The organism is Sutcliffiella horikoshii (assembly GCF_002157855.1).
GTDB classification, from domain to species: domain Bacteria; phylum Bacillota; class Bacilli; order Bacillales; family Bacillaceae_I; genus Sutcliffiella_A; species Sutcliffiella_A horikoshii_C.
Window position 1 is genome coordinate 3855435 of record NZ_CP020880.1, and the last position, 115343, is coordinate 3970777.

Here is a 115343-nt window from a genome sequence, read left to right on the forward strand (position 1 = left end):
CACTTCTAGCTTTTTCAAGTATTTCTTGATAAGAAGGAGTATTCTGATCCTTACTTTGAAGGGAAACGTTAATATCTACTTCTAAATTCATTCTTGCTGCAATTTGTCGAGATTTTCTTCCTTTCTTGTACTTTTGTTGAATATCCTTTTCTAACATTGTTTTTGCAAATATTATTTCTTGTTCTGAGATAATTTGTAGGCGCTTTTGCCTTCCCTCTTCCTTCAATATATTTCTCATTAATTTATATGAAAATTTATTAATCCCTTTTAATACTTCTGAATCAGGATTAGATGCATATATTTTTATGTATTGAGCAGAGTCAGGAAGTTTCAAGTAAATATAAGAAATATCATCAATATCATATTTTACTATGTACTTCACCTCTCTTTTATTTATTAAATAAGATAATGAACTATCTCTGTACAATACATTGCCTAACCTTACACCATCTCTAGTATATGGTTTTAAAGCTTTTGGTAATAAATCTATTTTAAATTCTTCAATATTTTGTTCTTCTATAAAATCTGGAAACCCACTTAATTTTAGGCCCTCATAATATCTAACCATAGGTGTATTTGACTCTAAAGGTAAACCTTTATGTTCCTCATAATGGTAAATATCTGTTATAAACCTTGTTAATATTTCATTAATATCATCCAATGTAAGCATAGCTTCTTTTTCTGCATCGTATTCCCCTAAATCATTAATATTGCTTTTCCTAGTCCCCTTTAACTGGTGAATTAGTTTAGAATTTAAGGTTTTGAATAACCTTTCAATAGTTCCTCCATATCTTGGAGTAGCTATAGGACGATATCTAACATTCGACTTAAGAACTTCATTTATTATTCGTTTAGTTTCTGCATTATCAAATTCAACACCATTATCCAACACAATGTTTTTGGGTATTCCAAAAGATTCCCACTCTTTTAAAGTTCCGTATCTCCCCCTACTATTTTTAATTAAAACTCCCTGTTCTACAGCTTTCCTTACTTTATTAGCAGATGGTGGTTCAAATGATATGTGCATGCACCAAACCATTCTTGTATATAAATCAATACCTAATGTTACCCACGGTCTTCCAACTACGTTTCCAATATTATCTAATATGTCCAAATCTAATTTTGTATGGTCTATCTCTACTATATGAAATGGATATAATGCTTCTTCATTTGCATACCCTCTATTAACATCTAGATATTGTTCACTAACTTTCGCACCATATCTAAATGTGTCAGTTAATTTCTTTGGTATTCTATCGAACATCTTATAGAGTGTAATCTCTTTTAGTGGTTCAAGATTATTTTGTACACACTTTATAGTGATCACATCTATAATCTTTTTTTTGCTCTTTTTATGAAGATTTAGAAAATCCTTTTCAAACACTTCCTTTATAATAGGAATATATTCACTCTTTAATCTAGTATTTAGTGTATGTAGTATAAGTTCCGGATTTTTAGGATGACATATTTCTATAATTTTATTATCCTCCCGATACTTGTACCCCTCGCCTTCTTTAGATATTAACCCTAACTCACCTTCATTAGGTTTAACTAAGTCCATATCTTTATATTGGGACAGATATCTTTGTATGCTTCTCTTAGATACACTAAATTCTTTCTCTAATAAAGATAAAATTTGTTCTTGATTTATACTTTCTATTTCTTTTTCGTCTCCAATTAAATATTTGTAATTTTCTTTAAAATCTACAAGTGAAACCCAATCACCTTGCTTTATTTTTTCTAGTAGCAATAAGGGTTTAATTATTTTTAGTCGTTTAGAAAGTTTTTCTCTTTTTTTCTCATCTAAATTATCGAGTACTGAAAAATATACTTCTTCTTCTTTATCAATTTTCTTAAGTAAACTTTCACTAGCTTCAAAAGAGGGGTCAACAATTAAATCATAAAAACTAATTTCAATAGGACTACAATTTCTTTCAGATCTAACAATGCTAATTTTTGGTGGTTCTATAGAGTAAACTATATACTTTAAACCGCAATAAATGATTGGCGTATTAACTTTTAAAGTAGTAATTTTCATAATTATTCCTCCAACGCTAAACCTTTTTCTAATTTGATTTCATATTTTTCTTTTGACAAAACTGAATGCAATCCGAGTTCAACATTAATATTAGTTCCTAATAAATTATTTGCTAACAAATAATAAACTGTTGGCAATATAAATAAATCTCTATACTTATGATTTAATTTTTCACATACTTCTTCAACCGTTAGACTTGTGTGCTTAGCAAATAGTTCAAGAATAGAAGGTATTATCTCTTTAAAATAACTTCTTTCCTTTAAATGACTATGAAGAAACTTTAAGTTTTTCATTACAGTTTTATCTACAGAAATAATTTCTATAACACGATATTCATAGTTGTTTTTTTGCGCATATTTTTCACAATATTTATTGGCAATTTTTTGTTTTGAATCGTTTTGATCAATTTCATATTTAATTTGGTAGATTGTAGGCTTTTTATCTAAAGAAGTCCAATAAACTAAAACGTCAGGAACGTGTTCCCAAACCGAAAAGTCCTGCTCATGGTTTTTTACTGGGATATTTATTTTCATAGGTTGAGGGAAGTACTTCTTTACTTTTGGATTCAGGTCAAGAAAAAAGAAAAAATAACATTCACTTAATGATTCATACTCAATCTCTTTATTCATCTTAAAACTGAAGAATGATCCTTTACTGTGAGGATATAATTTGCTACTTTTATTATTCACTTTACGAACAGGTTGGAAGTTCTTAGGTTTCATTCAATTACCCTCCTTGTTTATCTAACATTGGTAAAGTATAGTTTCAGATTATTTAGTTTCAGATTATTTCTTATAATAATTTTTTCTAAATTAATAAACAACATGCCAAATTAATTATTTAGTGATAGTTAATATAAATGGATAAAATTAATTCACTTGTACACACTAAAAAGGATTTTTATCTTTTTTGTTGAAGGTGATGAAGTGGAGAATATTTTCACTATAAGAATAAAACCCAAAAACAATGAGTGCCTTTCAAGTTTTCTTATGAGATTGTGCGACCAAAATAAAGTACATATCATGGATTTATTAAAAAGTAACAATAAATTTTATAAGGTTTACAATTTAAGTAGTACTCATCAACTTGATACTAATCCTAAAAGAGTATTTGATATAAAAAAGATTTCTTTAATTACAGGGGTATTAGAAAGAGACCTTTTAAATTGTTCTTTAAATTCAATATTAAACGTAATGTGTGATAGGGTTCTATTAGAGGAAATCACTCATAGTAAAGGATCTTTTTTAAATGGTGTTTACAATATAAAGTTCAGGTATTTCTGTCCAAATTGTTTAGCAGATAACCTTTACTACAAATTGGAGTGGCAATTAAAAGATATCACTATTTGCATTAGGCACAATGTCCTACTAACTTCAACTTGTAGTAAATGCGGGCAGCAACAACCTTATACTCATACCAATTTAGCATCTGGTCATTGTTTTAATTGTGATAATACTCTTTGTTCTAAATTAAGTACTGAATTAATTTATGATGATTCACTAATTAGAAAAAATGTTTGGCTTAGCCAACAATATAAGAATTTCTCAGCCATATTTTCTTCAGAAACCAAATCAAGTGATATTTCAAATATATACAAAGATATTTTAATTAAATTCATTTACCTCTGTAGTAATAAAGTGGATATATTTAAATCAGAAGATATAAAATTCATTTCTAGAGATTATAAATACAAATTACTTAATTCTTTAAAGGTAACAAAACTAGAATCAGTAGATATTTCTATTTCTATTCTGTTCAAGGTTTTATGGGAATGTAAAATTACTGTGGAGAATTTCGTTTCATTAGAAATCCCATCTAGTTTTTCAAAATCACTGTTAGATTATTTGCAAAACCTCACTGTCTGTTTGACACCTTGGTGCCAGCATAACAATAGCAATAAAATGTTATTTAAAATAAATAATGTTAAATCCAAAACACATTTTAATCTACATATATGCATATGTTGCAGTGTGAAATTTGGAAACAAGAGAGTTGATAAGGTCTGGGAGGAGTATGGGGATATAATTGAAGTAGGATATGCCTTAATCAGACCCCTAGTAAATGCTGGGTTCTCAATAGTTGATATTTCTCGAAAAACAAGTATTAGTCGCTATAAGGTTGATAAAATGGTTTCATATTTAACAAGGTTTAATTTATTTAATGAGGTAATAAATAACGAGTTTACACCTAACTTTATTGATTCCTTTGACTACTCATATATTATGAAAGTTGCAAGTACAAATGAAAATGAAACAATTAAAAAATGTAAAAAGTATTATAAAATTACTAAGAGAGAAACTTACTATTTTTTTTATAATCCAATTATTCAAAAGTTAATTTACACAAATTAATTGGTTTTTTAAATCCTGGAAGTTTTAAAGGCAGTATGATTTTTGCATATTAAAAGACCGCTAATTAAAAGTTTTGTACTAAACTTTAATTTTACGGTCTTTCCTTTACTGTTTATTCTATTTAAGTACCCGGTTGTTGATCATAACATTATAAAATTGACCACCAACTTTTTTCCTTAAATTCATACACAAGATTAACTCAGGTCAGTAGACTAGTTAACGGTATAACTGTATTTAGCACTTACTTTTTATTAACATACAAAACAACATCTTTTATAACGAGTTTTTGAATAGCTTAGATAAGAGTTTCCAAGTATCGGCATTAGATATTTTCCTTATCTATTTATAGCTTAAATAGCTTCTTTTAGCGCAGCCCCATCTACGCAATCTCCTATAGCATTATATCACGATTTACTCTAAACACTATTTCTCCTTAAAATACGTTTTTTTGCTTTCGTGCCGTACCAGTTTCTATGTTCTTAACGCACATTGTCGTGTGTAGTGATAGTTTCCATAGATTCTGTTTACATAACGTTTTATTCATGAATATGGTTCTAAAGAAGTGAATGGCGCATTCAATTGCTCTCACCGAATTGACTTACAATTGTCAAGTATCCAAATCCTGTTAGAAGCTTATCGCAGACAATTAACTTGGCTAATTTGTACTCTGAAAAGTTTAATTACCAATTATATCTTTTTCATATCAATAAACCTTTCAAATAATTTTCCGTCCCTTTGCTAAATCAATAAAAAATTCTTTTAATACACGTTTATGCTCTGTAAACTTAGATTTATTAGAAAATATTTTCATCAACGCTTCTCGATCATAATAAACTGAAGAAGGAAAGTTAAAATCTTCTAGGATACGTTTTATTTTTTTGCCGTTATTTCTTTTCTCTAGATATAGTAAAGCATCTTCGGAAAAGCTTGCTGAAGTAATAAACACGGGAATAACGGTTTTACCGGTTCTATTTTGAATAATTCTACATGTTTTTTCGAAAAACTTTTTTACAGAGGCCTCATCTTCTTCTGAGCTACCAAGCAGAACTTCAATCCCTTTGTTGTATCCTTTAACCTCACAAGCAATAATATAATCCTCATCAACTGACACAACAATATCACACTCACACTTTTTATCAGATTGAGTATCTTCATATTTAACTCCTATTCGTGGTTTATAGCCGTATTCACTAAAAACAGAAGCTATTAAAAAGTTAAATACATATCCTTTAAGCGAACCAAATTTCCCGTCCTGGCCAGTCTCACTCGCGTTATCCAAAATTTTGGCTAGAGCTATAGGGTCTACATTTTGGGGATCTACCTCACGAATAGCTTTCAAGGATTCAACCATCTTAGTTCCAAAAACATCTCTAAGCATCATTACCATAATTCCTCGAGCTCGTGCTAACTCATAAGCATCAGTTTCAATTGTATCCACGAAACAAATAGGAATGATTTTAAAATTTTTATCTCCTTTAACTGGACCATAAAGGTTGCTAACACGATTAATAAGACCCGATATATCATGCCTTTTAGTTTTTCTATGTAAAATTGACTCGATAACTACTGGCGAACCTGCTTTTCCTAATGATGGTTCATATAATTCATCTTTATTATTAGTTCTGTAAAGTCCCCATAGATAACAATAACTAATAGCGTCACAATAAAACCCATTGTAACCTTGTTCATAATCATCAACATCAGTAATGTAAGAAGAGTTCCATCCTACAAAGTTCATTTTCTCTAGCCAATTCAATAAGTCCTTTGTAAATTGTTGATTGAATGACAAATCTTGAACCCTTTTATACAATTCTTTCTGTGATGCATCTACATTAGGAACCCAATCTCTTTTTGCAACTATGACAGGAATTCCATTAAATTCAATTTTTTCTACTATTCCAAGATTGTAGAGATCATCAAAAATTTCTTTAGCTGTTTTTCTTTCAGATTTCGATGGATCAACTACGCCCGCTGATATTTTTCCAAACTCTGACCAAAACAAAAAACCTTGTTCCTCAACTAAGGCTTGATATACCCGTTGTATTGTTACTGCATGGTCTGGAAAAATTTCCTTCAGTTTACTTTTCAAACTTTGTGAAGGTAAAAAATATAATACTTGATTATGACGAAATTTAACTGGATCAGTGCTATAGAATGCGCCCTGATTTTTCAAACGGAGGATAATTTGTCTGGCATTATTTGGTTTTATACTACATCTTTCAACCAAATATTTATTTAATTCGCTACCAAGTAAAGGCCCTTTTGATTTTAGCATTTCAATGCAATCATCCTTATATTTAACCAACTATATACATCCTTCCTAAATGTAACACTTTGCTTATTATATTTATTTTATTAAAAAGGACAACCCACCTGATTTTTAAGATAGGCTTGATACATAAGGATTTTTTTGTTCAAAAACGTTGTTGTTAATGTAACGCCTTACAGATTAATAAAAATTTTAGTATAGATCAACCGAATTAAATGCCTTTCATTTTTATACAATAGTGATGAAGATAAGTTAGGTAGCTTATATTGTTTTTATAGAAAGCTGCGGTTTGATACGAAATTAAAAGGGTATACTCTCTATTTTGAATACATTAAATATTCAGCCTTAACATATTCATATTCCTTTGCAAGACTGCTCTCTGCAAGTACAGTTATTGGTCTGCTTTTATCTAAAATAGTTCCATAACTTGGTGTAGAAACGTCCCTCCCAAACTTTTCTTCTATAATATTCAGTCGTTCTTGAAACAACTCCTCCATACTTTCACTAAGTCTTTCTTTTAAGTTTAATGTGAATTTCACAATATAATTGTATATTTCATCTGCATATTCAAATACTTCTTTTTCTGTAGGAATATATCCTTTGTGGATAACATTATTTCTAAATGATGTTTTTTTATTAGGAAATGAAGTAGGTACTTCTTTAAACATAGACAAATACATAAAATAGAAAGCCCCTAATTGGCGTTCTGATTGATTAGAAACAAGCTTCCATGTCTTTTCTACTTCCTCGGCACCAATATCAAAACCATTAAGGATTACCCGTGTAGCATACTCATAAAATCTTTCAAGTGAAGAAGCTAAGCTTGAAACTGCTTCTCTAGCAAACCCATTATTTAAAGCGAGCATACCTAAATCAAACAATATTTCATATTTTTCATTCCTTATTAATTGAATTGAATAATGTCCGTTTTCACATTTAACCTCATATACTCCATCATCAGTTATATCGATTGCTGATTCAATATTTTTTCGACCATTTAAAAAACATGTTGTGCATGGAAAATTTAGTTTCATTGTGATTCACCTTCTTATCTTATTTTAATTAAATCATCAACCCTGAGATATAAAATTAAGGAATACAGCAAGCTCATAGCACTGTAAGTCATATGAGCCATAATCATCTCTTTTTATGAAAAGGAAAGGTTATTCATCTTTATTATGTTTACTCTTAAATCTATGTGATACACTTATTAAGTTTCTACAACAAAAATCATTAGTATTTTTGGGGACCTACTAATTCACTTTTTTCAAATACATAGACAAATAGTTCTTTTTCATAGTTGGATAAATCAAATTATCTAGTTACTTGAAATATAACAACGGGATTCTTCAAAAATTATAATATTTCCTACACTTCTTTTTTAGTTCTTCTTTTTTATCTTCACTTAAGAAATCATATTGAGTTTCAATACATTCCTCTAAGTAAGACTTAAACTCTGTTTTATTAAGAATGTCTTTTTTTAACATACTCAACAATATAGCATCTAATCGTAAATCAAAAAATTCTCCGGACTCAAATATGTTTTGATCACGGCTTTCAATGGAATATTTATAGCTTATTTCAAAAATTGCGATACTTGATTTTAACAAATGAACAGAGTAAAAAATAATAAAGAACAAACCATAGGATAATACAAATCCCAAAATAATATATATCCAAATTAAGTATACTGGATGGAAGTTTATAGATAATACAAAGTAAATTAAAATAAATAATATTATATATCCACCGACAACCGTTCCTAAATGATAAAAGCTGAAAAATATAGACATTAAATTTTCGTATTTATTATTATGGTGGAGTTTATCTACAACCTTAGTGTTTACAGTTCCGGTCAATATTGCAAGCCCACTTATCAAGAAACCTAACACACCAATTAACGCAAAGGATGAATTAAGAACTATATTTTTTGTTGTATCACTTACATAACTTAAATTCGATTCATTTGATGTCAAGAAATAATAAACTATAACAGTAAAAATCATAGAGAGTAGGAAGGAATAATAAGCTTCAGGTTTATATAAATGAAAAAAAGGATTGTGTCTCAGGTTCGTCCTATTAGAAAATTCACCAAACGATATTTTTTTATGCATGCTACTCACCTTCATCAAATTTTTCCACTACCATTTTTGTTAAAAATGAAGATATAGCTATTTTCGCCTTTTTAATAAATTTGTTCCCATCTTCTTTTTCATTATCATATATAGAAACTCTATATGGAGAATCTTGTTCAGAATTAAAATAAAATTTTGTTCCATCCTTATTTACTCCATTAACCTCTATACTCCCATATCCCCTGGCATATTTTTCATACGCTCTATTCGAATCTAAAACTTGTTTTACAATAGTTGAATTAATATTTATACCTGTTTTGCTTTTCTGATGAACTTCAAATACACTTATTTTTTTCTGTATGTTGCCTTCCTCCATTTTAACCACATCATCATCATATAATTTTCTCAAATCTTCATTATTGTTATTAGGCGGAATGACAGTAGACTTTATTCTTTCTACTTTATAAGCTTGTTTTAAACGTTCTTCAATGGTAAAAGGATCTTTCAGTAAAAATATTTCAAAACCCACCCTCTCTAAGTAAATGTTCAATAACTCTTGAAATGATTCATTAAATTGCTTATATCCAAACTTGTTCCGCTGACAAAAAGAAATTACTTCTGAATTTAAGTCAAAATAAAAATATATACTTATTGAGTTATTACTATGAGTAACACTAAGGGACTCTCTTTTTTTATCGTCCCATTCTTCTGTATGTAATGGATATCTCCTAACTAATTTTCCAGTAATATAAAAATTATCAGCATCTTTTACTTTTGTTAATTCAGAGAAATTGTAGACTTCACTTAAATCAATGGTCTCTAACTCATTATTGCTATTAATAAAAGTTCTTTCTTCTAACTTTTTATACTCAGTTTTATTATCAATCTTATTAAAAACTTCGTCCATAATTTCTTGAATTGAAGTTCTTTCAGCATATACATCAAATATATTTGAATTTACGTTCACTTTTGAGAAATACATCATAAGTGTCATAAGAATCCCCCAATTTTTTCTTTGTTTTTTATTATGATACCATACGCATATGGTAATTTCTTCAATTTTTCAAACTAATTACTAATATTTAAAATTTCTTAGTAATAACGCAAAAACTATGCGTTTCTATTATCAATAGAAGCGCATAGTTTAGGACTAGTGAGCATTAAATGGAGTTGAATTAAGGAAACACACTAGAAAATTTAACAAATCATTGTATTTGAATACCTATAAATTTATTTTCCAAGAGCTAAAAACAATGTCATATATTATAATACATGTCATTATTAATAATAATTTATGACAGTATTAGATATATCTCACACCATCACCTGTATAACGTAAATCAGGGTCTTTCACCATTCGACCAATCAACACCACTTCATTAATCACGATTCTCCCTCCTTTTTTCTACAAAATTCGTGTTGCTCCGTTATCATAACTGCTTGCTTAAGGAAGGTAAAATGAGTGTTTTCAGGTTTTGTAATGGTTTTTTGGAGTAAAATCGGATTTTGCTCTAAGGGGAAAATCCTGTTTTAGGGTGGCGGAAAGTTGTCGAAACATGAAATTAGAGATATTGGGGTTTTTTTATGCCTTCAGATTGTGGTAGGTATCTTTCTTTGTGCTTATGTTATAATAAGACAAAATATTGGTACATGTTCTTGAAAAGAACCGAAAATATACCCGTTGGAGGAAAATCATGAAAACGTTCAGACTTGTTGCAATATCCCTCGTACATGGTGAAGAAGTTGAACAACTGGATTTACAAGACGGATTGATTATCAATAGAGAGTACGGAAAAGAAAATTGGTTGATAGAAGCATTGCTGCCTAAGAGTGAGCCGGAAAAGTACGAAGAGTTTCGCGATAAGGAAGAAATGCTACATGTTCAAGCAACTATTTCTAAACCGACGAATGATCCCGCTTCCTTTGAGGCCGTCGTCCGCCAAGTGGCAGTGATGGAAGACAAAATGAGCATCCTGTTCGAAGGCGAGCTCTTCCGAAAAAACACCAACTACCACGAAAAACTGCTAGAACGCCTAGTGAACGAAGGCTACAATGGCGACGAACTAGTGGAAGCCTTCAAAAACAAGGTAAAAGAAAAACCAGTGCTTGAGAAGAGCAAGTGAGGTTTAGCGTGATAAAGCGATAAAGAGGGGTCTGACCCGCTGTGCGTTAATGCACTAAAGAGGGGTCTGACCCTTTTGCTTTCCATCTTCCTTCCCAATAAACTCTGCCTCCAACACATACCGCTCAGGCGCGCTCCCAATAAAGGTAAAAGGATAGCAGGTTGTAATCGTCAATACCTCCCGCGCTCGGGGAACGACCACAGATGTATCCTCTTTATCCACAACCCTAATCTTGCTGATCTTGTAAGTGTACAAGCCGCCGCCAAACCAAAACACAACCTTATCCCCTACCTCAACCTCTTCCAGCCTACGAAATACAGTATCCCTATGCCCAGACAGTACTATGTTTCCTCCGTCCCCAGGCAAACTCGTACCTGGAACATGCCCCACACCTTTTCCAAGCTCGCCTTCCGTCACACCATGAAATACTGGAATTCCAACCTCTAACACAGGAAAATACACTTCTCCAATTTCATCTCCTGCTGCGATACTCACAGCCAGAGGCACCTCCAATTCCTGCCCGCCTCCTTCCTCCACCTTACTTCCAAATTCTGACCTATCCTCCACCGCCGAAACTCCCTGCCAATACAAAAGGCCGCTTCCAACAAACAAAGCAGCCCCTGTACCCATCAAAATCCAAAGAACAAGCACCCGCATCCCCTATCCCCTGCGGACCCTTCTCGCACCAAGCAGCAAACCAGCCAATCCTATCAAGCACAGTCCCGCCAACATCCCTAATCCATAAAGAGACGCCGTGTCAGGCATTCTATTATTATAAAGCTCATCACTCATTTTCACACCAACCTGCCCCAAGTGTATGAGCTCTTTTCCCGTAGACTGCACGTAAGTTGGCGATACAATTTGCTCATCCATTACTGCAGAAGCAAGAAGTGAACCCTCCCCATCAAACAGGTCCAGGTGAACTTCCTTCCCTTCCAACCATCCAGGCTGCATAAGTGCCTCTTGGGATACCTTAACCCGACTACCGTCCTCTACATGAAGGTCGGCCTCCACCTGAAACACTTCCATGAATTCAGTCCATAGCGAAAACACTTTATCCACAGAATTTGGTTCTTCATTCAACATCCCTTGCAATCTTTCAAGTTCTTCTGCCAAAACATCTTTCGGGAGACTCAAAATATGCTGGAAAATCTGGCGTGCTTCTTCTGCTTCAAATCCCATGGAAACGAGAAAATCCTCCGCACGCGCGACTTCTTCCTCATGTGTCATATAAAAATCAACCGCAATTTCTAAGTCCTCAATGAACGTATAATCCTGCACCTTTTCTCCAAAACGGGACAAAAGGACTTCCAGCTCTTCTTTTGTAAGATCGTAAGTTTCTAACATTACAAGAAGATTTTCCTCGTTGATTGGCGTTCCAAGCTCATCACGCAAATGTTCGATGTCCTTGAAATCATCCAAATTCACTTCATAAAACGCTAAATACTTATTAAGGTCCTTCCTTATCCAGCCAATCTCCTTCAAGTAGGAATCCACCTCTTCCTCTTTTGGAGCCGCAGTTGCACCAAGCGGGGAAAAGAACAGTGTCCCCCCTATTAAAAATGCACAAATAACCAATATAAAACGCTGCATTTTTTATGCCTCCCATTCATCGTTACATTTTTTAAGTAGCATGTGCATACGAGGAAAATTTATGCAGGAAACTGACTATTTTCCAAATAAAAAAAGCACCTAACCTCCCCCGAGATAAATCGGGAAAATCAGGTGCTTACTCCATTACGAAGCGCCCTCTAAGGCTGCCTCAATATCTTCTTCAAAAGTTTGGATAACTGGCTGTAAAACCTCATCCAACTTTCGGAATGTCGATGATACACTTCCAGCTGAGATACCAAACTCTTCAGCCAACGCTTTCTGTGTTTCTTGTTGTTCTTTCATAAAATGAGTGTCTAAAAAGTAAATCAATGCAGCAGCGTAATTCTGCTCATTGCGAATCATCGGACTCTCTTTCATGCAATAGATGGACCAAAGCATGGAAGCAAATTCAAAAAACCTTTTCGGATAACCGCGCTTTTTAGCTCCTTCTGTAAACAGGTCCAACACACGCTCCTGCGCCTCATCTTGAACAGGCAACTGCTGAACATCCTCTTCACTTAGTTCAAACTCTACCATTTTACCTGCAAGCTCTGGGAATTCTGCACGAATATAGGCGGAATCAATTTCCACTTTTGCAAACTCCTCGGCTAGCTTTTCTTCCAAACGGATAGCTTCCAACACCCCGCGTTCAAAAGTGGACATGAACACAACCTTTGCCTGTTTGAACGGAACAAACATCCCAATTACCAGCTCATTTTTGCTTAAGCTATCCTCTCTGCCGATGTATGTGACTTTTTCTTTCTCTTTTGTAAAAAAGTCTTCCATCGTGTATGTCTCACCGCGCACATTTCCCACCTTATAGACAGATGGATATGCCTTTTGCCAGCTTTCCGCCCATTCTTTTACTTGCGGACGGGAGAACTTGCCCTCTTGAACTGCGGCGAACTCTTCCACGATTGTTAAACCATTATCTCGCTTTACCGTGAACATATACCAGAGATGAAGCAGCTCGTTAAATGCCTCTTCCTTCATCTCATCTAATGAAAATTTATGTAGATACTTGGAGCTGACCGTTTCAAGCTCACTAGCAAACTTTTCATAGGCAAACCGCATCATTTCAACCTGAAGCCCCATCACTTCTGATTCCAACACTTTATCAAGGTTGTCTTGTTTTTTCTCACAACACTTCTTATATTTCTTTCCACTGCCACAAGGACATGAATCATTTCTTCCAATCATTCTATCACCTTAAACCTTTTGTTTTTTCTAAGTTGTTCTCATTCGATATTTACAGACAACGTGTTTAATTCTAACATATTTCTCTCTTTCATGGAGGAAAGCAATGGCTGGATATCTTAGCCAAACATATTTGGCCAAAATAAAAACACCTTCAAACGGGTAAGGGAAGGTGTTATCTAGTAATCTATTATCTTATTTATTTTATTAGCAGCTGCAGCTTTTCTTTCATTTCATTTACAAGTTCCATCATCGAGATATTCTCTCTCTCTGTTCCTTGTTGATAGGCATATTGAAGCACTTTGATAATCTCGTCTTTGTTATCAATATTTTTAAAATCGTTCATTAACTAAATTTCACCGCCCAATTAATTACAAAATATACTACAATTCTACTATTTTTTAGTAAAAACACAAGGATAATTTGAAATTTTTTCTAATATAACTAGATTTTCGTCGTTATTTGTTTCTTTACATTAGCCGTTTTACCCAATCCCTAAACTCTTTTTTCAAAATTTGCTTTTTAATGAGTTAATTTTATATAGTAAAAGAGAAAGAAGGTGTCCTAATTGAAATTTTTCAAAGGGTTATTTATTACAGCTCTTATCCTAGGGATAATTGGATATGCAGGCTATTACTTTGTCAATAAATTCATTGAAGATCAGGCTGTCGAATACGTAGAAAAAGATCTGGTGGAAAATAATGATGTGGCCATGGCAAGGGAGTATGTGGACAGGTCTCCTGCCTTAAAGAGCTATATTGCCGAAGGGGCAGAAGCTGACCTTGAAGAGCTGCCAGTCCAAACACGTGAAGAGGCAACAAGGATGGTCATGCAAAAGCTCAGCTTCCAGGAAATGCAGCAGATCCAGTCAAAAGCAGCGAATGGCATGACGGAACAGGAAGTACTGGAGTTAATGGAAACATTTGAGGAGAAACTGACTGATGAAGAGTTACTGGCATTGAAGGCGATTGTGTATAAGGAATTGTATGAATGATACTAAATGAGGCCATAAATCCATAAGAAAAAGGGTTTATGGGCTTTTTTATTTTGCTTCTTCAAGGCTCCTACCCTCGCCAAACACCGATGACAAGCATATGTTATGGAATGGATAGTATGTCTAAAGGAGGCATTTTTCAATGTCCTTATATTTTGAATGGAGAAAAAGTTGCGGTTGCAGGGTGCCGTGTAATTGTGATGCGCAACCTAGAGCCATGGAGCCACGGTATTATTATAATCAGAGCGATGAAATGTTGGGGATAGAAGCGGACACGCCAACGCAAGCCATTGAGTTGAAAGTGAAGACCCATTTTCCGAATGAAGTGGTAAAGCTCGATGCAATGATCGAAGCTTTTATCCTAACGGAAAACAATCCTGCCTACAGTTTTATTGTGGAGTTCTCTTTGCTGCGGGAGACAACTCCGTTAACAAGTGAAAGTTTTGCATTGATCAATCAATTTGGTCAAAATGATTGCGAAAAAACAATTATTAATACTACAAAAATAATCTGGACGGATATCATTCCACTGCCCGGTAGCTATACGTATTACTTAGAGGTGAACCACATCACCCTTCCGAATCAAAATATCGCAAGCGTCGAAGTTCAGGACCGTTCACTTACGGCCATTGCATTCCCTTCTACTAAACAAAAGCCGGCAATCAAAGAATAGTAATTTTTAAACAAACGTTGGTTTAAACGGAAATGGAAATGTAGGATTCCCAAGGGGTACAGGGGTTGGATTTGGGATTAACTTTTGAAAAAGCTATTTCAGAGGAACTTATCTGGCGGTGTCGAAATGATAAGGTTTTTGTTATTTTGTTGAAGAAGCACTTATTTAGAATAGCTTTTTTTAAACAAACGTTGGTTTAAGCGGTAATCAAAATCGAGATTTCCCAAACGGTACATCGGTTGTGTTTGGAATTAACTTTTGAAAATGCTATTTCTGAATAAAAAAAGGCCTAGGATAAAGTCCCAGGTCTTTTTTGTCTGTCTAAGTTTATTGTCCCGCTCGTACTTGGTATTTCTTTTTGAACACCCATTCTTTCTGAATCACGTAACTTGCTAAAAAAAGCAGTCCATCAACTACAATTTTTATGCCGACTTCCCCAAAGCCGACCAATTCAAAGATGAGATACACTCCACCTGCGGATGCAAGCATTTGCGCGATACTGAGGGAAAAATATTTTACCATAGCATAGGAGCTGGTAGATTTAAATACCACCTTCCTGTTTACAGTAAAATTAAATAAGGAAGACAGAACCCTTGATAGCACGGTAGCTAGAATGATGTAAGATTCAACGAAAACACCATTTAACATCATGACAAAGAGTGCAAATAACAGGATATCCAAGCCAAATGAAAGTACAGAAGATAAGGCGAATTTTAGAAAGGTCGCGTAGATTTTAATGGAGTCCCTTATCGGCTTAAAGTGGGAAGATTTATTTTCCTCTAAATAGATTGTTTGGATTTCTACTTCTTCAATCTCAATATTATTCGGTTTGCATTCCATTAACATGTTCATCTCGAATTCATATCGTTGACCGGCAACATGAATCAGTTTTTCGATAAAGTGGGCGGGTATTCCCCTGAGCCCTGTTTGGGTATCGGAGATTTGCATGCCACAAGCAAAGCGAGCTATGTTTTTCGTCAATACGTTCCCGAATTTGCTCCGGAAGGGAATGTCATCTGCTGAAAAATTACGGACTCCAAGAACAAGGCTCTCCGGCCGCTCGCAAAGCCTGGTGGCCACCTTTTTCATATCCTCGACCGCATGCTGGCCATCTGCATCCAATGTAACAAGCCCCACAGCGTTAGGACTGGTGCTTAAGAAGTGGGAAAAAGCAGTCTTTAACGCCTGCCCCTTCCCTTTATTCACCTGATGCTCCAGTAAGGTACATTCCTTCCATTCTTTTATCTTGTTAAAAATAGAATCACACTCTTGTTTGCTTCCATCATTAACAACCAGGATCTGCTTGAAGCCTTCTTTTACAATGTCACGGATAAGCTTGATGAGTTGTTCATCAGGATTATAGGCTGGAATCAGGATGGTAACTCCATTTGGATTTGTCATATTATCCCCCAGTTCCTCGCTTTAATAAAATATGTAATTCATTTTCTCTCTAGGTACTAATATATGTTTTATATGTCTTAAGTAGTAAATCATTTGTAATTATTTTCCCTATTTGGACGTTTTTCTAACATAAATGGTTGCGTTTTTTGAATTATTTTCTAGGTTGGTTTACCCTTTTTACACTTCTGGGTATAAGATTCTTATTACAGCACTCTAAGGAGGAAGTTGCATGATCGAGCAACGTAAAGAGGTTATTGGTTCTTATTTAATGGAAGAAGAGGCGCTAGCTAAGATTGATTGGCTTCAATCGGAGGGGTACCAACCGGAGGATATCTGGATTATTCGAGATAACCGAGGTATTGTAGAGCAATTCAGTGAGGGTGGATTCTCGCGTGGTCATGATGAAAGGGAAGCTCAGCTGAGTGAGTATTCTAGCATCAATCCAAGCAGCTCCATAGTAACTCCAAAGAGCCTTTTCACACCTGAAAATAAAAGCGTAGCTGATACTCTAATGGAGGTGGGCATTGCCAAAGAGGAAGCATACCGCTACGAGTTCGATGTAAAAGTCGGAAAAGTGCTTGTACTTGCAGAGCCGATTTCAAGTATGAAATTACGCCAAGAAGCTTTAACCGAGAGCCGTATGGAAAGGTATGCGACGGAAGAGCCTTCATTGCATTTAGAGGAAGAAAATACCGAGCCCTTAAAGGCGCAGAAACCCGTAGTTTCAGAGGACGAGAGAATGACAGAATCAAGCACCTCCATTAACCGTCCAATGCCTGATACAAATATAGATGGAAGCATTCCGCTCGATGAGCAGCTCCTGAGCGGGGATCCTGTTGAAACGGAGAAAGATTACGCTCGTGAAGAGGTCACCGCTCTGCATGACCAGGCAAGTGTGACGAATGAAGCAACGACAATGGAACGCACGGGAAATCCTGATCTAGAATTAGAGGAGAGTCTGGCTGGAGAGCAGCATACTAGGACTAATAACGGTAAACGCTATGCGGAAAATCGTTCTGAAGAAGACGTGGACAAAGCGTTACTTTATGAGCACGGACAACCGTTCCCTATGGAAAAGCCGTATGAGGAAGATGTTTATGACAAGCGTGTGGTTTCTGATGGGCCACTAGGTGTGGAGTTGGAGGAAACAGCTGGGGATATGAGCCGCAGTCAGGCTGAAAAGCCGCTTTTCAGTGCAACGGAAACACGAGGCGCCCCAACTAGACCTGCAGCCTCTACGTCTCCAGTACGTCGAGAGGAGAGTTTAACAGAAGACAAAGGCCCTATTCTCTTTGAAGATACCTTAAATGAAATGGAAGGAGATGAGCCTTTGGTGGAAAGCTATGAACCTACTTCTTATGAAACAGAACAACCAGGAGACATTTATGCTTCAGAAGAGGAGACGTCCGTTCATATAGAAGAGGAAACATACATGCAAGAGGAAACTGTCCGCTACACAGAAGAAAGCGATGCCCCTCTATTTGAAGAAGACAACTCAGAGGGCCCGTTCTCAGAACGCAAAAAAGAAGAAATGAACCAAAAGCGCAACAACCTATTCAACGACCAGGACGACGACCTTTTTAAAAGATAACAAGAGAACATGATTAATAGAATGAAAAAAAGCAGAGCGGGGATTCAGTGGAATTCCTGCTCTGCTTTTTTTTCGAAAAGGGGTCAGACCCTCAAAGGATTTTCCCCTGCGACGTCGAAACCCCTCTTCCCTCCATTATAGACTCACACTTCTTCCGCTTTCGCTGCTGCGATAGATGGCGTCGATGATGAGGGAGACTTGCATGGCTTGTTGTGGTTTGACGATTAGTTCTTCGTTTCCAAGGCAGCTGTTTACAAAGTTTTCAGCTTGCGGGATACTTGGGTCGTCTTCGCCTGGCACCCAGTCCGCTTCTGTGTTCAGCAGCATGCCGTGTTTCATCTGGTTGACGTGGAATGGAAACAGGTCCACTCCGCCGCTTATTCCGGAGATACTTACACTCTCTTCGTCTCCTTTTACATTGGCAGACCAAGAAGTTTCAAACAGCAAGGAAGCTCCGCCTTCAAACTTAATATAAGCTGTTACGTGATCATCCACTTCAAACGTTTCATGATCAAAGCTCCCCCACTGATTTACCTGCCCCGGCATTTTACTTAACTCATTATAAGTCGTTCCCATCACTTCTACAGGCTTTGGATTTCCAAGCAGCCACAAGGATAAATCCAACAGATGGCAGCCATAATCAATCAAGCTCCCTCCGCCCTGCAGTTCCTTGTTCGTAAATACACCCCATCCAGGTACTTTACGGCGACGGATACCTTTAGCTCTTGCCACAATCGGTCGACCGATTTCATCCGCATCCACCAAACGTTTTGCTGCAACCGATTCTTTCATAAATCGGTAATGGTACGCAATCGCAAGCTGTTTGCCTGATTTTTCAGCCGCTGCAATCATTGCTTCACATTCATCCGGTCGCATTGCCATGGGCTTTTCACAAAACACATGCAGGCCAGCTTCTAACGCCGCAATCGTAATTTCAGCATGGAACTTGTTTGGCGTACAAATGGTCACCGCATCCACATGCTCAAACATATCCGCATAATGGGCATACACTTGGGCAATACCAAATTTCTCCCCTACCATCTTTGCCGTTTTTTCATTCACATCACTGATTGCCGTAATCGTCACTTTCTCTTGCATCTTCAGAAAAGTAGGGATATGACGATTCTGCGCAATCCCACCAACCCCGATAATTCCCATACGTAACTGACTCATATCTGCACCTCATTTATATGTATTGTTTTAATAAAAATTGTAATCTCTATAGATACTCTAGCTGTTGCTTGGAGCACAGGGCGAAGACTCCCGCGGGAGGAAGGGACAGGGGAGGAGACCCCGCAGGCTTGCCGAGGAGGCTCCCGGACCGCCCGCAGGAAAGCGAAGCCCAGTGCGGAAAGCAACAGCGGTGTTAACTATTTTACTAAACTGCCTCTATACTCATTTGGCGTCATACCAAAAAACTTCTTATAAACCTTGCTAAAATACTTCTCATTCTGATAACCAATATGATACGCAATCTCATAAATTTTCAAATTCGGATTCGCCAGCAGCTCCTTCGCCTTCTCCATCCGGATCCGCGTCACATAATCGGTAATGGTTTCATGATATTCTTGCTTGAACTTGCGGGAAATATGCTCCCGGCTTAAGTAAAAACGGTCGGCAATCTCCTGGAGGGTGATGTCCTGTTGATAGTTGGCCCGAAGATATTCCTCTATCTTTTCCATACTCGAAACGGAAACCGGCTCGGTGGAACGAACAGGAATCGTTTCCATATCGCCTATAGAACTAATCGTCCTTTTGAGCAACGCTTCTTCTTTCCATTTTTTCACTGCCCGTTCTAACGTCTCATTCAGCAGGTCAGGATCAATGGGTTTCAAAATATAATCAAAGCTTTTATAAGTAATGGCATTTCGCATGAATGTGTAATCATCGTACCCGCTAACCACAATGGTCACGCTCGGCAAATCCGATTCAGAAATCCATTTAAGCAGGCTGATTCCATCTTTTTTTGGCATAGCCATATCGGTGAAAATAATTTCAGGGCGATGTTGCTTGATGAGCATAATCGCCTCGTCCCCGTCCTCTGCTTCAAAAATGGTGTCTATTCCATTTTCCCTCCAATTGCCCAACAGCAGCAGCCCTTCCCGCACATGCTTTTCATCATCCACGATGATTGCTTTCATCTTTTTCACCCCCAACTTCTAGCGGAAGTTTCAATGTCACCATAAACCCTCCGTCATTGTGATTATCCAAATGAAGCGCTGCCAAGTTATTGTAGTATAGCTGCAACCGTGTATATATATTTTTTAATCCTATATTAGTTTCTTCTACATCCGAAGCTGGTTTCCCTTCTGACAACAAGCGGTAAATTTCCGTCAATCTGCTCTCACTCACTCCAACACCATTATCCCGTAGTGTAAGAAGAAGGTATTCATCGACTATTTTCCCGTTGATTTCAATCTTGCCGACTCCTTCCCGAATATCAAACCCATGCTTGAAATAGTTCTCGATAATCGGTTGCAGAATCATTTTGGGAATTTCGATGTCCATCGCTTTCTCTTCTATTTCCATGTCGTACTCAAAGTTTTCCCCGAAACGCTCCTTTTGCAGCAAAAGAAATGCCTTTAAATAGTTTATTTCTTTTTTCAACGGTACCATATCCTCCTCCATATTCATTCCATATCTCATGATTTTGGATAGGTGAGTCAGGAGGGTATAGATTTGCGGCACATTATTTTTCAAGGCCAGCGTTCCAATGGACTGCAAGGCATTATATAAAAAATGCGGATTGAGCTGCGATTGAAGCACCTTTAACTGGTTCGTTTTATTTTCAATCTCTAACTTGTATTCTCTATTGATCAGGAGATTGATTCGTTCCATCATCTGTTTAAAACGATATCCTAAAATACCAATCTCATCATTTCCAAGTGAGGGAAACTGCACATTCATATTCCCTTCTTTTACCTGTTGGATGTTTTGTAGCAGCACCCTGATAGGAGACGTAATTTTAAAAGAAACAATTAAAGACGCCAATATGACCAAACACAACCCTATAACTCCAAAGAATATATTGATTTTTGTCACAACAAAGGCGTTGTCATAAAGCGTGGTATAAGGGACACGCTTTACCAAAATCCATCCCCCTACCGCAAGCTCTGTTTGATCATACATCATGACACCCTGAAACTGCCCGTTGTCCCATTCCATCGTACCTTGTGTGGCTTCAGATTTCATGATCTCCGGAATCCATTGTTGCTCTTCTTTTTTGGAGGCGACCAATGGATTGGAGCTGTAGATCAGTTCACCAGTAGCAGAGAGGATGAAAAATTCTTCATTTTCCTTGTTGTAGAGGTTTTCACTTAGCTCCAGTATTTTTTCAGTGCCCACTTCAAGGGTGATAAATGCTAGCACGTTGTCAGATGGGACGTTGGTCAAAGCTCTGTGGACGTATAAAACATTCCGGCCCTCTTGCAGCTGGGTGGTATCAATATTGTAGTTATAAGGACTGAGTTGTGCCCGTTTATAGGCGTCTTCGTAGGCATTAGAGATGCGGTCAGAGAAGACGACAGTGGACCGTTTAGAGGCGGTAATCCCCCTATTTTCTTCTGCAAAAGAAATCTGAACCCTCGTAATATTTTCTTCGGCGTAAAGAATGGTTTGCAGCACGTTTCTGACAATTCCTATCGTCAAATAGTTATCTTCTTTGTCAGGTGCCCTCATGTAGTTGATGAAATCGGGATTGTTGTAGAGTGATAGAGTGAGATTATTGAGTTCTTCGAGATAGCTTTCGAGATTTATTTTACCTTGGTAGAGAAGGTTGCTGTTTTCTTGGACGACGAGGTCTTTGAATGCTTCTTTTGTTTGGTAGTATGTAATGATGATCGACGTTCCGAATGGGAGGATGGTGATGATTAAAAGAAGTGCGATCAGTTTGTTGCGTATGCTCTTTTTAAACATGGATCCTCACCTCCGAAGCGCTTACATTTTTATAAGTCTCATATACTCCTTGTTTCCCTTTCGTTCCAGGTGTTCGCTTTCCGCGGGACGGTGCTTGAGCCTCCTCACTTCGTTGCGGGGTCTCAACCTACCGTTATTCCCCCGCTGGAGTCTCACACCTTGCACTTCAGTCTACAAGGGAAAGTCTATGGTAATTAAAGGTATTAATTTCCATATTAATTCATCAACCACGCTGATCGGAGTGGAAGGCGCGCAGACTTCCGCGGGAGGAAGGGACAGGGGATACCCCACAGGCTTGCCGAGGAGGCTCCCGGACCGCCCGGAGAAAAGCGAAGCGCCTGGAAAGGAGATCAACAGTTCAGAGTAACTACTAAACTCCTTTTTCATACAAATCTTTCTTTTAATTATACCAGAAAAGCATGCCTGCGATGAGACATGCTTTTCGGAAGTAGTGATTATTTTAGGTTATCCCATGTAGTTTGGAAGCGCTCTAGTACTGTGTCGTAGTCGATTCTTCCAGCAGCGTATTCTTGGATCGTTGCAGCAAACTCTTTGTTTGCTCCATCCGGCCACATGAACCAAGTCCAAGGAACCGTTTTTTCCGCTGTAGAGTACTCAAGGATAGATTGACCAAGGTCACCAAGTCCAGCTGGCTCGATGTTATCGAAAGCCGGGATAAAGGCAAACTCTTCTGTGATGTAACGTTGACCCGTTTCAGAGGATACCATCCAGTTTAAGAATGTTTTAGCCTCTTCGATATTTTCAGAGTTTTTGTTGATAGCCCAGTTGTTAGGCACCCCAACAGGTAGGCTGTCTGCACTTGCATCATCATTGATAGGGATCGGAAGGAAGCCCATGTTCATGTCTGGGTCTACTTCATAGATCATGTTTTCCGTCCAGTTACCTTGTTGAAGCATGGCAGTTTGACCGCTCGCAAATTGCGTAACTTGTGTGTTGTAGTCTGTTGTTAATGGATTTTCGTTACCAAAGTTGATTTCTGCATCAAGAACTTCTTTGAAGTCTTCGAAATGCTTGTTGCCAACGATTTTCTCTGTTCCCTCATATAGACCGGCGATGAACGCTTCAGGGTCCTCTTGTTGAGCAAATGGAATGTTAAGTAAATGCTGCCCGATTACCCACCACTCTGCATATCCAGCAGAGAAAGGTGTGATCCCTGCCGCTTCTAATTTTTCCGCAGCAGCTTTTAACTCTGTAATATTAGTAGGAGGTTCTGTGATCCCAGCTTCCTCGAATAGGTCTTTGTTATAGATGAATCCATATCCTTCAAGGTTTACAGGCATACCGTAAAGTTTGCCGTCTGCAGGATCTGTCATTGGTACTTTTCCGATTGGAAGAACGTGCTCTGCCCAAGGCTCTTCAGAAAGATCAGCTAAATGCTCTTTCCAAAGCTCAAGCTCTTTGAAACCACCATTGTTGAAGATGTCTGGTTGTTCACCAGAGGCAAATTTTGCTTTTAGTGCTGCACCGTAATCTGCTCCACCACCAACTGTTTCAAGTTTCACTTTGATGTTCGGATGTTCAGCTTCGAATTCTTTAATCATTTCCGCTAACTGGTCAGCGATTTCTACTTTAAATTGGAAAAGATTCAGTGTAACTTGATCTCCATCCCCGGAGTTGTTGTTACTGTTTCCTGATGAATTATCGCTAGAGCAGCCAGCAAAAATACCCACAACCAACGACAATGATAATAAAAGAAGTACTAAGCGTTTCATTGTATTGCCCCCCTTGTTTTAAATGAAAAATTTTATAGTAACTTGACAGAGGCCACATATAGGACGCGGCCCATGCTAAGTTTACTTAACAGAACCTGCGGCAATCCCTTTGATGATGTGCCTTTGTAAAAATAAGAAGAAAATGATGATCGGCGCGATACCCAGCATTAATGCTGCAAGCCCCATATCCCACTGCTTGGTGTATTGCGCGAAGAACGAGCTTGTTGCAAGCGGAATCGTTCTAAGCTCTGCTGTTTGCAGAACAAGTAGTGGAAGTAGATAATCGTTCCAAATCCAAAGTGTGTTCAAGATAACCACTGTAACCGTAATTGGCTTAAGTAGCGGAAATACGATTCTCCAAAATACCCCAAACTGACTGCAGCCATCAATTCGCGCTGCTTCCTCAATTTCAACCGGAACAGTTTTCACAAACCCATGATAGAGGAAAAGTGAAAGCGGTACGCCGAAACCGAAGTACATGATGACGATGCCCGGGATGCTATTAATAAGATTTAGTGCGCCACCTAGCTTCATCAATGGGATCATAACCGTTTGGAACGGAATGACCATCGCAGAAACAATGATGACAAATAATATTTTACTAAACTTTCCGGGAGTGCGGACCATTTTCCATGCCGCCATCGAACTAATCAGGACAATTCCGATGTTGCTTAGAACCGTGATGATCAGCGAGTTCCAGAAGGCACGCGGGAATTGAATGATTTCCCACACTTTTGCATAGTTGCTAAAAAGTATTTCTGTCGGCAATGCTGCCGCATCAATCAGTATTTCACTAAAACTTTTTACTGAATTTATGATGACAAAGTAAAAGGGAATGAGGAACAAGATAGCAAGTAGAATCCCTATGATTTCAAGCACAAAGGTTCTTTTCGTATACCTTTGGTCCATTATGCCTCAACCTCCCTTTTCTTTGTTGCCATTACTTGGAATGTCGTGAAGATCGCGACGACTACAAAGAAGATGATTGCTTTTGCCGTTCCAAGGCCGTATCGGTTATTCTGGAACGCTTCTTGATATATATTGATGGCCACTGACTGTGTGGAGTTGAATGGACCACCGCCCGTTAGACTCAAGTTCAGGTCAAATATTTTGAATGCCATCGCGATTGTAAGGAAGAAACAGATCGTGAAGGCCGGTAAAATTAATGGAATAATGATTTTAGTAATAAGGGTGAAGTTGTTCGCCCCATCAATTCTAGCCGCTTCCAGTAAGGAATTGTCTACTCCTTGAAGGGCTGCGATATAGATGATCATCATGTAGCCGCTGATTTGCCAAGCGAACACGATGACGATTCCCCAAAATGCCGTTGTTTCATCCCCAAGCCATGGTAGCTTAAAGAAGGATAATCCCGTAAGTTCTCCAACTGACGCAAATCCTCTGACGAAAATGAACTGCCAGATGAAGCCGAGCAACAGTCCCCCGATAACGTTCGGGATGAAGAAGACCGTCCTGAGTATGTTTTTCGTTTTTAATGCTGCGTTTAATAACAGCGCAAGGCCGAATCCTATCAGGTTACTGATGATAACTGCCGCGAACATAAATTTCGTCGTGAACATGAAAGAGTTGAAGAATACTTCGTCATTCGTGAAAATCCGCTTGTAGTTTTCTAGCCCCACCCATTCAATGGCGGAACTGACACCATTCCAGGAAGTAAAAGAATAATAGATTCCCATGAGGAACGGGATGATTTGGATAACAAAGAAAAAGATAAGTGCAGGGCCAACAAACGCCGTGTACGTTAAAATACTTTTGAGTTTAGCTTTCCTTCTCGGGTCGCCTTTCACATCATGCAACTTCGTCCTTCCTGAAGTGTTCGGCACAACAGGATCCACCTTAGATTCCATTTTAGTCTCCATCTTAACTCACTCACCGCCTATTTTGTAAACGCTTTCCTACATTATAAAACCCCTCCATCCCATTTCAGGGTCACTCAATTGACAACATAGGGGTACTGAATTGACAGATGAAGGTGGGGGGGTTCGACAGAGGTGACGAAATACCTGCTGGGGTCTGACCCCAAATTTTAATTTAAACAGTAATTTACAATAATTAATGATGCATTGAATATTCTGATATAATAGAGGTAAAATGGTATTTGAAATTATTTATTTGAAAAGTAGGAGTATCATGAATATAAAACAACAATTCTCATTATTTTTTGAACAGATGGCCGATATGGTCTTTTTGGTAGAGTGGAAAAGGAACGATCTATGGTACACCGGTGTAAACCCTTCTGCTCAACAGAAGCTTGGTATCGAAATGGTAGGCAGACGCTTGGTAGATGTTCTCCCTCAATCCGTTTTTACCTTACTGGACGAAAATTATACAAAATGCATAGAGTCAAAGCAGTCTGTAACATACTCAGATTTAAACTTATTTGTGAGTGATCTTCCTGCCTCCGAAACAAGCCTGACTTATATTGAAGAAGATGACAAAACATTTGTACTGGCGATTACCAAAGATATAAGTGACTTAAAAAAGAAAGCAGAGGATTATATTTTTCTGGAATCATTAGTGGCAAATACTGTGGATTCCATGCTTGTGATTGACACAGATGGAATAGTCTTGAAAGTAAATGAAGCCTTTGTCCAACAATTCGGCTGGAATGCTTCCGAACTGATTGGACAACCGTGGGAATCATTCGCCATTACCCCAAAAGAATTGAAAACGCAAACATTGGATACGTTAGCCCTTCTAATGAAAGGTCAATCCGTTCCTTCCCAAGAAACTGTCCGGCTTGCAAAAGAAGGGATTGCCATTCATACTTCCGTCAGCTATTCTCCCATCTTGAATGAAGAAAACCAAGTGGTTGCCATTTCCATGATTTATCGCAATATCCAGCATTTAAAAGAACTCGAGGAAAAGTTGGAAGAAAGCCATGATGCTTATAAATCATTATTCTCCTATCACAAAAATGCCGTTTGTATGGTAAATGAAGATGGGATTATTGAAAATATAAATGAGGCATGTATGACAATTACTGGCTTTCCTAGCGAAGTCCTCATCGGATTTAATATCTTGGAGTACGCAAAAGAGATTGTTCCAAATTTAGACCTTAATAAGACAAAACGCGGTGAGATCGCAAATTATGAGTTATCGATCCCAGATTCTAAGGGCCGTAACTTGTGCTTGTCCGTCACAAATGTACCTATAGTTGTCAAAGGTGTCGTAAAAGGGACATATATTATTGCACAAGACATTACGGAAAAACGAATCATTGAAAAAGAAAGGGAAAAACTACAAGAACAGCTTACCTTTCAAGCCTATCATGATAGCCTGACAGAGCTCCCAAACAGAAGGCTTCTAGAAGTAAAGCTAGAAGAATCGTTGGTAAACGTTCAAAAAAATGAAAGCATGCTTGCGTTGTTCTTCTTAGATTGTGATCATTTAAAGGAAGTGAACGACACTTTCGGACACGAAATAGGGGACGAGCTGCTCATTGCGTTCTCGAAAAGATTGGTGATGTCTGTTCGAGAAGGCGATATCGTTGCACGCTTAGGCGGAGATGAATTTGTCATCTTACTTCATGAAATAGAAGACATGACACAGGTGGATAAAGTTGCCTCTCGAATCCTCACAACTTTGGGGAGTCCATACTACATCCATGGTCACGAGATTCATGCCACCTCCTCCATCGGCATCTCCACCTACCCTGCCAACGGAACAACCGTCAAACAACTCTTCCGCCAAGCCGACCAAGCCCTCTACACCGTCAAAAACGCCGGCCGCAACGGATATCGGATAAGCGGAGTTTAGTAAGGTGTTGTGGTGAAGAGATGAAGAGATAAAGAGGGGTCTGACCCGCAGTCTATTAAAGCGCTCACGCAATAAAGAGTTGCCCGCTCCCCTTTCCTTTCTTGTTCCCCTGAGTGAAACCTTCTCGGGGGTTCTTCTTTTTGTTGTATGTTATACTTTTCAAATATACTGATAATAAGGAGTGGTAGTTATGGCTAGTCAGACGAGGAAGATTGTACAGGAGTCTTTGGATGCGTTGCTTGAGGATGCTGCTTTTTTGCCGGAGCTTGATGGGGTTTCCAGGAAGCAGGCTTTTACCTCCCTTGGTGCGATTCTTTCTACACCGAACCATCTACATAAATCATTTCTGCGAATTGCGCTAGAAAATGGAAGCGTTGTCAGAATTCCCGCGTTCCGGGTACAGCACAACAATGCTTTAGGGCCTTATAAAGGCGGGATACGCTTCCATGAAACCGTCAACGAGGATGAAGTCATTAACCTTGCCTCCTTGATGACATTGAAAAACGCCTTACATGACGTGCCTTATGGTGGCGGTAAGGGTGGTATCGTGCTGGATCCCCGTTCCTTTTCCGTGAAGGAACTTCATTTAATCTGCAAAAAGTATGTCCAGTATTTTAGCGATATTCTTGGACCAGATAAGGATATTCCCGCTCCGGATATGGGTTCAGGTGAACGAGAGATGGACTGGATGATGGCAGAATACAAAAGCATCCGTCCGGGTCAACCGTATAAAGGTAGTTTTACAGGTAAAAGTGTAATAAACGGCGGGTCCCTTGGCCGCCGCGAGGCAACAGGGAAAGGCGTTTACTTTTCTTTTCGTTACTTGCTGCATGATTTTTTAAAAGAACAGCGTAAATTTCTTACCAACAACGAGAATGTTTTTGCAAAAACGGCATTGGAGTATGACGGAAGCCCGCTGACAATTGCGGTTCAGGGATTTGGTAACGTTGGATCTGTTGCGGCACTGGAGGCTTACCAATGTCAGCACCTGCAAAATAAAGTGGTAGCTGTAAGCGATCGAAATGTCACTTTATACAATTCGGATGGTCTTGATATCCCATCATTAGTCAAGTTCGTCGCACTCAACGGCGGAGACCTTCCAACTACTGAGAATCAATTAGAGGATGCTCAGATTAAAGCAACCATTCGTGATAGAGGGGACATTTTATATTTTGATGTGGACGTCTTGATTTTAGCTGCACTTGAAGATCAAATACATGATACCAATAAAGAAAAAGTAAAAGCTCGGATCATTGTCGAAGGCGCCAATGCACCAGTAACAAGCGAGGCCGATGAATACTTAAGTTCCAAAGGCGTCATTATTATTCCGGATATCCTTGCTAATGCAGGTGGGGTCATTGTGTCATATTTTGAGTGGATGCAAGGTAGGGAAACCCAATTCTACACCGAAGAACAAGTATTCAACCTCCTGCTCGAAAAAATGAAAAACACCATGAACACCATACTGCCAGCCTTCTTCGGCGACCCCCACCCACTAAGACAAAACTGCTACATCCACTCCGTCATGAAACTCTCCACCGTCCTTTACAGACAGGGGAAACTTTATTGATGTGTAGAGGTAAAGAGGTAAAGAGGGGTCTGACCCGCTGTGCGTTAAAGCGCTAAAGAAAGCACCAAAAAAGCCGAAAAGAGGAAGGGTCTTCCCTTCTTTTTTTCGGCTTTTGGTTTATGAGATTAGTTGTGTTAGTTAGTTAGATCGCTCGTTTTTCGTTTTGTGTTTTCCGCCTAACCCTCGGCTTATGATGGCATAAAGGGCGATACCCACCAAAGCACCTGTGCTATCAAGCAGTACATCACTTACCTGGCCGCTTCTGCCTGGTACGAAAAGTTGATGAACCTCATCAGAGATGGCGTAAAGGACAGAAATAACAAATGCTACTCCCATGCTCAACCAACCACGTACCCCACTCCTTCTTACTGCATTCAATGTAAGAATCGCAAGCAGCATATAAGCAAAAAAGTGCGCATTTTTTCTAACAAAGAAACTGATTTCGTCCATCTTAAATTCTGCATCAGGTGCGACTTGTTCTACAACCTCGTTCACCCACTCTGTAATTCCCCCGCTCAAACCTGCAGACTGTTCTCCGTGCTGAGCAGAAAGAAAGAAAATCAACGCCATCCAAGCCACAACAAGCCCCCATGATAGCACCGCGACTACTTTTTTCTGAAATTGCATGATACTACTCCCTTAAAACTGTTAATATTTTACTAGACATTAAGCTAGTATAGCACATCCCTTATCCTTACTCCACTAGGGAATGATACAGAAAAAAGAAGCGAAAAATGCAGATACCATCTCTACATTTTCCGCTTCTATGTTAACTAGGCAGGTACTTGTCCACCTGATAATTTATCTTTAGGTTTTGGCGTATGCCTAATCTGCCCCACAATAAATTTACCAAAAGGAATCAGATTAAATATTCGAGCAATTAATACCGGAATAACTATTCCTGCAATAAACAAGATAATAACATACAGTCCCATGTTCATTTTGGGCAACACGGAATGAATCAAGTCAAAACCTAGGTAGTGTAATAGGTAGATTGGGAAAGAATATTTGCTGATAAACATAACAATTTTCGGTACTTTTTTCACAAAAGAGAAAAGATAATAAAATAAGAAAAATAGTGCGACTGTGTAAAACATGATATCAAATCTTACAGATGTAAGCTGATCTAATTTACCGGTCGTATAGTTATCTAGTAGATACATAAGACTGCCTATTGATGCAATAATTGCAATTGGAAAGCCCCATTTTCTAAAATCCTTCACTTGTTTTAAATATCTACCTACATAATAAGCAACTGTAAAGTAAAAAATCCAACCTAGAAATGGTACCCGTACCAACGAATACCACTCATGCATAATTGGTGGCATCATATCAAAATTGAAGTTGGCAGTATGAAGATATCTTGCATTTATGAAAAACGTAACAGTAAGCATAATCAACGCTGGCACATTTTTGAATACTTTAACAAAAAGCGCATGAATAATCACAAATTGCAAAATGATAATAATAAAATACCCATGCCAATACGCATATTGGATATTGGTTAAGGTAGTATCCAATACTGTCATTGCACTTGAACTTGTAGTAGCAATTTCATAAAGTGCGTAAATAAAAGGTATTGTTAAATATGGGAAAAATAAATACAAGAACCTTTTTTGAAAAAACTTTTTAGGCAATCGGTCCCAATACGTATGACCAAGTATAACTTCAAATATCAAAATAAACATGGGTGTAGCAAACAACAATGTAATTTGGACAATCTTCATGATATCTATTGTAGACTTAGGTAAGTCATAGTTTACATAAGTTCTAGTAACAGCATGTATGAATACTACACTCAAGCAAGCAAGGGCACGAATCCAATATAATTCGTTTATATGCTTCTTCATATGCCCCCTCCTTTTTATGACAATCCACTATAGGTTAACACGAATTCTGTCGAAAGCTATTAGTAATGAGAGTTTGTAATATGAAAGTAATAGTACAGACTTTTCATTTTTGCTAAAAAATTGTTTTTGGTTGATACCATTATTTTCAAGCAATCGACTAAAAAAATGAAACTATCTAAAAGATATGTTAAAATTGAACAAAAATCTGTTTCTTAATGGGGGATCTTCAGATGGCAATTTTAGTTACCGGTGGGGCTGGATATATCGGAAGCCACACTTGTGTAGAATTATTAGATGCAGGGCATGAAATTGTAGTAATAGATAACTTTATGAATAGCAATATGGAGTCTCTACGTAGAGTAAAGGAGATTACAGGTAAAGATTTTCCTTTTTATGAAATAAATCTTTTAGATAAAGATAGAGTAGCGCGTGTTTTTCAAGAGCACAACATAGAGGCTGTTATTCACTTCGCTGGTTTAAAGGCTGTAGGTGAATCGGTAGAAAAACCATTATTTTATTATCATAACAACATTTCAGGTACTCTTTTATTACTTGAAGTTATGCACCAATTTGGTGTCAAAAATATTGTTTTCAGTTCATCTGCCACTGTTTATGGCTTACCAGAAAGTGTTCCAATTTCGGAAAGTTTTCCTTTAAGTGCTACCAATCCGTATGGGCAAACGAAATTGATGATTGAACAAATTTTGCGGGACTTGTTTGTCTCTGATCAGCAGTGGAGTATCTCACTTTTACGTTACTTCAACCCAATCGGTGCTCATGAGAGTGGATGTATCGGCGAAGACCCTAATGGCATTCCAAATAATTTAATGCCATTTATTACTCAAGTTGCCGTAGGAAAATTGCCACAGTTGCAAGTATTCGGTAATGATTACAACACGGTGGATGGTACTGGTGTACGTGATTATATACATGTAGTCGACCTTGCGAAAGGGCATTTAAAAGCATTGGAAAATATTATGAAAACAACAGGTGTAGAAGCATATAATCTTGGTACAGGCAGCGGCTACAGTGTTTTACAAATGGTACAAGCTTTTGAGAAAGCATCTGAGAAAGAAGTTCCTTACAAAGTAGTTACAAGACGTCCTGGTGATATCGGGGAGTGCTTTGCAGATCCTACTAAAGCAAAAGAGGATTTAGGCTGGGTAGCAGAAAAAGACTTGGAGCAAATGTGCCTTGATTCTTGGAGATGGCAAAAGAATAATCCAAACGGATACGAAGCTTAAAAATTAATTTCACATGACCAAAGGCATTGCAGCACTCTCTGCAATGCCTTTTATCTTTTAATACCTCTAAATTTATACAAATCTAAACAATTTATTACAAATTATCACAATTTTTTAAAAAACACTAGGAAATATTACCCATAAAACTATATAATAATACTTGTAGCGCTTATTACAAATTTTAGGCGTATGGGAGGGATCTAGGGAGCTATGGATAAACAAATGAATGTGATTCAACAGTACCAAATTAGCCTTACGACGATGGCATTGCTGTCGAATAGGCATCCTCAGTATCAGACAAAGATAATAGATATTGAGGGAGATTTTTTAACAGACGAAACAGCTAGAGAAATCTTACACAGAGGCTGTTTGAATGATTGTTGTACGTATGAGGGGCGGAGGGTTGCTACCATATACTTCACCAATTATATTCAAAAAACTCCTATCCTTATTGACGAAGCTGAAGGGATAATTGCTATCCCAACGCATTCACCAGAGCAGGATGCCTGCTGTTGGTTGTTCCTGCAACATCTAAAACATGTGGAAGCTGTTTCTCCAACAAAATGTATCGTTGTGTTCAACAACCTAGAAGAGTTGGTACTGGATGTATCTGCATCAACCATTTATGAACAAGTAAAAAAGGCTTCTGTAATCCTGACCCGATTTTGCTCAAGTAAACAGTTTAACTTTTCACTTAACCCTAAAGTTAAGCGTTCACGCAATAAAAGGTAATGACAAGTTTACACCATGAATTAGTAAGATATTGCTGCAACCTATTGGGGAATATGGTTACAACAATCTGTTACTAATATACTCAAACCAGGGCTCTCGGTTTTAGAGATCCCTGGTTAATCACTTAAGCTCCGGCATAATAAGGTCATTTTTCTAGACCTTGTAAGGGTGCAACAGTGCTTCCTTCCATCTTCTCCCCGCGCTCCAAAACCCCAGATCCTAGCAATACTCCTCCAACGATTAGCACAAGACCTATCAAATGGAAGATTGTCACCTTTTCACCAAGCATAATCACTGATCCTACGAGGGCAAAAAATGGAGTGAAGTTTAGAAAAATGGACGCTTCTGCCGGGCCGATTTTACCAATGATAAAGTTATAGGACATATGACCAAATGCAGTTGCAATAATGGCCGATGTAAAGAATGCCAACCATATCTCCTTAGATAAGGTTGCAAACTCCTTTATCGCCCCAGGTTCTGTGATTAACCCAATAACCAACAAGATTCCTGCTCCAATGACCAGCATGTATCCCGTCAAAAGGCGTGGATCCAGTGTTTTTGCAAGTTTACTTATAAGAATGAAGCTGAACGCTTGAGTCAATATGGACAAGAAAACATAAATATCCCCTATATTGACTTCTGATATACCATTGCTTCCTACAAGAGTGGTGACTGCAACACCTGCGCCTCCAAGGATAAAGCCCGTCCATCTTAGAAAATTTGTTTTCTTTTTAATGAGGACGGTCGCTATCAGAGCAGTAAGAATCGGTCCCGCTCCTAAAATAATTCCTGCATTTGTGCCAGAAGTCCCTTTAAGTCCAAGAGATAAAAAGTAGTGATGACAGACAACATTTAGAACAGTAGCGAGTAAGATGTATTTGGCTTCCCTTTTTGTTGGTAGCCTTACAAGTTTGAAAATTGCCAGAATCATAAAAACGGTAAGTCCTGCTGTCATGACACGGAAAGCTGTCATCGTAATCGGACTTAAGTTCCCCACAAGGATTTTAACCAGTGGAACGTTCATGCCCCAGAAGATCATGATGAAAAAAAGCGTTAGATAGTATTTGGTGTTTTGCATAGTGGGGGCTAACTCCTTTTTTGTTTTCACCTATCGTAACATAATTCAATCAAAAAAAGAGTGTGAATCTAACGTTTTCACGCCAGTCCACACTCTCTCTTAATTACTTACTAAACCCCAACCTTCTTCTTCCCAGATACATCACGCCACCAAACACTACCATCACTGCTCCAAGCATGAAGAAATTGAAGGTGGATGTTGCGGTAACAGGAAGTTTGTTGCCTTTACCAGGATTCTCTCCACTTTTTCCAGGAGGTGTTTTCCCCTTGCCTTTCCCTTTGCCAGGGTTTTCTCCACCTTTACCAGGTGGTGTCCCAGGCTTATTACCGTTTCCGTCGCCAGGATCTTCGTCCCCATCCCCCGGGTCCGTTCCTTCCTGCTCGCCAACTCTCACGACAACCGTTGTCAATGGCTCAAGCGTAATGCCTCCTGCAGTTAATTCAAAACCACTCGGCTCCGAAACTTCAACCACTCCAGCCTCATCAGCATCAACCACTACAACACCTTCTGTTAAATCTTGCTCCAACGTTAGTGTTCTAGCAGAGGTGTCCGCATTAATAAATGTGTAGTACTCAACACCAGCAGTGGACACACTCTTGAACGCAACAACTAAGTCTTGCTCCTTGATTTCAGGTGCTGTAACCATCGTTACATTGGAGTCCACCAATTTACGCTCGCCTAGACGGAATGCATCGCTAGAACGACGCAATTCAATTAAACCTGTCGTGTATTCACGTGTCACATTATTTACTGGATATTTCTCAGCATCTGTAGCCTTTTCCCAATCGATTCGGTTAATGATATCCGAAGAATCATAGGAATCGTGGATGAAATATGGATAAACGAACGGGTTTCCTTCAGAGTCTGTCATATAAGTAGACTTATATGGCGCATCCATTGCTTCCGCTCTCCATTGCTTTGTGCGTCCAAACTCTTGTCCTGCATGCAAGAATGCTGTACCTTGAGACGTCAGCACCATTGCATTTCCTATACGAATTCGTTTATGAATCTCTAAACTGTTTTCCGGATCTTCCGGATCTTTTTTGATAGATTGCGCAATTACATCATGCAACGTCAAATTGTCATGTGCGGCAATGTATTGAACCACATCACCCGGATCATCCGCTTCAAAGTTATACGGCTGTCCTTTGATGTTATCGAAAATTTGCTGTACGTTACGCGCTCCGCCTGTGAGAAAGCGTGGCTGTCCTTCGCTTCCGAAGCCAGATTTCAGCTCGTTACGGAATTCATCAGAGAAGCTTCCAACTGCTTCCGTATCTTTCATCCATTGCTGGTCAGCCGCTTGAACCGGCTCCCCTTCGTCACCGGCAAATGTTACCCAGCCTTCGCCGATCATGACGATATTCGGGTTCAATTTTTTCGCTTCGTCAAAAGCAATTTGAATACTTTCTGCATCATGGTCGCCCATCATATCAAAGCGGAATCCGTCCACTTTGTACTCGTCCACCCAATGCTTGATGGAATCCACCAGCACGCGGCGGGACATTTCATGAGTCGTACCAAGACGTCCGCCACCGAAGCTTGTTCTAGGCGTTCCGTCTGCATCCATGAAGTGGTAGTAGTTCGGTACAAGGTCCTCAAAAATATGAACCTGTGCCGTATGGTTGAACACCACATCGAGTACCACACCCATGTCGCGCTTGTGAATCTCGTTAATCAGATTCTTGAATTCTTTAATTCTCAGTTCCGGATCTTCCGGGTTCTCCGAATACATGCCGGATAGGGAGAAATAACCGTGCGGGTCATAGCCCCAGTTGTAATTCGTCCCGGTAGAAGCATAATCTAGCATGCGTTCGCCAGACTCAAACTCATTACTAAAATAGTAACTCATGACAGGAAGCAACTGAATGTGCGTCACACCAAGGTCCTGAATATAATCCAATTTCTCTACAAAAGAAGCAAATGTACCGAATTGTGCTTTCAGATCTTCCCCAATGTTCGGGTCAGACGTAAAGTCGCGTACATGCACCTCGTAAATGATCGTATCTTCTCGTTTTTCAAAGCCAGGGATGTCGGCATAATCAAGCTCAGGTCCGATGGAACTCACATCGACTATCGCCGCTTTTCCAATCTTCTCGCCTGCTTCATTGTTCCATGCTGCCATGGATTGTGCATAAGGATCCAGTGCTAGATTCGTTACTTGACCATGTGTAATTTCATAGTGGTAATAGTAACCTTTCAAACTATCAAGTCCTGTATTATCCTTAGATAGTTTTACTGACCAGACACCACGGTCTCCTTTTTCCATTTCAATCGTGTCGACGACTTCATTTTGGTCAACTTTGTCATAAAGAACCACAGACACTTTGTCTGCTTTTGGCGACCACACTTTTAACGTGGCCGTTCCGTCCTCATGCAATTCCGCTCCTAGCTTGCCGTCATAAGCATACATTTCATCTATCAGTTTCCAGCCTGATTTGGCAGAAACCGTCACATCACCATAAGTGACATCAAATGGAATCTTCTCTAAGTCAAATTCTCCGTGAACATGGACAGTTTTTTCGTCCTCAACTGTTACATCTGTAAATGAAACATCATTTCCATCTACATCCACGATTTTCAACTGTTCTTTCAGTTCTGCTAAGTCTAAGTCCTCAGTTTTTGAAAAAGTTAGAGTGATTAGTTTATCGGACAAAACCTCTCCGGACACAAGCGCTAATGGTACTGTTCCGTATGGATTCGTGTAAACCTTATCCTCGCCTTCTTTTACAAAAAGTTGGTTGTATTGTTGTAACATTTCAAACGTCATATCTCCCGTTTGCGCACCTGATTGTTTGTTCACAAAAAGGAAGCCGATTTTGTTAGCATCTTCTTTTAACTTGATGTCGTAGTAAGCACCGTATTTTCCGATACCTGCTGCATCTGCGGCACCATTCGGCCAGCCGTCAGACGGAGCTTCAACATCCTCCCAATTCCATAAACCCCAACCATCATAGTCGGCGTTTGTTCTTTCATAATGAATGCGGACTGTATTTTCAGGCAGGTCAGCCGGTTCATATAAAAATACTTCGTCAGAGCCTTGCTTGATCCAAACCTCATTCATGTCCGGACTAAAGAGTTCTACCCCTTTGTCGCCGCCGTCTTTATCACCATTTGTCGTGTTCAAGACAAGGAAGTTAACATTTTGTGCGCCTTCTGCAAGCTCAACATCAACATATGCACCATAGTCTGTTACATTTTCAGCTTCAAACGGTGTACCGCCTGATGGCCAGTTTTCAGAAGGTGCTGCCACATCTCCCCACAGCCATAGGCCAAGGTTTTCGTAGCTGTTGTCTGTGCGTTGGTAGTGAATGCGAAGCGTGTTTTCACCGATTTCACCTGGTTCTGTTGGTTCTTCTTCCACTGGTGGTGCTTCGTTTTCCACTTCAAGCAGGACCGTTCCCCCGTCTTCCATCGCTGGAATCGTGAAAGTCACTTGTCCTTCTTCATTCGCTTCGTATTCCTGACCAGAGTAATGGTCCGTCACCATTGCTTCTGAGGAGCCGAAGTTTAGGGTAACGTCTTTAACAGTAGCTCCCGTGTTCAACCCTACATAAACGGAGTTCTCACCGTATGTACGGGAGAATACCAAGTATTTGTCACTGTCAGATCCCGCTACCTTCTTGCGGTCTCCTTTCGCAAACGTGTTCGGATTTTCGTTACGGAATGCCAGTACTTTTTGGTAATGCTCTAAAATTTCATTGCCTTCCACGTCATCCCATGGCATGTTCTGGCGGTTCGTATAATACGGATAATCGTTCTTGCCAGGCAACCCCAGCTCTTCTCCGTAATAGATAACAGGCTGACCTTTTGCCGTCAACTGAAGGGATGCTGCTACTTGATACTTGCCAAGGTCTCCCCCAACAAGCTCATAGAAGCGGTCCTCATCATGGCTTCCTAAAAATTGACCGAGTGTTGCTGTGTTGTTCAGTGTGCTATTGCGGTCTTCAAGCTTTTGCTGAACCGCATCTAGCTGTCCATTTGCAAAGTCTTTTGCATAATTTTTAAAATCAAAATCCAGTAAAGAGTCCATCATTCCACTGTTCAGGTAGCCTTGGTCGTCATTAACATTTGCTCCCCAGGCTTCCCCAATTAGCTTGTGCTCTGGCATCTCTTTCGTTAATGCATTCTTAAACGCCATCCAAGTCGTGTCTTCCACGTGTTTAACCGTGTCGACACGGAAATAATCAATGGTGTTGCCTTTTGCCGTTCTGGATTTTTCAATCCAATCTGTCTGCCATTTTACAATTTGTTCACGTACATCTGCGTTTTCAGTAAGAAAATCTGGAAGACCAGCCAGCTCACCACGAACTGTATCTGTTCCGCCGTCACGCAGCATTCCCTCAAAACGTGCACGGTCCTCATCTGTCGGGAAATTCGCCACACTGCTGCTATCACCTGGTTTCAATCCATAACCAGTGTGGTTCACCACCACATCGACCATGATCTTAATGCCGCGTTCGTGGGCTTTATCAATCATTTCGTGGAAGTCTGCCATGGAACCGAAATGCGGGTTTAATTTTCCAAAATTATCCGCCCAATAGCCGTGGTAAGCATAATATGGAGTTTCTCCGTCTTCGTTGTGTCTCACATCATATTTAATGTTATCAACAACCGGACTAATCCAGATTGTGTTGATTCCAAGCTCGTCCAAGTAATCAAGTTTTTGCGTTATTCCTTTAAAATCCCCACCCTGGTATGTACCAGACTTGCTTGTGTCGTAGCCAATTCCATGCGGATCATTGTTACCTGAATCTCCATCAAAAAATCGATCTGTCAGCATAAAATAAACAACCGACTGATCCCAATCGAAATCTGCCTCTTCGCCTGTGAAGGTACGCGCCTGAACTTCTAATGTGGCAGACCCTTCGTGGCGGTTTCCGAACTCATCCATCGCAGTGATAGGCAAGGTTTTCACACCTGCTGTCACATTTTGCTTTACCGCAACTGTCAATTCATTCAGTGCAGGATCGATGATAACTTTCTCGTTTCCACCAATTTCTGATAGATTAATAGACATTTCACGGATTTTCGTCTCCGTTTCTGATTCGATGTCTACTTTCACCACAGCATTCTGGTTATAATTAATCTTTGCCGGTGTAGCAGAACCAGTCAGTTTAACGTCTGAGGTAACATACTTCACAACAGACTTTTTATCCACTGTGTTATACGGGTCTGATACTTCCTTTGTTTCTCCATCCACCGTTACCAAATAAGTATATTCATGCTCGCCTGTTGGAAGCTCGTTCACTGTATAAGTAAAACGCTCATTCTCCGGCTCAGCAGTCATTTCAAATTTTTCACCTAAAATGGATAATTCAACTTTCTCGACCTTGTCCATTTCGCCTGCTGCATACAGGTCTTTATCCCGGAAAAAAAAGTCTGCGCTTCCGTCCGCGACAACTGGTGCACTGCCGTCAGGGATCTGCACAAATTCTTCCTGCTGACTAACTACATTTACCTTGGTGATGTCATCGATTTTGTTGAATGGAATATAGCGGTCCTGATCAAAATCTTTTTGATCCCAACCGTCACCTTTTCGAATAACAAATCCAACTCTTTCTGCTGTATCACTTACTGCGATATGAGCATACGCCTTTCCATTTTCGAATTCCGTAAAGTCTATCTGGTCATCTTTCACACCAGTCCCCCAGACCCACAGATTCCAGCCTTCATACTCCCCATCAGGCCTTTCATAGCTGAACACAATCCGTTTCTCCCCTGTTTCGGCTACCGCTTTAGTCGGTAGGTAACCTGCAAACATGGAAACAACAAGAAGAACGGAAAGTAATACAGCCATACCCCTTTGAAACCTTCTTTTCATATCCCCTGCCCCTTTCGTTATCTCAATCTCGACATCACATACCATGATGACTGACTTGCTAATTTGTGGAAGCGTTTGCACATCTAAGTAGGATTCACCGAATCAGGAAACCGTTTGCGCAAAGTTGCACAAAAAGCAGCCTCCCAACTATAAACCTACAAATTTATGCAAACGCTACCAATATTCTACTTATAACATACTATGAATTCTGAAAACTTTCAATGAGTTTTTTGAGGTTTTGGGGACAGGCACGCCGACAAAATGTGACAAAACACCCCAAAAGTCCTATGTCATTACACCGTCTAAAAGACTACAATAGGAATGTACTTTTCATAAATCATGGAAAAAGGCAAAACTAGTGAAAGCTAGTGACGCAAAACTAAAGGGACTTAAGTTTGCTTTAATTCAAGCAAACCAGTTAGCCAGTTACCCGCACCAACCTCCGTTGATTTATGAGTGAAAAGGAGGTCCTGCTATGAAGACGGTAAGAAACTTACAGTACTTCTGGCACAATATGAGATCCCACTACTACACTGTCATTGCTGAAGATTGTCTGGACAAAGACATGAAAAAGCAATTAGTGGAAAAAGCGGATTCCCATAGGCTATAAGCAATTCAATGCAGAACAAAAATTCAAGATTTAACTTATTAAATCTTGATAGACAACTAGATAAACAGACAGACGAAAAGAAGAGGCCTCCAGTTGGGGGCCTCTTTGGTATTGAGGGGACAGGCACGGGGACCCAAATGGGTCACGGTGCTTGTCCCTTCTGCTCTTTAAATATGTTGTTCTGTTACTTTCGGCTTTCTTGCAAATGCCATGATTCCTGCGATTAAGTAAAGGATTGCCGGGATGAATCCGAATCCGATTGTTCCGATACCAATGACGAGTGCTGCTAGGATTAGCATGATTCCTGCAAGTACAGGTTTTTTGTTACCTTTAATGGCGATGATTCCGATTACTCCTAGAACTAGAGAAACAAGTCCGACAGTTACCATAGTCGGTCCTGCTATTGCTAAAATATCCATGAATGCCGTCATATCCATTTCTCCCATAGCTGGATCGGTAGCCATTTCATCTTCCATAACCTCTGCAAATTCAGGATCGGACATCCCTAAATTCATCAATACCCCGAAAAGAGCTGTCAATCCACTCATAATAACGGCAATCACTGTCATAACTATCTCTGCTGTACGTTTCATTATCATTTCCTCCTCTTTTTATGTAACTAACTGTTGTCGCTTTTCCTTATATAAGTTATACGTAGATTAACTCCATAAGGTTTCAAACTTCACCAACTAATTTTATCACGCCAAAATAAAGGATAAAATAGTAAAATATTATATTATTTTTCCATAATTAGTATTTCATTCTGTGTCCTCTTGCGAAAATTCGCTAAAAACCACCTCAAACCGCGCATTCCCATGCGGAAAATGTAGGAATTTTTGTTGTTTATATCAAGTTAATAAAAGGTATTTTTAAAGTATAAAAGAATAAAAGAAAAATACGAAAGAGGGGAAAATACCATGAAAATTAAAGTGAAGAGCTGGAGAATGTTAACTGCCCAAGATAAATTGTTCATCCTTAAAGCGATTAGCCGCCAATCCCAAGTAAAAGTTAGCGCATAAAAAAGAGAACAGGTCTCTTCCCATTCCCTCATAATAAACATCAGAAAAAATCAACTTTTACTTCTACAAGCAAGGCCTGCTAATTTAGCGCAAGACCTGTTCTTTTTGACATAGTTGCTGGCATCTATATTTTTTAGCATCCTTGCTTAACTTTCATAAAGTTCAATCGGCAGCCCGTCTGGATCAGAAAAGAAGGTGAATTTTTTGTTCGTGTACTCATCCGTTCTTATCGGTTCTACTTGTACTCCATTCCCTTCTAATTCTTTCACTGCTCCAGATATATCAGGGGTTTGAAATGCCAAGTGACGAAGTCCCTGTGCTTCAGGATAACTTGGTCTTATTGGTGCATCTGGAAAAGAGAACAGCTCCAATTGCGTGCCCCCTGGGAGAGCAAGGTCTAATTTGTAAGAATCTCGCTCCTCACGATACACCTCTCGGATAATGGGAAAGCCCAACAGGTTCACGTAGAAATCTTTGGAAGTTTTATAATTAGAGCAAATAATAGCAATATGATGGATGCCAGTAAGCTTCATTATGTACCCCTCTCTTTCTTTTATTATACAACAGAAAGTTTAACGTAGACACAAAAATAGGACAGTTTTCACCGTCCTTATCTTGCTTAAAATTCCGCTGCCTCAAAACGTGTACTGAATGAAGGAGCATTTTCAGTCAAGCGTCCTGGAGTCGTCGAAGTGACAAAAACCTCTACAAGGTCACCTCCCTCCAATTGAAGAACCGTATTTACATTGACTGCGTTGACGAACGGGCTGAATTCACCCCAATAATCGTTGTCGGCAGCAACGGATACGCCATTTACTCTGATTTCCACACGAACACGGTATGCCAATTCCTGTGCATCTGGCACAAACGTAACCGTCCCTGCAACGTAATAAACACCGCTGCGGCGAGGAACAAATGTGGAGTTATTGGCATTATAGATGTTGCCAAAATCAAACTCTTCTTCCTGAAACAAGACCTTATAAAAGGTATCTGCCTCTTCAATACGCTGAATCTCGCTACTTACTGCACGGAATGCAGCTGTCTCTCGCTCTGGGCGTTCTCCACCACAGTTAATTTTGATGGTTTTATTATCATCATGATGCTTATGGGAGTGTTGTTCGGAGTCCATGTTTTCACCTGCATAATGGTAGTGTTTCAACCTTTTCACCTTCTTCTATGATTGGCACTTCGCATCCTAGCAATGACCCTTCCCTCCAATGTTGATACTGATTCCGAAAATGTTCAGGTTAAAGTTGTTTCCGCACTTATTACAATGATGCTTCTCTTTGTGTTTTTTTGGTTTGCATTCTGCTTTGTGATCATGTTTTGAGCTAAGGTAGTAATAGCATTTCATCTGTTGTCGCACCTCCTTTAAAAGGTAGGTATTGACAGACACCAGATACTCTACCTTTTCTATTATTCTATGTAAGTTGTTGCCGGATGCATGGACGAATGCCGGTAAGGATGAGTGGAATTTGATAGATTTGATAAGTCATTCCGCATTAATTTTAGGAAAAAAAGCAGAGAGGATCCCCCTCTGCATTTAAAAGATTACCTGAATCTTGCCGCTTCAAAGCGAGTGCTCAATTCTGGAGTATTTGCTTCGATCGTACCTGGAGTAGTGCTTGTGATGAAAACCTCTACTAGATCGCCAGCTTCTAGTTGGAGAATGGTATTAACGTTAATTGCGTTCACGTACAAGAATTGGTCATCGATCTCTGCCCAGTAATCGTTATCCGCTGCAACAGGAACACCATTAACACGAATCTCTACACGGACGCGGTAAGGGACAGTGCCATCGTTTGCAAGAAACGTTACCGTACCTGCCACATAATAGACACCTGATCTGCGAGGAACAAATGTGGAATTAGTAGAATTGTAGATACCGCCAATGTCAAACTGCTCATCTTGGAAAAAAACTTTAAAGAACGTGTTCACTTCTTCAATTGGCTGAGGCTCTGAGTTTACTGCACGAAAAGCATCTGTTTCACGGTTGCCATCATCATTGCCATCATGACAGTTCACTTTAATGTTGATATCCGTTTTACACTTTTGGACCTGGGTTGTTTGCTGGTTGGGGCTGTATTTGTAATAGCATGACATACATATTTCACCTCCTTTTAAACTGAAGGAAGGAAGACTAACCCTATTCCGTAACAGGGCATCTTGTCCTCTATTTTCTCTATTATTCTATGAGAAAAAGAAAGAATTGATTGGGTGGATGGAGGGGAAAAAAATCATATATTTTTATTCATAATTTTTTTTGAATTACCATATATGTAGTCGTGAACTTTTTTACACGGAGGCTCTTATGTGGGTAATATTACTGGGGATACTATATTTATATTTTGTTTTTCAGGGGAATTTGTGGGGGATAATTGTGGTCATTTTGGCCACCGCAGTATTACTTCCTGGCTTTCGTAGGGGAACGCCAACTTCCGCAGACACAGTCACGGAGCCTCAGCTTCTTGAAAAATATAAACAAGGGGACATCTATGGCCATTACTCCGATCCCCTTGCCCTGCTTGATCAAAAAAAAGAACGTGAAAAGCTAGAGTCAGAGGGGAGGAAGAGGATTTAGATTGATCACTTATTAAATCCCTATCATTACTACGATTTTTCCCTCTACCACCACATAGCTTTTTATTTTACCAACAGGGATCTTACGGACAATGTCCCAACCATTAAAATCAATCCTGATATGACCGCTCTTATAGGTAAGGTGCGGCGGCTTGTCGAAGATACGTTTATTGAGAATGCTAAGATTCAAAGGTTTCAGTTTCACAATCTTAAAGATTAGCTCTCTTCCTTCCATTTGTATTGGCTGTAACGTGATGGAAAAGGCGACATCTTTTTTGGCCAACTTGAGGTCCGCTTCCGCTTTTCCGGAGACGATAATTTCACCTTGTTTAATTTCCACCGTAACTTCTTGCAGTTTTTCGTTTCTTCGAAGGAGCTCTTGCAGCATATAGGCTGTAATTGGGACCGGGATGCCTTTGCTGTCTTTAAGTTGATAGACGCCACTCTTTAATTTCTCGTAAAAATCCATGGGAGATCGCCTGCCTTCTTGGTATTTTACCATTGACTAATAAGGTGCTTTATTCGTCATCCCAGAGTATTAGAAGACCCCATGCTCATTCGGTGATTCTTCTGGAATTGCCTGGCCAACATCCCACAATTCCACAATTTTCTCTCCCTCAAACCGGAAAATGTGTATGACTGCCGCTCCTAGGTCCTCAGGATTCTGTTTAATATGAGAGTGAACAGCAACGTTATTTCCATCTTCTAATGCATGCTTCACTTCAAGCGTTTTGTTAGGACTTTGAACCGCGTTTTCTTCCATTGCCAGCATAAGTGATTCGGCATCACCGCGAAAATATGGATTGTGATGACGAAAACCAGGGGCTATATGACGTTCGAATGCTTCCTGGATTTTTCCGGAAGCTACCAATTGGAGAAATGAAATGGCCGCCTCTTTGTATATATTACTCATCATTCTATCTCAACCTTTCATGTATGTAGTATGTTGCTTACCATAACATCTATCTCCACTGAACCATGATAATAGATACTCTTCATAAACTTCGTCTTTTGCTAGCATAAGTCCTTCACCATCCTAAAATAAAATGACTCCTCTGCTACAAAAGCAAAGGAGCCTGGGAATAACATCTATCTCTTTATTGTCATTTTTCTTGGTGCAGAAGTTAAGGTCAATCCAGTTTCGTCTGTACCTGTTACGGTTACGTAGTAGTCTCCTTCTGGATAGTCTGCGTCAGGAGTCCAACGTAGGCCATATATGGAGTGTTCATTATCAATGTTTGCTTCTTCCAGGGAGTTCCCTTCAGCATCTGTAATGACAAAGTGCCAGTCAAGTCGTTTATAGCCGAAGACGGTGATGGATGCTGGTTTGTTTTCATTAATATTTGTGCCTGATACGTGAAGGTAGTTGATAAATGGATCCGCGTGTTTCAATGCTTCATTACCGACATAGCCAACCCCTACATTTCTGGCAGCATCGATAGAGGATACCATTACGATCTCAGGTTTAACAGAAGAAATATATTCGTACTTGCTATCTCTGAGATTTTTATAGGACCCATTCACCCAAATCATGCTTCCGATATAACCTGTTCCCTCTTCTTCCACATCCCAAGTAATCTTATAGGTCCCACCTTGCTGTTCGGTCACTTTCAAGTTTTGCACTACCGGTGCGACTGTGTCCACTTTTATTGGTATTTTCGTTTCTTGTGGCTCTGCACCTTCATAGTCAAGAGTGCTAGTATATACATAGTAGTATTGTCCATCTTGAAGTGTGTTTCCTTCGTTATCAAGAGAGTTCCAGAAAGGATATTCAAAAGAATAATAGTAATTCCGGTAGCTCATGATATTTTTGCGGAACGGGTATGGGCTTCCATCTTCTGCGAACTCTTCGAAGTTTCCGATAGTAGATACCGTGTTTCCGTTCTCATCCTGAATGCTTAAGGACATTTCCTTCAGATTACGCAGAGCTGTAAATGAAGGGTAAGCACCTGAACTGATAGATCTTGGGGATACCCCTATTGCATCCGCATCAAAGGTTCCAGTAGCTCCATCGTATCCTAGTGGCAAGTCCAGTAATTCATTCCACAGTACTGTATAGCCAATATAAGCATCGCCGTTGACTGGGCTTTCATCCACATTAGAGATGGCACTCCAATCACCATAATAGCCCATGAAAGGAATGGACAAATTGGTTAACTCTTTCACAGAGCTCCCTTTCGGAACAAAACGTACATATCCTTCAACAAAGCGGCCATCACTAAGTTCCTTTGGCAAGGTGATCGAAATGTTCACTTTGTCATCACGATGTGGCTTGTATTGGAACTTGCTGTCTTCTTTTTGTTGTTTTCCATTAATCTTAATGGAAGCATTTTCCACAGGAATAGAATTTAACGTTAAATACTCTCTTTCTACTCCCTCATAAGCTCTCGTTTCTTTTTCATCTGTCAAAACATCGACATAGATTTCATATTGATGTCTTGGGTGAACAAGATTTTTGTTTAACGCTTCGACATTTAACGTAAAGTCAAAAGTATGGTCAATCTCTTTCAGTGCGACAGAAGCGGCTTGTTCAAGCGGCACTCCTACATGCTGAAGCAAGTATGGAGTTGAAAGCGCTTGCTCGATTTTCATCATACCTGATCCTTGTCTGCGTGGTGAATATACCGTGTTTTCATGCTTTGGATTGGTTAAGATCATCGATGTATTCATAAGTGCATTTTTGGCTTTCAAAACTGTTTCCATTGTTTTAGGAAGCTCCCACTCTTGATAATACTTTTGAAGCAAGAGGGCACCTCCAGCAGCAACATGCGGGCTCGACATCGAGGTTCCACTCATCGTTTCGTATTGGTTATTGATGACCGTGGAGTTAATTTTTCCACCTGGTGCTGTAATTTCCGGTTTAAAACTTAGATCGGTAGGTGAGCCATAGGAGGAAAAGGAAGACATAGGCTCCGTTGCTGTATTCTGTACCCATAGGCCTTCATTAGACAATTGAACAGTCACCTTTTCTCCACTTTCTAAAAGTTCAACAAGCTTATTCCCTTTTTCCTGTTCAGTGGTGACGGCAGGAATGGAATATGGGCTAAAATAAAGGGAAGAATAATCCGATACTCCTGGTGGTGGAATGACGATTGCTGCTGCCGCTCCCTTCTTGTTTGCTTCTACTTGTACTGTAGAATAAAAGGCATAGGCCTTTGCTGGTTTGGAGAGGACTATTTTTCCTTCCAAGGATTCCAGTTCTTTAAAATCTGCCGATAACCCCTCTCCTACATAGACGACCTCATATTCCTTTGTTGGATCTAGATGATCAATCGGTTTCTTGATGTTCGGCTGAATCTGATAACCTAGCACACTACCATCATTTAAAGTAAATCCATCTACCTTCATTAAGTCATTTTCAGAAGAGGCCACCTGGAGGGCATAAGGCGTTATACCAGGATCTCCAACAAGCCCAATATCAGGGTTCTTTGCCAGTGGTAGCTGAGATCGCTCCAAGAGATTTTGTTTAGTGCTGTACGCTGCATTTCCAGCTGAAGCGACAACCAGCACCCCTTGTTCTGTTGCATACTGGATTGCACGCTGAACTGGATCATTCGCGTCTACACTGCCTGCATCCGATCCTAAACTTAAGTTAATGACATCTGCACCAAGCTCCACAGCATGGTAGATTCCTGCTGCAATATCATCATCATACGCATAGCCTCTCGTATCCGAGAAAACTTTTTCGGCTAACAACTGCACATCTGGTGCTACCCCTACCGCTTTTTTCTGGGACTCTTCAAATGCTCCAACAATTCCTGCCACATGTGTACCATGAGAGTTCTTTGCTGGGATAACATCATCATCTTTATCTGCCCAGTCATAGCCTGAAGGTACCTTGTCTGTGTACCATTTATCAGCGATTTCCGTGGCATCCAATTTTCCCTGAATAGTATCCTGTGTAAGCTTTGCATGTTCTTTTCCATTCTCAGATAGCGTCAACGCCTCATGACGATAATCTATTCCGGAGTCGACGATTGCAACAACCATCCCTTGCCCACGATAGTTGTATTTTGTCCATACATTCATCGCTTCTACTAGTTCCTTGCTGTTTACAACAGTATGCTCATAAGTTTTGGCGATACGGACTTCCTTTACACCGTTCATGTTCTGTATTTTCTGTGCTTCACCTAGAGTGGTATCCATGCTGAACCCGTAAAAACCTTCTGTGTAGGTATGCCTTACTTTCCCAGAAACATTTCTAGCTTTAACAAGACTTGTTTTCACTTTTTCTATTTGCTGCGCTGATAAGGAGGCATCCCCCTTATCCTCTACTTCGACTATCAATCTCACTTTTTCATTTGGATTAGATGACTCTACCTTTTCTCCATATAAAGGATCATTGCTCTCCTGTTCAAACACATCAAAGATGTTTTGCTCTGCTGGACCTTTTTTCAGCATGTCCAATTTAGGGTCCGTCTTCTCAGGATACTCAAATCCGGCACTCGCTTGCGTTGCTAACCCACTGAACAATAGTACAAAAATAAATAGAACAGATATTGCTTGTCGCTTGGTTCGCTTCATCTTCTCACCCTCTAATAGTTTATAGGTTTTCATGATTCTAACCTTAATGTTAAAAGGGGGGGATTTTTATGTAAATTGGGGTTTTTATTAGGTTCTCTATGAATTTACTCAGAATTCTTAACCTATCATCCGAGATTAATAGACTATCTTAGATAGACCAAAAGGCTTGATAGGAAAAACAATCACCCTATTTTCCTTAAAATTGGCCCATTTAATTACCCCAACTCTACATCTAATTACAAAAAAAGCTCCTCATTAATCTAAGAATGAGAAGCATTTTTGTTTATAAACTTTTAGTTTGTACAACAGCTTGTCTCAGCTTCCAACCCCTCATCAACGTAAACGTATAAATCCCAAGCGCCACCCATATACAAACAAACGCAATTAAATGAGCACTCGTAAATGGCTCATGGAATAAATACACGCCCATAATCAGCTTGATGGTTGGGGCAAAATACTGCAGTAAACCGACCATCGAGAGAGGAATCCTTTTTGCACCGCTCGCAAAAAGCAATAATGGGACTGCCGTAACCACACCGGCAAGCAATAGAAGTAACGTTACCTCAAATTCGCTACCAAATGCTCCACCAGAACCGGAAGCCCCTGCATGCACGTACCCCAAAAACAGCAACGCAAATGGCGTAATCAACAGGGTTTCAATCGCCAAACCAACTAAAGCCCCAACCTGCACCATCTTCTTAATCAGCCCATAAAACGCGAAACTCAGAGCAAGCATTATCGCGACCCATGGAAAGGTCCCGAAACTGAAAGTCAACACGAGCACACCGGCTCCTGCTAGAATAATAGACAATGTCTGAAGACCAGACAATTTTTCTTTTAATACAATAACAGCGAGTAAGATACTCACCAGCGGATTGATATAATACCCGAGGCTCGCTTCAATGACACGGTCGGCATTCACCGCCCATATGTAGAGGCCCCAATTGATACTGATGAAAATCGAAGCAAGACTGATTCCAAACAGTCGCATCCGGTTCCTGACAAGGCCTTTAAGCTCCAAAGTAAACGTTGGTAACTTTCGCAACAAAGCTAAAATAATCAACATAAATACGAGCGACCAGACTATCCGGTGCGCCAAGATTTCCCCGGCTGGAACATCGTCAACCAACTTCCAAAATAAAGGGAGGATTCCCCATAAAATATATGATAAGCCCGCACACGCGACTCCTATGCCAAATTCCTTATTTTCTGTTGTATCTTTCATAGCGGTACCCTCTTTACGTAAGAATGTTTGTAATCAGTTTAGGACCGTTCTGAAGAAATTACAACGAAAATATTTCGAGGCGCGAAAAAAATTAGATATTGCACTAAATCCCCTTTATTAATTGTTTGTGTTTATCAAAACCCCATTAAAGGTATTGCAAAATAAGGAGTTTTATTTCTCTATTCCATTCACTAAATCTAGTGCTTATTACCTAGTGATAGTACTTATTTCTAAATTGGTTTTGTGATATAATCTATTAGGTTCTCAGATTACAAATAAAAGGAATCTTTTGAAAATGATTCTATTGAAGAAGAACCTTGGAATTTTCTATTGTTGGTTGTAGGAGGAAAGATTTTGCGTTTTGATATTTTCCGTTTTCTAGAAAAATTTATTTATGTAATATTTTTTTGTGTCATAGCTTTGCTTGTAGGCATCAATATTTTTGTAAGCAAAGGGCATCAATCGATTGGTCAATTTTCTCCTAATTATTTTGAAGCAGTTACTTTTATCATTGCTTTAATGTTCTTAGCGGGTATTTTTCGCTTTCGGCACCCTATTTTAAAGACTATTGCTAAGATTCCTGCTCCACTTTGGGTCGGCGGATTTTTAATAGGTAGTTTATTATTACAGCTTACGATTTCAAAGCTCTTTGTGGTACACCCTACTTGGGATTTCGGTTCATTGGTTAATGCAGCGAAAAAGTTTATTGATAGCGGTGAGGTAAGTAACTATTTTTCTATTTACCCGAATAATGTATTTTTGTTTTGCATACTGGTGATTGTTGGGAAGATTTTCACTCCTGATCTTATAACCTATATGCTTTTTAATAGTTTCATTATCCTTATTAGTCAATATTTAATTTACCGCATCGCCACTAAAGTAGCCGGGAAAACAGCTGGAATGATTAGTATAGCTGTAAGTGTATTGTTTTTCCCATATATCTTTTTTGCTCCGATTGTTTATACAGATACCATTTCACTTATTTTTTTATTACTTCCTTTAAATCTGCTTATCGATAAAAATGGTAGATTTAAAAATAATATCTATATTATTTTAGCAGCATCGGTAGTATTTGCTTTTGGTATGTTGCTTAAAGGTTCTCTTATTATTTTTGTCATTGCGTTTGGAATTACTTTGTTACTCTCTATGAAAGGTTGGAAAAAAGTATATTTTATAGTTCCTTTCATAGTCCTTTTCGTGATAAAAACATTATTTAATGTTTCTCTTTATCAGTTGGATATTCTAGATAAGGAGCAGCAGAAGAAGACCAGTTTTCCTGTTTCACATTGGCTTGTCATGGCACAAAATAAGGATAGGTTAGGAAAATTTTCTGAAAACGATGTGAAATGGACACTAAAACTTTTGGCAGAACGCCACAGAAGTGAAGTGTCAGAGATTCATTATGAAGAGTTGAAACAACGTATTGGTGATAAAGGTGTTTATGGGAACTTGATGTTTAATTTAGAGAAGATTAAGCATACATGGACAGATGGAACTTATTATTCTTTGAACAAATTAAGAAGGCATCCACTCGAACCTGAGAATTTTCAGAGATTGGTTGATTATAAGTCTGGTGAATTGCTGCAAGGGTTCGCCAGGGTGCAACACTTGATTCTTTTAATGGGGTTACTCTTTGTTGTTCCTTTACTGAAAGAAAAGAAGACATTCGTGACATTTTGTATGTTGGCAATCATCGGATACTTCTTTTTCTTCCTATTATGGGAGACAAGGTCAAGGTACCTTGTAAGTGTCACCCCTCTAATCATTTTGTTAAGCAGCATGGCGTATTTCAGAGTAAAAGGAGATTCGATAGATGAAAAGACTCCTTAAATTTGGAACTGTTGGGGTATTCAATACGCTTATTACATTTGCCAGCTTTACCATCCTTTATTATTTGGGATTAAATTATTTGGTGTCGAATGTTATTGGCTATTGTTTAGGTATCGTGAACAGTTATTATTGGAATAAAAAATGGGTGTTTAAAGATAGCCGGAAAAGGGCCAGCATATTTTATAAATTTATTGCGGTAAACGTGCTGACTCTTGGAATTCAGACCTTATTTCTTTTCTTATTAGTTAATAAATTGGGACTTCAACCGGTCTTGGCAAATTTAGGTTCTATTGGAGCAAGCTTATTTATTAATTACTTTTTAAATGCAAAATGGACGTTCTTTCAAGAACAGAACGTCAGATAGTGGAGGTTACTATGCGAGAATTAATTTCAATTGTTGTACCTATGTATTTTGAAGAAGAGGTCGCACAGGAGTGTTATAACAGACTAAAGGGTGTTATGGATGCCGAAAATATTCGTTATGAATTCATTTTCATCAATGATGGAAGCACAGATCGAACGCTAGACATTTTAAGTGACATTGCAAGTAAGGATCCTCATGCGAAAGTCGTCAATTTCGCGCGTAATTTCGGCCATCAAACAGCGGTTACCGCGGGAATCGATTATGCCAATGGTGATGCTATCGTAATTATCGATGCTGATTTGCAGGATCCCCCTGAGGTTATCCCAACTCTTATTGAAAAATGGCGTGAAGGATTCGATGTTGTTTATGCCAAAAGGAAAAAACGTACTGGAGAAACGAAATTCAAATTACTAACAGCGAAATATTTCTATAAATTCTTGAATTATATGTCAGATATTGATATCCCTAAAGATACAGGAGACTTTCGTTTAATCGACCGAAAAGTTGCGGATGTGTTTAAGCAGATGACCGAGAGAAATAGGTTCGTGCGTGGCATGTTTTCTTGGATCGGTTTTAAACAAACATTTATAGAATATGAACGTGACGAAAGATTTGCCGGTGAAACAAAGTACCCATTAAAGAAGATGATCAAATTTGCGTCTGATGGGATCATTGCCTTCTCCACCAAGCCTTTGAAAATAGTCATGTCACTTGGCTTCTTTTCCGTCCTCGTTTCCTTCGGGGTTTTGGTATATGCCATTTTAGTTAAGCTATTTGGTCAGGAAGTAGAAGCTGGTTGGGCTTCCATCATGGTCGCAATCACCTTTTTTAGTGGCATTCAGCTTCTAGGCATGGGAATCGTGGGCGAATATATTGCGAGAATTTATGATGAAAGCAAAAATAGACCTATTTATATTGTTAGAGACACAGTGAATTTAAACGGACATGATACATCAGAAGTTAAACAGACTGTTGTGCCAAAATAAATGCTGAAGGCACCACTAGTAGAGAAATACTAGTGGTGCCCTTTTTTATTAAATTATGAAAAAAAAAATTGGGCCAAGAATATCGGAAACTCCATATTTATAGCAGATATACCCCTTGCCAAAAGACCACAAAACCTTCATATTAAAAGAAGGAGGTGCGATATGCGAAACGATATTCAACCTAATGAACGGGCATATTCGACCAAGGAAGTAGCGGAAGAAGTGGGGATTGCCACCCCTACTGTACGGAAGTATGGACAGATACTAGAGCGGAATGGGTACGAGTTTTTAAAGGATGGAGACAGGCGTATTTTTGTTGAATCGGATGTTAAAGCGCTTGTAGCGCTGCGCGATACGGACAAGCCTCTCGATAGCACGGCTCGCGATATAGTGGAGCAACAAAAAGAGCGTTTGGAAAACACATCGCAGACAGACATAGCGCTACCCGATACAGCCGAAACGTTACCAACGGATCCAAACCAGATTAAAGAAGCCTTTAAATACTTAGTGAATGAACTTGCTGCAGCACGAGAGATGAATATACAACTTAAAAACGATATGACACATATCAAAACAACGGTCTCTCAGCTTCAACAGGACCATCATTTCATTAGTTCCAGCATCGGAAATACGGCACAAAAAACGAATAACAAGATTGAGAAATTAACAGAGCAACAAAGAGAACACTATGAAACTCTTTTGGAGCAGGAAAGAGAAAGAACAGAACTTTTACAAGAAGAAATACAAAAGATGCGCGACGAACAGAAAAAAGAATGGGTATCTCAGAATGATTTTAATAAACGATTAGAAGAAGAGATGCAAAAGCGAGATGGCGGCAATTGGGCTTGGTTGTTTTCCCTTTTTAAAAAATAAACACTCATAGGGAACATTTGGTATCCTTTATAGCAGCGTATCGGCGGGCGATATGCCTGTAGTAGAAGTTTCTAATACCCTTTGGGGCTAATACATATTGAATTATATCTACTATATCGGTGCACGATATGATATGAAAATTCGATAGAAAAACCGTCTATGATACAGTAAATGCTATCATAGGCGGTTTTTTCGAAATTTAAGGATTTTTATGTCAAACCTTGATCTTTCCCACTATTATAATTCTACAATTTCCCGAGAAATATCTTTAATTTTCGTATTTTCAACACAGTTTATCGACATTATTTCCTTTAGCATCTTCTATTTCAGAGCAAACATGTCACCACAACATAATCTCCCTCTCATTTTCATACCATTTTGTAACGCTTGTGATATCTAGTTGATAGTTAGTTATGCTATTAGGCATGTTTGTATGGATGATGAAGGTACCATCATTGGTGACCGTTGTATTTATATCTTCTTTGGCAACCCATTCCTTGTCGCTACTAACTTCCACTATGAAGCTTTCCAGTTTACTAATTGTTGTTTTACCGATTATGGACACCACCTTGGAATTTGTTGTATTCTCTTCGACTGTAACAGATTCAATGGTCCATCCATTCTTATCTGTTTTCTCCATACCTTCAGTCAAAGCAAACTGAGTATTTTCTGGTTCTTCTAATCTAAAACCTTCTAATCTTAAAGTCAGCGCTTCACTACGAGGCAAACTTTCTGTAACATCCATACCTTTTACTCGGTTTGCAAAGTCATAATCAAAAATAAAAGACTCTCCCATATGGGATTCAAGATTTACACCATCAATCAATAATTCCTCACCTGCACTATTCAAAATGCTAAGCTCAGGCATAATCATTGGTGTTAACTCTTCATTATCTCGCGCTTTCATTATTTCTTTAAGCTGATCCCTTTTGTCCTTTGTATACTCCGCATAAAATTGCAATTTGTGCGCATTGGTGGAAAGCTCCCACTCTATTGGACCTGCATTAAAATCATCATACATAAAATCAATATTATATGAGTTGCTTTTAGTAAGTTTCTTTGCCTCTGTAACATCAATTGGAATTTCTAGCTTCCACTCTCCTTCTTGCATGAATAAATCTTTGAATTCAATCTGAGCTCGAAACGTATCAGGAAGAGGAAGTTCATCATTTTTAGCAGGCTTGATCACGACTGAGTTTTGCGTCCAACCATTGCTACCTAAAGAAACTTCACTTTGAGGCAACTCCTGTCCATTTAAATCCACTATCTTCCCGCTCGGCGGCAAGCTCTCATAGTCATCCCCTACCTGACTTAAATGATTGACATTAAGTTTCTTTAAAAAATCTTCTAACACCGCTTCCTCGGGTTTTAATCTATAAAAAACTTCTATTTTCAGTGGACTTGCTCTTACATCCGTCACTTCCAGCAGTACTCCTTCATCCTCTACTGAATACAGCTCTTCCTTTTCTTCTTGTACTACAGGAGTCTCCGAATTTCCTGTATCGCTTTTCTCCATGTCACTTAAAAAGGATGCACCTAAACCAAATGCGAGGACAATACTTGCCGCAGTCAGCAATTGATAGGGCCAGTTCCATTTTTTCTTTTTTGGCTGATAAGGTTCAAGTTTGCTTAACACTTCGTCGTCAAATTCAGAGGGCAGCACAGGTGATTGAATGGCTGCTTGTAAAAAAGCATCCTCTTTCTGGAGTGCGGTCACCACTTCGCGACACGATGGGCAAAACTCCAAGTGTTTTTCCACATGCTTCTTTTCCTCCTGAGACAGCACATCATCATCCACATAAGCAGCCAGCTGATTAAATTCGAAACATTTCATGAAAATAGCCACCTTCCTCGCGTTTCAACTTTTCCCTCAAGCGATTTTTTGCCCGGTGAATTCTGTTGGCAACTGTGTGTACGGGTATGTCCAGCACTTCTCCAATTTCCTCATAACTCAAGTCGTTCGTATATTTCAGAAGGACAATGAGGCGATCCTCTTTTTTTAATGTGGCCAATAGGTTTTCCAACTGCCTGTATTTTTCTTTTTGAAGATAAACGACTTCCGGGGTTAGACTCCCGCCACCAGTTTCATCCGAGTACTCCACCGTTTCTACTTTCTTTTTGCGAAAAGTATCCATGCAATGATTGACCGAAACCCGGTACAGCCAGCTTGCAAAGGTCCCCTTTCGGTCATATTTATCAAGCTGCCCATACACTTTGATAAAGCACTCCTGTACAAGATCCTTCGCGTCCTCCGGATTTTTTACCATCCGAAGCACTATCGCAAAAATCCTATTCTTATATCGATTTATAATAAATGCAAACGCCTGCTTATTCCCGGCAAGCACCTGCTCCACAAAATAAAGATCATCTTGTTGTTCCACAAGCTCATCCCCCTTACCTACTCAGTATAACGTAATGGAAGACGAGAAAATTTCAGGAAAAGAAAAAGAATTCTGGGTTGTAGGGACAAAGATGTACAAAAAAAGTAGCACGCGGTTAACTTGTTTAACCTCGGGCTACCTAAATCTACTATTTCTTTTCCATTATGTTCGTTAATGTATTCTTAAAACTATCATATACGTAGGTCCAAAGGATTTCCTCGCTCATATATCTCTCCCTTAAAGTAGCAATGATTTCCTTCTGCTTTTCTGCAAAAGTAGGATCTTCCTTTGGTGGCAACGCACCGCGGAGTTCATCCACGATTTGTTGTACTTCAGGTGCACGCGGTCCCCATTTCCCTAGAAGCTCTCCTTGTTCGTTCAAGATCAAAATCATCGGTATTGCTCGTCCTCCATTTGTTAGATGGCGGTCAATCAGGGTCGTATCAGCATCTCTTAAAGCAACACGGAATTCAATATCTGCAGCCTCAGCCAGCTTACGAATCACTGGATTGATCATCATGGCGTCGCCGCACCAGTCTTCTGTAATGGTTAGGAAGTGCAGAGACTGAGTTTCCAACTTTTCTACCAATCCATCATCGGGCAATCGGAAGTTATCGTAAACAGTAAAGCTTTCTTCTTTTAATGTACTCATTTCATTCATGTATGTTTGAATGGATTTTCCTTCTTGGAAAAATTGTTGTTCGGTTTTCATAGTGAAACCCTCCTCAATATAAGTTAAGCCTCATATATATCATAATTAAAGTAAGTGGTAGTCCATTATAAATATTTTACTGCATTTGCTGTCATTCTTCTAATCTTCCGGTTCCCAAAAGGCAATATCATCCCCTGGCATGGCAACCACTAACCATCCTTCTCCATCATCATCTCCAGCTTGCCAGCACTCGTAATGATCATGATGTCCGTTAACGTACAAGGTTTTTTCGTCTTCAAAATGAATAAGAAGGTGTGGCTCCCTTTCCCCTAAGGACACATTGACCACTTTTTTTCTCCTCAGTTCGATAATATATTGGTACATTTCTTCTTCTGAAATTGTCGGGATTTCCTGATTGTACACCGGTTCCACTGTAAACACCGCCCACTCACTTTCCATGTTTACCCAAAGAGTAAATGGTTTTTGTTCTAAAGGCTGTAGATGAATAAAGCGAATCTTTATTTATCCAGGGCCAATTCCAAATTCTAATCCATATAAACGACTACCAACACTGGTGATGAGTATTTTTGAAAAAACATTCTGCATTTGTTGCAGAGAAAGCGGGAAGCAAGAATGAAAAAGGAAGCCATATTGAGAATCATTTTGTACAAGGGAGCTTTTGATTAGATAGTTGAGGGGATTTTTTAAGCGGAAATCGAACCTTTTTGTATACTTCAGAGGTTTTTGGTGTAGTTCAGCGACCTTTTTGGATAATTCTCCTCACTACTTGAATACTTACTCCTTCCTTCATATATATGGTTTCCGTCCTTTAAGGAAGGAGAATCATTAGAGTACGGGAACATTTATTCGGTTCGCTAAATACTTGAAGGGATACCTAGGTATCCCTTCATTCTCAGTGGTTCTTCCAAAATATATTCTCTTAACGAGACGAAACATGCTCTTCCAAACGATCCCAAGTTTCTTTAATGCCATGCTCCATTCCCATTTCCAACACCGTTTTCAAAGCTTCTGGAGATTCATACTCTGCGCGATTTACAAGCTTTGTCTTGCCGTCATGCTCCTCAAACGACAATGTGGATAATGTTGCAGGCATTTCCGAAGACTCATTGCCTTCTGCATCTGAAAAATAATCGATGTATTCGATTTTTTCATTTGGAACAATTTTTTTGTAAACTGCTTTTCCCCAAGATTCAAAGCCAAAAAAGTCGCCTTGGCTCTCATCCACACATTTCATGCAATAATGCCAAACGCCACCTTCTCTAAAGTCCAGATCGCAAACTGTCAGCTCCCAGCCACGTGGTCCCCACCATTGCCTTAGATGCTCTGCTTCTGAAAAAGCTTTAAATAATACGTCTTTAGGGGCATTGAATTCACGCTCTAAAACAAGTACGTTTCCTTCCACTTTTGAGATCATTTTGGTTGTCATATAACGGTCCTCCATCAATTTTGGCATAACGCTACATGAAGAACGGCATATAAGAGGTGGTTTGTCCAAACCTTTCCCCCTCATATCGGCATTTCTTCTCCCTAACTATTCGGCACCGCTCTTTAATATCCTTCTTTTTCAAATGCATCCAAAAGCCAAATGGCAAGATAGCAGTTCCCGGTGACACCAAACCGCTCTCTATCCTCCTTCATCTGTGATACAGAACGCTGTTTTGGCTTGTTTACTTGAGCATGATACACCCACAATTTTGTCAAAGTTTCCATCGGAAAAGTCGAAAATTTGTCCCAGATGGAACGGATATAGATTGGTGGCTGCATAGGCTGTACACCTGTCCTTTCTTAAATCAGCTAAGTTCCATTACAATTAATTTAACAAAAACAAGCACTCGAGGAAAATTACAGGAATAAAAAAACAGCCCAAAGTTTTGAACTGTTTTCTTCTGATCAATTTATTACTTCTTCTTCCTGTCTCTTTGAGAAAAACCAGCCTCCTGCTGCAATCAGAAGCAAGACAACGTAGAACGTTACTTTCCACTCTGTGGATTTTGGGAACGTTTCAGGTAAGATGCCTAATTGAGGATGCGCTAAAGTATACACGAGCAGCTTTACCCCAACCCAACCGACAATGAGGAATGCTGCAATTTCAAGACCTGGTCTAGACTTCAGTAAGGCAACGAATAAGTTAGCTGCAAAACGCATGATGATTAGTCCAATCAATCCTCCTGCAAATATCACCAGAAATTTTCCGCCGTCCAACCCACCAATGGCAGGAAGCGGGGTATCCGGAAGTGTTACAGCTAGTGCAACGGCGGCTAGAATCGAGTCTACAGCAAAAGCGATGTCTGCTAACTCCACCTTAATGACCGTCCCCCAGAAACCAGCCTTCTTTTCCTTTTCTTTTCTTACCTTTTGTTTCTTAAAGACATATTTTCGAAGGATATGGTTCAGTGAAATGAAAAGGAGATAAATGGCACCGATTGCCTGTACTTGCCAAACATCCACCAAAAATGAAATAGCAAACAAAGAACCAAATCGAAAAACAAACGCACCTGCTAGTCCGTAGAACAATGCTTTTTTGCGCTCTTTTTCCGGTAAGTGCTTTACCATGATTGCTAATACTAGTGCATTATCTGCTGCTAAAAGCCCTTCAAGTGCTATAAGCAACAGCAAAACCCATGTGTATTCTAATAAAATGGATACGTCCATCATTAATCCTCCTAAAAGCTGTTGGCTTATCACTAGCGTTTGCAACATGAGTAACTTTTAGTGATGGATGATATAGGTATCCGGCTATCCAACTAAAAAAATGGCGCTAACCTTCTCACTACTACTTACCATCAGCATTAGGAAAACCATGCTTACCGTTGTTTATTTTTTCTAACCTGCCTCTAAAAAAAGTATCTTTGAATTCCTCTATACGAAAAGGGATAATTGGTGTCAAGTATGGTACGCCAACGGAGCGAAGGAAGACCATATATAAAATTAAGATGGTCGTCCCAATAACTATTCCAGTAATTCCAATGAAATTTCCAATCCATAAAAATGCAAAACGCAGTGTATTTGTAGGGGCTGCCATCTGTTTAGAGGCAAGTAAAAGGCTGGTTAAGTATGTAATAGCCACTAGTATAAGGCTAAAAGGGTGTATTATTTTCGCAGATACTGCGGTTTCTCCAATTGCTATAGTAGCTAACAAAGAAACAAAAATAATCGCACACTGAGGGATTCGAAAGATAGCATCAGCTAATACGGTTAGTAAAAAAATAACACAATCATACTCCAAAATGGGGATAGGAGCTCATCCCCCTTAAATAGAGTTTCAGCGATATTCTTGGGTATTTGATCCGAAAAAAATTTTGCAACGACCACATAAGCACATGGAATGTATATCGTCAAAATAAAGCTAATCAACCTTATTAAACGAATACTAAAACGCCCCAACTTCTGATTGTATTCATCCGGTGCTTGAAGGGCAGATACAAACAAGCCTGGTAAGATAATTCCATATGGGTTCCCGTCTACTAACACCACTACTTTGCTATCATATAAAGAGGAGACAACCACATCAGGACGTTCTGTGGTTTCAGACATATTAAACAGAAAATCCTTGGAAGAGTCCTCCATAGCTTCTTCAATCAATCTTGCCTCTAATACATAATTAACTTCCAGCTTATCTATGCGCCTTCTAACTTCCTTTAATACGTCTTGGTCCACGACACCTTGAATATAAAGGATCGATATCGCAGTTTTGGAAAGGCTCCCGATATTCTTCGTGTCTGTACATAAATTAGAAGTCTTTATCATCCCACGCAGTAAGCCAATATTAGTATCAAGTTTTTCTGTTAAACCTACCATAGTCCCCTTCGGAGAGCGTTCACTCACTACTTGTTCCAAGCTTCTTTCTTTCATCTGAGGTGTTTTGGCAATAATACCACTAGCATAGCCATCTGTTAATAAGATGGTATGTCCATCTAGAATACCATCTGCTAATTCTTCTAATGTGCTGGCGACACTGATGCCTGCTATTTTAATGACTTTTTGAGCAATATTTTCCATGCAAAAATTTTCCCACTCTATTTTCCCCTCAATTTCTATAAGAGGTTCAATTATCTGGGTCTCAATTTTATCCGTATTCACCATTTCATCTAAATACACAAGCGCCATATATAATGTATGTTCAGTACCAACTTGTAACTTTCGAATGGAAAGAGAAGTTGTTTGATTAAAACAATTTTGGAGAACTTTGATATTATTCTCGAGAGTAGAATGAATGGGCTTTTTCTTTTTCATATAGCAATCACCTTACAAATATTAGTATGTTGAGGGGGTCGTTCCTAATATGCTCGTAGAAAGTGAAACTATACTAATAAAGAAATTTGTTACTTTAAGTTAATTAACTAGCAGCCAGTAAGTTTTTTACTTTTCAGCCCTTTTCCCTTTCTCTTCTCAAAAAAGAAGCACATTCATATATATAGAAATAAAACGATTTTTGAGGAGCGAGGTATATGGCTATTAAACCACTTGCGCTTCAAAGGGGAGATACGATTGGTTTAGTTACTTTGGGGAGTCCCCTTGATGCGACGACGATAAATACGAGGGTGCAATATTTGAGGAACATGGGGTTTAACGTTGTTTTTGGAAAGTACGTGTATTCCATTGACGGGATTGTCTCCGCTCCTGCTGACAAAAGGGCTGAGGACCTCATGGATATGTTCAAGAATCCGAATGTAAAGATGATCCTAGCGACTCGCGGCGGAACAGGTGTACAAGGGATTCTTCCCTATCTTGATTATGATTTCATCAGAGAAAATCCTAAGTTAGTTTCTGGTTACAGTGATATCACCGTCCTGTTGAACAGTCTGAATCAGTTTAGTGATCTCATTACTTTTCACAGTCTGATGCTTATTGATTTCCGGCCGGAAACTCCCGCTTATAATTTCAGTCAATTTTTTGCAGCTACCTCTACGTTTACCTCTCCGCGTGCTATTATAAATCCTCCGGAAGTTGTGCGAATGGGAATAAACCCTGGAAACGTGACCGGGCCGATTGTTGGAGGAAATATTACTTCCATTGTTAACACACTTGGCACGCCATATGAAATCGATACAAAAGATAAAATTCTTTTCCTAGAGGACACGCATACACCAGCCAATATGATACTTCGCTACTTCACCCAATTGTCGATGGCAGGCAAATTCAACGATTGCCTCGGCATCATAATGGGGGAATGCACCAATTGCCCAGTGGCATATAACACGTCCTATGCTGATTTAATAAATTCGGTTCTCGTTCCAACTGGGAAACCATTGATCACCAACCTCGCCACCGGTCATGGCAGGTATAAGGCAGCCATTCCCGTTGGAGCTAGGGTGAATATGAATGCTACGAATAATACGATAACGGTGATGGAGCCTGTGGTGTCTTGGGGACAGGCAACGTGATTCAGTTAGGTCCAGGCGCGCTGACCCAGATAGGACGGAACATTCAATAGAAGTCGGGAATTTTGTTGTAAATATATGGATTGTCGTCAATTTGAATCGTTTTATTGAATAATTGGGCGGTTTTATTGTATACTTTGAGTCTTTTATTGAATAATTCGAATCGTTTATTGTATAATTCAGTTCTGCTCATCTCGCCTGGAAATCCGAACCAACAAATCATTGCAACTCCTCTGCAAACTCACCATTATTTCAATATACCATGCCAAAATAGTCGATATTTGTCCCTTCTCCCCCATCCTACGTCAGAAGCAAAGAAAAATAAATTTATTCAAACGTTTGTTTTAATTTTTCTATTTTAAAATAGTGGCATCAGAGGGTCATGCACCGTGCCCCACCTTATAATTCTCCTTACATAAACTAAAATCCCTCCCGTTTGGACACGATAAGTGCTAACTGGAGGGATTATCGATGAAAAAAATTACCATTCTTTCATGTGTGGCATGTATCTCAGCCCTATTAATAGGGAATCAACCTATTCAAACAGCTGAGGCCACACAACTTTCAACTCAACAAGTCCCGAGTTACGCAAAGTGGGGACAGCTCGCAATGAAGCGAACGAAGGAAGCCTATCCAAAAGCGGAGATTGTGGACTATTCCCATCTGGGCAGACAGGAAGGACCGATATTAACAACGGAAAAGTTTAGATTGTGGTTAAAAGGTGCGGATAAAGAGTTCGGGGTCAATGTGACGATTAGTTTTTATAAAGAGACGGAGGTGGTTAAAGAAGTTAAGTTGGAAGAAATAAAGCGGAAAGCAAAGAGTAAAAGGCCTTAGATAGAGAAGCATTCAGAAGGCTTCGTTGAAAAAGGAATGCTTACAAAACAGCCTACTCACTTTTATAGGTGAAAAGGCTGTTTATTTAAGCTCAAACGAAATTAAAGGTAACTACGGGTCGACTTGCCTGTCCCCTCATCACCCATTCGATACCTCCCCAACAAAATGCCATCTCTTAAAGATCTTTTGCTGAAGTGGAAATATGGAGCTTGGGTTATTTGAATTAGGGCAGCGATTGTTTCGATACCTGGAAGGATGATGTCTTTTCTTTTTTTTGAGAGTCCTGCTACTTTGGTTCGCTCATTATGTGATAGTAGGGCGAGCTCTCTGGCGATAGAGTTAATTTCTTCCACTTTCATCTCTTGCTCCAAGGAGCTGTATTTGGCTTGATACATTTTCCCTAAGTTACGAGCGGTTCCTCCAATTCCGATCACTGGATGCTTAGCATCTGTAATCCAAGATATCGATTGGAAATTAGAAAAGAGAAATGCGCGAAGCTTCTTTAACTGTTTACTAGATACTTGTTTTGTCGAGGTAAATTCATTGTTTAATGATACAGCACCAAAGGAGAAGCTATGATATTGCACCATTTCTCGATTGTGAAACAAGGTGACTTCCGTGCTTCCCCCACCTATATCAATTGTCATCCCTTCCTTTATTGCAATGGAATCAATCACTCCCAGAAATCCGTAATACGCTTCCTCGTACTCACTCAGGACACTAAAAGAGTAACCTGTACTCATTTTAATGATCGATAAGATTTCTTCTTGATTGACTGCTTTTCGAATCACAGCTGTTGCAAACCCAATGACTTCTGAAACTCTTAAAGAATCTATTACCTGTTGAAATTGTTTCAGTGTGTTGATAATAATGTCAACACCCTCACTGTTTAAATGTGCATTCGTAGTTAAATGATTCATGAGCCGTGCCGCAACTTTATCTTTTTTTATTTCTTCATAATTTCCATCAGGATGTATTTTATAGATGGCTAACCTAATTGAGTTAGAGCCTAAGTCAATTAGTGCTACAATTTTTTCTTTCACTTCTGTTTTACACCGTCCTTATTGGGTAGGGATTTCACTATTATACAGAACTAATAGAATATATTAGAAAATTTTACATGAATTTCATACAACTTTAACATTGATATGATAGTTTAATTGGTAGCTGGAGAGAGAAGGAGATGCAGATTACGTGCAAACATCCACTGATAACTCAGAAACTATTCAATTAGACAATCCATCCTTTTACAATAATAGAGAGTTAAGTTGGCTTGACTTTAACTATCGGGTGTTACAAGAAGCAATGGATGATCGAAATGCATTATTGGAACGGTTTAAATTTCTGTCTATTTTCAGTTCTAATTTGGACGAGTTCTTTATGGTGCGTGTGGCTGGTTTACTTGATCAAGTGAAGGCGGGTTATAATAAACCAGAAAATAAGGCAGGTTTAACTCCAAAAGAACAATTACAAGCCGTTTCTAAAGTCACTCATGAACTTGTACAAGAGCAGGACCTTGTTTTTCTAGAACAATTAACCCCCTATTTACTAAAAGAAGATGTAAAGTTTGTGTCTTTAGAAGAGCTTTCTCCTAAACTATTATCCTTTTTAGAGAATTTCTTCGATGAACAAGTTTTCCCTGTACTAACTCCTATGGCGGTGGATGCCTACCGTCCTTTCCCTATGTTATTAAATAAATCCCTTAATCTAGCAGTGGTAATTGATGAAAATGTTAAAGATAAAAAGAGGCTTTTCCCATTTGAAGGTCATTTAGTAATTGTTCAGGTTCCATCTGTCATTGATCGCTTTATCGAATTACCGCAAGAAGGAAATCAACGGGTTTTCGTTCTATTAGAAGAAATAATATCCTCTTTCATCAGTAAACTTCTAGTAGGATACCGTGTAAAATCTGTCACTCCTTTTCGGATTACACGCAATGCAGATTTGAATTTCCATGAGGACGAAGCAGATGATCTGTTGTTTGAGATTGAAGAAGAGTTAAAAAAACGAAAAAGGGGTGCAGCTGTCCGGTTAGAAGTACAACATCAACGAAGTGATGAAGATGTGATTGCATATTTGAAGTCAGAACTAGAAATCCATAATAAAGACGTTTATAAAGTTAGGGCTCCACTAGATTTAACATTTTTATTTTCATTCTGTAAAACAATCCAAAAAACTCATGAACACATTGGGACAACAAACCATGTTCCTCACTTTCCTGTTGATTTGGAAGGGGAAGGAGACATTTTTGAAAGAATTCGTAGAAAAGATGTACTTTTGCATCATCCTTATGATTCCTTTGAACCAATCATTGACTTTATTTCACGCGCAGCAGATGACAAAGATGTATTAGCCATTAAACAAACCCTTTATAGAGTAAGCGGAGATTCTCCCGTTATTGGAAGCCTAAAGCGTGCTGCGGCAAATGGAAAACAAGTTACAGTACTTGTGGAATTGAAAGCTCGTTTTGATGAAGAAAACAATGTTCAGTGGGCAAAAGAGCTTGAAAGAGAAGGTTGTCATGTTATTTACGGTATGACTCATTTAAAGACACATAGTAAAATCACCCTGGTGGTACGACGTGAAGAAATGCGAATCCAAAGATATGTACATTTAGGGACCGGGAACTATAATGATGCAACAGCCAAGATCTATACTGACATGGGGCTTTTGACGGTTGATAAGAAAATTGGCATTGATGCGACTAACTTTTTCAATTATCTAAGTGGGTACATGGGAAAACCGACTTACCATCACTTTTCCGTATCACCATTTGGGATTAGAGATAGCTTTATTCGACTTATTAATGATGAGATTCGTTTTCACAAGCAGTCGGGTAATGGACGGATTATATTAAAGATGAATTCATTGACCGACAAATCCATCATCAAAAAGCTATATGAGGCATCCATTGCAGGGGTCAAGATTGACTTAATAGTAAGGGGAATTTGCTGCTTACGACCAGGCATAAAAGGAGTAAGCGAAAGTATAACTGTACGGAGCATAGTAGGTAGATTTTTAGAACACACAAGAATCTATTGTTTTCACCACAATGGCGAAGATAAATTTTTCCTATCATCCGCTGATTTGATGACCCGCAATATGGAAAATCGCGTGGAGATTTTATTTCCCATCTTAAGAGTCCATCTAAAAAAACGAATTCATGAATCCCTGAACCTCATGCTAAAAGATAATTGTAAAGCACGAGAACAGGGAAGTAACGGAAAGTACCAATATGTTAAAAGAACAGAGGACGAAATAAAAATAGACAGTCAACAATATTTAAGTGGGGCACCGTACCTGTCCCTTCCATCCATATAAAAAAGAGGCGCCCACCCCCGGACGCCTCTTTCCTCTATCTAATTCTCCTGCACTTCTCTACGATTCTTCTTAAATATCTTCGATAACACCTCATACACTATCGGCACAATGATCAGTGTCAACAGTGTAGAACTTGTCAGTCCACCGATAACGGTAATTCCGAGTCCTTTAGAGATCAGGCCTCCGCCACCGTCGATTGCTAGTGGGATCAGTGCTCCGATGGTTGCGATAGCTGTCATTAGAATTGGGCGTAAACGGGTTGCGCCTGCTTCTAGGATGGCTTCGCGCATCGTCAATCCGTCGCGTTCCATGTGGATGATCCGGTCGACTAGTACGATGGCGTTCGTTACGACGATACCTATTAGCATGAGTAGACCCATCATAACAGGAACCGAAATCGTCTCCCCAGCCAACAATAATCCGACAAATGCACCGATTACAGCAAATGGTAAGGAGAATAGGATCGCAAATGGTGCAACTCCTTCACCAAATGTTACAACCAGGATGAAATAAACGATCGCAATCGCTGCAAGCATCGCAAGGCCTAGCTGTGTGAATGTTTCTTGCATGTCTGCTGTCACGCCGGCAACTTCCATTGTGACGCCGTTTGGAAGTTCCACGTCACTGATGGCGTCATCCACTTCTGCCGTAGCTTTGGAAACGTCATCGCCAATGACCGTTCCGCTGACAGACGCGTAGTATTCGCCTTTTGATCGAGCAAGGGTATTCAGCGTCGTGCCTTCTTCCACTTCCACAAGCTCTGAAAGTGGCATCGTCGTACCCATAGCTGTCGGAACTTCTGTTTCTAATAATTCATCAATCGATTTTGGCTGCTCTTGTTGTTCTTGTTTTACAATCACATCAAGGGTTTTGCCGTCTTTTTCGACATTCGTCAGTACTTCTTCAAATTGCGGGCTGAGCATCATCACGATTTGACCTGCTGTCAGACCGTATTGAAGCAGCTCATCTTGACTTACTTTTAACGTATGCTCGACATAGGCTTCTTCAGCAGTGGACGAAACATTTTCGAGTGAATCTGTTCCGCTCATCGCGTCTTCTACCTTTTTCACGGCTTCATTTAAGTTATCAAGGTTTTCACTTGAGAACGTATAACTGATCTCGTTAGATGCCATCGCTCCTCCAGTTGCGAAGTTTTGGCTCTTCCACTCACCGGATTGACCGATGTTGAACACATAGTCTTCCACTTCCGTTCTTGCTTCAGGGAAGTTTTCCATGTCTTTGTCAAAAATAAGGTACATCAACACACCGTCAGAGCCGCCGCCCATCATGGCCATCTGCTCATTGGCTCCGTCTGTTACAGACAGCTGGACAATATTAATATCGTCACGTTCCATCATGGCTTTTTCGACTTCTTCCACATTCGCGAGGGTCTCATCTTTAAGTTCCCCTGCCTCAGGTGTGTACGTTAAGTACATTACTTTTTCTTCTTCGCTTCCTAAAAAGCTGAATCCGATAAGCGGTGTCAGTCCAAGACTTCCTACCAATAAAACAACCGCAATAATAGACGTAATGATTTTATGATTCAAGGACCAGTTCAAGGCACCTTTGTACCAGTTTGCAAGCTTGCCTACTTCCTTATGACCGCTTTCTGTCTTTTCGCTATAAAGCTTTTTTCTGAAAAGGAAGTGCGACATCGCTGGAACGATGGTTACCGCCACAATCAGTGACGCTCCAAGCGCGAAGGTCATTGTCAGGGCGAACGGCATAAATAGCTCTCCAACCATTCCGCCGACGAAGATAAGCGGTGCGAAAACCGCAACCGTTACAAGCGTCGAAGAAAGGATAGGCTTGAACATTTCAAGCGTTGCTTCCCGAACTAGTTCGCGTCCAGTTAATTTTTCTTCCTTCAGATGCAATCTGCGGTATATATTTTCCACAACAACGATGGAGTCATCGATAACACGACCGATTGCGACCGTCACCGCTCCAAGTGTCATGATATTTAACGTGATATCCATCCAATTTAAAAGTAAAAATGCCATGAAAATCGACACCGGAATGGACACGATGGAAATCAAGGTGGATTTAATATCTCTTAAGAATAAGAGGATAATCAAAATCGCAATTGCGCCACCAAACAAGGCTTTTTCTACCATCGTTGTAACGGATTTCTCGATCGGTTCCCCTTGATCGAGCGTTACATCGACCACTAAACCGTCAATACGTTTTTCTTCTTCTTCCATTAACGACTTAACATCGTTCACAACATCCACTGTGTTTGCTTGTGGATGCTTTAATACTTGGATTGCGATAGCGTCTGCTCCGTTCGTTCTGGAGACAGATTCCACTTTCCCAATTACTTCGATTTCAGCTATATCACTTAATTTTACAAAAGGAACTTGAACCGTGTCGGACGGAGTGACAGGAATTAGCATTTCCTCCAGTTCCGCTGCGGTCATGAATTTGCCGTCAACAGAAACTGCTTCCTCTCCCTCTTCAAATTCGTAAAGTCCCAAGGAAACATCCATGTTGCTTGCTTGGATCATCTGTTTGACGTCGTCTTCTGTTAACCCAAATTCTGTCATGCTCTCTGTGTCATACCGAAGCTCGACTTCTTCTATATGCTGTCCCGCAATGGTCGCGGACGCAACGCCTTCAAGCTTTTGGATTTTCGGAAGCAAGGACTCTTCTACAGTTGCCGAAAGTTCCACGATATCCTCTGTTTCACTGCTTGCACTTAAGGCAACAACAGGCATCATGTTCATGCTGATCGAGTTTACCATTGGTTCTTGGGCACCCTCAGGAAGTTCCACATCATCCAATGCTGAAGCTAACGCTCGCTTCGCCTCATCCATATCTGTTCCATATTCATATTCAATCTGTAAGTTTGCCATGTTGGAATACGAGTTGGAATAAACCGCTTTTACATTGTCTAATCCTTCCGCCACCTGTTCAAGCGGAATAGAGACATCCTCCATCACAGTTTCTGGTGTAGCTCCAGGATAAACATCCATCACCATCAAAAATGGGATTGAGATATCTGGAATCGTTTCCGTTTTCATCTTTGTACCGGAATAGATCCCTGCTACGGTAATAATAATAGTCAGTAACCATACTGCCAGCTTATTTCTAATTACAAAATTGACTAACCCTCTCACGGTTGCACCTACCCTTTTATTGACTTTATATACTCCATTTCATATACTAATGACTATCCGGTCATATGTCAACGAATTAGATAGGAGAAAACACATGTCTAAAAAACAGCAAATCATGGAGAAAGCCACAGAACTTTTTGCAAAACAGGGCTTTGAAGCCACTTCCATTCAACAAATAACAGAGCAATGCGGCATATCCAAAGGGTCTTTCTACCTGTCTTTTAAATCAAAAGACGAATTGATCATGGAGATGCTTGACCACTTTTTTATGGAGGTCACAGCGGAAACTGACCAGTTAGTCAATTCCAGTAAAAATGATGCCAATCTACTTTTCAAATTCTATAAATTGATGTTTCATTTTTTCGCAAAGCACGCCGATTTCGCAAAAGTTCTCATAAAAGAAATGCCCCACTCTTTGAACCAGGAATTACTGATAAAATCTCGGACCTATGATATTCAGACGTCGAAGAACATTTTGGACATGGTGGAGAGTATCTATGGGGACAAGGTTCAGGCAACCAAATTTGACCTTGTCTACTGTATAAAGGGATTTCTTCGAATTTATTCGGAGCTGTTTCTTTTTTACGAGGTGGAGTTGGACATGGATTTACTATGTCAGTCGCTTGTGGAAAAAACGGACAGTTTGGCGAAGCATTCTAACATTCCTTTTATTACGGAAGACCTGGAGTTTTATTTGAAGAATGCTGATAAAATCGGGGATTCTGATTCTAAGGAGGACGTGCTTGCTTTGATGGATCGGTTTGCCGGGGATATGGAAGATTCGGTGGTTCGCGAATCGTTGCAGATGCTGCGGGAAGACATTATGGAACCTTCACTGCCGCTTGCAGTTCGAAAAGGCTTGATTGAGAATGTGCGGGTCCGCGCTGACGGGAAGTGGCTGGCGTTGGTGTTGGATCGGTGGTTCGAGGGTAGTTTTTAGAGACAGGCACCTCGACCCATTGACGGGTCGGCGTGCCTGTCCCGTCAGCCCCCAATCCCCTATCTCTTCCACTTTCTCACCCGATACACATACCCCAAATAAGGCAGGCCAGTAAATATTAGGCCGATTAGAGCTAGTATTTCTATAATCGTAAAGGTCACTTTGATTGGTGTTTCATAGGTTTGATAGAAGGATGCTGAGGTGAATAGATAGAACACGGCTGCAAGGGCAATATTCACAAACAGCATCAAGAGGGCCGCCTTCCCCATCGATTTTTTCTCGATTTGATACTTTTCTAGAATGGAAGATTGATCAGTATAGATTGGCGCAATGTCCTTTGGCGCACTGAACAGATGAATGTATCCGCCTGATGTTCCTTCATGCTTCCATCCAGCCTCTTCGAAGTATGCAAAGTAATCTTCGTCTGCTTCCTTTCGATAATCCAATGCATACTGCAATTCCACAGGGGAAGTCTTTCTCAACTTATATCCCAGAAATGAAAACTTCTCAAAGACCCAGCCTTTTCGAGCAAGACCTGCCAGCTTTTTCATGTCTTTTTCTTCATCAAATGCCAACCCACCACTTGCTACATATTTCGTTTGTGTCATTACTCCTTCACTTCCCCATTTAAAATTTGCTTTGCGTGACGAATCATCATTTCTCGCCTTTGGATGTCTTTTTTCAATAAATCCAAGCCTTGTTTCGTAGCAATATAGGTTTTGCGTTTGTCCGCTTCCTCCGCCAATTGCTCAATCATCCCTGCAGCCAAAAGCTTCTTTATTGTCGTGTACATAGATGCCGGACCAATGGAAAATTCGTTGTTTGTCAGCTCTTCAATGTTCTTCATGATCAAATAACCATGCCGCGCCTCTACTAAGGAAAGCAAGATATAAAAGGAAGTATCAGTCAGCTCCCCTGTCTCCAATGCATCATTTCTCGCCATCATTTCACCCCTTTGTATCATTTAATGATATATCATTAAATATAATATATCGTTTAATGATATAGTGTGTCAACTATTTTTTGAACTGAGGGAACAGCCACGCCCACCCTTAAAAATATTTCTCTTGCAAAATAATTCAGAACATAATATTATAATCTTAATAGCACATGAGTTAGTGCTACGCTCGATTTGAGCCTATATACTCCAAAGGGGAGTAGCTGACAGTTATGTCGACAATACGTGGTAGCAATATCACCGGCTTAACTGGCAACGTTAATGTTGTTTGCGAGACCTTTGCCATTATGGTAAAGGGATATATTTGTGTATATTCAAACCTTTACCATTTAGTTGGTAAAGGTTTTTTTGTATTTTCTTAGGAGGGATTCGCGATCTAAACTACACGATCGATAGCAAAAACAATCAAGATAAAAAACTCATTTAAAAAGGAGAAAAGCGAACTTAATTGAAATACCTTTTTGAAAAAAATCTATTAGTCTGGTTAACCTTTATTGTCACATTGAAATTGTATGCAGTATCGATTTTAACCTTGGACCTTCACAACCCGCCAAGATCATTGGCATTACCGTCATCACCAGCCATTTAAATGAACCTTGTTTTACATGATGGACAAAAATAATAGATTAATGGAGCGGAGGAAGATTATAGTTGGATATTGGATTATTGCTTGAATATGGTTGGGTGTTGCTCATTCTGATTGGACTGGAAGGAATTCTTGCGGCGGATAATGCGCTTGTTATTGCAACAATGGTAAGGCATTTACCGGAAAATCAACGAAAAAAGGCTTTATTTTACGGATTAGCAGGGGCATTTGTGTTCCGATTCGGATCCTTGTTCCTTATCTCCTACCTTGTACACATATGGCAGGTTCAGGCTGTAGGGGCGTTATATTTGCTGGGGATCGCTGTATATCATCTTTTGAAAAAGCATGTATTAAAGCCTAAGCTCCTAAAGCATGCGGAGGAAAAGAAAGGCTCCGGCTTTTGGATGACTGTTATAAAAGTAGAGCTGGCTGATATCGCCTTTGCTGTTGATGCAATCCTTGCTGCAGTTGCACTTGCAGTCATGCTTCCGACAACAAACCTTCCAACAATCGGTGGTTTGGACGGTGGACATTTCGCCGTCATCTTAGCAGGCGGAATCATCGGATTGGTCATCATGCGCTTTGCAGCTGGTTACTTTGTTACGTTGCTTGAAAAACGCCCTGGACTAGAATCTGCTGCATTCTTCGTCGTCGGCTGGGTAGGGGTAAAACTTGGAGTGTACGCACTTTCCCACCCTGAACTGGCAATCCTTTCAGAAGGATTTGCTAAAGGGGCTCCTTGGAAAATTACATTCTGGACTGTACTTGTGCTAATTGGGGTGTTTGGGTGGATTCTTTCCAAAGAGAAACCAAAGGTGCAACAGGTGGAAGATTGATGTGATGGGTTGCAGGGACACAGAGTCCTGCAACCCTTTTCTTCTTCCCAAAAAACTATTCACCATACTATGCGTAAATAGTCGATATTCCCCGATGCACTGTCACTCCATATTTACCAACATCAAGAACGAAATTAATCAAACGTTTGTTTGAAAATTATTTTACAACAAAAACATACTGAAAAAGGTCTGAGGAAATTCTCCTCAGACCTTACTTTTTCGCATTAAAGTATAAACGGGGCGTCGTGCCTGTCCCCTCAACCCTCCAGTTCTATATAATCAATCAAGTAGTTTCTCAGTAATGCATAGTAAATGCTATAGTCATTGTCCAGAATTCGTGCTGTGAAAACGACGATTAAATCTTCTTCTGGAACGATGAATATGGTTTGCCCTTTATCTCCTGCTCCAAAGAAATATTCCTTGCCTCCTTCATATTTTCCTATCCACCACTGGTATCCGTAGCCGTCTGTGTATAAATACCTGCCATCAGAATAGATTTCGGTACTTTCCTCCACCCAACCTTCTGGCAATACTCTTTCTTCCTTCCAAATGCCATCGTGTTGCATAAGATAACCTATTTTAGCCAAATCATATGGGGGAATATGGAGACCTCTACCACCTTCATAGTGTTCTCCGTGCATTTCCCACTGGTAATTACTTATTTTTAATCGACTAAATAGATTTTCCTCTGCAAAGTCCAGCAATGTTTGACCAGTTGCCCTTTCTAAAATAATGGCTATTATGTCCGTCGTCCCCGAGTTATAAGTGAATAATGTGTCAGGTTCTTGCACGAATGGTTTATTTAGGACATAATCAATTATGTCTTTTTGTCCAAACCTAGCAATTTCAAAATCTTTATTCCATCGAAGCCCCGATCTCATCGTCAATAAATCTTTTATGGTGAGTGTTTTTAGTGTTTCATAATTTTCCATATTACTAATTTCAGGTATAAAATCTTCAATAGGCTGATTAGCACTTTCAATATGTCCGTTATGTATGGCCATCCCCATAAGGATAGAAATAACACTTTTTGTTACCGAATTGACCGAATAAATAGTGTCATTTGAATTTAATCCATGCCCATAATCTACTACGACCTTTCCTTCTTTTATGACAAGCATGGTGTGGATTTCAGGGCGTTTTTCAAGCGCATGATACAGCCCATTTTCCCTCTCGGGTGGGAAAACCACTTCTTCCTCATTTGCAACCTCCCATGTTTCTTCCGGATACGAGATTTCTTCAGTGGAGGATGCTTTATTAGCGAAAGAATAATAACTTACAATTAATATTAGACCGAGCAACAGGACGACTCCAAGCGCTTTTTTCATCGCTTAACTCCTAACAAATAAATTTGTGTAAATTATTTTAAAAAGAAGAACAATGACTTATTCTCCTTTTTTCTAGTTATTTTATGGGGTTGGTTCTGCCACCACCAGAACCTCCTCCGGTACCTGGATCAATATGTACAGGTGTTCCTTGTGGGGTTACCACTAAATCACTTGTAACTAATTCCATGTTTATCACCTTTCTTAACTTAATTATATTGAATATTCTTCCTTTTTTGTATTGAGAAAATAATAAACTTTTGTACTATTAATCACACCAAATCTTTTGCTTTTTTTCAAATTTTGAAATAGTTTGTGGGGTAATTTTACTAGATCCGCCTTTTATTTTGGTTTTTCCCAAATAATAAAGCAAATGGCTTGAAGATTTTAATCCTCAAGCCTTAAACACTCTACCAGTTACCAATCGCTTCTTGAAAGCTGTCCTCTAATTACTCATCAAAGGAATTATACCTATCAATTTCTTTTAGCTAAATTCACCCTCTTTTGCGTCCAATAACCTTGTGAGAAGAACTCATAGAAATTTTTTGTTGTGTAGCCTCCTACTCTGTTCCATGCGATAATCGGGCATTCACGATTCTCCATTTTTATTCCGTATGCTTCCCAATTCCAATCCCCACCTATAAGTAAATGTTAGGTTTATAATTAAGTGCTCTGTTAACAATCTCTTCTGCACTTAATTCCTCCTCATTCCAAAATATCAGGTCACTTACATTGGGATGAGGCACACTTGCTTCTACCTTATCTATCAAATTGTCTAATTCTTCTTCTGATCCATCAGCATTTAAAATTTTCTCTACGATACTAACTAATTCTTCTTTAGTTAATTTCAATTAAGTTCCACTCCATTCTTATCTATTTATTCCCAAAATGATAACTCTTACTTAGTATATCTTGATGGAGGCGGGGTGAAACAATTAATAAATTGTCTATATCATATACTCCTCCCCCATGATTAATCGGAGTAAGATGATGTAAAACATAGCTTTTCTGCTTCCCATAATGTTGGGATTTCGAGGCAATTGGCGCAAAGCCCTTTTCCATTCTCTTAATATTGGCACTACTAAATTCACCTGCGTATGAAGAAGTTGAAACTGTTTTCCAAAATTCACTTCTAAACGCATCAAAATTTTTAAAACTTTTTCCTTTTAATCTATCAGCAACTTCTTTAGGTACCACACCTGCATTCCCATCTGTACCCCTCATTATAACTTTTGCATTGGAAACTTTGTTAGTTGTAGCAACACCTGGTGTATGTCTTATATTTATATTATCAGCATTTTTTTCAACTTTGGATAAGGTTAAGTGATTCTGCGCTTCCACTCTATCACGTATTACCATACTATCCATCACATTGTGCGGCACTCCAGCAAACCCTGGTTGCAAATGATGAGCAGGCATTATGTGCCCCATCAACTCACGCACCCGCTCCAACCCAGCCACAGATGAACCCTTCACAGAACTCGTCACTTTCTCCCGCTGATTCTTCAGCTTAATATCAAGGTCTGTCTCCACCTTGGTACCTAGCTTCCCAGCAATACCACCTACTTTGGAAAGCCCTTTATCACCCACAACGGAAGTTCCGATGATGGTTGTCGCATAACCTAGCCATTCGCCTCGGCTAGTCGCATCGCCGTGGATGACAGATTCGTTGAAGGAGTTGTAGAGCTCGTGGCCGATTTCTAGCACCAGGCCCGGGTCAGATACTACTGCGTCTAAGAATTCTATTGTTTCTTTTAGCACTTGGTCCGGCTCTGTCGCTAAGCGTTTAATGCCATCCCAGGTGTCGGAAGCAGCGCTGATGATTCCTGCTCCAAAGCCATTGGTGAAGTCCCAGAATGCTTCCCCGGTGGTTTTCTTCTTCGGCTCCGGTCGTGCACAACTCGGATTTGCCCATTGATCAAACGATGCCGCATACCCTATCGGAAAAAACACGCCAAGCTCTGGAAAATGTTCGCTGTTCCATCGCTGCATGACAGTTTGGTTATACAGCTTTGTCTGCAGTTTTCCGTAAGCCTCTAGATCCTGAAGCATGACCGGTGAGAAGCTGGTCAACTTTATCTTACCAGAAGCGAACTGCTGGCTCATTTCTTCTATGTAATTCTGTAGGAGAGATAGGTCCTCGGTTATCGCTGTGAACGACTGGGTTTGTTGGTGATCGAACTGACGCAGTTTGTCCACGGTTTGATTTGCTGATTGCTTGGCTTGTTGGATGCCTTCGTGGAACTGGTGATCCTGTAGCCTTGGTAGGTAGACGATGTCACTGATACGGCTAAGCTGGGCATTTGTCTCTCCTGTCAGGTCGGTCACCATTCGGTTAATTTGGTTCAAGCCGTCCTTCAACTCACTAGCCAGGAAACTCTCGTCAATAAATCCGCGCGAGTTGTCCTCGAGGCCGTCCAATTCATATTGCAGTTGTTGAAGCTTAGATTGAAAGTTTGCCAGGAACGTTTGAAAAAATTGAAGGAATGGGAGGTGTGCATATTCATAGAACCGCCTGATTGCACTGGCCCCTTTGCCGCGGAAAGAATCTTTTGAAGAAACAAACGACCGAATTCCGCTCTTTACATGATTTAATTGCTTCTCGAGTTCCGACAGTTGCCAGCTCATTTCCTTGATTCCATCGTGCAGGGAGGATACGTCTAAAACTTTCATGGTTCGCCTCCTATCTTCAAGTTTTTACAGAAACTGTATATGCATAAGTATGACGGTTCGACATTGGTGGGGAGATTCCTGCTTCGGGGTGGAAAATGGGAGGAATGGACTATGGGGAATTGAAATAAGAGGCGGAAAGGTTTTCGCCTCTCTGTTTTCTATTGTCTCTTCCCACTTTTAAAAACAAAAAACAACAAAGAGAGAAAGAATAATATATTTGATAAGTTGACTAGTAGCTTTATTTCTTCGTTTAAGTCTTTTAACCCTAACAGGATGTCTACTGCTGATGTAACCCCAGTAATAACCAGCACAATTAAAAAAAATAAATACATGTTTTACTTCCTTTCAATTTTAAAGTAGGAAAAATATTATTGCTCTTGAGGTAACATCTGCTAAATAACTAGGTACCCCTACTTTTTTTAAGGCATTAGATAACCCAGCTTCGGCAGTGCCCGTGAAGTCTACTAAAATATCTAAGGCTTCCATTAAGACTTGGTAACTTAAATAATATTTTAAACTCTTTTTTGCATTAGCAGTCAAAGGCAGTTTATCAACATACTCTTTAATTTGTTCATCCCAAGCTCGAGATCCAACATTTTTTAGCTTCCTTATCATTTGTTTAGCTGCCGTTTTAGCAGCCATACCTTTTAATCCGTATGTAGTAATCTCACCAGGTTGTGGTGGTGGATTTATACCTAAATTACTGCTAACAGTACCAAATAATGCATAGTAATCTACCTTACTTAATTCTAGAGCAACCTCTGGATCAAGCTCTACATTCGAAAGTCCAGAATCAGCATTTATTGCGAATTCAATTTCTTTATTTGCTATTTGTGCCGAATTAGCAGGTGTGGCAATAGTTGACAACATTAAAGCAGATACCGATATCAAACCAAACTTTTTAATTTTTTTCATCATTAATCATCCTGTCTATAATCTATAGGTAGCAAGCAATCTTAACCTCTTCACTCACTATATAAAACAAACCTTAATTTTACCTTAACCTAACCATAAAGAATCCTTAAAGTAATAAAAAGTGAACAAACTTCTCACATAGTTTAAAGAGTACTCCTTAATGTATATTTAATTGCTTAGGGCTTGACCATTGAGAACTCCTACTTCATTCAAGGTTCAGTCCCTAATGACTCAAATAAAGCCATAAAAAACCCCAGTAACAAACCTTTACCCCTCCTTAACACACCCTTACAAAAAATCAACATGGCATTAATTATCGTAATCTATCATTAAATTTGTAAAAATAATTTAATGGGGGATCGGTTGCTATGAAAACACGTTTTCTTTCTTTTGGTCTTGTTGTACTTTTGCTATTATCTAGTATTTTACAAGTTCCTATTGCGCAAGCTGAGGGCAGTTTAGAGGATGATGGCAAGTTCAAGATTGTAATTTTGCCTGATACACAAGTGTACTCTAACCATTTTCCAGAGATTTATGATGCTCAGACGGAGTGGTTAGCAAGTAATTATCAGGAAGAAGATATTCAATTTGTGATGCATGTTGGGGATCTTGTGGATGGGAATGAGCAACGCCAATGGGATAATGCGGATCGGTCTATGAAAATGATGGATGATGCAAATGTTCCATATGGTGTGACGATTGGAAACCACGACATGGGTGGAAACGGTGCGAACTATGTGAAGTACTTTGGAAAAAGTCGCATGGAAGATAAGCCAGGCTACTTGTCTCACTCTGAGAATGAACTGAATTCCGCTTATACTTTTGCTGCAGAAGGCCGTGAGTTTTTAGTTTTATTTTTAAACATTGATGCAACTGATGAGGACCTGGCTTGGGGGCAAAGTATTCTTGATGCCCATCAGGATAAACCGACGATATTGATTACGCACACATTGATTCAGCCGGACGGAGCGCAGGCTAATGTCCCATATGTGAGAAAAACGGATGGAAATTCGCCACAATATATTTTTGATGAATTTATTTCCAAAAACAACCAAATTTTTATGACTGCAAATGGGCATGATCACGGTGCGTTTAATATCACTCGTACAAATAATGAAGGCCTAGAGGTTAATCAATACCTAGTTGACTATCAAGGGGGTACGAAAGGCGGAAATGGTTACTTGCGTATGATAGAGTTCGACTTAAATAATGATACTCTATCTCATACGACCTACTCCCCTTATACCGATGACTTTATGACTGATCGCTATAATGCGTTCACAGAGACATTTGAATTTGAACGCCGTTTTAATAATGAAAGCAGTACTTTCTCACCTGGAGACATTATTACGCCAATTGTTGCGGGATTCTCCTCTTTTGAAGAGCGTTGGGGAGAACGATTACCTTCTCAGCTTACGGACGGGTCTGGGATAAAAGGGTATGAAGGACAGACGGAAGTGGATCAAAATTCAATCCACAATAGTAATAGCTTCAAAAGTGCCAAGGATGGCATGTGGAATTCCCAGTACTTAGGGGTAAAACAAAATGGAAATTTAGAAGGCGATAAGACAAACGTGAAACCTCTAGAAGAACGCGGAGAGTACTTAATCTTCGACCTCGGCCAACGTGTTAACATTAAGAATGCATTAATTTGGCAATATGGGGAAGGCTCCCTTGATGCCGAGCTTGAAAAGATGGGTGCAAAAGGGATAGATGTTTATGTATCATCTGATATGACAATTACAGACGCATCCTTTACGAAATTAACGTCGATTGAATTGAAAAAGCATGAAGCAGGACAGCCTTTAGCAGCACAAATCAAAGCAATCAATGCTACGAATGCTAAGTTTATAAAATTTGTTTTCACTTCCAACCATGGGGATATCCGTTCTGTCGGATTAAGTGAAGTAAGATTCAGTGTGGATGGTAAAGAAATAGTTCAGGAGCCGCTGAATATTCAACCAGAAATACAAGTTAAGCCTGCTGATTATGTAGTAGGTACAGGCGAAGAATTCACCATTGCCAAAACCGATTCCGCTACACCAGATGGTTGGGCTAACTATATCGGTCAGTCCATTACCCCTTACCAACAAGGAATTGAGGGTACTGGAACAATCAATGAAAACGCAGAATATGCCTTGTTAAAAGAATTCACCGTGTTTATTTTTAACCCTAATCGCATTCCGGAGCACCTGGATGCTTATAAACCGAGCGATGCACCTGGGGACTCTGATACACTTGGTGATAAAAAGTATGAGTTTACAACAACTAGCAACGAAGCATATTCCTTTGACTCTCTTCCTTTAAGTAGAGCACATTACTCTGAAGAAAAATCAGAACCATATCAAATCAACAGTACAAGAACTGGTATGAAAGCGACTTACGTGTTTGAAGAACCGTTAAAAGTAAAGATGGATGAAGAAGTGATGTTAGTCTTCAATAAATCAACTGGTTTGAGATATTGGCAGTCTTCCCATTATGATGGGGGAAGTTCTTTATTTACAAACGGTCCAAGTGAATCAGGGAACTATCGCTTGTTACCTTTTAAAACAGACATCGATTTCATTGCAACTTTAGAAAATGCAGTAGTAAAAGAGGAAGTAACGGAGCGCGTAAGAGGTGCCAATCGCTATGAAACAGCAATTGCTATATCTGAAAAAGGCTGGGCTGATGGAGCCGACACAGTTGTATTAGTAAGAGGAGACGCTTTCCCAGATGCTCTAGTAGGTACACCACTGGCGAAAAAACTGGATGCGCCTATCTTACTTACAAAAAATAATAAGATCGAGGATAAGACATTAGCAGAAATTGAAAGACTTGGTGCTTCCAAAGTAGTTATATTAGGTGGAGAAGCAGCCATTTCTTCTGATGTATCGGAGACGCTAGAGAAGAAAGGCTTAACCGTAGAGCGAATTTCAGGAAAATCTCGCTATGATACTGCAGTAAAAGTAGCCGAACAAGTCGGCGGTCAGAAGTCCAGAGCCTTTTTGGTAGATGGAAAAAAATTCGCTGACGCCTTGTCGATCGCATCTTATGCGGCGAAGCACGGGTACCCAATCTTCTTGACACGTCAAGACTCCTTGCCTAGTGAAACATATCAAGCTATTAAAGGATATAGAGAAGTGGTCGTTCTTGGTGGGCAAGGTGCCGTATCAAGTGGCGTATTCAGTCAACTACCAAATAAGCAAAAGACAAGAATCGGTGGCGAAAATCGCTATGACACTGCGGCTGAAATTGCCGAATATTTTGGATTAGACAATGACCATCTTGTTGTAGCAACAGGCTATGACTTTGCAGATGCTCTCTCCGGATCTGCGTATGCGGTAGAGACTGATAGCCTACTTGTCCTAACGAGAAAAGATCACTTACCTGCAGAAACTGCTTCTATTATCAAAGATAGAGAGTTTAAGACTTCTACTATTTTAGGTGGAGCAGAGGCTGTGTCGGATGAGGTAAAGGCAATGGTGGAGAGTTTAATAAAATAAGTATGAGGACGGAGGTTTTGCTTCCGTCCTTTTTAATGCTTTAATTTTGGAAGAATAAATAATCTAGCTATTAGGTAGGGAACGAATGCAGATGTAAATAAATATAAAGCTTTTAAAATAAGGTTATCTATTTTTAAATAATAGATTTCAATTTCGAAAGCAAGAATATGAACTAGAAATATGATAATGGCTAATATCCACTGGGCTTTTTTGGATACATTATTCATGTAGAAGCAATGTCCTGTTTATTACTACTGTTAGCTGACTTAATATTCATATTTAGGCATGGTTCTTTTTTCTTCAAACAGCCCCCTCCTTAAATAACTGTTAAATACCCGTATATCTTCTTTAGTTACCAATAATTGTAATCTTCTAAACGATTTAATAGGATAGTTATTTTGTACAGAAAGTTTTTTTCCTCAAGAAATTATGACAAGCTATGGTATTCTCTCCTTACAACACATCATAAATGGATAGAAAAAGATAAATAGGGGTTCAGAAAGATATCATGTACTTTATCTACCTAAACCACAAAATATATAATAATCTGTAGGGCTTGTTATATTAAATAGTAAATAGATTGGCGATAACCTTTGAAAACTATCTCACTATACTATGCGAAAATAGTCAATATTACTCGTTGGGCTCTAATCCATCACGTACCAACGGAAAAAAAAATATTAATCAAACGTTTGTTTAGAAATAATTATTCGAAAAAGATTTAATATAAAGAGGTCTGAGAAAATCCTCAGACCTTACTTTTTCACATGAATTTGCTGACGGGTGGACGTGCCTGTCTCCTTAACCTTCTATGATTAATTATGCTCGCACCAATATGTCTTCAAAAAGAATTTCGTTCATATGGTTTGCATGTCTATTTTCTTTCGGTATTCTTGCAATTCGGAAGTCGGCATTTTTTATTGCTTTATTTACGATGTTTCTAACAAACCCAGCATTTCCGAATGTATGGTTACGACCGTTATAGCATTCCGTGTAATAGTTGTGTAATTCTTCATCTACTCCACCTGCTAAAGAATATCCTTTTTCACTAAGAATGAGTTTTGTTATTTTCATTAGTTCATCCGGTGTGTAGTCTTCGAAAGTCAGATGGTTGGCAAACCTTCTTCTTAATCCTGGGTTGCTATCTAAGAACTTTTCCATTTCCCGTTCGTAACCAGCTACAAGAACTAAGAATTTGCCTCGATCATCTTCCATTCTTTTAAGAAGAATTTCAATAACCTTGTGTCCTGGGTCCTCGGCACCGTATTGTGTTAACTGATATGCTTCATCAATAAAGAGGGTCCCCCCCATTGCTTGGTCCATGTATTGAGTAATGAGTTTTTCACTTTCCCCAACATGAGTCCCAATTAATTTATCTCTATTAACTTCAATGAGGCTTCCACGCTCTAATACTCCGAGTGCTTTATAGATTTTGGAAATGATTCTGCTTACTTCTGTTTTACCTGTACCGGGATTACCTCGTAATACGGTATGAAGTGCAAGCTCTTGAATGTTTTTGTTCTCTTCTTTATAGTAACGAACAAGGGTAACGAGTTTTTCTATTTCCTCTTTGACGTTTGATAAACCAATCATCCTATTTAATTCCCCAAGTGCTTCGGTTAACAGCTCTTCATTAATTGGCACTTGGAATTGCTTGTTTTCGACTCGTTTTGTCGCCGCTAACACATCTTGTTCATTTAACGTTTCTAGCAACTCTTTTGTCCACTGATCCCGTGGAATGCTTGAACACCTATTAGACTGTTTTTGGATAGTTTTCTCGACAATATTTCGTACTGTCCTTCCATTAGAGAAGAAGCGGTCTCTTTTTCTCCATAAAAGGGTAAATTCATCAAATAGTGCTTTTTCACCTAGTTCGCTCAGGCAATGGTTTTTTTCATGGATCATCTTTTTAGCTATCGCTACCATTTCTTCAGGCGTGTAGTCTTCCAGGTATTCTTTTTTCGCAATTCTACTATCTAAACCTGGATTTGATTCTAAAAATTGTTGCATTTCTTTTTCATACCCAGCAACAATGACCATAAATTCTCCACGTCGGCTTTCCATCTCTTCTAATAAAACAGCAATAGCCTCTAAGCCGAAGTCGTTACCTCCGCCTTTATTTGTTAGTTCATATGCTTCATCAACAAAAAGTACTCCACCGATAGCCTCGTCAATTTTCCCCTTTGTTTTAGGAGCGGTATGACCAATAAATTCTCCAACGAGTTTTTCTCGGTTAACCTGTATAACATGACCCTTCTCCAACAGGCCCATTGCTTTATATAGCTTTCCAAACAACTTTGCTACGGTTGTTTTTCCGGTCCCCGGGTTTCCATAGAGTACAGTATGGGGAGCAGCCGGCATTATTTGTTCCGGGCTACCCACTCCTAGAGATGCTTTTAGTTTATTTACCTCAATCAGGGTAATCATTTCTCTAATATCTTGCTTTAATGGTTCCATACCTATTAGAGAATCTATTTCATCTAGGATAGTTTGCAATTCCGGGTTTGTGGTGGAGGCAGATGAAGTTTGGTTAGCTGACACTTTACTACTAGAGTCTTTCATTAACTTGGGTTTTAATTCCAATTCATGCATTCCAATATTATAATATATCTCCATACCTTTAAACTCTTCTACCTTTAATAATTCATCAAGTTTTGAAGTAAAATTAGGCACATAGTAATTATCTGAACTATAAATATACCCTTTTACTCCCATTTCAACTACTAGGTCTTCCAATTCGTATTTTTTAATCTCACTTAATTTTTCTTTACCATTAAAGAAATCATAAGGATCATTTATTGACAAGGGTATTTTGCAATCGCCCAAGAAGTAATCAATTTTTCCATTATCCTCAAAAAGTTTCTTGAATCCAGGGATATCAATTGTGGACCCTTGTAGCGAAAATCCTGCAAATGTTACTCCCTCGTAATCAAACGTTCTACCATCTAAATATATAATGTCAGTATCTACGAAAAGGTCTGTTTTGTTTCTTTCATAATAATGTGTCACTGCTAACTTTGGAACAGAGTAATAATGATCAATCCTTCTAATAGTATATTTATTTATTCCACCTAATAAAATAACAAGGTCTGGTTGCTCAACCGGGAAGCGAATATCGTTAAACTCCATGTTGCTATACATAACTATTTTCAGCTTGCTTCCTTTACTATCCTTTCCATTAACCACTGAAGTTGATTTTACCGTCTTTTCATTTAAATTTAGATAACTTTGCTCACAGACATTATTATCTTTTACATTATTTCTTATAGAACACTCAAAAAAGGCACCTGTGCTTTTGGTAAGTGATACGCCAAAACCTGGACTATCTACAATTGTACAGTTACGGAATAAAGGGTTTTTCCCCTCTATAATTTGCACATTACAGTTTAAGTTATTGGAAATTTGACAGTGATTAAAATACCCTATCCCATTCTTATCGATGAATACACCTGAATTGGCACAATCAGAAATTTTGCATTGAGTAAATTCAGGATAAGAATATTTTGAAATAACAACCCCATAACCAACTTCATTAGAGATGTGGCAATCCTGAATTTTACCTTCTCCATGGTTATCGTTTCGAAAAAAACCGTACAACTTACTGTTTTTTATAATGGGATTTCCACCATCAATAAATATCGAGTGCGATTTATTGGTATGGACATGGCAATCTTCCATTACACCGTCTCCAAAAAATGTTACTCCACCCTCATCGGAGTTATGAATGGTACAAGCTTTCAATTGTGGATTAGCATACTTTTTAACCAATACGTTAACCTTTTTATTATGGTGAATTGTACAGTTCTCAAACGTTCCTGTTTTTTTCTCTTTAATATGTATTCCATTGTTTTCTCCACTATGAATATCACATTTTTGGAAAGAAGGGTTGTTTTCACTTTCGATTAAAGCATTTACAGAGTTATTTTTTATCTCGGTATTATTTACTATTCCAGTAGAAGTATTTCCGAAATAAATACCGGCAACTCCATTTTTATATAGGGTACTTTCATTTACCATTATTTCTTTATCCATTACATTAATGCCGTGCAATTTATTATCGTAAACTGTGCAACCTTCCAAAGTGGCTTTTGCGCCTGTGTCTATGAGTATTCCAGACAAACGACTTTGATATATTTCAGAGTGTTTCACCGTTATGGTAGCATCTTGATGAACCCTGATATTATTTTCTTCATGGCTGTATACTGGGCAGTTCTCTATTAGAAGGTTGCTATTTGTCTCGACTGATACCCCATTTTTACTTCCTTTATATATTTCACTGCCATTTATATGACCGCTTGATTGATTGATAAGATATAGTCCGTTACCAGCGTTACTATAAACCTTGCTATCTACAATACTAAAAAACGCACCATCGGCATGTATACCATTGTTGCTATTATGATGTATTTTACAGCCAATAATCTTAGGGAAAGCTCCGTTTGAAACATATACCCCACTATTATTACAAGTACTTATTTCGCAATTTTCTATTGTTGGTTTAGAAGAATCGCCAACAATTATAATTCCATTTCCTGTTTCTGAAGTAATAGAACAGTTGGCTATGATAGGTGTACCGCTTAAATGAACAGCATCCCCATTCCCAACATGTTTGATTGAAAGATTTTCTAATTTAGCATTTGAATTATTTATTCGTATGGCATAGTCATCATTGGATTGAATGACGACTGGGGCATCTTCGGAGTTCCCTACAATTTCTACAGCTGCATTAATGGTTAAGCTTTCTTTATACATACCAGGTTGTACGATTATTTTAGTACCATCTTTTGCTTTATTTAAAGCCTGTGAAATAGTTCTGCAACCAAAGATAGAAGTCTTTGAAACTGTAATTTGATTTGAGTTAAACATGATTTACCTCTCTCTGTTAGAATGATTCATAATTTGCAAGATAATATGAGAAAAAAGAATAAGACAAAAGGTAAGATTATATTAGAGTGTTAAAAAAAGTGGAATTAACACAAGGGGGATGCTCATTGAGAAACAAAAACTAGAAATCTTACTTGGGATTTGAGTTTCTCTATTCTTATTTCTATTATTTTTACTCTGCAAAGTGCTAGTTAAGAATACGATTAACACACCTAAAGGAAGAGAATAGTAGATAAAACTTTCTCGACCATGAATTAGTAATAAGATAATGGTTAGAATTAATCCGACTAATAGACCTCTCATTTTGCCCTCCAATCAATTTTACTACGAGACATTTTATTAACACTATTTTACCAAAGTATTTATTGTAACAAAAGTAAAATAAATGTAACATTTGAAGAAACAGGAGGGTTTTACGCTCAGTTACTTGACTATTTTCTAATCAGTTAAGCTTCCAAAATTATGTTATAAAGTTCACATTATGCTATTTCTTCCTTTTCATTTGGCTAGCCTAAAATACAGAAAATAGACCTGTCGCGATGACAAGTCTCTTTTCTGTATACAGTATAGTTGTTTTGATTGGTATGGACTGTCTCTCAACGTTCTCTTCTTTTTAATCGAACAATCTCATCTTCCATTCCGCTAACTTTGCGTTCGAATGCTTCGTTTGCGTTCTGGAATTGCCACTCCACATCTTCCATTTGCTCTGTATAACGGTCTTCCATTTCTTGCATGGTATCGTGCATATATTGTTGTTGCTGGTGATGATTTCTTTCTAAATGATAAAGATTCAAGGCTTCTTTTAAAGAATCCGCTCTGCCGGTTTCTAAATATATTTTAAGGGTGCGTAAGGTTTCTACCTGATGGTAAGAATGGTTAATAAATCCTCTTTGTTGCATTTCTCTACGAATTTGAATGATTAGCTTCCCTTGATTCTCATTGAAATTTTTTTGTATTTTGTTCCATTCTTCACTATGTAACTCTTTATATTTTTGTTTTTGTTCATTTATGTATTCAAATCTACGTCTCTCATATTCTGCATCATTCTTTTTATTATATTTAAAGATATAATTATTTATTATCGAAATTATTGGCCAGATAATAATAAATATCCCAATTCCTCCAGCTAAGATAGAAATTATAATTATTTCTATGTCTTTAGTTATAACGCATAGCAATACTAACAACCCAATATATGTCAATACTATCAAACCAAACTGGTTTTCACTTATTTCTCTTTTTCTCCCAGAGTCTGGAAAACGTTTGTAATATTGCTCACTTAAGGAACGTTCGTTATCTGTCACCCCTTTCAAAGAAACCCTCGGTTTGAATGCTTCCAGTTGTTGGATTCTTTCCGCCTTGGATAATAGAAGATTAATTTCTTGTAGAGATTGTACTTTATCCATATTTAACACTCCTTCTCAAAAAATACTTTAGTATCATATCACAAACTGGTAAGTAAAAGGACCTATTTTTATGGAAATACTGACTAATTTATTGTCTCCTTCAATGTCCGTTGCTTTCTCACTTACCTAAATTAGATTTACCTGTGGCCAGAATTTCCTTATCGACACAAACACTTTCAAGTTTTAATAAATTATATATAGACGGGTCAGCCTGCCTGTCCCCTCAACCCTCTTTTTTTGAGATTTTAATATATTCGAAAAGATAATTTAATATAAACTTAATGAAAAATAATACTATATATTCTTAAATTGTTTAAAAATAAGTATTTTAGAATATTATTCCTTCATGTATAATAGGTGATTGTAACTATTAGACATAGGGGGAAAATACATAATGAGTGGTTTTGTAGTAAACAAAACTTTGCGCGGATCACAGCATACTGTGGACTCTGTGAAGGGTGAGATTCTTACATATTTGGAAGATAAGTACCAAACAGTTATTAAAAATGAGGATAATAAGGCTATTAAAGTAGCTCTAACTCCTCTTCATTCTGCAAAGTTTTCAAAAAGTGAAGGTAGCATTTTAATAAAGAAACAGGATGACAGAGTAAAAGTTTCTTTTACAGGAAAACACAAAATGGCAGCTCGTACCATAGTTGGTTTTTGTTGCTCTGCCTTACTTATTCCTGCTGGTGGTTTAGGAATTGCCTTATTAATCTTGTGGATCTTCATTTATACGAAAAGTACTAAAACTAATGAAGGCCTAATAAAAGAAGTTTTCGAAGAAGCGGCGGAAGAGCTTAATCACAAGCAAGCATAAGTAAGAAGCAGGGGAGGATTTCCCTGCTTTTTGCGTTTTTTATTAGGGGAGGTTTAAATCCCCCTATACGTAACAACTTTAGGTTTTATAATATTTTTTACATATTAAAGGGGAACGATTAAAAAAATGAAAAAAATAATTTTATGGTTGTTAATTATAGCCGGGGTATTCGGGGCCGGTTATGGGGGCTATTCTCTTTTTCTAAGTGACAAGACTGCTGCCAACAGTCTTTTAGAGAATAATGTTGAAAATATGGATCCGGATGAAATGATAGATACAAAGTTTGATGTTCCTATTGATCACGTTTGGAAGATTTCATTTGATGACGAATTAGAGTCTGCTACTGTGACAAAGAAAAATGTAAAGGTATTAGATGAAGAAGGGGAGGAGTTGGATGTTCCGGTTGTTTTAAGTGACTCATTAAAAACGATTGAAATCTCTCCTCCTTCAGAAAATTATAAAAAAGGGGCTTATTATGAAGTCCATATTTCGAGCGAAGTTGCTTATACAGATGGTTTTCAAGTAAGTAAACCGTTTGCGATGGCTTTTGTTACCGCACGTGACGAGGTAGAAGAAGTCTCTTTTAATGAAGCGTTGATATACATAGAAGAAACAGATGTAGTAGAAGTTGGAGATACTGTCATCACATTAAAAAACAATGAAGAAACTGCTTTACTGGTTGAAGAAGATATTATTCTGATTCCTAAAGAAGAGTTAATAGCTGGTTATCATCAAGCTTATAAAATAATTTCTTCCAAAAAAGAGAACGATTCGATTGTTCTGGCAGTTGAGCTTCCAGCATTTCATGAGCTTTTTGAAAGTATAGATATTTATAAAGAGTATGAAGTGCTTACAGATCAAACGGTAATTATTCCTGCTGAAGGGGTGGATGTTGAGTTATCCACTGCTTATAGTCCAGATAATATGATTGGTTCAGACCGTTCTGAGACAGTCTCGAAAAAGGGGGAATATGAGGTAAATACTCCTCCTAAAGAGATTAAAGCTAAAATTGATAAGGAAAGCATCAGACTTTCCTTTAAAAATTTCAAGTTTGACATTGAAGATACAACTATAGAATTGGATGGCTATATGGATATGCATTATCCTACCTTTCTATTGGACTATCAGCTAGGTTTAGGTGGCCTAAAACGATTAAATGCTCTCTATTCCAGTGAAATGGAAGCGGGCGTTGAGAGTGCTATGGAGGTTGAGCTTAGCGATTACATTAAAACATTAAAAAGAGAGAAAAAGTACAATGGTATTCGCAAACGCGACGGTTGGCTAATTGAACGCGATATTCCTTTGGCGAAAATACTTGCTCCAACAGGGATTCCTCTGGTCTTCATTGAAAATAGGGTGAATTTGACGGCAGGAATCGACGGCAAAGGAAAAGTAGTGTCCCTCGCTTCCGTTGATAAAACGGTACAGAAGCAGTTTGGAATTGTAAAAGCAAAAGGTAAGTATAACGGTCATATGAAGGTGGATCGAGAAATCAGTACCAGTGTAATTGGCAGTGGAATGCTTTCCTTAAAGGCCGGCCCACTTGCTGCTATAGCCCTTAAAGGTGGAGACGTATTAGGTTTGGGTATGGAGGGTACTGCGAAAGGTTATGCGGATGGAGAAGTAAAAATTGGCGGTAAACAGTCCAGTTTACCGGTTGATGAAACTGCTTTAACTTTAGAAAAGTTAAATGATACAGATTTTGTTTTTTGCTCCAATTTTGATGTCGGTTTCTTATTAGGTGCTAGTTTTGTCGTAGACTCTGTAAAAGATTATACGCTATGGGAACTTGTGATTTCTCAAAAGAAATATCCGGCTTTCCAATACAATTCTTGTAAGGAGTTAGTTAGTTTGAAGGCTTCTGAAGATAGTGTCAATACCAACTCCGGGAGCGAATTAAAGCTTGATATAGTTGGTAAATTTAAAGATGCAGGCTCTGGTAAAACTTCTGATTCTTCCCTGCTGACTGGGGATAAGGTCATGGATATGACAGTCACTACCTTAGATAAAAATATTGCAAAGGCAAAGTTTATCCAGATCAACAAAAAGGATGAGAAGAATCCGAAAAGCAAAAAGGCTAAGTATAAACTTTCCATCACTACTCTGGCAGAGCCTGATGGGGAACAGACAGAGGTTATTGTTACCTATAATGACAAAAAGACAAGACAGGAACATTCTGTTACCATTCCGATCGTTTTGGAAGATCAAAAAAAGCTTACGGATGATGAAATTCAAAGTGTAATGAATCAATACTTAGAATGGTTTTTGTCAGCGAAGGAGTTTATGGCCGCACCCTCTCCAACAGATAATCTTACGGAGTATGTTGATGCTAATTTAAGCAGTTTTGAAGAGTCGGTATCCACTCTTGTGACGGAACGTTTTTCTAGAGATAATGAGTCCTTTATTAGAAATAATATTTCTACTTTCGGAAAACTAGAAAATGCTCCAAAGTTTGATGTTAGGTTTGAGATACTAGAAAACACCCCTTCAAAAATCATGGTTAAATCAGTAATTATGCCGCAAGTCTATCCAGCTGCCTATATTGAATTCGGTTCTAACGTTATATTAACGGCTATTAAAGATGGAACTGAGTGGTATATTGATGAGATTGCTTATTCTCAAGCTCCTGAGGATCCGGTTAATTTCACCTGGCCGGAACTAAAATATTATGAATTGGAATATTTAGGTGAGATGGATTTACGAACTACCGTCGGCTATCAAGCGACAACCTTTGATTATGCTGAAGGAGAAACGAAAGTATACCTTGTGAGGAACCCGTTTGGGGAAGGCATTGACGGAATGACCGCAGCAAGCGGGAATATTGTTAAGATACCAGAAGGATCACTTCCTGAACATTTAAAACCCAAGCCAGTCAGTACCGGAGAACAAGATACAGATACGATTGTATTGGAGTATTCCATGGAAGAAGACGGCACCGTATCTGCAAATTTTGAACAAGAATCTACGATTACTATTCAGGTTGGGCAACGCTTGGAGATTCAAAGGATAGACAACCTGGATAGAAATAAATTTTATGACAATATAATGGTTTCAGCAGGTCCTGTTGAATGGGATGCGTCAGGAGGCAATTCTCCTGTACTTGTCGGCAAGAAGGCGGGGGTAACGGAGCTGTCGATTATTCCATTTTCCTATGAACATGACTTAGCACATGTGATAAATATTGAAGTGATAGAGTGAGTTGCTGAGTGCAACGAGCTTCTTTGGTAGTAATTTGGAGGTAAGAAGTTGATACGTAAGATAGAGCATACACTTAGACCATACTTATATGCATTTATTGGCTTTACAGGACTTTATATAGTGACCCATCAAGCATTAGAAGAGTTCCTAGTTATAAAACTGTTTTTTTATTTTTTACTTGCAGTGATTAGTGTTCCTTTCGGGAAAAGTATGCACAAGTATGTGAACATAATTTTTGGCAGGATTAATTGGGAAGAACAGTGCGAGATTAAGGAATATCGCATCTTAAAACGAATGATGCAAGGGGTTGGGGTCGTCATACTTTACTTCTACCTTCAACTAGGAATCTTCTTTGTGTTCTTACCAGGACTTCTTTCTTTTACGGTTTACGGAGGAATTCCTCTATTTATACCATTAATGTTAGCTAACTTGTATCCTATTGTTTTACTTCATAAGCGCTATATATGGAAGGAATTTAAAAAGAATGATATGGGGGTGTGACACTATGAAACGTATTGTAAATAAATTTGTGAGATTTCGTTGGACTTCTTGTGATAGCTGTGGAGAACTAACACATTATCTAAATGACTATTGTGATAGATGTGGAGCTTACATGAATAGATAGATTTAATTTTAAGGCAATAGGCAGGATATTATTCTGCTTATTGCCTTGCTTTGCAAAAAAGAGACTTAGTAGCGCTTAATTTACCCCAATACCCACTCACCTAATCCAATTCACTTAAACTCTTAATTTGTATATTATTTAACGGCCTATTAACAATACTTTTTACAGAGAATTCACATGATGATTTCGTTGAAGTTTATATTCTCTTTCATTTAGAAATTCTCCTTAGTATATTTGTAAAGCAAAAGTAACACCCCCACCCGCATCACTATCTCCTTAATTATATCGATAAAAACTAAAAATAATTTGCTGTTTTTGTATATTCATGTAAAATATACTGGATTATTTATATACAGAGAAAAGAGGCACATGGGATTGTGCCTCTTTCACTATAATCTTTCAGTTTACCATCCACACCTTAGCTTGAAAGCAAAGACAGGTCGGCGTACCTGTCCCTTCAGCTCCCCTACCTCTTGGTTGTCCCCCGCACTACGAGTTCCACATCCAACTTCAGTTCAGCTGTTTCATCTTCGACGTTGTCGATGAGGCTGATGAGTGTGTTGGTTGCTTTGACTCCGATTTGGTAAATGGGTTGTTGGATTGTGGTGATTTCCGGTTCGACCATTTTGGTCAAGGTGATGCCGTCAAATCCGATAATGGCGATGTCTTCTGGCACTTCCTTTTTCATTTGCTTCAGTTGTTTTAAACAACCTAGGGCCATAAGATCATTGGCCAAAAAAATACCATCTATATCTGGGTTATTGTTTAACAGTTGCTTTGTCAGGTGCATGCCGCTTTCGAGGGTGAAATCACCTTCTAGAACGATGGGGCCTTTGTTATAGGCAGGACTTTCAATTAATGTATCTACAAAACCTTTTGTTCTTTCAATTGCAGGCAAGAAGGTTTGAGGTCCAGCAATGTGAGCTACATTTTGGCAGTTTATATCTAACAAATGTCCTGTAGCCAGTCGTGCCCCTTTGTAATTATTGACCCCTATTGAGTTGTTCTTCTTATCGTCAGCAGCACGGTCTATCTTCACATAAGGGATATTCATTGCTTCAAGTTCTGTTAAAGTTCCTTTATTGAATTGATAAGATGCCAAAATTACTCCATCTACATAGCGATTTTTGAAGTTCTGCCAAAAACTGTTCTCTTGGAGATCGTCCTGCTCAGTGTTGACGAGAATCAAGTTATAACCTTTAGATTTTGCAACTTTTTCGATAGAAACGACTAATTCCGGAAAAAATGGGTTGGTGATGTCTGGAATGATAAGTGCTATGGTGTTCGTCTTCTTTTTGGCTAGACCACGAGCGATTTCGTTTGGCCGGTAGTCCAGTTGTTCCATGACAGATTTAATTTTCACTTCTGTTTTTTTTCCGATATAGCCGCTCTTATTTAAGTATCTGGATATGGTAGCGACAGATAAACCTGCCTCTTTTGCCACTTCTCGGATGGTAACGGTGGATCGTTGCACGCTTTTCACCTACTTTATGTATTATTCTCTAGATAACAAAGCAGGCAAATCACTTTGCCTGCTGCTGCTTTTCTTCTATTATAAAGGAATTCAGGCTCCCTTTCCCCTTTGAAACGGTACCGAAGCCAAACATACCTCGGCTGTAACGGTTGTCCTTTGCTTTTAAGACCTCCACTCCATTCAGGAAAAACGAAATCTCTTCTCCAATACAACTTACTCTCATTTTGTAATCCTCACCGTATTTCCAATTATATGTGGCACTAGCCAACTCGGAATATCCAAAATCATTTTTTAGCAGCGACACGGTACCTTCTCCATTAAAGCCGACAAAGTAATGACGTCTGATTCCTTCAGCTCTAAAAATCACCCCATGACTTGTTCCACCTTCTGGCGTTACTGTTGTCTCTACTGTGTAATCACTAGAATAATAGTTCCCTGTGTACGAAGAGCAATCTGTGGAGGATTCATAAGTCATTGTTTCTCCATTGAGCTGCCATTCTCCCCTATGGTGAGAAAATGGGGTAATACTTAGGAATTCGGTAGACTGTTTGGCAAGATCAATTTCATATTTACTATTTCCATGCACATGGAATTGGCCAAGGTATATTGCTCCAAGGGCACGATTAGATAAAGGAGACGGCGAGGAGATAATGAAACCTATTTCATCTATCATTGCTCCTTCTGTATCCGGAACCACAAAATTAACATCATTCCAAGCTTGATGATCAAGAGCAACCCGCGCGAGCCTGATTATTTCTTCCGTGTATGTATTGCGTACATATGGAATGACAAATATCTCCTCACCTTCCCATTTATCCAGGAAGAGCTTCATTGTTACCTGTTGGCCGCTATAGACGGTAGGTGCGAAGGTTGGTTTGTATTTTTCATCGCTAAATTCGTTTCTTCTGTAAAAGGGTTTATAGAAAACCTTGCTTTCATCACCCTCTATCATTCTATCCATCACAATTTTAAGCGATCCGTTACTCTCATATCCAAAATCATCACATGGATGCAGCAATGCTTTAAATGTATTATCTGTACGGAAGCCATGCGTACTTCCCGGAAGGGCAAAGTCAAAATAGAGTTCACCGTTTCTTACACTATTCTTGAATTCTTGTGGAGCCTGTTCACCAAACAGTTTGTAGCCAAATAACGCAACTTCCTTAGAAAAAGTGGGAATATCTAGTACGTTCAAATACCCAGAGACACTTGATGTACAGATAAAATCATTGATTGGTTTTCGGTAGTGCATGGGAATACCCTCTATTCCACCCATGACACCGACAATGGTCCCGACATTACCAGCATTACAGTCGGTATCCCATCCACACATGGTGGCGATTTCAATAGTTCTTGCAAAATTACCCTCTCCATACAAAAGGGATAACACGCAAACACCTGCATTTGGAATGATATGACAGACACCTGTATATTTGTCATACCCCCACTCTTCTTCTAAGTACTGTCGACAAGCCCTGAAATCATTCGGATACTTTGCGTGAAAATCTACAACCGCTCGCACAAGTTGAGCGTAGGTAGAGTCTTTAGGAATTGTCCTCAATCCCGCATCCACTACATCACTAATAGAGCTTGTGTCAAAGGCTTTTGAGATACATGCAGCCATGAATCTAGCGCCATAAAGTCCATTTCCATCATGGGATACACTTGCCGCAATTTCTGCATAGTCTGCCGCTTTTTCTACATCTCCAGGCAGGACAAGTCCCCAAGTATCTATAAATATTTGCCCGCCAATCTGTTCTGCTTCTATGAGTCCGTTCATCTCGATAGATCCTGATTTCGGTGCAGGTATCCCTCTGGATAGATTCATATAGGCAGTATGCTCTGTACTTACTCCTTCTCCACCCCACCAAAACATTCCGATTCCTTCCCGTGAGTAGTTCAGCCAAGCTTTTCCTACATCATCAGGTGTCAATTCCCTGTCTTTTGCATCATCATATAAGGCACGGAGGAAAAATACTGGACCATTGGCATCGTCGTCAGCTGCAAATGTTTTGTAAGGTTTGGTGTAATCTGTGATGTCACCAAATACATCTCTTATTCTTTCATAAGTCCAGGAAGGAGCTTCGACTGGTGCTCCGAGTCGTATGCCTACATTCATTCCCAGAAATCCTGCATATACCTTTTCTACATAGTTGTTTGGAATCATGTAACTCTCCCCTTCCTTAACAGTGTTTTCCAAAGTAAGCCAAGCGCCTCTCTTGAATACGTAAATCCTCATAGATAATTGTTGTGGCTACCTCACTAAATCGGTCAGCAATCTCATAAAGGTCCATTCTATTTGTTTCTTGAAGCAACGCTATGTCCTCTTTATTCACAACTTTTTCTCCATACATTGCTCCAAGAATAACTCCTATCATTACGCCAATAGAATCTGTGTCGCGGCCGGAGTTAATACCGTCGAAAATTGATTGATAGAATTCTCCATCATTCAACACCATGAAAGCCAGAGCCATCGGAAGCTCTTCAATGGAAAAGAGTCTGCTTGGTGTGTAGTGATTGGAAGGCTGGCCTATTTTCTCCAACTTGCGATGCACATCGTCTCCCATTGGAGAATATTTATACATGATAGTTTGGAAGACTCCTATCACCTGATCCATCTCGAACTTTTCAGAACGCAATTCCCTCGCAGCCTCCGACAGTTCAATAATTGCCTGTTTAGTGCCGTCCTTTGCTAGTTTGATAGCCACCTGAACAATTTCATCGACCGTGACGTCTTCTTCAAATGCTTTTGCCACACAAGCTGCAAGCACTCCTGCTGCCTCCAACCCGTAGCTACTTTGATGGCCCATCGCAAAAAGAATTGCTTCATCATAGGCCGCTTTTGGGTTGCACGCGTTCACGATTCCAATTGGGGCAATGTACATAGCTGCTCCACAATTAATCATGTTGCCAATACCGGCCTCGCGTGGGTCACAGTTTGCAAGCACATGACGCATAAATATATACTTCTCAGGATAGAAGAGGCGATCGATTATCATTGCTTCTTTCCCGAATTCAGGAATATAGGTTTTTTTATAGGCGATTTCTTTTACGAATTCATTACCGCAGTCAAACGCATCAAGATGCCTTTTTTCAGTTGCATAGACGTTCATCAGTGCAATAGTCATAAGGGTGTCGTCGGTGACAATGCCATTTCCGCGCTTTTTTCCCAGGGTTACTTCGTAAGGAGCATCGGCTTTGTACCAATCTGTTTTCAATGACTCGACTTTATTGTACTTCTCTTTAATTTGTTCATATGTCAGTTTTTCTATGGTCGCGCCAAGTGCGTCTCCAAGGGCTGTGGAGAACACAACCCCTCTGACGCGTTCTTTGAAAGATATCATAAGAAGAACTCCTTACTTAATGGTCTTGTTGGCGTATTCTGTGATTTGTGTTCCGCCCGCTTCCATCCATGCATCTACAAATTTATCAAAATCATCAATTGGACGTTTGCCTGTGATGATGTCTGTTGTATATTCTCTATATAGGTTTTCCATTGCATCCCAGTTTGCCACATATTCTTCCGGTAAGATAAACGAGTTGTCTTCTTTAAAATACTCAATTGTCATTTCTTGTGATTCTGTTGCAGGTCCACTTAATAATGGAGTTTTTAATGGCTGATCAAAAGTAAGTTCAGTCGGCTCCCAGAACCTAGCGTACCATTCTCCATAATACTTTTCGGTTACTTCGATTTCACCGTCTTTCACATTATAATGTTCCCCTTCAAATCCTAAACGGTCCAGTTTTTGGCCTTCTGGGCTTGCCAGGTAGTCGAGAATATCAAACACAAGTTCCTTATGTTCTGATTGAGAGGAGATTGCTACACCTCGAGATTCCTTTGTTACGTCCGTCACGCCAAATCCTTGATCGATTCCTTTTGCAGGTGGCAGGACTACAAGTTCCGCTTCATCTCCATTAACTTGTTTCATTTTACCGTTATAAATATCAATTACTTTACCTGCTGTTCCAGATACTACAGCCGCTTCCCCATCATAAAACGCTTTTTCTTTCGTATCCCACTGCTTTGTAACGAATTGTGGATCAAGTAAACCATCTTCATAGAGTTTCTGATAATAGGCAATTTTCTCTTTTTCATTTTTGGAAACTTTATAGTATTCATACGTTCCGTCACTCTTTTCCAACCAAGATTGGCTGATTCCGAATGCCATATTAAATGTAAAGTTGATTTCCTCCAAGTCACCCGCTACTGTTACTGCATAATTCGGTGTGCTTCCACCTGGCTTCTTCTCTACCAGTTCTTTAAAAAATGCATGATAATTCTCTACAGTTGGGTCAGCCATCAGTTTTTCGGAAGTTTCCATTTGTTCAAACCAGTCTTTCCTTATTACTGGCGTTTTAGCAGATAATGGTTTAATCCAAAGCAGATACGGATAATTTTCTAGACGCTTCTGGTTGTATGGGCTGAGTGCATCTTTTAGATACTCAGATTCTTCGATGTATGGGGTAAGGTCTTCAAGAAGTCCTTGTTGTGTAAGGGACTGATCCCCGCCTTGGAAGTAAATCATATCTGGGATGTCTCCTCCATATAGGAGCAATGTAAGCTTTTCGGCATAGTTTCCTTGTGGCAGATCTACAAGTTCAAAGTTCACCTTGATATCTTTGTCTTTTTCTAGCGCTTTTTCCAACTCGTCAAAATATTTCACAGATACTGGATTAGAGTTTGTTTCATCCTTATAGACGACACGGATGGTGGTGCCATCTCCTGAATTTTCCTTTTCCTTATCCGATGTTGTTTCATTTGAGCATGCAATCAATCCAAAGACAGTCACTGCAGTTATTAGCGTTAACAAAAACTTTTTCATTCCATTTCCCCCTTGTTTAATTGTTGTTTCCCCTTTGTTAAGTCGTGTAGTATGAAGATAAATTAAGTCCTCTTTAGTCCTTCACTCCGCCTTCCAATGCACCTTTGGCATAGAACTTGAGAATGAGAGGATATAAGATTAATAGCGGAATCATCGCGATGATGATGGTTCCAGCTTGTAAAGAGGTAAAGTCAAGACTTGCCACCTGCTCATATGACAACAGGTTTTGTGCACCAAGGATAGCCGTGTTATCTCGTTGGACGACAAATTGCCGCAGCACCACTTGTAACGGCCATTTTGCAGGGTCAGTGATATAGATAGTGGCACGGAAATATTCGTTCCAGTGATAGACTCCATAAAACAAGCCCATTGTTGCAAGTCCTGGCTTGGATAACGGAAGCATAATCTTTGTATAAATGCGGAAATGCCCTGCTCCATCAATCCTTGCCGCCTCTAGGATGCTGTCGGGAACTTCCTGGAAGAATCTCATCAAAATAAATAAGTAATAAATGTTGATAGCTTTATATAGAATGACGGATGCGTAAGTATTAAGTAATCCCAGGTCTTTAACAAGCAAGTATTCTGGGATCAATCCTGGTTCAAATACCATGATGACAATGAGGAAAATGACTACTAATCTTTTACCAACGAATGTTGTTTTGGCTAATATATACGCCATCATCGATGTAAGTAAAAGATTTAGAAGCGTTCCCACAGTTGTGATTAGAAATGTGTTAAAGATACTTTTTGTAACTAATGGATTGGATAATAAAACTTTATAATTGATCAGAGAAAAGCCGGCAGGGAAAATACTCAGTCCGTTCAGCTCGTGTACTTTAAGTGGATCTGATAAGGACAATGCCAACAAATTCAATATTGGGATTAAAACTGCTAGTGTTAGTAAAAATAAGAAAGGATAGAGTATCCACTTTGTTGTATCAAAATTCTTCATACTTGCCCTCCTCCCCTACCATACGCCTTTACCTGTAAATCTCTTGGAGATAAAATGTGTGCCAAGAATCAGTACGACACCTATAAATCCTTTGAATAAACTTGCTGCTGTTGCATAAGAATACTGCCCGTTCACGATCCCGATTCTGTACACGTACGTATCAAGAATGTCCACAACGCTGATGACAGAAGCGTTCATCATGTTGAATACTTGGTCAAAACCAGCATTCATGAAGAATCCAAGATTTAAAATAAAGACAGTCACCACAGTCGTCATCATGGCCGGCAAGGTTATATACCTCATTTGTTGAAGGCTTGAAGCGCCATCGATTTTCGCTGCTTCATAGAGCGTCGGGCTAATTTTCATAATGGCCGCCAAATAGATGATAGAATCCCAGCCGGCGCTTCTCCACATTTCTGAAAATACTAAAACCCAACGGATATGCTCTTTGCTTGTCATGAAATCTAGAGATGGAAGTTGGAAAAAGTTTCGAATGATATTAATTCCTCCATCAGTCGGATTCAGTAGGCTTATCCAAATACCTGCAATGACAACCCATGATAAAAAATGGGGCAGATACACGACCGATTGGACATACTTCCGATACCTTCCACTTCTCACTTCATTAATAAGAAGTGATAGAATGATAGGGATCGGGAAGAAGAATACTATCTTCATCGTGCTTATAATAATGGTGTTCTGAAGCACATCCATAAAAGCCGGGGAGCTGAACAAAATCTTGAAGTGTTTAAGCCCTACCCATACATTGTCCCCGATAATCCGGTAGTCCTGAAATGCCAGTTTCATCCCAATCAAAGGGATGACATGGAATACAACAAAGTATAAGAGCCCAGGAAAGAGCATGGCATAGATAACCCAGTCTTTCTTAACCTGTTGTAAAGAGGCCTTTATTATCCTCATGGTTTCTCACCTCTTTGTTTAATAAAGCGTCGACATCTTTGCGATAAGGCATCCCACTCTGTGCCCCTTTTTGTGTTATGGAAATACCTGCTGCGACTGTACCAAACCGGATGCTTTCGGGTAGGGACATCCCTTCACTAATGGCAAGAGCAAATGCCCCTGAGAACGTATCACCAGCACCTGTTGTATCTACCGGAGTTACTTTAATAGAAGGGATGATAATCTCCTTTTTATCGTCCCAGTAGAGTATGCCTTTTTCACCTCTTGTGATGATGAGTTTGTTCGGATATTTCCTGATTACTTCGTGACAAGACATTGAGGTATCCAATACTAGTTGATATTCGTGTTCGTTTGGAGTCAAATAAGTAATCATGTCGATTATTTCCTGATTTAGTTTGAACGCTGGAGCTGGATTGACGATGATGGTTTTTCCCGCGTTATGTAGAATAGGAACTAGCTCCTCCAATAATTCCAGGGGTGTTTCAAATTGGAACAGGATACAATCGGCTTGTAGTAGTTGGTCTATTTTTGATTTCATGTAAGCATTATTCGTATAGTCATTGGCGCCAGATATAATGAGAATTCGGTTGTCTCCTTGGCATAATTCAATAAATGCTGCACCAGTAGGTATATCTGGAATATCATTTACATGTGTTACATCAATGCCTTCCTTTTCGAGGTTGCTCTTAAGGTAAGTTCCGTTTATATCTGTCCCTACAGACCCGAACATAGTAACTTTTCCACCAAGCCTGGCAGCCGCTACTGCCTGATTGGCCCCCTTGCCGCCTGGGGAGCAGAAAAATGTCTTCCCTTTTATTGTTTCCCCAAGCTCAGGTAAACTGTCTGTTTCTATGACATAATCCAAGTTGATACTGCCTACTACTGCTATTTTTGCCACAATGCTCCTCCATCCTACTTGATTATAATATTCATTAACGGTGCATGCTGCTGTGCCCCATATACGTCCCTATCTCCCACCGTTCCAGACGAAGTCTCCCTAGCAAATGTTATTTTAAACCCAAGTGCCTGGTCGAAAAAGACCAAATGGTGTATCTGCTGCTCCGATATATGGTAAAGGTCCGCTATCAAGCTTTTGGTAATAATACCTGCATCTTTTACTCTAAAGTAGTTTTCTTTGCTATTAAAAAGGACATCCAGAGTGATTTCAAACGGGCCTGAATTCTTGCTTCTTAATACCTTTGCCAGTTCAAACAATGTGGTCATTGCAAGACCTCCTCCAAAAACTCAATTCGGAACGGATTCTCCGTAATTTCCATCAGATGATAGATGGAAAATTCATAGACAGGTCCAAATTCCACATCACTAGGGGCAAAAGGAAAGGCAAGATTTCCTGCTGTGGATTTCCTGTTTTCATAGCCATAATGTAGAAAGGTTGAACGGACTGTTGCACAAATGCTTGTTGCAAGTTCTTGTGTTTTGGCAATCACTTCGAACATGACACCAATCTCATGGCCATGGAAGGCAGTTGTTTCCTTGTTTCCAAGTACACCGTTTTTTCCATAGTTATAAAAATTTATTTGATAGTCTTCCTGAGGAATCTCTTTGTAATAGTCCTGTACTTGCTGGATGACGATGTCTTCTATGTCTTCGATGGATCCTAAAAGGATGGGGTCTCTTATTCCAGCTATGACAAATGTCCGATACGCTACCAACTTAGCAGCTTCCAATTTGATTCGATGTTGATCATTTTTGATATATTTACTGTTTTTCACACTGATAACACCTGGTAATGTCTCATTAAATTCACATTCACTAAGGTCGAGTGTGAATCCAGGTCCATGAAGTATGTATGGATGCTCTTTCTCATAAAAGGTGTGGGCAGCCAGACTTATTGTTGTACATTTCCTTTTGGGGTTTAGCGACTCCACTGTAAAATAATCCTCGTGAATTGTTCCGAGTATACTGTCCTTTGTCGTTCCAGGCTCCGCACAGAGAGCACCGCATTCTAGAATTTTCCCTAAGTGATAGGAGAGGCCAAGGTCTTTCTGATGAAAAGCTCCGACCGCTGCAAAAGGTGATGGATCGTAAGCTCTTCCGCAGACGATAACATCAGCCCCTTGTTCAAGAGCTTCAACAATTGGTTCGTGTCCCATTTGTGCAACAATATTGAAGGAGTCTTCTATTTGACTAGTAGTTAGTTCAGGAATGTTACTGCTAAGTGGGTTAATCTTGTTAGCTTTGTTTGCTTGTAGAATCTCTTCTGTTGTAAAGTCAGCCCATATGACTGCTGTATTTGCTTTTAGGTTGTTCTCGTTCAAGATTTCCTTGATGATCTCCAATGTCCATTCTACATGCGGTTTTGCTCCGGCACCTCCTGCGGAACCGATGATAATGGGGATTTTCTTTGGCACACCGTTTTTAAGGAGTATTTCCAAATCTTTTTTTGCTGCCCGTCTGCTGACTATGGGTACTCCTGCGCCAAGCTTATGTGGACCTGCATCTGTGGAACCTGCATCCACTACAATTCCGTGTATCTCTTCTTTTAGTCCATTTAGAAAAGACGTTTCAGGAAAACCGTAACCTAGCATCCCGCAGGGGGAAAGTATTCTAATATGTTTGCTCATATTGACACATCCTTTGGAGGATTGGCTTGTAAGTATTTTATGTGTAACCGGTTACACATAAAGCTAAAAAATATATGTAACCGGTTACACACTTTATATTCACTAAATTAAATGATAAATGAAAGAAAGTCAAGATGTTTTTGTAAATATTCTGAAAAGTAGACTTTAGTTGGTATGGGTGGTGAACTTGTGCTATTTTATATAAATTCTTTTACTCCCTCTCTTCAGCAGTTTAGTAAATAGGATTGCAGGGGCACATGTCCCTTCAGAGGATGGGCGACATTTAAATACAGCAAGATAAATCATCCTTCAAACAAAAAAATTTGTTTCTCCTAACCAACAAAATCCGATATACACCATAAAGCTTCGACATCTACATGATGTATAGAACCAAGATATTTTGTTAATGATAGTACCGAATTTAAATTAAGGCGGTGCTATTATGCTAACAAATAAACAAAAACAGATAAAAACCAAGTTATCGAATTACTATATAGAAAATGGAGTAATGCCAACAATTCAAATGCTGAGGAGTAATCCTGACCTACCGTCTGATTCTGTCATTCTTAGGGCCTTTGGATCTACATCCTATCCTCGTGTTATTGAATCTATGGGCTTCCCAAGCAACAAGAGCGCAGTATACACAAAAGAGGAAGTACTAAAATACATGAATGAATTCGTAAATGAATTCGGAGAGGAGAAGCTTACTCATCAAAATTTTGAGGAGTGGATGGTTAATAATGGTCGGAGTACTAGCTTTAGAAAGAGATACGGGTGGAATAAGTTAAAAAAGGAATTCAAATTCTCCCTTTTAAAAGAGACAGGATATGATCCAAAAGATGTGTACGACAGGCTTATTGAGTTTGTACGGGATTATGAGTTAAAGAACGGTTATTATCCAATTATCAATGAAATTAACAAAGCATTATCACCATTGCACATAAGTACAATTGAAAAATTGAATGGAAAGAAATACCGAGAAATTTTAGAGGAAAATGAGATCTACATTCCCGCTTATACATATACAAATGATTACTTATTAGAAGCTCTTCATAAAGAAAGAGAAGAAACAGGCGCGACCCCGTTATTTGAATCTTTTCAAAAGAGAAAGAATCAAACTGCAACTTTTAAAGACGGGAGCCAAAAGCCTGATTGCGGTTGTTTTATTAGGGCTTTTGGAAGTTTTAGAGAAGCTTTGTCCCAAGCAGGATATGAACCAAACCCTCGCGGTGATGGACACTGTTATTTAAGTAATCATAACCACCGCAACCCATCTCGCCTACAAGGCATGGTAGATGATCTCTTACAATTTGTTCCCCACGAAAAAGAAGACCATGGTTTGTTATATAAAAAAATACCAGGGTTTGAGCATTATAAGGGTGCTAAAGATGCGGATATTGTATTGTTAAATACCCCGGGATTAGACAAAGATTATATTATCGAGGTAACATCTTACCTTACAAGAGAACAATTTGAAGGAAAGCAACACATTTCACCAAATGGCCGGCAAATGCAATATTATAAGAATTTACATGAGAAATTAGAAATGGTGAAGAGTTCAAATTTCAAAGGTGAGTTTATTATTATTTTCAAAGACGATGATATCGAAGAACATTTAAAGCCGATTCTGTCTAAATTTGCTAGACCAACTAAAGTTGGTAAGATCATAAAGAAGAGACTGGTTAATAGGGAAAGAAACCCTCAACTTTATACAGATAGGGAGTTACTAGAAAACCTAAGGAAAAGGGCTAAGGAAGTTGCGTCCAAAAAGAATGGCATGCCCCCGTACCTCAAAGATATGGTACAACCTGAAAGAGGATGGGCTCACCCATCTAGATATTTCCAACGATTTGAAGTCAAAACTTGGGATGGAGTACTCTCTTATGCCGGATTAGAAAATCACCGACAGTACCGTGATAGAATCCTATTTTCGACTTTTAAAAAAATCGAAGATTCAATGGGAAGAATCCCAGTTTACTCAGAAATTGATAACGGTCTTTATAGGAAAGCACTCTATCGGTTTGGTACCTGGAAAGCATTCTTACAAAAGTATGAATTATTTAAGAATGATAAGGAATAAAAAAACTCGTCCTGTGGCGAGTTTCTTTATGAGCTCCCATCTAAGCTCAGTTTTAACGCACTAATGTATAGACGGGTCAGCGTACCTATCCCCTTGGCTCGAAATTACGCTTTGAAGATGAGGTTTGGGGATATGCCCAGGATTCTGGCGGCTTGCCTTTGGGAAATGCCTTTTTTTTTTTTTATTTTTCTGAGTAGTGGTAGACGTTGCTAGCGCTTTTTTCGCGGGTTTTTCTTATTGGTTATCCTTTTGTTGGATTTGGCATGACTCGTCTGTTATGTTTTTCTCTCCTGCTAAATCAGAAATGGTTCTGGCTAATCTTATGGTTTTCATTTGGACTCGGTTGCTCAATCCTAGTTTTATTTCTTTTCTACTAGAGGAAATCCCATATAATGTAGTAGTGCGGATGAAACTCTTTCTTTCGACTCTTTTACATAGGCGTCGGGTAAGCCAACAATTGCAATGGATTCCATTCCTTCTTTCACATGCACTTCCACACGAATCCGATACCCCTCCAATCCTTTTAAACCGATACTAGTGACGTTTATAGACATAAAAAATCCTCCTATCTTATAGTAATTTTGTTTTATATAATGGTTGAGTTGTATAACTGTTTGGGGATATTACTTTTTTAGGATTCTAGTAGATTGGTATGTTGGGTATAATAATTAGGGGAATTTCAAGTCGCGTATTCAAGTAGCAGTGAAGCTGTTAATTATTACTATACACTTATTATAAAAAAATTCAAATAATTCACTAGGTTTTTATACCTATAAGAAAGTGCTTGAGGAAGCAGAGAACCGTCCCCATGCTTCCACAAACAATCAGACAGCAAATACAAAAAGCCGCAGTTATCTATTCCATCTTTTTTACAGAACAGAAGATCAGCTACAGCTTTATAACGGACGGGAAGAAGCGTCCGGTTCGATAAAACTTTTTGGGATGGGGTAATATATATGACAACAATCAATCAATAGATACTTTGTCCTGTTTGCCGACAACCCTTTGCCAATAATGAACTGGTAGAATTAGATGCCGTGAACACCGTGTATCACATTAAATGTAACGGTAATTTTGTAGAACCTTCGAGCGGACTGGTTACTTATAAAGAGATGTGCAAAAGGTATGAGTTTTTGATTATGGTTGACCAGGTTCATTAACGACATATAAAAATCTATAATAAGATTAATTACCAAAATTCTCAAGGGTGGAGGAACTTACCTCCTCCCTTAAATCATATCCTCAAGATATTATTCTATATTAGCAATGAGGAAGCAGAGGTTCGTCCCTGCGCTTCCCTTATTGCAAGTCATACTGTTTCTCAAAATAATTTTTATACTCACCACTTAAAATTTGCTCCCACCATGCTTGATTATCTAGGTACCATTGTATAGTTTGAGCAATTCCGGTATCAAACGTGTAGGTAGGTCTCCACCCCAATTTTTCTAATTTCGTAGGGTCTATTGCATAACGTTTATCATGTCCCAGTCGATCTTTTACAAATTCAATTAACTCTTCGGATTTACCTAAAGTTTTTATAATCGTCTTAACCACTTCTAAATTTGTCCGTTCATTATGTCCACCTACATTATATACTTCACCATTAATACCTTCATGCAATACTAAGTCAATTGCTGCACAATGATCAATTACATGCAACCAATCTCGAATGTTTTTTCCATCTCCATAAACAGGTACCTTTTGCTCATTTAGAACACGTGAAATTGTTAAAGGAATCAATTTTTCTGGAAAATGGTATGGACCATAGTTATTTGAGCAACGTGTAATATTTACTGGCAATCCATAAGTTTCATTATATGCACGTACTAATAAATCTGAGGATGCTTTACTGGCACTATAAGGACTATTTGGTTGTAGCGGTGTTTCTTCTGTGAAGAATGTGTTAGGATTAAAATCTAACTCACCATAAACTTCATCTGTTGAAACATGGACAAACTTAGTAACTCCAACTGCTCTTGAAGCATCTAATAATACTTGTGTTCCGACTACATTTGTCTGCACAAAGATTCCTGGATTTGAAATCGAACGGTCAACATGGCTCTCTGCAGCAAAATGAACAACGTAGTCAAATTCCTTTTTACCAAAAAGTGACATTATTATTTCACGGTCAGCAATGTCCGCTTTAACAAAGTGATAATTGTCTTTTGCTTCAATATATTTGTGCTTTGTTAAATCCCCGGCATATGATAATAAATCTAAATTATAAATATCATATTGAGGATACTTGTCCACCATATATTGAACAAAGTTACCGCCTATAAATCCGGCACCACCTGTAACAAGAATTTTATTTCGCGCCACTTATTTCACCTCTCTGCTAATTCATTTAAATAATGTTTTAATGCATTCTGCCACTTTGGTAATGGCTCAAATCCATTGTCAATTAACTTCTGCTTTGACATTCGTGAGTTTTTTGGTCTAACAGCACGTTTTGGATATTCTTCTGTTAAAATTGAGTTTACTGTAACTTCTTTATTTGCTTGCTGAAAGATTTCAGAAGCAAACTCTGCCCATGAACAAAAGCCCTCGTTTGCTGCATGGTAGACACCATACTTTTCCGTTTGAATCATATCAATTAATAAACGTGCTAAATCAAATGTATACGTTGGTGAACCATATTGATCTCCTACAACATTTAATTTATTATGGGTTGCAGATAATCTAAGCATGGTTTTTATAAAATTATTTCCATTAATTCCGAATACCCACGAAATACGAACGATAAAATACTCTTCTAGTAAACCTCTTACAACATTTTCTCCCTCATATTTCGTTAACCCATAGTAGCCTACCGGGTCAGGCTTATCAATTTCTGAAAAGAGTTCTTCGCCTTTACCATCAAATACATAATCAGTACTTATATACATCAACGTTGCATTTACTTTCTTAGCTGCAGTAGATATAAATTTTGTACCTAATACATTTACATTCCAGCATGTTTCTTTATCATCTTCAGCTTTATCAACCGCTGTATATGCAGCGCAATGAATGATTACGTCAGGATTGGTTTTTTGTACATATTGATATACTTCTGCTTCATTAGTAATGTCTAAGTCTTCTCTACCAACTCCTAACATACTAATTCCACGTTTTTTACCTTCTCGTACAACATCATAACCAAGTTGGCCAGTGTAACCCGTTACTAAAACCTTCATAATAAACTACTCTCCATAATTAAAATTATTTTCAGCATCTTCTAAAAGAGGGGCTTTTTGGTCTTTTTCTGAAAGAATAGGGTTTATATCAATTGGCCACTCAATACCAATATCAGGATCATTCCAAATAATACCACGATCGTTTTCTGGTGAGTAAAGTTCATCCACCTTATACTGCACCTCAACATTATCAGTTAAAGTTATAAAAGCATGCGCAAAACCTTTTGGTACTAATAATTGTTTTTTATTTTCTTCAGTTAATTCAATTCCAAACCATTCGCCAAAAGAAGGACTATTTTTTCTGATATCAACAGCCACATCAAAAATAGCACCCTTTGTGCAACGTATTAACTTTGTCTGCGCTTTAGGGTTTAACTGATAATGCAATCCTCTTAATGTCCCTTTAGCTGTAGAAAAAGATTGATTATCTTGGATAAAGTTTAATTCTAATCCAGCTTCCAAGAACCTAGCCTCACTAAACGTTTCCATAAACCAACCTCTACGATCACCAAACACTGTTGGTTCAATAACCAAAACCTCTTTTAAATAAGTTTTAATAACGTTCATACTTCACCTCCTACACCAATTAATACTTAATTTCTCCTTTTGCAACTTTTAATAAATATTGACCATATGCAGTTTTAGAAAATAATTCACCAGATTTAATTAACTCTTCCTTCCCAATCCAACCATTAATATATGCAATTTCTTCAGGTGCGGCAATTTTAACTCCTTGATGTTCTTCTACAGTCTTAACAAAATTAGTTGCTGCAACTAAACTTTGATGAGTACCTGTATCCAGCCAAGTATATCCTCGACCTAAAAGTTCAACTTCTAGATCTCCAGTATTTAGATATATTTCATTAATAGATGTAATTTCTAATTCACCACGTTCAGAAGGCCTAATTCCTTTGGCAATCTCTACAACACGGTTATCATAAAAGTAAAGACCTGTAATGGCATAATTTGATTTGGGAAACTTAGGTTTTTCTTCTACACTAATTACTTTTCCTTCTGAATCAAATTCTACAACTCCGAATCTTTCTGGGTCTTGTACATGATAGCCAAACACAGTTGCCCCAGATTCTTTGTTTGCGGCACGTTGGAGGATTTTTCTCATTCCACTTCCATAGTAAATGTTATCACCAAGAATCATAGCAACAGAATCAGCACCAATAAAATCCTTACCAATTATAAATGCCTGAGCTAAACCATCTGGGCTAGGCTGGATCTTATATTGAATATTTACACCAAATTGAGAACCATCTTTTAATAATGACTCAAAACGAGGTGTGTCTTCTGGGGTCGAAATGATTAAAATTTCACGAATTCCTGCAAGCATCAGAGTAGATAGTGGATAGTAAATCATCGGCTTATCATAAATAGGTAATAATTGTTTACTAGTTACCATCGTTAAAGGATATAAACGTGTTCCACTTCCACCCGCTAAAATTATTCCTTTCATTTCTTTGACTCCTTTAAATTTAGATTCGTCCTAAGATTATAGACATGATATTCAATCAAATAATTAGAATAGTTAATAAGTACAACAACTTCTATAAATTTTTGTATAATAGTCTTACGTTATTCAAAAAAAAAAAAAGAAGAGCAACTTTAACTCTTCATTAGGTATATTTTTCATTGATAAATCAATTTGTTTGAAAATTAGATTTTATCAAACATCTGATTGAAGTTTTGAAGAGATTTAGTTATTAAATAATCCCTTTTAGTTTCTAATTCCATTTTTGGTATTTTAGAATATTTAATGAAAGTATCATATAATTCTTCAAACTCAACATTACCCTCATAATCTTCAATATCCCAAGTTTTAGTGAAAGAATCTAATTTATATATTTTTTTTCCTAACCCAATATGTGGTACCGCATAAGAAGAGGCTGTGATGTTACCATGTAAACTCGTACCTGCAAAAAATTGTGATTTTGCTATTAGATACATGATATCATAAATATTCAGATCAACCATTAAGTCAGCAAAAGGATTTATATAAGTAAGAATTTTTTGTAGTGCTATTTGGTTATCGTGGCCAGAAGCAAAGCCAATTGGTAAAAGTAATATCCGTAAATTACTTTTTTGTGAAATTCTTTTTAATTGACTTGCAATAATTTTTTCTTTTCCAACACTAGAAGTTAAATTAGTTTGAAAACAAATAAAGCTGTTTTCTTCAACATACTCTTTAACCTTTGGGTTAATTAGTTCTTTCAATACTTCTTCTGTAAAGAATGTAGACATGATAATGGCAGAATCAGGTGCCATTATGGGTGAGATATCTTCAAAATTACTCATGGTTAAATTATCTCTTACAGAAAAATAGTCTATTTTTCTTAGGTTGGACTTAACATAAGCTAATTCTATTGAGGAAAAATTAGAGATATTTGAGCCCCCTACAGTATTATAAAAAATCTTTGAATTAATACCTACATCTTCTTTAATGAAGATCCAAGGAAATTTCCCCTCTACACCAAGTCGTCTTCTAACATACGCTTCAAGTATTTCTTTTCCAATAGTTTTTCTAATAACTTTTTTTATATAATGGATTAAACTATTTCTAGATAAATGTTCATACATTTGATACCATCTTGCTGGTAAAACCTCTCCACCCGATATTAATATAACATTTTCATCTGATGAATTTTTAAATCTTTTAATTAAGTTTCTAATTTCATCTGTTTTTTTACCACCCACACTACTAAGGTCACTACTTATTAATCCATAATAACCAAGTGAGTATTCTTGTAGTAACTCTGGTCTATATTTTTTAATATAATTTTCAATAATTATTGGAAATAATAAATCACCATAATTATATCTGTCAAATGCTCCTACAATGGCTATTTCTTTCATAGTCTCACAATCCTTTTCATTAAGGTCTTACCATACTAATATCTTATCTCACCATTCATTAGCTTTAAAAATTGTTCAGCTGATTGTATTACATTTTTATATTTAAATCTGCGTTTTTTCTTATTTTTTGAATAAGTGGCATCCGTTGAAGAATCCTCCTTGTGGTAAATAACTACATTAGGAGAGTACATCGTTTTCAAGCCATCTCTATTTGCCAAATAATATAGAATATCTTCTTCCATATACATAAAAGTTTTATCAAAAAAACCTTCAAACCTCTCAATATATCCCTTAGAGAATATCAAACAACTACCATGTAGTTGGACATTATACTGAATATTTTCATGATCATTATTACCTATTAAATCTAATTGACGTTTTTTTATTTTTTTTTGCATGATTTTTCTAAGAGGTCCTTCAACACCTATATAATTTAAAATTAGTAATCTTTTATATACATTTATAATTTTATATAATTGTTCTTTTGTGATAACGCTATTACCTACTGGATTTTGATGGTTATTATCTTTTAAGGAAATTATATCTGGCCCTAAAATATCAAAACCAAAAGTCTCATATTCATTTATTACCTTATTAATAAATGCTCTTTGTTTAATTACTGTATCATTATTTACTACCATAATAAAATCTGAATTATACTCATATTTCCCAAGTTTATAACCAATATTATTGCCTCTTGCAAAGCCTTCGTTTTCTCCATTTAGAATTATTTTAACTTTTGCATTCATACTGTACTTTTCTTTTAATTCTATTCCCGATCCATTTGGCGAACAATTATCTACGACTATAATATTATAGTTTAGATAATCTATATTACTTAGAATAGATTCAATACATTCTATGGTGTCCTCTTTAACTAAGTAATGTAAAATTACAAATGTAAAATGATACATTTTGTTTCTCCTTTTTGTAACTTACTATTTTTTTAATTTTATATAAGAGGATAATAGTTTAATATCATTTTTATTAATAATGAGTACATCTCTCAAAGATATACTTTCTTTTCTAGCATAAACCCACGCAAACAAAAAACCACCAATTAGATAGGAAATTGTAGAAGCTATAGCAGCACCTTCTATCCCTAAACTCGGAATTAAAATTAAATTTAATATTACATTTGTTATTAATGGAAAAATTAATATCTTTAGAGCAAACAATGGATATCCTCTTGCAGCTAAATCCGGATGTAAAATCTTTACAATTACTATGGATAATACTCCAGGTAACAAAAGTCTTATGACTTCTGAAGCAGCACTAAACTCTTTTCCGAATAGTAAATTTATAATTTGTGGTGCTAATAACCAAATCATTAGGCTCCCTAGAATTAGAAATGGTAACGAAATTCTTAATAATTTTATAGCTCTAAGATATGCTATTTCATCAGTCTTAGCATTTACATTTTTTGAAAAAATAACTAAACCTATAGCTGCTGGTAATTGCCAGATTAATTCAGAAATACTCACCCCTATAGAATAAACTCCTACCTCGGCTGAACTGGTTAGCCTTTCTAGGAAAATAATATCAATCCGGTAATTTAGAGATATAATAAATAGTGCCAGCGCAAAAGAAAAACCTCTTTTAACAATTAAATTTGTAATTTTTCTTTTAACAATAGTTCTAAAATTTATAAGTTTTTTTACATGCCACAAAATATAAATTATTGTACATAATGAAATAAAAATTTGAACAATAACAGCACCCAAAACGCCCATTTTAAACCACCAAACTAAGATTAAAACACCTAGAAAGTTGATTACAAAACTAATAATAATTTTAGTGTTAAAAACTCCTATTTTTTCCTTCCCTAATAATATTCCAGAAAGATACTGATTTAACAAATTAAGTGGAATAGTTAATAAGACTATTAATAATAGATTCCATCCATACAATTTATCTGGTCCAGTTAAAAAGTAGCTGATTCCTATTAAAATAGATATACCCGATGAAACAATCCATAATATTATTATAGATGGTAACATTTCTTCTACTCTGTATATCTTTTTACCTATGTAATAAGCTGTAGATTGTTTTATTCCAAGGTCTGCTATAGATATTAATAAGTTGGGTAACACAAAAATAGCTGTAATAATCCCTTTACCTTCAGGGCCAAGTAGTCTAGCTAATATAATTGAGACAATAAAACTACCAAAAAGTACAATTACTCTTGTTCCCAATGTAGAAATTACATGGAATCCTGTAGATCTTTTTTTCTTCATAAAAAATCCTTTACAATAATTTTATTGTTATTTTTATATACAGTTGGTTATTTCTCATAACATCACTTACCATTAATAAATCTATATATTAAAACCGTAGCATTGCTTTAGTAGTTTCCGTTTTACGAGGTACATAATATGTTTGAACTGTAGTAAGTTACTTATATTATTTTCTTCATTATATTTAATTAAATCTCTTAACTTTTTCCTTTCTATAAAATATCTACTACTCAATAAGCTCTGTGAAAGAATAATATCTTCTTGGTCCTTTAATGGTAATTCTTTAATAAAGTCAGAAAAAGTTTCTAGGTATTGCCTCTTATTATTTTCTAAATCCCATATATTTTTAAAAGTATTTTGTCTATCATCTTTGTTTATAATTAAGCATACTTTATTAACGTGTGCAATTTTCGTTATTTTTGAGGCTCTAATCAAAAATTCTAAATCCTGCCTTCTCTGGAATTTTTCATTAAACCCTTTAATTTTAAGGACTACATCCCTTTTTAAAAGCATATTTGAGCCTGAGCTGATATAAAATGTCCCCATTAAGATTTCTCTTGTAAGATTTCCTTCTCTGTTCTCTACTCCTCTATCAATTAATTTACCCGACTTTCTTCTTATAAATTTTGTATAACAAATTCCATATTCATTTGGCAATTCTTCTAACTTTTTGACCTGAAGTTCTATTTTATCTGGTAAGAATTCATCATCATTATCTAAAAAAGAAATATAGTCGCCTGTTGAATGTTTAATTCCTGTATTTCTTGCTGCTGAACCGTTCTTATTTTTAGAATGTTTTATATATTTAATTTTTTTAATCTTCAAATATAAGTTCATGACCTTTTCAGTAGATATCCTATCTTCTGAATTTGGTGAATTATCATCAACTACTATAATCTCTGTATTTTGATATGTTTGTTTAAGGGCGCTCTCGATCGTCTTTTTCAACATATCTGCCCTCTTATAAGAAGGAATTATTATTGATACTTTTTTAGCCATATACATAATTAAACCATCCTTATTTGATTTTTTGGTAAAGTTTGAGATATAGCACCAACGGCAGCTGGTAGTTAACACTAATTTAGATTGGATTTTGTGTTTTCCGTATACCATCCAATTGCTTCTTTAATTCCTTTTTCAAAGCTCCATTCTGGCTGATAATTAAGTAGTTCTTTTGCCTTGCGAATATCAGCATTACTATGCTTAATATCACCTTTTCTTTCCGGTCCAAATAATGGTGTTATATCCTTTCCTAAACTACTTCTTATAACGTTATAAATATCAATTAAACTCTCCCTTCCTCCATATGCAATGTTAAATGAATTTCCAGCTACATGTGAAGGTGCGTGACATGCATTTATATTCGCTTGTATTACATTATCAATATATGTGAAATCACGACTTTGGCTCCCATCACCATTAATAGTCGGTCTATGGCCACTAATTAACAGCTGAATAAACTTTGGGATAACAGCAGCATATGTTCCTTCTGGATTTTGCCTTCTTCCAAAAACATTGAAATATCGAAGTCCATAAGTATCTAAACCGTATAATTCTTTATATAAACGTCCGTATTCCTCATTCACTTTTTTAGTTAGTGCATATGGAGATAGAACGTACCCTTCTCTTCCCTCTAGCTTGGGTAATTGGGGTTCGTCTCCATAAACGGATGAACTAGAAGCATATACAAATTTTTTAACATTTTTTTGTTTAGCTGCTTCCATCATGTTTAAAGTCCCTTTAATATTCACTTCTTCATAATACTGGGGCATTTCTATACTTCTTGGTACGCTTCCCCAAGCAGCTTGGTGTAATACATAATCTATATCAT

General features: G+C 38.4%; 93 protein-coding genes, 1 pseudogene and 1 riboswitch (2 of these 95 cut by a window edge). Of the genes and pseudogenes, 25 read left to right on the forward strand and 69 right to left on the reverse strand.

From position 1 onward, the window contains the following. Positions 1-2038, reverse strand: partial view of a Mu transposase C-terminal domain-containing protein gene (locus B4U37_RS19660; RefSeq protein WP_088019605.1) — the 5' portion only. It extends 23 nt beyond the left edge of the window; only the first 2038 of its 2061 coding nucleotides appear in the window; the start codon lies at positions 2036-2038; the stop codon falls past the left edge of the window. A gap of 2 nt (positions 2039-2040) precedes the next feature. After that, complete coding sequence (locus B4U37_RS19665) at positions 2041-2760, reverse strand: TnsA endonuclease C-terminal domain-containing protein (protein ID WP_088019606.1); 720 nt, start codon at positions 2758-2760, stop codon at positions 2041-2043. Positions 2761-3027: 267 nt separating this feature from the next. Between B4U37_RS19665 and B4U37_RS19670 the strand changes: the two genes are divergently transcribed. Next, complete coding sequence (locus B4U37_RS19670) at positions 3028-4389, forward strand: TniQ family protein (protein ID WP_245840107.1); 1362 nt, start codon at positions 3028-3030, stop codon at positions 4387-4389. Between the two features lie 715 nt (positions 4390-5104). Here the strand turns inward: B4U37_RS19670 and B4U37_RS19675 are convergent. The 4 genes from B4U37_RS19675 to B4U37_RS19690 all read right to left on the reverse strand — a co-directional run bounded on the left by B4U37_RS19675 (position 5105) and on the right by B4U37_RS19690 (position 9727). Beyond that, positions 5105-6694 carry a hypothetical protein gene (locus B4U37_RS19675; protein WP_088019608.1) on the reverse strand — a complete coding sequence of 530 codons (1590 nt, stop codon included), beginning with the start codon at positions 6692-6694 and terminating at the stop codon, positions 5105-5107. Positions 6695-6975: 281 nt separating this feature from the next. Beyond that, the gene (locus B4U37_RS19680; protein ID WP_088019609.1) at positions 6976-7692 is read right to left on the reverse strand and encodes a hypothetical protein; all 717 of its coding nucleotides are present in this window, start codon (positions 7690-7692) and stop codon (positions 6976-6978) included. 315 nt (positions 7693-8007) lie between these two features. Next, positions 8008-8772 carry a hypothetical protein gene (locus B4U37_RS19685; protein ID WP_088019610.1) on the reverse strand — a complete coding sequence of 255 codons (765 nt, stop codon included), beginning with the start codon at positions 8770-8772 and terminating at the stop codon, positions 8008-8010. A 1-nt stretch (position 8773) separates the two neighbouring features. After that, entirely contained in the window at positions 8774-9727 is a 954-nt protein-coding gene (locus B4U37_RS19690) for a DUF4747 family protein (RefSeq protein WP_088019611.1), read from the reverse strand. 700 nt (positions 9728-10427) lie between these two features. Here B4U37_RS19690 and B4U37_RS19695 point away from each other — a divergent pair. Then, positions 10428-10856: a YwpF family protein gene (locus tag B4U37_RS19695; protein WP_088019612.1), complete on the forward strand. Its 429-nt coding sequence runs from the start codon at positions 10428-10430 to the stop codon at positions 10854-10856. 54 nt (positions 10857-10910) lie between these two features. Here B4U37_RS19695 and B4U37_RS19700 read toward each other — a convergent pair whose 3' ends face one another. The 4 genes from B4U37_RS19700 to B4U37_RS22115 all read right to left on the reverse strand — a co-directional run bounded on the left by B4U37_RS19700 (position 10911) and on the right by B4U37_RS22115 (position 13992). Further along, positions 10911-11513: a class D sortase gene (locus tag B4U37_RS19700; protein WP_088019613.1), complete on the reverse strand. Its 603-nt coding sequence runs from the start codon at positions 11511-11513 to the stop codon at positions 10911-10913. Between the two features lie 3 nt (positions 11514-11516). Further along, complete coding sequence (locus B4U37_RS19705; RefSeq protein WP_088019614.1) at positions 11517-12449, reverse strand: processed acidic surface protein; 933 nt, start codon at positions 12447-12449, stop codon at positions 11517-11519. 144 nt (positions 12450-12593) lie between these two features. Further along, entirely contained in the window at positions 12594-13649 is a 1056-nt protein-coding gene (locus B4U37_RS19710) for an SEC-C metal-binding domain-containing protein (protein ID WP_088019615.1), read from the reverse strand. Positions 13650-13845: 196 nt separating this feature from the next. Further along, complete coding sequence (locus B4U37_RS22115) at positions 13846-13992, reverse strand: YwzD family small protein (RefSeq protein ID WP_157663854.1); 147 nt, start codon at positions 13990-13992, stop codon at positions 13846-13848. Positions 13993-14214: 222 nt separating this feature from the next. Here B4U37_RS22115 and B4U37_RS19715 point away from each other — a divergent pair, with 222 nt between their 5' ends. Next, positions 14215-14640: a hypothetical protein gene (locus B4U37_RS19715; protein ID WP_088019616.1), complete on the forward strand. Its 426-nt coding sequence runs from the start codon at positions 14215-14217 to the stop codon at positions 14638-14640. 142 nt (positions 14641-14782) lie between these two features. After that, the gene (locus B4U37_RS19720) at positions 14783-15313 is read left to right on the forward strand and encodes a hypothetical protein (protein WP_088019617.1); all 531 of its coding nucleotides are present in this window, start codon (positions 14783-14785) and stop codon (positions 15311-15313) included. 327 nt (positions 15314-15640) lie between these two features. Here the strand turns inward: B4U37_RS19720 and B4U37_RS19725 are convergent, their stop codons facing one another. Beyond that, complete coding sequence (locus tag B4U37_RS19725; RefSeq protein ID WP_088019618.1) at positions 15641-16714, reverse strand: bifunctional glycosyltransferase family 2/GtrA family protein; 1074 nt, start codon at positions 16712-16714, stop codon at positions 15641-15643. A gap of 229 nt (positions 16715-16943) precedes the next feature. Here B4U37_RS19725 and B4U37_RS19730 point away from each other — a divergent pair, with 229 nt between their 5' ends. Continuing rightward, on the forward strand, positions 16944-18305 hold the full coding sequence (locus B4U37_RS19730) for a general stress protein (protein WP_088019619.1): 1362 nt from the start codon (positions 16944-16946) through the stop codon (positions 18303-18305). 135 nt (positions 18306-18440) lie between these two features. On the opposite strand, the gene B4U37_RS19735 is transcribed toward B4U37_RS19730, so the two are convergent. The 6 genes from B4U37_RS19735 to B4U37_RS19760 all read right to left on the reverse strand — a co-directional run bounded on the left by B4U37_RS19735 (position 18441) and on the right by B4U37_RS19760 (position 25830). Continuing rightward, positions 18441-19478, reverse strand: coding sequence for a Gfo/Idh/MocA family protein (locus tag B4U37_RS19735; protein WP_088019620.1), 1038 nt, complete (start codon positions 19476-19478; stop codon positions 18441-18443). Between the two features lie 197 nt (positions 19479-19675). Then, positions 19676-20446, reverse strand: coding sequence for a response regulator transcription factor (locus B4U37_RS19740; protein WP_088019621.1), 771 nt, complete (start codon positions 20444-20446; stop codon positions 19676-19678). Further along, on the reverse strand, positions 20424-22220 hold the full coding sequence (locus tag B4U37_RS19745; RefSeq protein ID WP_010197377.1) for a cache domain-containing sensor histidine kinase: 1797 nt from the start codon (positions 22218-22220) through the stop codon (positions 20424-20426). Before B4U37_RS19745 ends, B4U37_RS19740 begins: the two co-directional genes overlap by 23 nt. A 455-nt stretch (positions 22221-22675) precedes the next feature. Beyond that, entirely contained in the window at positions 22676-23953 is a 1278-nt protein-coding gene (locus tag B4U37_RS19750) for an ABC transporter substrate-binding protein (protein ID WP_088019622.1), read from the reverse strand. An 81-nt stretch (positions 23954-24034) separates the two neighbouring features. After that, positions 24035-24862, reverse strand: a complete 828-nt coding sequence (locus B4U37_RS19755; RefSeq protein ID WP_088019623.1) for a carbohydrate ABC transporter permease — start codon at positions 24860-24862, stop codon at positions 24035-24037. Continuing rightward, on the reverse strand, positions 24862-25830 hold the full coding sequence (locus tag B4U37_RS19760; protein WP_244951501.1) for a carbohydrate ABC transporter permease: 969 nt from the start codon (positions 25828-25830) through the stop codon (positions 24862-24864). The genes B4U37_RS19755 and B4U37_RS19760 overlap by 1 nt, the downstream gene beginning before the upstream one ends. Before the next feature lie 271 nt (positions 25831-26101). Between B4U37_RS19760 and B4U37_RS19765 the strand changes: the two genes are divergently transcribed. After that, positions 26102-27730 (forward strand): diguanylate cyclase domain-containing protein, encoded by a 1629-nt coding sequence (locus B4U37_RS19765; RefSeq protein ID WP_198317052.1) that lies wholly within the window; start codon positions 26102-26104, stop codon positions 27728-27730. Between the two features lie 190 nt (positions 27731-27920). Beyond that, on the forward strand, positions 27921-29300 hold the full coding sequence (locus B4U37_RS19770) for a Glu/Leu/Phe/Val family dehydrogenase (RefSeq protein WP_088019625.1): 1380 nt from the start codon (positions 27921-27923) through the stop codon (positions 29298-29300). 138 nt (positions 29301-29438) lie between these two features. Here the strand turns inward: B4U37_RS19770 and B4U37_RS19775 are convergent, their stop codons facing one another. Beyond that, a complete protein-coding gene (locus B4U37_RS19775) occupies positions 29439-29927 on the reverse strand; it encodes a VanZ family protein (RefSeq protein ID WP_088019626.1) in 489 nt (162 codons plus the stop codon). A 146-nt stretch (positions 29928-30073) separates the two neighbouring features. Further along, positions 30074-31102 (reverse strand): acyltransferase family protein, encoded by a 1029-nt coding sequence (locus B4U37_RS19780; RefSeq protein ID WP_157663855.1) that lies wholly within the window; start codon positions 31100-31102, stop codon positions 30074-30076. 278 nt (positions 31103-31380) lie between these two features. Between B4U37_RS19780 and galE the strand changes: the two genes are divergently transcribed. Both galE and B4U37_RS19790 read left to right on the forward strand, forming a co-directional pair. Continuing rightward, the gene (galE, locus tag B4U37_RS19785; RefSeq protein WP_088019628.1) at positions 31381-32394 is read left to right on the forward strand and encodes a UDP-glucose 4-epimerase GalE; all 1014 of its coding nucleotides are present in this window, start codon (positions 31381-31383) and stop codon (positions 32392-32394) included. A gap of 210 nt (positions 32395-32604) precedes the next feature. Beyond that, the gene (locus B4U37_RS19790; protein ID WP_088019629.1) at positions 32605-33126 is read left to right on the forward strand and encodes a competence protein ComK; all 522 of its coding nucleotides are present in this window, start codon (positions 32605-32607) and stop codon (positions 33124-33126) included. A 145-nt stretch (positions 33127-33271) separates the two neighbouring features. Here the strand turns inward: B4U37_RS19790 and B4U37_RS19795 are convergent, their stop codons facing one another. Beyond that, positions 33272-34204 (reverse strand): DMT family transporter, encoded by a 933-nt coding sequence (locus tag B4U37_RS19795; RefSeq protein WP_088019630.1) that lies wholly within the window; start codon positions 34202-34204, stop codon positions 33272-33274. Between the two features lie 103 nt (positions 34205-34307). Then, entirely contained in the window at positions 34308-40004 is a 5697-nt protein-coding gene (locus tag B4U37_RS19800; RefSeq protein WP_245840018.1) for a pullulanase, read from the reverse strand. A gap of 362 nt (positions 40005-40366) precedes the next feature. Next, positions 40367-40462, forward strand: a riboswitch (cyclic di-GMP riboswitch). Between the two features lie 41 nt (positions 40463-40503). Between B4U37_RS19800 and B4U37_RS22645 the strand changes: the two genes are divergently transcribed. Further along, positions 40504-40638: a hypothetical protein gene (locus B4U37_RS22645; protein WP_281252759.1), complete on the forward strand. Its 135-nt coding sequence runs from the start codon at positions 40504-40506 to the stop codon at positions 40636-40638. Positions 40639-40805: 167 nt separating this feature from the next. Here the strand turns inward: B4U37_RS22645 and B4U37_RS19805 are convergent, their stop codons facing one another. From B4U37_RS19805 to rarD, 8 genes are all read right to left on the reverse strand, one after another. Then, positions 40806-41231 (reverse strand): DUF4064 domain-containing protein, encoded by a 426-nt coding sequence (locus B4U37_RS19805; RefSeq protein ID WP_088019632.1) that lies wholly within the window; start codon positions 41229-41231, stop codon positions 40806-40808. A gap of 572 nt (positions 41232-41803) precedes the next feature. Next, positions 41804-42190 carry an SMU1112c/YaeR family gloxylase I-like metalloprotein gene (gene gloA2, locus B4U37_RS19810; RefSeq protein ID WP_088019633.1) on the reverse strand — a complete coding sequence of 129 codons (387 nt, stop codon included), beginning with the start codon at positions 42188-42190 and terminating at the stop codon, positions 41804-41806. An 86-nt stretch (positions 42191-42276) separates the two neighbouring features. Beyond that, positions 42277-42816 (reverse strand): hypothetical protein, encoded by a 540-nt coding sequence (locus B4U37_RS19815; protein ID WP_198317053.1) that lies wholly within the window; start codon positions 42814-42816, stop codon positions 42277-42279. Positions 42817-43208: 392 nt separating this feature from the next. Then, positions 43209-43760, reverse strand: a complete 552-nt coding sequence (locus B4U37_RS19820) for a hypothetical protein (RefSeq protein WP_088019634.1) — start codon at positions 43758-43760, stop codon at positions 43209-43211. A 490-nt stretch (positions 43761-44250) separates the two neighbouring features. Next, positions 44251-44739, reverse strand: coding sequence for a hypothetical protein (locus B4U37_RS19830; protein WP_198317054.1), 489 nt, complete (start codon positions 44737-44739; stop codon positions 44251-44253). 36 nt (positions 44740-44775) lie between these two features. Beyond that, on the reverse strand, positions 44776-45150 hold the full coding sequence (locus B4U37_RS19835; protein WP_088020381.1) for a nuclear transport factor 2 family protein: 375 nt from the start codon (positions 45148-45150) through the stop codon (positions 44776-44778). 176 nt (positions 45151-45326) lie between these two features. Beyond that, on the reverse strand, positions 45327-48761 hold the full coding sequence (locus tag B4U37_RS19840; RefSeq protein ID WP_198317055.1) for a S8 family serine peptidase: 3435 nt from the start codon (positions 48759-48761) through the stop codon (positions 45327-45329). Between the two features lie 283 nt (positions 48762-49044). After that, positions 49045-49986, reverse strand: a complete 942-nt coding sequence (gene rarD / locus B4U37_RS19845) for an EamA family transporter RarD (RefSeq protein WP_088019638.1) — start codon at positions 49984-49986, stop codon at positions 49045-49047. A gap of 354 nt (positions 49987-50340) precedes the next feature. Between rarD and B4U37_RS19850 the strand changes: the two genes are divergently transcribed. The 4 genes from B4U37_RS19850 (at position 50341) to B4U37_RS19865 (ending at position 54039) form a co-directional block, all read left to right on the forward strand. Next, positions 50341-51816 carry a glycosyltransferase family protein gene (locus B4U37_RS19850; protein WP_088019639.1) on the forward strand — a complete coding sequence of 492 codons (1476 nt, stop codon included), beginning with the start codon at positions 50341-50343 and terminating at the stop codon, positions 51814-51816. After that, positions 51800-52180, forward strand: a complete 381-nt coding sequence (locus B4U37_RS19855) for a GtrA family protein (RefSeq protein ID WP_088019640.1) — start codon at positions 51800-51802, stop codon at positions 52178-52180. The genes B4U37_RS19850 and B4U37_RS19855 overlap by 17 nt, the downstream gene beginning before the upstream one ends. An 11-nt stretch (positions 52181-52191) precedes the next feature. Continuing rightward, a complete protein-coding gene (locus tag B4U37_RS19860; RefSeq protein WP_088019641.1) occupies positions 52192-53166 on the forward strand; it encodes a glycosyltransferase family 2 protein in 975 nt (324 codons plus the stop codon). Positions 53167-53328: 162 nt separating this feature from the next. Then, complete coding sequence (locus B4U37_RS19865; protein WP_088019642.1) at positions 53329-54039, forward strand: MerR family transcriptional regulator; 711 nt, start codon at positions 53329-53331, stop codon at positions 54037-54039. 340 nt (positions 54040-54379) lie between these two features. On the opposite strand, the gene B4U37_RS19870 is transcribed toward B4U37_RS19865, so the two are convergent. The 8 genes and pseudogenes from B4U37_RS19870 to B4U37_RS19910 form a co-directional block, all read right to left on the reverse strand. Next, on the reverse strand, positions 54380-55873 hold the full coding sequence (locus B4U37_RS19870) for an anti-sigma factor (RefSeq protein ID WP_088019643.1): 1494 nt from the start codon (positions 55871-55873) through the stop codon (positions 54380-54382). After that, positions 55854-56420: an RNA polymerase sigma factor gene (locus B4U37_RS19875; RefSeq protein ID WP_088019644.1), complete on the reverse strand. Its 567-nt coding sequence runs from the start codon at positions 56418-56420 to the stop codon at positions 55854-55856. Before B4U37_RS19875 ends, B4U37_RS19870 begins: the two co-directional genes overlap by 20 nt. A gap of 148 nt (positions 56421-56568) precedes the next feature. Further along, positions 56569-57132, reverse strand: coding sequence for a thioredoxin family protein (locus B4U37_RS19880; RefSeq protein ID WP_088019645.1), 564 nt, complete (start codon positions 57130-57132; stop codon positions 56569-56571). A 99-nt stretch (positions 57133-57231) separates the two neighbouring features. Further along, positions 57232-57513, reverse strand: coding sequence for a hypothetical protein (locus tag B4U37_RS19885; RefSeq protein WP_088019646.1), 282 nt, complete (start codon positions 57511-57513; stop codon positions 57232-57234). A gap of 499 nt (positions 57514-58012) precedes the next feature. Next, entirely contained in the window at positions 58013-58519 is a 507-nt protein-coding gene (locus tag B4U37_RS19890; RefSeq protein ID WP_088019647.1) for an SRPBCC domain-containing protein, read from the reverse strand. Positions 58520-58641: 122 nt separating this feature from the next. Beyond that, positions 58642-58857, reverse strand: a complete 216-nt coding sequence (locus B4U37_RS19895; RefSeq protein ID WP_088019648.1) for a hypothetical protein — start codon at positions 58855-58857, stop codon at positions 58642-58644. A 126-nt stretch (positions 58858-58983) separates the two neighbouring features. Further along, positions 58984-59745: a TerC family protein gene (locus B4U37_RS19900; protein WP_010200110.1), complete on the reverse strand. Its 762-nt coding sequence runs from the start codon at positions 59743-59745 to the stop codon at positions 58984-58986. 121 nt (positions 59746-59866) lie between these two features. After that, positions 59867-61326: pseudogene (locus B4U37_RS19910) on the reverse strand (spore germination protein). Positions 61327-61541: 215 nt separating this feature from the next. Here B4U37_RS19910 and B4U37_RS19915 point away from each other — a divergent pair. Beyond that, on the forward strand, positions 61542-62477 hold the full coding sequence (locus tag B4U37_RS19915) for a S66 peptidase family protein (protein WP_088019651.1): 936 nt from the start codon (positions 61542-61544) through the stop codon (positions 62475-62477). A 468-nt stretch (positions 62478-62945) separates the two neighbouring features. Continuing rightward, positions 62946-63311 (forward strand): DUF3889 domain-containing protein, encoded by a 366-nt coding sequence (locus B4U37_RS19920; RefSeq protein WP_088019652.1) that lies wholly within the window; start codon positions 62946-62948, stop codon positions 63309-63311. A gap of 101 nt (positions 63312-63412) precedes the next feature. Here B4U37_RS19920 and B4U37_RS19925 read toward each other — a convergent pair whose 3' ends face one another. Then, the gene (locus tag B4U37_RS19925; protein ID WP_088019653.1) at positions 63413-64354 is read right to left on the reverse strand and encodes a Ppx/GppA phosphatase family protein; all 942 of its coding nucleotides are present in this window, start codon (positions 64352-64354) and stop codon (positions 63413-63415) included. A 151-nt stretch (positions 64355-64505) separates the two neighbouring features. On the opposite strand from B4U37_RS19925, the gene B4U37_RS19930 reads away from it, so the two are divergent. Beyond that, on the forward strand, positions 64506-66632 hold the full coding sequence (locus tag B4U37_RS19930) for an RNA degradosome polyphosphate kinase (RefSeq protein ID WP_088019654.1): 2127 nt from the start codon (positions 64506-64508) through the stop codon (positions 66630-66632). Positions 66633-66670: 38 nt separating this feature from the next. On the opposite strand, the gene B4U37_RS19935 is transcribed toward B4U37_RS19930, so the two are convergent. Further along, on the reverse strand, positions 66671-69751 hold the full coding sequence (locus tag B4U37_RS19935) for an efflux RND transporter permease subunit (RefSeq protein WP_088019655.1): 3081 nt from the start codon (positions 69749-69751) through the stop codon (positions 66671-66673). A gap of 94 nt (positions 69752-69845) precedes the next feature. On the opposite strand from B4U37_RS19935, the gene B4U37_RS19940 reads away from it, so the two are divergent. Then, a complete protein-coding gene (locus B4U37_RS19940; RefSeq protein ID WP_088019656.1) occupies positions 69846-70691 on the forward strand; it encodes a TetR/AcrR family transcriptional regulator in 846 nt (281 codons plus the stop codon). 59 nt (positions 70692-70750) lie between these two features. On the opposite strand, the gene B4U37_RS19945 is transcribed toward B4U37_RS19940, so the two are convergent. Then, positions 70751-71299 (reverse strand): DUF2812 domain-containing protein, encoded by a 549-nt coding sequence (locus B4U37_RS19945; protein ID WP_088019657.1) that lies wholly within the window; start codon positions 71297-71299, stop codon positions 70751-70753. After that, complete coding sequence (locus B4U37_RS19950) at positions 71299-71634, reverse strand: PadR family transcriptional regulator (protein WP_010200135.1); 336 nt, start codon at positions 71632-71634, stop codon at positions 71299-71301. The genes B4U37_RS19945 and B4U37_RS19950 overlap by 1 nt, the downstream gene beginning before the upstream one ends. Positions 71635-72300: 666 nt before the next feature. Here B4U37_RS19950 and B4U37_RS19955 point away from each other — a divergent pair. Further along, positions 72301-73071: a TerC family protein gene (locus tag B4U37_RS19955; RefSeq protein WP_088019658.1), complete on the forward strand. Its 771-nt coding sequence runs from the start codon at positions 72301-72303 to the stop codon at positions 73069-73071. A gap of 257 nt (positions 73072-73328) precedes the next feature. Here B4U37_RS19955 and B4U37_RS19960 read toward each other — a convergent pair whose 3' ends face one another. The 5 genes from B4U37_RS19960 to B4U37_RS19975 all read right to left on the reverse strand — a co-directional run bounded on the left by B4U37_RS19960 (position 73329) and on the right by B4U37_RS19975 (position 77987). Next, a complete protein-coding gene (locus tag B4U37_RS19960; RefSeq protein ID WP_088019659.1) occupies positions 73329-74399 on the reverse strand; it encodes a serine hydrolase domain-containing protein in 1071 nt (356 codons plus the stop codon). Between the two features lie 635 nt (positions 74400-75034). Then, on the reverse strand, positions 75035-75247 hold the full coding sequence (locus B4U37_RS19965) for a bacteriocin immunity protein (protein ID WP_010200143.1): 213 nt from the start codon (positions 75245-75247) through the stop codon (positions 75035-75037). Positions 75248-75269: 22 nt separating this feature from the next. Then, entirely contained in the window at positions 75270-77069 is a 1800-nt protein-coding gene (locus tag B4U37_RS19970; RefSeq protein ID WP_088019660.1) for a ribonuclease YeeF family protein, read from the reverse strand. Between the two features lie 158 nt (positions 77070-77227). Further along, positions 77228-77401, reverse strand: a complete 174-nt coding sequence (locus tag B4U37_RS22120; RefSeq protein WP_157663858.1) for a hypothetical protein — start codon at positions 77399-77401, stop codon at positions 77228-77230. A gap of 19 nt (positions 77402-77420) precedes the next feature. Continuing rightward, a complete protein-coding gene (locus tag B4U37_RS19975) occupies positions 77421-77987 on the reverse strand; it encodes a hypothetical protein (protein ID WP_157663859.1) in 567 nt (188 codons plus the stop codon). Between the two features lie 365 nt (positions 77988-78352). Between B4U37_RS19975 and B4U37_RS19980 the strand changes: the two genes are divergently transcribed. Beyond that, positions 78353-81469, forward strand: coding sequence for a cell wall-binding repeat-containing protein (locus B4U37_RS19980; RefSeq protein ID WP_088019662.1), 3117 nt, complete (start codon positions 78353-78355; stop codon positions 81467-81469). 819 nt (positions 81470-82288) lie between these two features. Here B4U37_RS19980 and B4U37_RS19990 read toward each other — a convergent pair. Together B4U37_RS19990 and B4U37_RS19995 are read right to left on the reverse strand one after the other, a co-directional pair. Then, on the reverse strand, positions 82289-86335 hold the full coding sequence (locus B4U37_RS19990) for a right-handed parallel beta-helix repeat-containing protein (RefSeq protein ID WP_088019664.1): 4047 nt from the start codon (positions 86333-86335) through the stop codon (positions 82289-82291). A gap of 614 nt (positions 86336-86949) precedes the next feature. After that, positions 86950-87759 carry a hypothetical protein gene (locus tag B4U37_RS19995; protein WP_088019665.1) on the reverse strand — a complete coding sequence of 270 codons (810 nt, stop codon included), beginning with the start codon at positions 87757-87759 and terminating at the stop codon, positions 86950-86952. Positions 87760-88153: 394 nt separating this feature from the next. Between B4U37_RS19995 and B4U37_RS20000 the strand changes: the two genes are divergently transcribed. The 3 genes from B4U37_RS20000 to B4U37_RS20010 all read left to right on the forward strand — a co-directional run bounded on the left by B4U37_RS20000 (position 88154) and on the right by B4U37_RS20010 (position 92278). Further along, complete coding sequence (locus B4U37_RS20000; RefSeq protein ID WP_088019666.1) at positions 88154-88579, forward strand: hypothetical protein; 426 nt, start codon at positions 88154-88156, stop codon at positions 88577-88579. A 126-nt stretch (positions 88580-88705) separates the two neighbouring features. Continuing rightward, positions 88706-91777, forward strand: coding sequence for a hypothetical protein (locus B4U37_RS20005; protein ID WP_088019667.1), 3072 nt, complete (start codon positions 88706-88708; stop codon positions 91775-91777). 48 nt (positions 91778-91825) lie between these two features. Then, entirely contained in the window at positions 91826-92278 is a 453-nt protein-coding gene (locus tag B4U37_RS20010) for a hypothetical protein (protein WP_088019668.1), read from the forward strand. 590 nt (positions 92279-92868) lie between these two features. Here B4U37_RS20010 and B4U37_RS20015 read toward each other — a convergent pair. The 9 genes from B4U37_RS20015 to B4U37_RS20055 all read right to left on the reverse strand — a co-directional run bounded on the left by B4U37_RS20015 (position 92869) and on the right by B4U37_RS20055 (position 103157). Then, the gene (locus tag B4U37_RS20015; protein ID WP_088019669.1) at positions 92869-93876 is read right to left on the reverse strand and encodes a LacI family DNA-binding transcriptional regulator; all 1008 of its coding nucleotides are present in this window, start codon (positions 93874-93876) and stop codon (positions 92869-92871) included. A gap of 49 nt (positions 93877-93925) precedes the next feature. Then, positions 93926-96043 carry an ADP-ribosylglycohydrolase family protein gene (locus B4U37_RS20020; protein WP_088019670.1) on the reverse strand — a complete coding sequence of 706 codons (2118 nt, stop codon included), beginning with the start codon at positions 96041-96043 and terminating at the stop codon, positions 93926-93928. Positions 96044-96059: 16 nt separating this feature from the next. Further along, positions 96060-97220 (reverse strand): ADP-ribosylglycohydrolase family protein, encoded by a 1161-nt coding sequence (locus B4U37_RS20025; protein WP_088019671.1) that lies wholly within the window; start codon positions 97218-97220, stop codon positions 96060-96062. A 12-nt stretch (positions 97221-97232) separates the two neighbouring features. Beyond that, positions 97233-98699: an extracellular solute-binding protein gene (locus tag B4U37_RS20030; protein ID WP_088019672.1), complete on the reverse strand. Its 1467-nt coding sequence runs from the start codon at positions 98697-98699 to the stop codon at positions 97233-97235. A 73-nt stretch (positions 98700-98772) separates the two neighbouring features. Next, the gene (locus B4U37_RS20035) at positions 98773-99651 is read right to left on the reverse strand and encodes a carbohydrate ABC transporter permease (RefSeq protein WP_010200180.1); all 879 of its coding nucleotides are present in this window, start codon (positions 99649-99651) and stop codon (positions 98773-98775) included. Positions 99652-99666: 15 nt separating this feature from the next. Beyond that, the gene (locus tag B4U37_RS20040) at positions 99667-100572 is read right to left on the reverse strand and encodes an ABC transporter permease (protein WP_010200183.1); all 906 of its coding nucleotides are present in this window, start codon (positions 100570-100572) and stop codon (positions 99667-99669) included. Continuing rightward, entirely contained in the window at positions 100538-101470 is a 933-nt protein-coding gene (gene rbsK / locus B4U37_RS20045; RefSeq protein ID WP_010200185.1) for a ribokinase, read from the reverse strand. Before rbsK ends, B4U37_RS20040 begins: the two co-directional genes overlap by 35 nt. Positions 101471-101484: 14 nt before the next feature. After that, positions 101485-101796, reverse strand: coding sequence for a DUF4387 domain-containing protein (locus B4U37_RS20050; protein WP_010200187.1), 312 nt, complete (start codon positions 101794-101796; stop codon positions 101485-101487). Next, positions 101793-103157 (reverse strand): acyclic terpene utilization AtuA family protein, encoded by a 1365-nt coding sequence (locus B4U37_RS20055; RefSeq protein ID WP_088019673.1) that lies wholly within the window; start codon positions 103155-103157, stop codon positions 101793-101795. The genes B4U37_RS20050 and B4U37_RS20055 overlap by 4 nt, the downstream gene beginning before the upstream one ends. Positions 103158-103599: 442 nt before the next feature. Here B4U37_RS20055 and B4U37_RS20060 point away from each other — a divergent pair, with 442 nt between their 5' ends. Continuing rightward, on the forward strand, positions 103600-105237 hold the full coding sequence (locus B4U37_RS20060; RefSeq protein WP_088019674.1) for a homing endonuclease associated repeat-containing protein: 1638 nt from the start codon (positions 103600-103602) through the stop codon (positions 105235-105237). Positions 105238-105341: 104 nt separating this feature from the next. Here the strand turns inward: B4U37_RS20060 and B4U37_RS22500 are convergent, their stop codons facing one another. From B4U37_RS22500 to B4U37_RS20065, 3 genes are read right to left on the reverse strand one after another with little or no spacing between them, the layout of a single operon-like run. Further along, positions 105342-105422 carry a hypothetical protein gene (locus B4U37_RS22500; RefSeq protein ID WP_342746504.1) on the reverse strand — a complete coding sequence of 27 codons (81 nt, stop codon included), beginning with the start codon at positions 105420-105422 and terminating at the stop codon, positions 105342-105344. 49 nt (positions 105423-105471) lie between these two features. Further along, a complete protein-coding gene (locus B4U37_RS22735; RefSeq protein WP_425444095.1) occupies positions 105472-105570 on the reverse strand; it encodes a hypothetical protein in 99 nt (32 codons plus the stop codon). 26 nt (positions 105571-105596) lie between these two features. Beyond that, positions 105597-105791, reverse strand: coding sequence for a magnesium chelatase domain-containing protein (locus B4U37_RS20065; RefSeq protein WP_088019675.1), 195 nt, complete (start codon positions 105789-105791; stop codon positions 105597-105599). Positions 105792-106045: 254 nt separating this feature from the next. On the opposite strand from B4U37_RS20065, the gene B4U37_RS22650 reads away from it, so the two are divergent. After that, a complete protein-coding gene (locus B4U37_RS22650; RefSeq protein ID WP_281252760.1) occupies positions 106046-106168 on the forward strand; it encodes a hypothetical protein in 123 nt (40 codons plus the stop codon). Between the two features lie 368 nt (positions 106169-106536). Here the strand turns inward: B4U37_RS22650 and rfbB are convergent, their stop codons facing one another. The 9 genes from rfbB to B4U37_RS20110 all read right to left on the reverse strand — a co-directional run. After that, complete coding sequence (gene rfbB, locus B4U37_RS20070) at positions 106537-107559, reverse strand: dTDP-glucose 4,6-dehydratase (protein ID WP_088019676.1); 1023 nt, start codon at positions 107557-107559, stop codon at positions 106537-106539. Positions 107560-107564: 5 nt separating this feature from the next. Further along, entirely contained in the window at positions 107565-108413 is an 849-nt protein-coding gene (gene rfbD, locus B4U37_RS20075) for a dTDP-4-dehydrorhamnose reductase (RefSeq protein ID WP_088019677.1), read from the reverse strand. 6 nt (positions 108414-108419) lie between these two features. Beyond that, positions 108420-108980: a dTDP-4-dehydrorhamnose 3,5-epimerase gene (gene rfbC / locus B4U37_RS20080; protein ID WP_088019678.1), complete on the reverse strand. Its 561-nt coding sequence runs from the start codon at positions 108978-108980 to the stop codon at positions 108420-108422. 19 nt (positions 108981-108999) lie between these two features. Beyond that, a complete protein-coding gene (gene rfbA, locus B4U37_RS20085; RefSeq protein ID WP_088019679.1) occupies positions 109000-109878 on the reverse strand; it encodes a glucose-1-phosphate thymidylyltransferase RfbA in 879 nt (292 codons plus the stop codon). Between the two features lie 200 nt (positions 109879-110078). Further along, positions 110079-111275 (reverse strand): polysaccharide pyruvyl transferase family protein, encoded by a 1197-nt coding sequence (locus B4U37_RS20090; RefSeq protein ID WP_088019680.1) that lies wholly within the window; start codon positions 111273-111275, stop codon positions 110079-110081. 35 nt (positions 111276-111310) lie between these two features. Then, entirely contained in the window at positions 111311-112189 is an 879-nt protein-coding gene (locus B4U37_RS20095; protein ID WP_088019681.1) for a glycosyltransferase, read from the reverse strand. 24 nt (positions 112190-112213) lie between these two features. Beyond that, entirely contained in the window at positions 112214-113470 is a 1257-nt protein-coding gene (locus B4U37_RS20100) for a flippase (RefSeq protein ID WP_157663860.1), read from the reverse strand. 123 nt (positions 113471-113593) lie between these two features. Beyond that, complete coding sequence (locus tag B4U37_RS20105; RefSeq protein ID WP_157663861.1) at positions 113594-114517, reverse strand: glycosyltransferase family 2 protein; 924 nt, start codon at positions 114515-114517, stop codon at positions 113594-113596. 71 nt (positions 114518-114588) lie between these two features. Next, positions 114589-115343, reverse strand: the 3' portion of a protein-coding gene (locus tag B4U37_RS20110) for an SDR family oxidoreductase (RefSeq protein ID WP_088019684.1). It continues 235 nt past the right edge of the window; only the last 755 of its 990 coding nucleotides appear in the window; its start codon lies off the right edge, out of view; the stop codon is at positions 114589-114591.

What these genes read in the sequence shown, in the direction of transcription:
- B4U37_RS19665 (WP_088019606.1), bottom strand. Translation starts at nt 2,760, where the DNA reads ATGAAACCTAAGAACTTCCAACCTGTTCGTAAAGTGAATAATAAAAGT.
- B4U37_RS19670 (WP_245840107.1), top strand. Translation starts at nt 3,028, where the DNA reads ATGAGATTGTGCGACCAAAATAAAGTACATATCATGGATTTATTAAAA.
- B4U37_RS19680 (WP_088019609.1), bottom strand. Translation starts at nt 7,692, where the DNA reads ATGAAACTAAATTTTCCATGCACAACATGTTTTTTAAATGGTCGAAAA.
- B4U37_RS19685 (WP_088019610.1), bottom strand. Translation starts at nt 8,772, where the DNA reads ATGCATAAAAAAATATCGTTTGGTGAATTTTCTAATAGGACGAACCTG.
- B4U37_RS19690 (WP_088019611.1), bottom strand. Translation starts at nt 9,727, where the DNA reads ATGACACTTATGATGTATTTCTCAAAAGTGAACGTAAATTCAAATATA.
- B4U37_RS19695 (WP_088019612.1), top strand. Translation starts at nt 10,428, where the DNA reads ATGAAAACGTTCAGACTTGTTGCAATATCCCTCGTACATGGTGAAGAA.
- B4U37_RS19700 (WP_088019613.1), bottom strand. Translation starts at nt 11,513, where the DNA reads ATGCGGGTGCTTGTTCTTTGGATTTTGATGGGTACAGGGGCTGCTTTG.
- B4U37_RS19705 (WP_088019614.1), bottom strand. Translation starts at nt 12,449, where the DNA reads ATGCAGCGTTTTATATTGGTTATTTGTGCATTTTTAATAGGGGGGACA.
- B4U37_RS19710 (WP_088019615.1), bottom strand. Translation starts at nt 13,649, where the DNA reads ATGATTGGAAGAAATGATTCATGTCCTTGTGGCAGTGGAAAGAAATAT.
- B4U37_RS22115 (WP_157663854.1), bottom strand. Translation starts at nt 13,992, where the DNA reads ATGAACGATTTTAAAAATATTGATAACAAAGACGAGATTATCAAAGTG.
- B4U37_RS19720 (WP_088019617.1), top strand. Translation starts at nt 14,783, where the DNA reads ATGTCCTTATATTTTGAATGGAGAAAAAGTTGCGGTTGCAGGGTGCCG.
- B4U37_RS19725 (WP_088019618.1), bottom strand. Translation starts at nt 16,714, where the DNA reads ATGACAAATCCAAATGGAGTTACCATCCTGATTCCAGCCTATAATCCT.
- B4U37_RS19730 (WP_088019619.1), top strand. Translation starts at nt 16,944, where the DNA reads ATGATCGAGCAACGTAAAGAGGTTATTGGTTCTTATTTAATGGAAGAA.
- B4U37_RS19735 (WP_088019620.1), bottom strand. Translation starts at nt 19,478, where the DNA reads ATGAGTCAGTTACGTATGGGAATTATCGGGGTTGGTGGGATTGCGCAG.
- B4U37_RS19740 (WP_088019621.1), bottom strand. Translation starts at nt 20,446, where the DNA reads ATGAAAGCAATCATCGTGGATGATGAAAAGCATGTGCGGGAAGGGCTG.
- B4U37_RS19745 (WP_010197377.1), bottom strand. Translation starts at nt 22,220, where the DNA reads ATGTTTAAAAAGAGCATACGCAACAAACTGATCGCACTTCTTTTAATC.
- B4U37_RS19750 (WP_088019622.1), bottom strand. Translation starts at nt 23,953, where the DNA reads ATGAAACGCTTAGTACTTCTTTTATTATCATTGTCGTTGGTTGTGGGT.
- B4U37_RS19755 (WP_088019623.1), bottom strand. Translation starts at nt 24,862, where the DNA reads ATGGACCAAAGGTATACGAAAAGAACCTTTGTGCTTGAAATCATAGGG.
- B4U37_RS19760 (WP_244951501.1), bottom strand. Translation starts at nt 25,830, where the DNA reads ATGGAGACTAAAATGGAATCTAAGGTGGATCCTGTTGTGCCGAACACT.
- B4U37_RS19765 (WP_198317052.1), top strand. Translation starts at nt 26,102, where the DNA reads ATGAATATAAAACAACAATTCTCATTATTTTTTGAACAGATGGCCGAT.
- B4U37_RS19770 (WP_088019625.1), top strand. Translation starts at nt 27,921, where the DNA reads ATGGCTAGTCAGACGAGGAAGATTGTACAGGAGTCTTTGGATGCGTTG.
- B4U37_RS19775 (WP_088019626.1), bottom strand. Translation starts at nt 29,927, where the DNA reads ATGCAATTTCAGAAAAAAGTAGTCGCGGTGCTATCATGGGGGCTTGTT.
- galE (WP_088019628.1), top strand. Translation starts at nt 31,381, where the DNA reads ATGGCAATTTTAGTTACCGGTGGGGCTGGATATATCGGAAGCCACACT.
- B4U37_RS19790 (WP_088019629.1), top strand. Translation starts at nt 32,605, where the DNA reads ATGGATAAACAAATGAATGTGATTCAACAGTACCAAATTAGCCTTACG.
- B4U37_RS19795 (WP_088019630.1), bottom strand. Translation starts at nt 34,204, where the DNA reads ATGCAAAACACCAAATACTATCTAACGCTTTTTTTCATCATGATCTTC.
- B4U37_RS19800 (WP_245840018.1), bottom strand. Translation starts at nt 40,004, where the DNA reads ATGGCTGTATTACTTTCCGTTCTTCTTGTTGTTTCCATGTTTGCAGGT.
- B4U37_RS22645 (WP_281252759.1), top strand. Translation starts at nt 40,504, where the DNA reads ATGAAGACGGTAAGAAACTTACAGTACTTCTGGCACAATATGAGATCC.
- B4U37_RS19805 (WP_088019632.1), bottom strand. Translation starts at nt 41,231, where the DNA reads ATGAAACGTACAGCAGAGATAGTTATGACAGTGATTGCCGTTATTATG.
- gloA2 (WP_088019633.1), bottom strand. Translation starts at nt 42,190, where the DNA reads ATGAAGCTTACTGGCATCCATCATATTGCTATTATTTGCTCTAATTAT.
- B4U37_RS19820 (WP_088019634.1), bottom strand. Translation starts at nt 43,760, where the DNA reads ATGTCATGCTATTACAAATACAGCCCCAACCAGCAAACAACCCAGGTC.
- B4U37_RS19830 (WP_198317054.1), bottom strand. Translation starts at nt 44,739, where the DNA reads ATGGTAAAATACCAAGAAGGCAGGCGATCTCCCATGGATTTTTACGAG.
- B4U37_RS19835 (WP_088020381.1), bottom strand. Translation starts at nt 45,150, where the DNA reads ATGAGTAATATATACAAAGAGGCGGCCATTTCATTTCTCCAATTGGTA.
- B4U37_RS19840 (WP_198317055.1), bottom strand. Translation starts at nt 48,761, where the DNA reads ATGAAGCGAACCAAGCGACAAGCAATATCTGTTCTATTTATTTTTGTA.
- rarD (WP_088019638.1), bottom strand. Translation starts at nt 49,986, where the DNA reads ATGAAAGATACAACAGAAAATAAGGAATTTGGCATAGGAGTCGCGTGT.
- B4U37_RS19855 (WP_088019640.1), top strand. Translation starts at nt 51,800, where the DNA reads ATGAAAAGACTCCTTAAATTTGGAACTGTTGGGGTATTCAATACGCTT.
- B4U37_RS19860 (WP_088019641.1), top strand. Translation starts at nt 52,192, where the DNA reads ATGCGAGAATTAATTTCAATTGTTGTACCTATGTATTTTGAAGAAGAG.
- B4U37_RS19865 (WP_088019642.1), top strand. Translation starts at nt 53,329, where the DNA reads ATGCGAAACGATATTCAACCTAATGAACGGGCATATTCGACCAAGGAA.
- B4U37_RS19870 (WP_088019643.1), bottom strand. Translation starts at nt 55,873, where the DNA reads ATGAAATGTTTCGAATTTAATCAGCTGGCTGCTTATGTGGATGATGAT.
- B4U37_RS19880 (WP_088019645.1), bottom strand. Translation starts at nt 57,132, where the DNA reads ATGAAAACCGAACAACAATTTTTCCAAGAAGGAAAATCCATTCAAACA.
- B4U37_RS19890 (WP_088019647.1), bottom strand. Translation starts at nt 58,519, where the DNA reads ATGACAACCAAAATGATCTCAAAAGTGGAAGGAAACGTACTTGTTTTA.
- B4U37_RS19895 (WP_088019648.1), bottom strand. Translation starts at nt 58,857, where the DNA reads ATGCAGCCACCAATCTATATCCGTTCCATCTGGGACAAATTTTCGACT.
- B4U37_RS19900 (WP_010200110.1), bottom strand. Translation starts at nt 59,745, where the DNA reads ATGGACGTATCCATTTTATTAGAATACACATGGGTTTTGCTGTTGCTT.
- B4U37_RS19915 (WP_088019651.1), top strand. Translation starts at nt 61,542, where the DNA reads ATGGCTATTAAACCACTTGCGCTTCAAAGGGGAGATACGATTGGTTTA.
- B4U37_RS19920 (WP_088019652.1), top strand. Translation starts at nt 62,946, where the DNA reads ATGAAAAAAATTACCATTCTTTCATGTGTGGCATGTATCTCAGCCCTA.
- B4U37_RS19940 (WP_088019656.1), top strand. Translation starts at nt 69,846, where the DNA reads ATGTCTAAAAAACAGCAAATCATGGAGAAAGCCACAGAACTTTTTGCA.
- B4U37_RS19945 (WP_088019657.1), bottom strand. Translation starts at nt 71,299, where the DNA reads ATGACACAAACGAAATATGTAGCAAGTGGTGGGTTGGCATTTGATGAA.
- B4U37_RS19950 (WP_010200135.1), bottom strand. Translation starts at nt 71,634, where the DNA reads ATGGCGAGAAATGATGCATTGGAGACAGGGGAGCTGACTGATACTTCC.
- B4U37_RS19960 (WP_088019659.1), bottom strand. Translation starts at nt 74,399, where the DNA reads ATGAAAAAAGCGCTTGGAGTCGTCCTGTTGCTCGGTCTAATATTAATT.
- B4U37_RS19970 (WP_088019660.1), bottom strand. Translation starts at nt 77,069, where the DNA reads ATGAAAGTTTTAGACGTATCCTCCCTGCACGATGGAATCAAGGAAATG.
- B4U37_RS22120 (WP_157663858.1), bottom strand. Translation starts at nt 77,401, where the DNA reads ATGTATTTATTTTTTTTAATTGTGCTGGTTATTACTGGGGTTACATCA.
- B4U37_RS19975 (WP_157663859.1), bottom strand. Translation starts at nt 77,987, where the DNA reads ATGATGAAAAAAATTAAAAAGTTTGGTTTGATATCGGTATCTGCTTTA.
- B4U37_RS19980 (WP_088019662.1), top strand. Translation starts at nt 78,353, where the DNA reads ATGAAAACACGTTTTCTTTCTTTTGGTCTTGTTGTACTTTTGCTATTA.
- B4U37_RS19990 (WP_088019664.1), bottom strand. Translation starts at nt 86,335, where the DNA reads ATGTTTAACTCAAATCAAATTACAGTTTCAAAGACTTCTATCTTTGGT.
- B4U37_RS19995 (WP_088019665.1), bottom strand. Translation starts at nt 87,759, where the DNA reads ATGGATAAAGTACAATCTCTACAAGAAATTAATCTTCTATTATCCAAG.
- B4U37_RS20000 (WP_088019666.1), top strand. Translation starts at nt 88,154, where the DNA reads ATGAGTGGTTTTGTAGTAAACAAAACTTTGCGCGGATCACAGCATACT.
- B4U37_RS20005 (WP_088019667.1), top strand. Translation starts at nt 88,706, where the DNA reads ATGAAAAAAATAATTTTATGGTTGTTAATTATAGCCGGGGTATTCGGG.
- B4U37_RS20020 (WP_088019670.1), bottom strand. Translation starts at nt 96,043, where the DNA reads ATGATTCCAAACAACTATGTAGAAAAGGTATATGCAGGATTTCTGGGA.
- B4U37_RS20025 (WP_088019671.1), bottom strand. Translation starts at nt 97,220, where the DNA reads ATGATATCTTTCAAAGAACGCGTCAGAGGGGTTGTGTTCTCCACAGCC.
- B4U37_RS20030 (WP_088019672.1), bottom strand. Translation starts at nt 98,699, where the DNA reads ATGAAAAAGTTTTTGTTAACGCTAATAACTGCAGTGACTGTCTTTGGA.
- B4U37_RS20035 (WP_010200180.1), bottom strand. Translation starts at nt 99,651, where the DNA reads ATGAAGAATTTTGATACAACAAAGTGGATACTCTATCCTTTCTTATTT.
- B4U37_RS20040 (WP_010200183.1), bottom strand. Translation starts at nt 100,572, where the DNA reads ATGAGGATAATAAAGGCCTCTTTACAACAGGTTAAGAAAGACTGGGTT.
- B4U37_RS20050 (WP_010200187.1), bottom strand. Translation starts at nt 101,796, where the DNA reads ATGACCACATTGTTTGAACTGGCAAAGGTATTAAGAAGCAAGAATTCA.
- B4U37_RS20055 (WP_088019673.1), bottom strand. Translation starts at nt 103,157, where the DNA reads ATGAGCAAACATATTAGAATACTTTCCCCCTGCGGGATGCTAGGTTAC.
- B4U37_RS20060 (WP_088019674.1), top strand. Translation starts at nt 103,600, where the DNA reads ATGCTAACAAATAAACAAAAACAGATAAAAACCAAGTTATCGAATTAC.
- B4U37_RS22735 (WP_425444095.1), bottom strand. Translation starts at nt 105,570, where the DNA reads ATGAAAACCATAAGATTAGCCAGAACCATTTCTGATTTAGCAGGAGAG.
- B4U37_RS20065 (WP_088019675.1), bottom strand. Translation starts at nt 105,791, where the DNA reads ATGTCTATAAACGTCACTAGTATCGGTTTAAAAGGATTGGAGGGGTAT.
- B4U37_RS22650 (WP_281252760.1), top strand. Translation starts at nt 106,046, where the DNA reads ATGCTTCCACAAACAATCAGACAGCAAATACAAAAAGCCGCAGTTATC.
- rfbD (WP_088019677.1), bottom strand. Translation starts at nt 108,413, where the DNA reads ATGAAGGTTTTAGTAACGGGTTACACTGGCCAACTTGGTTATGATGTT.
- rfbC (WP_088019678.1), bottom strand. Translation starts at nt 108,980, where the DNA reads ATGAACGTTATTAAAACTTATTTAAAAGAGGTTTTGGTTATTGAACCA.
- rfbA (WP_088019679.1), bottom strand. Translation starts at nt 109,878, where the DNA reads ATGAAAGGAATAATTTTAGCGGGTGGAAGTGGAACACGTTTATATCCT.
- B4U37_RS20090 (WP_088019680.1), bottom strand. Translation starts at nt 111,275, where the DNA reads ATGAAAGAAATAGCCATTGTAGGAGCATTTGACAGATATAATTATGGT.
- B4U37_RS20095 (WP_088019681.1), bottom strand. Translation starts at nt 112,189, where the DNA reads ATGTATCATTTTACATTTGTAATTTTACATTACTTAGTTAAAGAGGAC.
- B4U37_RS20105 (WP_157663861.1), bottom strand. Translation starts at nt 114,517, where the DNA reads ATGTATATGGCTAAAAAAGTATCAATAATAATTCCTTCTTATAAGAGG.